Annotated in this window: 110 protein-coding genes, 3 tRNA genes and 1 pseudogene (2 of these 114 only partly in view); 44 read left to right on the forward strand and 70 right to left on the reverse strand. The window is 72.0% G+C overall.

Annotated features, from left to right (window positions below; translation table 11 throughout):
- From BLW14_RS12695 to BLW14_RS12710, 4 genes are all read right to left on the reverse strand, one after another.
- A protein-coding gene (locus BLW14_RS12695; protein WP_018519332.1) for a MaoC family dehydratase N-terminal domain-containing protein crosses the window boundary here: on the reverse strand, positions 1–257 show its 5' portion. 196 nt of this gene lie to the left of the window's left edge; only the first 257 of its 453 coding nucleotides appear in the window; the start codon lies at positions 255–257; its stop codon lies beyond the left edge, outside the window.
- A 133-nt stretch (positions 258–390) separates the two neighbouring features.
- A complete protein-coding gene (gene rpmG, locus BLW14_RS12700; RefSeq protein ID WP_003956487.1) occupies positions 391–555 on the reverse strand; it encodes a 50S ribosomal protein L33 in 165 nt (54 codons plus the stop codon).
- Positions 556–643: 88 nt separating this feature from the next.
- Positions 644–716, reverse strand: a tRNA-Met gene (locus tag BLW14_RS12705).
- 45 nt (positions 717–761) lie between these two features.
- A tRNA-Thr gene (locus BLW14_RS12710) sits at positions 762–834 on the reverse strand.
- A gap of 215 nt (positions 835–1,049) precedes the next feature.
- On the opposite strand from BLW14_RS12710, the gene BLW14_RS12715 reads away from it, so the two are divergent.
- Together BLW14_RS12715 and BLW14_RS12720 are read left to right on the forward strand one after the other, a co-directional pair.
- Positions 1,050–2,306: an amidohydrolase family protein gene (locus BLW14_RS12715; RefSeq protein WP_093707187.1), complete on the forward strand. Its 1,257-nt coding sequence runs from the start codon at positions 1,050–1,052 to the stop codon at positions 2,304–2,306.
- 34 nt (positions 2,307–2,340) lie between these two features.
- Positions 2,341–2,997 (forward strand): SDR family oxidoreductase, encoded by a 657-nt coding sequence (locus tag BLW14_RS12720; RefSeq protein WP_093707189.1) that lies wholly within the window; start codon positions 2,341–2,343, stop codon positions 2,995–2,997.
- 48 nt (positions 2,998–3,045) lie between these two features.
- Here BLW14_RS12720 and BLW14_RS12725 read toward each other — a convergent pair.
- Positions 3,046–3,127, reverse strand: a tRNA-Tyr gene (locus tag BLW14_RS12725).
- A 215-nt stretch (positions 3,128–3,342) separates the two neighbouring features.
- On the opposite strand from BLW14_RS12725, the gene BLW14_RS12730 reads away from it, so the two are divergent.
- The 3 genes from BLW14_RS12730 (at position 3,343) to BLW14_RS12740 (ending at position 5,185) form a co-directional block, all read left to right on the forward strand.
- Positions 3,343–3,831, forward strand: coding sequence for a YajQ family cyclic di-GMP-binding protein (locus BLW14_RS12730; protein ID WP_018519335.1), 489 nt, complete (start codon positions 3,343–3,345; stop codon positions 3,829–3,831).
- Between the two features lie 146 nt (positions 3,832–3,977).
- Positions 3,978–4,526 (forward strand): methylated-DNA--[protein]-cysteine S-methyltransferase, encoded by a 549-nt coding sequence (locus BLW14_RS12735; RefSeq protein WP_093707191.1) that lies wholly within the window; start codon positions 3,978–3,980, stop codon positions 4,524–4,526.
- Complete coding sequence (locus BLW14_RS12740; RefSeq protein WP_093707193.1) at positions 4,526–5,185, forward strand: alpha-ketoglutarate-dependent dioxygenase AlkB family protein; 660 nt, start codon at positions 4,526–4,528, stop codon at positions 5,183–5,185. Before BLW14_RS12735 ends, BLW14_RS12740 begins: the two co-directional genes overlap by 1 nt.
- A gap of 2 nt (positions 5,186–5,187) precedes the next feature.
- Here the strand turns inward: BLW14_RS12740 and BLW14_RS12745 are convergent, their stop codons facing one another.
- From BLW14_RS12745 to BLW14_RS12810, 14 genes are all read right to left on the reverse strand, one after another.
- Complete coding sequence (locus BLW14_RS12745; protein WP_093707195.1) at positions 5,188–5,460, reverse strand: GlsB/YeaQ/YmgE family stress response membrane protein; 273 nt, start codon at positions 5,458–5,460, stop codon at positions 5,188–5,190.
- Positions 5,461–5,551: 91 nt separating this feature from the next.
- Positions 5,552–5,944, reverse strand: coding sequence for a YccF domain-containing protein (locus tag BLW14_RS12750; RefSeq protein ID WP_093707197.1), 393 nt, complete (start codon positions 5,942–5,944; stop codon positions 5,552–5,554).
- Positions 5,941–6,804, reverse strand: a complete 864-nt coding sequence (gene htpX / locus BLW14_RS12755; RefSeq protein WP_093707199.1) for a zinc metalloprotease HtpX — start codon at positions 6,802–6,804, stop codon at positions 5,941–5,943. The genes BLW14_RS12750 and htpX (BLW14_RS12755) overlap by 4 nt, the downstream gene beginning before the upstream one ends.
- 195 nt (positions 6,805–6,999) lie before the next feature.
- Positions 7,000–7,464, reverse strand: a complete 465-nt coding sequence (locus tag BLW14_RS12760) for an MscL family protein (protein WP_093707201.1) — start codon at positions 7,462–7,464, stop codon at positions 7,000–7,002.
- Between the two features lie 120 nt (positions 7,465–7,584).
- Complete coding sequence (locus tag BLW14_RS12765) at positions 7,585–9,099, reverse strand: NADH-quinone oxidoreductase subunit N (protein WP_093707203.1); 1,515 nt, start codon at positions 9,097–9,099, stop codon at positions 7,585–7,587.
- Positions 9,096–10,646 (reverse strand): complex I subunit 4 family protein, encoded by a 1,551-nt coding sequence (locus BLW14_RS12770; protein ID WP_093707205.1) that lies wholly within the window; start codon positions 10,644–10,646, stop codon positions 9,096–9,098. The genes BLW14_RS12765 and BLW14_RS12770 overlap by 4 nt, the downstream gene beginning before the upstream one ends.
- Before the next feature lie 27 nt (positions 10,647–10,673).
- Positions 10,674–12,674, reverse strand: a complete 2,001-nt coding sequence (locus BLW14_RS12775; RefSeq protein ID WP_093707207.1) for an NADH-quinone oxidoreductase subunit 5 family protein — start codon at positions 12,672–12,674, stop codon at positions 10,674–10,676.
- A complete protein-coding gene (gene nuoK, locus BLW14_RS12780) occupies positions 12,671–13,099 on the reverse strand; it encodes an NADH-quinone oxidoreductase subunit NuoK (protein WP_093707209.1) in 429 nt (142 codons plus the stop codon). The genes BLW14_RS12775 and nuoK (BLW14_RS12780) overlap by 4 nt, the downstream gene beginning before the upstream one ends.
- Positions 13,099–13,710 (reverse strand): NADH-quinone oxidoreductase subunit J family protein, encoded by a 612-nt coding sequence (locus BLW14_RS12785; protein ID WP_093707211.1) that lies wholly within the window; start codon positions 13,708–13,710, stop codon positions 13,099–13,101. The genes nuoK (BLW14_RS12780) and BLW14_RS12785 overlap by 1 nt, the downstream gene beginning before the upstream one ends.
- On the reverse strand, positions 13,707–14,444 hold the full coding sequence (locus BLW14_RS12790; RefSeq protein ID WP_093707213.1) for a NuoI/complex I 23 kDa subunit family protein: 738 nt from the start codon (positions 14,442–14,444) through the stop codon (positions 13,707–13,709). The genes BLW14_RS12785 and BLW14_RS12790 overlap by 4 nt, the downstream gene beginning before the upstream one ends.
- Positions 14,444–15,412, reverse strand: a complete 969-nt coding sequence (locus BLW14_RS12795; RefSeq protein ID WP_093707215.1) for a complex I subunit 1/NuoH family protein — start codon at positions 15,410–15,412, stop codon at positions 14,444–14,446. The genes BLW14_RS12790 and BLW14_RS12795 overlap by 1 nt, the downstream gene beginning before the upstream one ends.
- Complete coding sequence (locus BLW14_RS12800) at positions 15,409–16,425, reverse strand: NADH-quinone oxidoreductase subunit C (protein ID WP_093707217.1); 1,017 nt, start codon at positions 16,423–16,425, stop codon at positions 15,409–15,411. The genes BLW14_RS12795 and BLW14_RS12800 overlap by 4 nt, the downstream gene beginning before the upstream one ends.
- Positions 16,422–17,063: an NADH-quinone oxidoreductase subunit B gene (locus BLW14_RS12805; RefSeq protein ID WP_093707219.1), complete on the reverse strand. Its 642-nt coding sequence runs from the start codon at positions 17,061–17,063 to the stop codon at positions 16,422–16,424. The genes BLW14_RS12800 and BLW14_RS12805 overlap by 4 nt, the downstream gene beginning before the upstream one ends.
- The gene (locus tag BLW14_RS12810; RefSeq protein ID WP_026242586.1) at positions 17,054–17,470 is read right to left on the reverse strand and encodes an NADH-quinone oxidoreductase subunit A; all 417 of its coding nucleotides are present in this window, start codon (positions 17,468–17,470) and stop codon (positions 17,054–17,056) included. The genes BLW14_RS12805 and BLW14_RS12810 overlap by 10 nt, the downstream gene beginning before the upstream one ends.
- Before the next feature lie 235 nt (positions 17,471–17,705).
- Here BLW14_RS12810 and BLW14_RS12815 point away from each other — a divergent pair, with 235 nt between their 5' ends.
- The 10 genes from BLW14_RS12815 (at position 17,706) to BLW14_RS35135 (ending at position 29,439) form a co-directional block, all read left to right on the forward strand.
- Positions 17,706–18,905, forward strand: a complete 1,200-nt coding sequence (locus tag BLW14_RS12815) for a sensor histidine kinase (RefSeq protein WP_177153960.1) — start codon at positions 17,706–17,708, stop codon at positions 18,903–18,905.
- Between the two features lie 154 nt (positions 18,906–19,059).
- Positions 19,060–20,415 (forward strand): sensor histidine kinase, encoded by a 1,356-nt coding sequence (locus BLW14_RS12820; protein ID WP_093707223.1) that lies wholly within the window; start codon positions 19,060–19,062, stop codon positions 20,413–20,415.
- A gap of 144 nt (positions 20,416–20,559) precedes the next feature.
- Positions 20,560–21,219: a response regulator transcription factor gene (locus tag BLW14_RS12825; RefSeq protein ID WP_026242587.1), complete on the forward strand. Its 660-nt coding sequence runs from the start codon at positions 20,560–20,562 to the stop codon at positions 21,217–21,219.
- A gap of 294 nt (positions 21,220–21,513) precedes the next feature.
- A complete protein-coding gene (locus BLW14_RS12830) occupies positions 21,514–23,463 on the forward strand; it encodes a 2-oxoacid:acceptor oxidoreductase subunit alpha (protein WP_093707225.1) in 1,950 nt (649 codons plus the stop codon).
- Entirely contained in the window at positions 23,456–24,514 is a 1,059-nt protein-coding gene (locus tag BLW14_RS12835) for a 2-oxoacid:ferredoxin oxidoreductase subunit beta (RefSeq protein ID WP_093707227.1), read from the forward strand. Before BLW14_RS12830 ends, BLW14_RS12835 begins: the two co-directional genes overlap by 8 nt.
- A 154-nt stretch (positions 24,515–24,668) precedes the next feature.
- Positions 24,669–25,520 carry an SDR family oxidoreductase gene (locus BLW14_RS12840; protein ID WP_093707229.1) on the forward strand — a complete coding sequence of 284 codons (852 nt, stop codon included), beginning with the start codon at positions 24,669–24,671 and terminating at the stop codon, positions 25,518–25,520.
- A 115-nt stretch (positions 25,521–25,635) separates the two neighbouring features.
- A complete protein-coding gene (rarD, locus tag BLW14_RS12845; RefSeq protein ID WP_093707231.1) occupies positions 25,636–26,613 on the forward strand; it encodes an EamA family transporter RarD in 978 nt (325 codons plus the stop codon).
- Between the two features lie 66 nt (positions 26,614–26,679).
- Positions 26,680–28,227, forward strand: a complete 1,548-nt coding sequence (locus BLW14_RS12850; protein WP_093707233.1) for an FAD-dependent monooxygenase — start codon at positions 26,680–26,682, stop codon at positions 28,225–28,227.
- A gap of 25 nt (positions 28,228–28,252) precedes the next feature.
- A complete protein-coding gene (locus BLW14_RS12855; RefSeq protein ID WP_093707235.1) occupies positions 28,253–28,711 on the forward strand; it encodes a VOC family protein in 459 nt (152 codons plus the stop codon).
- Positions 28,712–28,938: 227 nt separating this feature from the next.
- Positions 28,939–29,439 (forward strand): hypothetical protein, encoded by a 501-nt coding sequence (locus BLW14_RS35135; protein ID WP_256332754.1) that lies wholly within the window; start codon positions 28,939–28,941, stop codon positions 29,437–29,439.
- Between the two features lie 37 nt (positions 29,440–29,476).
- On the opposite strand, the gene BLW14_RS34455 is transcribed toward BLW14_RS35135, so the two are convergent.
- Both BLW14_RS34455 and BLW14_RS12865 read right to left on the reverse strand, forming a co-directional pair.
- Positions 29,477–29,626 carry a hypothetical protein gene (locus BLW14_RS34455; protein WP_177153961.1) on the reverse strand — a complete coding sequence of 50 codons (150 nt, stop codon included), beginning with the start codon at positions 29,624–29,626 and terminating at the stop codon, positions 29,477–29,479.
- Positions 29,623–29,862 carry a hypothetical protein gene (locus BLW14_RS12865; RefSeq protein ID WP_093707237.1) on the reverse strand — a complete coding sequence of 80 codons (240 nt, stop codon included), beginning with the start codon at positions 29,860–29,862 and terminating at the stop codon, positions 29,623–29,625. Before BLW14_RS12865 ends, BLW14_RS34455 begins: the two co-directional genes overlap by 4 nt.
- A gap of 106 nt (positions 29,863–29,968) precedes the next feature.
- Here BLW14_RS12865 and BLW14_RS12870 point away from each other — a divergent pair, with 106 nt between their 5' ends.
- Together BLW14_RS12870 and BLW14_RS12875 are read left to right on the forward strand one after the other, a co-directional pair.
- Positions 29,969–30,796: a helix-turn-helix domain-containing protein gene (locus BLW14_RS12870; RefSeq protein ID WP_093707239.1), complete on the forward strand. Its 828-nt coding sequence runs from the start codon at positions 29,969–29,971 to the stop codon at positions 30,794–30,796.
- Positions 30,793–31,002 (forward strand): DUF397 domain-containing protein, encoded by a 210-nt coding sequence (locus BLW14_RS12875; RefSeq protein WP_093707241.1) that lies wholly within the window; start codon positions 30,793–30,795, stop codon positions 31,000–31,002. Before BLW14_RS12870 ends, BLW14_RS12875 begins: the two co-directional genes overlap by 4 nt.
- Here BLW14_RS12875 and BLW14_RS12880 read toward each other — a convergent pair.
- The gene (locus tag BLW14_RS12880; protein WP_177153962.1) at positions 30,999–31,451 is read right to left on the reverse strand and encodes a MarR family winged helix-turn-helix transcriptional regulator; all 453 of its coding nucleotides are present in this window, start codon (positions 31,449–31,451) and stop codon (positions 30,999–31,001) included. The two genes, BLW14_RS12875 and BLW14_RS12880, sit on opposite strands and share 4 nt — an antisense overlap.
- A gap of 97 nt (positions 31,452–31,548) precedes the next feature.
- Between BLW14_RS12880 and BLW14_RS12885 the strand changes: the two genes are divergently transcribed.
- From BLW14_RS12885 to BLW14_RS12895, 3 genes are all read left to right on the forward strand, one after another.
- On the forward strand, positions 31,549–32,475 hold the full coding sequence (locus tag BLW14_RS12885) for a quinone oxidoreductase family protein (protein ID WP_093707245.1): 927 nt from the start codon (positions 31,549–31,551) through the stop codon (positions 32,473–32,475).
- Positions 32,476–32,562: 87 nt separating this feature from the next.
- On the forward strand, positions 32,563–33,012 hold the full coding sequence (locus BLW14_RS12890) for a hypothetical protein (RefSeq protein ID WP_093710709.1): 450 nt from the start codon (positions 32,563–32,565) through the stop codon (positions 33,010–33,012).
- An 80-nt stretch (positions 33,013–33,092) separates the two neighbouring features.
- Entirely contained in the window at positions 33,093–33,899 is an 807-nt protein-coding gene (locus BLW14_RS12895) for an HAD family hydrolase (protein WP_093707247.1), read from the forward strand.
- Positions 33,900–33,909: 10 nt separating this feature from the next.
- On the opposite strand, the gene BLW14_RS12900 is transcribed toward BLW14_RS12895, so the two are convergent.
- The 5 genes from BLW14_RS12900 to BLW14_RS12920 form a co-directional block, all read right to left on the reverse strand.
- Positions 33,910–34,512 (reverse strand): TetR/AcrR family transcriptional regulator, encoded by a 603-nt coding sequence (locus BLW14_RS12900; protein WP_093707249.1) that lies wholly within the window; start codon positions 34,510–34,512, stop codon positions 33,910–33,912.
- Between the two features lie 193 nt (positions 34,513–34,705).
- On the reverse strand, positions 34,706–35,659 hold the full coding sequence (locus BLW14_RS12905) for an ABC transporter permease (protein WP_093707251.1): 954 nt from the start codon (positions 35,657–35,659) through the stop codon (positions 34,706–34,708).
- The gene (locus BLW14_RS12910; protein WP_093707253.1) at positions 35,646–36,626 is read right to left on the reverse strand and encodes an ABC transporter ATP-binding protein; all 981 of its coding nucleotides are present in this window, start codon (positions 36,624–36,626) and stop codon (positions 35,646–35,648) included. Before BLW14_RS12910 ends, BLW14_RS12905 begins: the two co-directional genes overlap by 14 nt.
- 74 nt (positions 36,627–36,700) lie before the next feature.
- A complete protein-coding gene (locus BLW14_RS12915) occupies positions 36,701–37,963 on the reverse strand; it encodes a LolA family protein (protein WP_093707255.1) in 1,263 nt (420 codons plus the stop codon).
- Between the two features lie 228 nt (positions 37,964–38,191).
- Positions 38,192–39,202, reverse strand: coding sequence for a polyprenyl synthetase family protein (locus tag BLW14_RS12920; protein WP_093707257.1), 1,011 nt, complete (start codon positions 39,200–39,202; stop codon positions 38,192–38,194).
- 156 nt (positions 39,203–39,358) lie between these two features.
- Between BLW14_RS12920 and BLW14_RS12925 the strand changes: the two genes are divergently transcribed.
- The 10 genes from BLW14_RS12925 (at position 39,359) to BLW14_RS12970 (ending at position 51,553) form a co-directional block, all read left to right on the forward strand.
- Entirely contained in the window at positions 39,359–40,858 is a 1,500-nt protein-coding gene (locus BLW14_RS12925; protein ID WP_093707259.1) for a peptide MFS transporter, read from the forward strand.
- 9 nt (positions 40,859–40,867) lie between these two features.
- A complete protein-coding gene (locus BLW14_RS12930) occupies positions 40,868–42,862 on the forward strand; it encodes a CocE/NonD family hydrolase (protein ID WP_093707261.1) in 1,995 nt (664 codons plus the stop codon).
- 115 nt (positions 42,863–42,977) lie between these two features.
- Complete coding sequence (gene fahA, locus BLW14_RS12935) at positions 42,978–44,207, forward strand: fumarylacetoacetase (protein WP_093707263.1); 1,230 nt, start codon at positions 42,978–42,980, stop codon at positions 44,205–44,207.
- Positions 44,208–44,393: 186 nt separating this feature from the next.
- Positions 44,394–45,164, forward strand: coding sequence for a GntR family transcriptional regulator (locus tag BLW14_RS12940; RefSeq protein WP_256332755.1), 771 nt, complete (start codon positions 44,394–44,396; stop codon positions 45,162–45,164).
- Positions 45,165–45,208: 44 nt separating this feature from the next.
- The gene (locus BLW14_RS12945) at positions 45,209–45,436 is read left to right on the forward strand and encodes a 4Fe-4S dicluster domain-containing protein (protein ID WP_018101329.1); all 228 of its coding nucleotides are present in this window, start codon (positions 45,209–45,211) and stop codon (positions 45,434–45,436) included.
- Positions 45,437–45,451: 15 nt separating this feature from the next.
- Positions 45,452–46,819: an ABC transporter substrate-binding protein gene (locus BLW14_RS12950; RefSeq protein ID WP_093707267.1), complete on the forward strand. Its 1,368-nt coding sequence runs from the start codon at positions 45,452–45,454 to the stop codon at positions 46,817–46,819.
- Positions 46,816–47,679 (forward strand): ABC transporter permease, encoded by an 864-nt coding sequence (locus tag BLW14_RS12955; RefSeq protein WP_093707269.1) that lies wholly within the window; start codon positions 46,816–46,818, stop codon positions 47,677–47,679. The genes BLW14_RS12950 and BLW14_RS12955 overlap by 4 nt, the downstream gene beginning before the upstream one ends.
- Positions 47,676–48,416 carry an ABC transporter ATP-binding protein gene (locus tag BLW14_RS12960; RefSeq protein ID WP_093707271.1) on the forward strand — a complete coding sequence of 247 codons (741 nt, stop codon included), beginning with the start codon at positions 47,676–47,678 and terminating at the stop codon, positions 48,414–48,416. Before BLW14_RS12955 ends, BLW14_RS12960 begins: the two co-directional genes overlap by 4 nt.
- Before the next feature lie 22 nt (positions 48,417–48,438).
- Complete coding sequence (locus BLW14_RS12965) at positions 48,439–51,165, forward strand: fumarate reductase/succinate dehydrogenase flavoprotein subunit (RefSeq protein ID WP_093707273.1); 2,727 nt, start codon at positions 48,439–48,441, stop codon at positions 51,163–51,165.
- 85 nt (positions 51,166–51,250) lie between these two features.
- A complete protein-coding gene (locus tag BLW14_RS12970; RefSeq protein ID WP_093707275.1) occupies positions 51,251–51,553 on the forward strand; it encodes a hypothetical protein in 303 nt (100 codons plus the stop codon).
- A 23-nt stretch (positions 51,554–51,576) separates the two neighbouring features.
- Here the strand turns inward: BLW14_RS12970 and recQ are convergent, their stop codons facing one another.
- From recQ to BLW14_RS13045, 15 genes are all read right to left on the reverse strand, one after another.
- Positions 51,577–53,619, reverse strand: a complete 2,043-nt coding sequence (gene recQ, locus BLW14_RS12975) for a DNA helicase RecQ (protein WP_093710710.1) — start codon at positions 53,617–53,619, stop codon at positions 51,577–51,579.
- A gap of 166 nt (positions 53,620–53,785) precedes the next feature.
- Positions 53,786–55,450: an NADH-quinone oxidoreductase subunit NuoN gene (gene nuoN, locus BLW14_RS12980; RefSeq protein ID WP_093707277.1), complete on the reverse strand. Its 1,665-nt coding sequence runs from the start codon at positions 55,448–55,450 to the stop codon at positions 53,786–53,788.
- Positions 55,447–57,018 carry an NADH-quinone oxidoreductase subunit M gene (locus BLW14_RS12985; RefSeq protein ID WP_093707279.1) on the reverse strand — a complete coding sequence of 524 codons (1,572 nt, stop codon included), beginning with the start codon at positions 57,016–57,018 and terminating at the stop codon, positions 55,447–55,449. The genes nuoN and BLW14_RS12985 overlap by 4 nt, the downstream gene beginning before the upstream one ends.
- Positions 57,019–57,022: 4 nt before the next feature.
- Positions 57,023–58,969 (reverse strand): NADH-quinone oxidoreductase subunit L, encoded by a 1,947-nt coding sequence (gene nuoL, locus BLW14_RS12990; protein WP_093707281.1) that lies wholly within the window; start codon positions 58,967–58,969, stop codon positions 57,023–57,025.
- 14 nt (positions 58,970–58,983) lie between these two features.
- Entirely contained in the window at positions 58,984–59,283 is a 300-nt protein-coding gene (nuoK, locus tag BLW14_RS12995) for an NADH-quinone oxidoreductase subunit NuoK (protein WP_018101339.1), read from the reverse strand.
- A complete protein-coding gene (locus tag BLW14_RS13000) occupies positions 59,280–60,107 on the reverse strand; it encodes an NADH-quinone oxidoreductase subunit J (RefSeq protein ID WP_093707283.1) in 828 nt (275 codons plus the stop codon). Before BLW14_RS13000 ends, nuoK (BLW14_RS12995) begins: the two co-directional genes overlap by 4 nt.
- A complete protein-coding gene (gene nuoI / locus BLW14_RS13005; protein ID WP_093707285.1) occupies positions 60,104–60,799 on the reverse strand; it encodes an NADH-quinone oxidoreductase subunit NuoI in 696 nt (231 codons plus the stop codon). The genes BLW14_RS13000 and nuoI overlap by 4 nt, the downstream gene beginning before the upstream one ends.
- Positions 60,792–62,195, reverse strand: a complete 1,404-nt coding sequence (gene nuoH, locus BLW14_RS13010; RefSeq protein ID WP_093707287.1) for an NADH-quinone oxidoreductase subunit NuoH — start codon at positions 62,193–62,195, stop codon at positions 60,792–60,794. Before nuoH ends, nuoI begins: the two co-directional genes overlap by 8 nt.
- Positions 62,192–64,723, reverse strand: a complete 2,532-nt coding sequence (locus BLW14_RS13015) for an NADH-quinone oxidoreductase subunit G (protein ID WP_093707290.1) — start codon at positions 64,721–64,723, stop codon at positions 62,192–62,194. The genes nuoH and BLW14_RS13015 overlap by 4 nt, the downstream gene beginning before the upstream one ends.
- The gene (nuoF, locus tag BLW14_RS13020) at positions 64,720–66,084 is read right to left on the reverse strand and encodes an NADH-quinone oxidoreductase subunit NuoF (protein ID WP_093707292.1); all 1,365 of its coding nucleotides are present in this window, start codon (positions 66,082–66,084) and stop codon (positions 64,720–64,722) included. The genes BLW14_RS13015 and nuoF overlap by 4 nt, the downstream gene beginning before the upstream one ends.
- Positions 66,084–66,899: an NADH-quinone oxidoreductase subunit NuoE gene (gene nuoE, locus BLW14_RS13025; RefSeq protein ID WP_093707294.1), complete on the reverse strand. Its 816-nt coding sequence runs from the start codon at positions 66,897–66,899 to the stop codon at positions 66,084–66,086. Before nuoE ends, nuoF begins: the two co-directional genes overlap by 1 nt.
- A 29-nt stretch (positions 66,900–66,928) precedes the next feature.
- Positions 66,929–68,251 carry an NADH-quinone oxidoreductase subunit D gene (locus BLW14_RS13030; RefSeq protein ID WP_093707296.1) on the reverse strand — a complete coding sequence of 441 codons (1,323 nt, stop codon included), beginning with the start codon at positions 68,249–68,251 and terminating at the stop codon, positions 66,929–66,931.
- Positions 68,251–68,961 (reverse strand): NADH-quinone oxidoreductase subunit C, encoded by a 711-nt coding sequence (locus BLW14_RS13035; protein ID WP_093707297.1) that lies wholly within the window; start codon positions 68,959–68,961, stop codon positions 68,251–68,253. Before BLW14_RS13035 ends, BLW14_RS13030 begins: the two co-directional genes overlap by 1 nt.
- Positions 68,958–69,512: a NuoB/complex I 20 kDa subunit family protein gene (locus BLW14_RS13040; RefSeq protein WP_018101348.1), complete on the reverse strand. Its 555-nt coding sequence runs from the start codon at positions 69,510–69,512 to the stop codon at positions 68,958–68,960. Before BLW14_RS13040 ends, BLW14_RS13035 begins: the two co-directional genes overlap by 4 nt.
- Before the next feature lie 18 nt (positions 69,513–69,530).
- Positions 69,531–69,890, reverse strand: coding sequence for an NADH-quinone oxidoreductase subunit A (locus BLW14_RS13045; RefSeq protein ID WP_003967084.1), 360 nt, complete (start codon positions 69,888–69,890; stop codon positions 69,531–69,533).
- Positions 69,891–70,682: 792 nt separating this feature from the next.
- Here BLW14_RS13045 and BLW14_RS13050 point away from each other — a divergent pair.
- Positions 70,683–71,519 carry a C40 family peptidase gene (locus BLW14_RS13050; protein ID WP_093707299.1) on the forward strand — a complete coding sequence of 279 codons (837 nt, stop codon included), beginning with the start codon at positions 70,683–70,685 and terminating at the stop codon, positions 71,517–71,519.
- A gap of 111 nt (positions 71,520–71,630) precedes the next feature.
- On the opposite strand, the gene BLW14_RS13055 is transcribed toward BLW14_RS13050, so the two are convergent.
- The 4 genes and pseudogenes from BLW14_RS13055 to BLW14_RS13070 form a co-directional block, all read right to left on the reverse strand.
- Positions 71,631–72,914, reverse strand: coding sequence for a geranylgeranyl reductase family protein (locus tag BLW14_RS13055; protein WP_093707301.1), 1,284 nt, complete (start codon positions 72,912–72,914; stop codon positions 71,631–71,633).
- Between the two features lie 210 nt (positions 72,915–73,124).
- Entirely contained in the window at positions 73,125–74,564 is a 1,440-nt protein-coding gene (locus BLW14_RS13060) for a DUF3824 domain-containing protein (protein ID WP_143052005.1), read from the reverse strand.
- 108 nt (positions 74,565–74,672) lie between these two features.
- A pseudogene (locus tag BLW14_RS35730) lies at positions 74,673–74,741 on the reverse strand (zinc-ribbon domain-containing protein); the annotation flags it as partial.
- 174 nt (positions 74,742–74,915) lie between these two features.
- Positions 74,916–75,608, reverse strand: a complete 693-nt coding sequence (locus BLW14_RS13070) for a demethylmenaquinone methyltransferase (RefSeq protein WP_177153963.1) — start codon at positions 75,606–75,608, stop codon at positions 74,916–74,918.
- Positions 75,609–75,751: 143 nt separating this feature from the next.
- Between BLW14_RS13070 and BLW14_RS13075 the strand changes: the two genes are divergently transcribed.
- The 4 genes from BLW14_RS13075 (at position 75,752) to BLW14_RS13090 (ending at position 78,823) form a co-directional block, all read left to right on the forward strand.
- On the forward strand, positions 75,752–76,261 hold the full coding sequence (locus BLW14_RS13075; protein ID WP_093707309.1) for a SigE family RNA polymerase sigma factor: 510 nt from the start codon (positions 75,752–75,754) through the stop codon (positions 76,259–76,261).
- Between the two features lie 11 nt (positions 76,262–76,272).
- Positions 76,273–77,169 carry a hypothetical protein gene (locus tag BLW14_RS13080; RefSeq protein ID WP_093707311.1) on the forward strand — a complete coding sequence of 299 codons (897 nt, stop codon included), beginning with the start codon at positions 76,273–76,275 and terminating at the stop codon, positions 77,167–77,169.
- Positions 77,170–77,281: 112 nt separating this feature from the next.
- Positions 77,282–78,010 carry a DUF3152 domain-containing protein gene (locus BLW14_RS13085; RefSeq protein WP_093710711.1) on the forward strand — a complete coding sequence of 243 codons (729 nt, stop codon included), beginning with the start codon at positions 77,282–77,284 and terminating at the stop codon, positions 78,008–78,010.
- 114 nt (positions 78,011–78,124) lie between these two features.
- Positions 78,125–78,823, forward strand: a complete 699-nt coding sequence (locus tag BLW14_RS13090; RefSeq protein ID WP_093707313.1) for a DUF3152 domain-containing protein — start codon at positions 78,125–78,127, stop codon at positions 78,821–78,823.
- Between the two features lie 20 nt (positions 78,824–78,843).
- Here BLW14_RS13090 and BLW14_RS13095 read toward each other — a convergent pair whose 3' ends face one another.
- The 4 genes from BLW14_RS13095 to BLW14_RS13110 form a co-directional block, all read right to left on the reverse strand.
- Complete coding sequence (locus tag BLW14_RS13095; RefSeq protein ID WP_093707315.1) at positions 78,844–79,491, reverse strand: imidazolonepropionase-like domain-containing protein; 648 nt, start codon at positions 79,489–79,491, stop codon at positions 78,844–78,846.
- 7 nt (positions 79,492–79,498) lie between these two features.
- A complete protein-coding gene (gene mqnC / locus BLW14_RS13100) occupies positions 79,499–80,698 on the reverse strand; it encodes a cyclic dehypoxanthinyl futalosine synthase (RefSeq protein ID WP_093707317.1) in 1,200 nt (399 codons plus the stop codon).
- 72 nt (positions 80,699–80,770) lie between these two features.
- A complete protein-coding gene (locus BLW14_RS13105) occupies positions 80,771–82,546 on the reverse strand; it encodes a serine/threonine-protein kinase (RefSeq protein WP_093707319.1) in 1,776 nt (591 codons plus the stop codon).
- 298 nt (positions 82,547–82,844) lie between these two features.
- Positions 82,845–83,723, reverse strand: a complete 879-nt coding sequence (locus tag BLW14_RS13110) for a menaquinone biosynthetic enzyme MqnA/MqnD family protein (RefSeq protein ID WP_093707320.1) — start codon at positions 83,721–83,723, stop codon at positions 82,845–82,847.
- Positions 83,724–84,008: 285 nt separating this feature from the next.
- On the opposite strand from BLW14_RS13110, the gene BLW14_RS13115 reads away from it, so the two are divergent.
- The 3 genes from BLW14_RS13115 to BLW14_RS34460 all read left to right on the forward strand — a co-directional run bounded on the left by BLW14_RS13115 (position 84,009) and on the right by BLW14_RS34460 (position 87,845).
- Positions 84,009–84,212 carry a cold-shock protein gene (locus BLW14_RS13115; RefSeq protein WP_003967102.1) on the forward strand — a complete coding sequence of 68 codons (204 nt, stop codon included), beginning with the start codon at positions 84,009–84,011 and terminating at the stop codon, positions 84,210–84,212.
- 298 nt (positions 84,213–84,510) lie between these two features.
- The gene (locus tag BLW14_RS13120; protein ID WP_093707322.1) at positions 84,511–87,465 is read left to right on the forward strand and encodes an SARP-family global regulator AfsR; all 2,955 of its coding nucleotides are present in this window, start codon (positions 84,511–84,513) and stop codon (positions 87,463–87,465) included.
- Positions 87,466–87,671: 206 nt separating this feature from the next.
- Complete coding sequence (locus BLW14_RS34460; RefSeq protein ID WP_177153964.1) at positions 87,672–87,845, forward strand: hypothetical protein; 174 nt, start codon at positions 87,672–87,674, stop codon at positions 87,843–87,845.
- Between the two features lie 389 nt (positions 87,846–88,234).
- Here BLW14_RS34460 and BLW14_RS13130 read toward each other — a convergent pair whose 3' ends face one another.
- Entirely contained in the window at positions 88,235–88,768 is a 534-nt protein-coding gene (locus BLW14_RS13130) for a hypothetical protein (protein WP_093707326.1), read from the reverse strand.
- A 195-nt stretch (positions 88,769–88,963) separates the two neighbouring features.
- Here BLW14_RS13130 and BLW14_RS13135 point away from each other — a divergent pair, with 195 nt between their 5' ends.
- Positions 88,964–89,602, forward strand: a complete 639-nt coding sequence (locus tag BLW14_RS13135; RefSeq protein WP_093707328.1) for a hypothetical protein — start codon at positions 88,964–88,966, stop codon at positions 89,600–89,602.
- Between the two features lie 109 nt (positions 89,603–89,711).
- On the opposite strand, the gene BLW14_RS13140 is transcribed toward BLW14_RS13135, so the two are convergent.
- Positions 89,712–92,114, reverse strand: a complete 2,403-nt coding sequence (locus BLW14_RS13140) for a protein serine/threonine kinase AfsK (RefSeq protein WP_093707330.1) — start codon at positions 92,112–92,114, stop codon at positions 89,712–89,714.
- A 174-nt stretch (positions 92,115–92,288) separates the two neighbouring features.
- The gene (locus BLW14_RS13145) at positions 92,289–93,086 is read right to left on the reverse strand and encodes a VOC family protein (RefSeq protein ID WP_093707332.1); all 798 of its coding nucleotides are present in this window, start codon (positions 93,084–93,086) and stop codon (positions 92,289–92,291) included.
- A gap of 321 nt (positions 93,087–93,407) precedes the next feature.
- On the opposite strand from BLW14_RS13145, the gene BLW14_RS13150 reads away from it, so the two are divergent.
- Entirely contained in the window at positions 93,408–94,055 is a 648-nt protein-coding gene (locus tag BLW14_RS13150; RefSeq protein WP_026242592.1) for a TetR family transcriptional regulator, read from the forward strand.
- A gap of 149 nt (positions 94,056–94,204) precedes the next feature.
- Entirely contained in the window at positions 94,205–94,903 is a 699-nt protein-coding gene (locus BLW14_RS13155) for a pyridoxine/pyridoxamine 5'-phosphate oxidase (RefSeq protein ID WP_093707334.1), read from the forward strand.
- A gap of 25 nt (positions 94,904–94,928) precedes the next feature.
- On the opposite strand, the gene BLW14_RS13160 is transcribed toward BLW14_RS13155, so the two are convergent.
- Together BLW14_RS13160 and BLW14_RS13165 are read right to left on the reverse strand one after the other, a co-directional pair.
- Positions 94,929–95,111, reverse strand: coding sequence for a ferredoxin (locus BLW14_RS13160; protein ID WP_093707335.1), 183 nt, complete (start codon positions 95,109–95,111; stop codon positions 94,929–94,931).
- Between the two features lie 14 nt (positions 95,112–95,125).
- Positions 95,126–96,376 carry a cytochrome P450 gene (locus BLW14_RS13165; protein WP_093707337.1) on the reverse strand — a complete coding sequence of 417 codons (1,251 nt, stop codon included), beginning with the start codon at positions 96,374–96,376 and terminating at the stop codon, positions 95,126–95,128.
- Between the two features lie 169 nt (positions 96,377–96,545).
- On the opposite strand from BLW14_RS13165, the gene htpX (BLW14_RS13170) reads away from it, so the two are divergent.
- Both htpX (BLW14_RS13170) and BLW14_RS13175 read left to right on the forward strand, forming a co-directional pair.
- Entirely contained in the window at positions 96,546–97,457 is a 912-nt protein-coding gene (htpX, locus tag BLW14_RS13170; RefSeq protein ID WP_093707339.1) for a zinc metalloprotease HtpX, read from the forward strand.
- Between the two features lie 35 nt (positions 97,458–97,492).
- Complete coding sequence (locus BLW14_RS13175) at positions 97,493–98,077, forward strand: PspA-associated protein PspAB (protein WP_093707340.1); 585 nt, start codon at positions 97,493–97,495, stop codon at positions 98,075–98,077.
- Between the two features lie 4 nt (positions 98,078–98,081).
- Here the strand turns inward: BLW14_RS13175 and BLW14_RS13180 are convergent, their stop codons facing one another.
- The 5 genes from BLW14_RS13180 to BLW14_RS34465 form a co-directional block, all read right to left on the reverse strand.
- Positions 98,082–98,675 (reverse strand): hypothetical protein, encoded by a 594-nt coding sequence (locus BLW14_RS13180; RefSeq protein ID WP_093707342.1) that lies wholly within the window; start codon positions 98,673–98,675, stop codon positions 98,082–98,084.
- Positions 98,676–98,718: 43 nt separating this feature from the next.
- Entirely contained in the window at positions 98,719–99,909 is a 1,191-nt protein-coding gene (locus tag BLW14_RS13185) for an eCIS core domain-containing protein (RefSeq protein WP_093707344.1), read from the reverse strand.
- A 132-nt stretch (positions 99,910–100,041) separates the two neighbouring features.
- The gene (locus BLW14_RS13190) at positions 100,042–100,359 is read right to left on the reverse strand and encodes a type II toxin-antitoxin system PemK/MazF family toxin (protein WP_093707346.1); all 318 of its coding nucleotides are present in this window, start codon (positions 100,357–100,359) and stop codon (positions 100,042–100,044) included.
- Positions 100,356–100,670, reverse strand: a complete 315-nt coding sequence (locus BLW14_RS34225) for a hypothetical protein (RefSeq protein ID WP_143052007.1) — start codon at positions 100,668–100,670, stop codon at positions 100,356–100,358. The genes BLW14_RS13190 and BLW14_RS34225 overlap by 4 nt, the downstream gene beginning before the upstream one ends.
- Positions 100,651–100,815, reverse strand: a complete 165-nt coding sequence (locus tag BLW14_RS34465; protein ID WP_177153965.1) for a hypothetical protein — start codon at positions 100,813–100,815, stop codon at positions 100,651–100,653. The genes BLW14_RS34225 and BLW14_RS34465 overlap by 20 nt, the downstream gene beginning before the upstream one ends.
- Positions 100,816–100,994: 179 nt before the next feature.
- On the opposite strand from BLW14_RS34465, the gene glsA reads away from it, so the two are divergent.
- Positions 100,995–102,026 (forward strand): glutaminase A, encoded by a 1,032-nt coding sequence (gene glsA, locus BLW14_RS13205; protein WP_093707352.1) that lies wholly within the window; start codon positions 100,995–100,997, stop codon positions 102,024–102,026.
- Here glsA and BLW14_RS35140 read toward each other — a convergent pair whose 3' ends face one another.
- The 10 genes from BLW14_RS35140 to BLW14_RS13255 all read right to left on the reverse strand — a co-directional run.
- Entirely contained in the window at positions 102,027–102,203 is a 177-nt protein-coding gene (locus BLW14_RS35140) for a DUF397 domain-containing protein (protein ID WP_256333001.1), read from the reverse strand.
- Positions 102,204–102,315: 112 nt separating this feature from the next.
- On the reverse strand, positions 102,316–103,422 hold the full coding sequence (locus BLW14_RS13215) for an NADase-type glycan-binding domain-containing protein (RefSeq protein WP_093707354.1): 1,107 nt from the start codon (positions 103,420–103,422) through the stop codon (positions 102,316–102,318).
- The gene (locus tag BLW14_RS13220) at positions 103,419–103,991 is read right to left on the reverse strand and encodes a phage tail protein (RefSeq protein WP_093707356.1); all 573 of its coding nucleotides are present in this window, start codon (positions 103,989–103,991) and stop codon (positions 103,419–103,421) included. The genes BLW14_RS13215 and BLW14_RS13220 overlap by 4 nt, the downstream gene beginning before the upstream one ends.
- Complete coding sequence (locus tag BLW14_RS13225) at positions 103,988–105,943, reverse strand: putative baseplate assembly protein (protein ID WP_093707358.1); 1,956 nt, start codon at positions 105,941–105,943, stop codon at positions 103,988–103,990. Before BLW14_RS13225 ends, BLW14_RS13220 begins: the two co-directional genes overlap by 4 nt.
- Positions 105,943–106,350: a GPW/gp25 family protein gene (locus BLW14_RS13230; RefSeq protein ID WP_093707360.1), complete on the reverse strand. Its 408-nt coding sequence runs from the start codon at positions 106,348–106,350 to the stop codon at positions 105,943–105,945. The genes BLW14_RS13225 and BLW14_RS13230 overlap by 1 nt, the downstream gene beginning before the upstream one ends.
- Entirely contained in the window at positions 106,347–106,664 is a 318-nt protein-coding gene (locus tag BLW14_RS13235) for a PAAR domain-containing protein (protein WP_093707362.1), read from the reverse strand. The genes BLW14_RS13230 and BLW14_RS13235 overlap by 4 nt, the downstream gene beginning before the upstream one ends.
- A gap of 27 nt (positions 106,665–106,691) precedes the next feature.
- Entirely contained in the window at positions 106,692–108,461 is a 1,770-nt protein-coding gene (locus BLW14_RS13240) for a VgrG-related protein (RefSeq protein WP_093707364.1), read from the reverse strand.
- Entirely contained in the window at positions 108,458–109,147 is a 690-nt protein-coding gene (locus BLW14_RS13245; RefSeq protein WP_093710712.1) for a CIS tube protein, read from the reverse strand. The genes BLW14_RS13240 and BLW14_RS13245 overlap by 4 nt, the downstream gene beginning before the upstream one ends.
- Positions 109,148–109,232: 85 nt before the next feature.
- Positions 109,233–109,658, reverse strand: coding sequence for a phage tail protein (locus tag BLW14_RS13250; RefSeq protein ID WP_093707366.1), 426 nt, complete (start codon positions 109,656–109,658; stop codon positions 109,233–109,235).
- Positions 109,659–109,688: 30 nt separating this feature from the next.
- A protein-coding gene (locus tag BLW14_RS13255; RefSeq protein WP_093707368.1) for a hypothetical protein crosses the window boundary here: on the reverse strand, positions 109,689–111,132 show its 3' portion. 434 nt of this gene lie beyond the right edge of the window; only the last 1,444 of its 1,878 coding nucleotides appear in the window; its start codon lies beyond the right edge, outside the window; it ends in the stop codon at positions 109,689–109,691.

Below are 111,132 nucleotides of genomic sequence, written 5' to 3' on the forward strand. Positions count from 1 at the left end.
TGCACCACCCGGCTGTAGTCCAGGCCCAGCTGGGGGTCCTCGATGACCTGGCCCGCGGCCTTGAAAGTGATCGAGAACACGAAGGTCGGCGGCGCGATCACGTCGGCGTGGCCGAGCGCCTTTGCGGCCTCGGGGTCGGTGTAGGCGGGGTGGGCGTCGCCCACGGCTTCGGCGAACTCGCGGATCTTCTCCCGTCCGACCTCGTACGGCGCGGTGGGCGGATAGGTCCGTCCCACGAAGGACTGGTCGAGCGCCATGAACTCGCAACCTCCTGATGAAAGAACGACTGGGCCGGCCTGTGACGGCGTCCGGCACCATTCAACGCCAAACCCGCCGCACAACGACACGAGGCCGCCCCCCGAAGGGGACGGCCTCGTGTACGAGCCTGATTCAGCGCGTTTCGCGGTGCGCAGTGTGCGAGTTGCAGCGCGGGCAGTGCTTCTTCATCTCAAGACGGTCCGGGTTGTTACGCCGGTTCTTCTTGGTGATGTAGTTCCGCTCCTTGCACTCCACGCAGGCCAGCGTGATCTTCGGGCGGACGTCGGTGGCAGCCACGTGAGTGCTCCTTGGACGGACGATGGACGGATGAACGCAAAAAAGAGTAGCCGATCGAAGGACCGACCCCACAATCGGCTACTGTTAGTAGCGGTGACCGGACTTGAACCGGTGACACAGCGATTATGAGCCGCTTGCTCTACCGACTGAGCTACACCGCTTTGATGACGAGGCCCCCCGCCGAAGCGGGGTTTCCCGATCACCAGAGCCCCAATGCGGAATCGAACCGCAGACCTTCTCCTTACCATGGAGACGCTCTACCGACTGAGCTATTGGGGCGAGCGAGGAAGACATTACACGCTCGGTCGCCGATCGCCCAAATCCGTTTCGCGGCACCCGCCCGACCCTGTCCCGTACCCCGCTCGGAGCGCCTGCACACCGCTGATCAGCAAGGCCGCACCCGGTACGACTATTGCGCTCCTCCTCGAACCGGACGGGGCACGCCCCTAGGCTCTTATCACTCTGCGTGATCTTGACCCCTTCCCAGGAGCACGATGCCCGACAGCCAGCCGCGGCAGCCCGACGACCGCGCGGCCGATACCACCGGCGCCCCGGAGACCTCCGCGCTGACGCTCTCCGGCGCCCGCCTCGCCGACGGCCGCGTCGTGGACGTACGGGTCTGCGGCGGCCGCATCGAGGCCGTCGGCACCGCGGGCAGCCTCACAGCCCCCGGCGCCCGGCTCGACCTGCGCGGCCACCTCCTCCTCCCCGCCCCCGCCGAGCCGCACGCCCACGGCGACACCGCGCTCACCGCCGACGGCTCCGGGCCCGCCTCCCAGCACCCCGAGGACATCCAGCGGCGCGCCACCGAGGCCGCCCTGCTCCAGCTCGGCCACGGCGCGACGGCCCTGCGCTCCCACGTCCGGATCGGCGACGTGCAGGGCCTGGCGGCGCTGGAGGCCGTCCTCCAGGCCCGGCGCTCCCTGCGCGGCCTGGCCGACCTGACCCCGGTCGCCGTCCCCCGGCTCCTCACCGGCGCCGCCGGGGCGGGCAACCTGGCCATGCTCCGCGACGCGGTGAAGATGGGCGCCGCGGCGGTCGGCGGCTGCCCGGACCTCGACCCGGATCCGTCCGGCTACGTCGAGGCCGTCCTGGAGGTCGCCGCCGAGCACGGCTGCCCGGTGGACCTGCACACGGACGGCGACGACCCCGCCCGGCTGGCCCGGTTCGCCTCGCTGGCCGGCGGCATGCGCCACGGGGTCACCATCGGCCCCTGCGCGGGCCTCTCCCGCCTCCCCCGCGACGCGGCCGCCCGGATCGCGGGCCAGCTGGCCGCCGCCGGTGTGAACGTGGCCTGCCTCCCCCAGGGGCCCTGCTGCGGCGCCGAACACCGGGGCACCGCCCCCGTACGGCTGCTGCGCGACGCCGGGGTCCGGGTGGCCGCAGGCAGCGGAGCCCTGCGCGATCCGGCCAATCCGGTGGGGCGCGGCGACCCGCTGGAGGCGGCGTTCCTGCTGGCCTCCCAGGGCGGACTGCGCCCCGAGGACGCGTACGCGGCGGTCTCCACCGAGGCCCGGCACGTGATGGGGCTGCCCGAGGTCCGCGTCGAGGCGGGCTTCCCGGCCGAACTGCTCGCCGTACGGGGCGAAGGGATCGCCGGGGCGCTGTCGCTCGCGTACAGCCGGATCGTGGTGCACCGGGGCCGGGTGGTCGCCCGTACCAGCGCGGTGCGCGAGTACTGCGACTCGGAGGCCGGGAGCGGACCGGGTCTTCCCCGCCAGGGACGGCCGGAATCCACCGGCGGGCCGTGAGCACGGCGGCCCGCTCCGGCGTACCGTCGGTCGTATGCGCATTGTCATCGCAGGTGGACATGGTCAGATCGCGCTGCGGCTGGAGCGGCTGCTCGCTGCACGCGGGGATGAGGCGGCCGGCATCATCCGCAATCCCGGACAGAGCGAGGACCTCCGTAGGGCGGGCGCCGAACCCGTGGTGCTGGACCTGGAATCGGCCACGGTCGACGAGGCCGCCGAGGTGCTGCGCGGCGCCGACGCGGCGGTCTTCGCGGCCGGCGCGGGCCCCAACAGCGGCACGGCCCGCAAGGACACGGTGGACCGCGGCGCGGCCGTGCTGTTCGCGGACGCGGCGGAACGGGCGGGGGTGCGGCGCTACGTCGTGGTCTCGTCCATGGGCGCGGACCCGGACCACGCCGGGGACGAGGTGTTCGACGTGTACCTGCGGGCCAAGGGCGCGGCGGACGCGGACGTACGGTCCCGCTCCGGTCTGGACTGGACGATCCTGCGCCCCGGGATGCTCACCAACGACGCCGGCACCGGCCAGGTCCTGCTCGCCGCGTCCACGGGCCGCGGCCCGGTCCCCCGGGACGACGTGGCGGCGACGCTCCTGGAGCTGCTCGACACCCCGGCCACGGCGGGCCTGACCCTCGAACTGATCGCGGGCAACGTACCGCTGGCGGTCGCGGTGAAGGACATCGCCGGCAACTGACCCGGACGACGAAGAAGGCCCCCGTCCGAAGGACGGGGGCCTTGCTTGTGGCGGCGCCAGGGTTCGAACCTGGGTAGGCTGAGCCGGCAGATTTACAGTCTGCTCCCTTTGGCCACTCGGGCACACCGCCAAGGGATGCCGCCTTCGAGTCCGGGTTTCCCGCGGTGCTCTCTGGCAACGACGTAAACAATACCTGATGACCGAGGGTGGTACGCCACCGGATTGTCCGGCGGTCCCCGCGGGCGCGGGTGGCTAGGCTTTGCCGGGCGGCAGGGCTCGCGGGTGACGCGGGCGCCGCGTCACGCACGTACATTCCAGCACCCCCGATCCAAGGAGCCACACGTCATGGCCGACTCCAGTTTCGACATCGTCTCGAAGGTCGAGCGGCAGGAGGTCGACAACGCCCTCAACCAGGCCGCCAAGGAGATCTCCACCCGTTACGACTTCAAGGGCACGGACGCCTCGATCGCGTGGTCCGGCGAGAAGATCCTGATGCAGGCGAACGGCGAGGAGCGGGTCAAGGCCATCCTCGACATCTTCCAGTCCAAGCTGATCAAGCGCGGGATCTCGCTGAAGTCGCTTGACGCCGGTGAGCCGCAGCTGTCCGGCAAGGAGTACAAGCTGTTCGCCTCGATCCAGGAGGGCATCTCCCAGGAGAACGCCAAGAAGGTCGCGAAGATCATCCGCGACGAGGGCCCCAAGGGCGTCAAGGCCCAGGTCCAGGGCGAGGAGCTGCGCGTCACCTCGAAGAGCCGGGACGACCTGCAGGCCGTGCAGGCGCTGCTGAAGGCCCAGGACTTCGACTTCGACGTGCAGTTCGCGAACTACCGCTAGAACGTGGTGGTCCGGGTGCGGAGGGTGTCGTTCCGCGCCCGGACTGCATGTCCGAATACCGCCGGTCGCGGCGGTTCGGGCGCAGCAGACTGGTCCGTGGCGGCCGGCGTTCCGGCCGGTCGTACGGACGAGGAGAGGGACCGGTCATGACCATGTACGCGACGGTCGACAGCCCGCTGGGTGAACTGCTGCTGGTCGGGGAAGAGGCCCCGGAGGCGGCGGGCATCGCGCTCGTCTCGCTCTCCCTGCCCGGCCAGAAGGGCGCCGCGGTGGTCCAGGACGGCTGGGTGCGCGCCCCCTCGGCGTTCGCGGGGGTCGCCGGTCAGCTGCGGGAGTACTTCGAGGGGCGCAGGACGCGCTTCGAGCTGGTGTACGCGCCGGGCCGGGGCACGGAGTTCCAGCGGCGGGTCTGGGCGGCCGTGGAGGCCGTTCCGTACGGGGAGACGGTCTCGTACGGGCAGATCGCCGAGCGAGTCGGCGCGAGCGGCGCCGGTGTTCGGGCCGTGGGCACGGCGATCGGGCGCAATCCGCTGCTGGTCGTGCGGCCGTGCCACCGGGTGATCGGTGCGGACGGCGCGCTGCGCGGGTACGCGGCCGGGCTGGAGCGCAAGGAGCGGCTGCTGGGGCTCGAAGGCGCCCTGCAGCGCGGAAAACGGCTGCTGGGGCTCGACGGCGCCGCCCTCGCCGCGCGCTGATGGACGGGCTCTTCCCCAGGTCGCGCGCTGTGATCGCACCGGGGGCCGTGCATGTGCCCGACTGGCTGTCGCCGGAGCGGCAGCGGGAGTTGGTGGCGGCGTGCCGGGAGTGGGCGCGCGGGCCCGTACCGCTGCGGCACACGGAGCTGCCTGGCGGGGGTGTGATGTCGGTGCGGACCGTGTGCCTGGGGTGGCACTGGCAGCCGTACCGCTACTCGCGTACGGCGGACGATGTGAACGGGGCGCCGGTGGCCCCGTTTCCGGCGTGGCTGGCGGATCTCGGGCGGGCGGCGGTCGCGGAGGCGTACGGGCCGGGAGGCGACTCGGAGGCGTACGCGCCGGATGCCGCGCTGGTCAACTTCTACGACGGCACGGCCCGGATGGGCATGCACCGGGACAACGAGGAGCGGTCCGGGGCGCCCGTGGTGTCGCTCAGCATCGGCGACACATGTGTCTTCCGGTTCGGCAACACGGAGGGCCGGGGCAGGCCGTGGACGGACGTGGAGCTGGCGTCCGGGGATCTGTTCGTGTTCGGCGGGCCGTCGCGCCGGGCGTTCCACGGGGTGCCCGCGGTCCGGCCCGGAACCGCTCCTCCCGGTACGGGGATGAGCGGTGGCCGGCTCAATGTGACGTTGCGTGAGACGGGGCTGCGGGGCTGACGTCAGCGCCGTTCGCGGGAGTTGCCGAAGAGCAGCCGGTAGGCGATCAGCAGGACCAGCGAGCCGCCGATGGCCGCGACCCAGGTGGCCGGGTCGAAGAAGTGCTTGGAGATCTCGCGGTCCAGGAAGCGCGACGATATCCAGCCACCGAGGAAGGCGCCGACGACGCCTATGAGGGTCGTGCCCACCAGGCCGCCGGGGTCGCGCCCCGGCAGCAGGATCTTGGCGATGACGCCCGCGACGAGCCCGAGAATGATCCAGCCGATAATGGTCATGCGTGCGAACCTACCTGTCCCTCTGTCCTGAAATCGAAGACGCGGGTGAGGGGCGGACGGTTGCGCGACGAGGCTCTCGGCCCCGGCCCGGCTACCAGCCGGCGAACTCCTCGTCGGTGCTGACGATCTCCTTGCCGAACGGCATCAGGGACACCGGGATCAGCTTGAAGTTGGCGATTCCCAGGGGGATGCCGATGATCGTGATGCACAGGGCGATGCCGGTGGTGATGTGGCCGAGCGCCAGCCACCAGCCGGCGAGGACCAGCCAGAGCACGTTGCCCACGCAGGACGGCGCGCCCGCGTCCCGGCGGTCGACGACCCGGTGGCCGAAGGGCCACAGGGCGTACAGACCGATCCGGAAGGCGGCCAGGCCGAAGGGGATGCCGATGATCGTGATGCAGAGCAGGAGTCCCGCGAGCAGGTAGCCGAGGAACATCCAGAATCCGCACAGGATCAGCCAAATGACGTTCAGAATGGTTTTCACGGGCGAGGACCTGCCATCTGCTCGAGTCGGGCGATGCGCTCCGCCATCGGCGGGTGGGTGGAGAACAGCTTGGACATACCCTGCCCCGCGCGAAACGGATTAGCGATCATCATGTGGCTCGCCGTCTCGAGCCTCGGCTCCGGGGGCAGGGGGAGCTGCTGCGTCCCCGCCTCCAGCTTCCGCAGGGCTCCGGCCAGGGCCAGCGGGTCTCCGGTCAGCCGGGCACCCGAGGCGTCAGCCTCGTACTCCCGGGAGCGGCTGACGGCGAGCTGGATGACCGACGCGGCGAGCGGGCCCAGGATCATGATCAGCAGCATGCCGAGGAGACCGGGGCCCTCGTCGTCGTTGGAGCGGCCGACCGGGATCAGCCAGGCGAAGTTGACCAGGAACATGACGACGGAGGCCAGGGCGCCGGCGACCGAGGAGATGAGGATGTCCCGGTTGTAGACGTGGCTCAGTTCGTGACCGAGGACGCCGCGCAGCTCGCGCTCGTCCAGGAGACTCAGAATGCCCTCGGTGCAGCAGACCGCCGCGTTGCGCGGATTGCGGCCGGTCGCGAAGGCGTTGGGCGCCTGGGTCGGCGAGATGTAGAGGCGGGGCATGGGCTGGCGGGCGGACGTGGAGAGCTCGCGGACGATGCGGTAGAGCTGGGGCGCCTCGAACTCGCTGACCGGGCGGGCGCGCATGGCCCGCAGCGCCAGCTTGTCGCTGTTCCAGTACGCGTACGCGTTGGTGCCGATCGCGACCAGGAGGGCGACGATCAGACCCGTCCGTCCGAAGAAGCTGCCGATGACGATGATGAGTGCGGACAGGCCCCCGAGGAGTACGGCGGTTCTCAGCCCGTTGTGCCGGCGGTGCACGGTACGCCCTCCAAATCGTGCAGCAGGGGAACCCTTGCTGGGTGGGGCTCCACTCCCCAGTGGAGCCTCCCGTACTGGTCAACGCCAGGCGGCGGGAGCGAGTTCCCTGGTGCGGACGGCCGTACGGCCGGAGCCCGCCACCGCTGTACGCGCGGGGCGGGCTCTGGGCCGTACGGGTGGAGGCGCTCGGTGCGCTCAGCGCTGGACGGGGAGCTTCGCCTGTTCGAGGGCCGCCGGGTCGGGCTCGACCTCGCTGGTGCAGTGGGCGCAGCGGGAGGCGATGGCCGGGATCTCGGTGTAGCAGCGGGGGCAGTCGCGCAGGGCGGCCTTGATGTCGACGGGCTCGTCCGCCTTCTTGGCGGTGAAGCGGTCCTGGACCTTGGCCATCGGCATGACGACGCCGAAGTAGAGGACCGCGGCGGTGATGATGAAGGCGATGGCGGCGCTGATGAACAGGCCGTACGGGAAGTCCACGCCGTCGACCTTGAAGTGCGCCTTGCTGAAGTCGCCGGTTCCGCGCGTGATGATGCCGATCAGCGGGACGATGAAGCCGTTGCTGAACCCGGTGACGACTGCGGTGAACGCGGCTCCGACGGCGAGACCGACCGCCATGGAGATGACGTTTCCGCGCAGGATGAAGTCCTTGAACCCGCTCAGCACTGCTCTGGCTCCTCTTGGTGATCCGGATGTCGTACGCGCCCGTGCGCGAGGCATGACCCTGCCCTGTGCGGCCCGCCGGGGGCAAACCGATCTTGCCGTCCCTGGAACCGGCGAACTGCCTCAGAAGAGGTTGACGCCGGCGAATCTGAGGACGGTCTGCGGGGCGCCCGACAGGACGACTCCGGCGGCGGCCGTGAGGACGATCGCCGCGGTCAGCGGCGCCGGGACCCGGGGCCGTACGACGGGCGCGGCCTCCTCCTCGGAGGGGCCGCGGAACAGCGCGGCGGTCCACCGGAGGTAGTAGTACAGCGCGACCACGACGTTGACGGCCATGACGACGGCGAGCCAGCCGAGGCCGGCGTCGACGGCGGCGGAGAAGACCGTGACCTTCGCGAACAGGCCGATGACGCCCGGCGGCAGGCCGGCGAGGCAGAGCAGGAAGAAGGCCAGCGCGAGGGCGGCCAGGGGCCGGGTGGCGTACAGGCCGCGGTAGTCGTCGATGCGGTTGCCGGGGTGGGTACGGGCGACCAGGGCGGCCACCGCGAACGCGCCGAGGTTCACGACGGCGTACATAAGCGCGTACGCGACGGTGGAGCCGATCCGGCGCTCCCCGGCGTACGCGGCGGCGGCTACGGGGACGAGCAGGTAACCGGCCTGGGCGACGGAGGACCAGGCGAGCAGGCGTACGGCGCCGCGCGCGCGGGAAGCGCTCTGGCGCAGCGCGGCGACGTTGCCGACGGTCATCGTGAGCGCGGCGAGGACGGCGAGGGCGGGGCCCCACACGTCCGCGTACGCCGGGAAGGCGACCACGGTGACGAGGATGAGGCCGGAGAAGCCGACCGCCTTGCCGACGACCGAGAGGTAGGCGGCGATGGGCAGCGGGGCTCCGACGTACGTGTCGGGCACCCAGAAGTGGAAGGGCGCGGCGGCCGTCTTGAAGGCGAAGCCGACGAGGGTGAGGGCGACGCCCGCCCCGGCGAGGGTGGAGAGCTGGGGGTCGACGTGGTCGAGGCGGCCGGTCAGGTCGGTGAGGTGGAGGGTGCCGGTGGCCGCGTACACGAAGCTGACGCCCAGGAGCATGACGGCGGTGGCGACCACGGAGGACAGGAAGAACTTCAGCGCGGCCTCGGAGGAACGGCGGTCGCCGCGCTTGATGCCGACGAGGGCGAAGGCGGGCAGCGAGGCGACTTCGAGGGCGATGACCAGCGTGGCGAGGTCCCGGGATGCGGGCAGCAGCGCGGCTCCGGCGGCGGACGACAGCAGCAGGAACCAGAACTCGCCGGCCGGGAGCTTGCGGGTGTCGCCGATGGAGAGCAACGCGGTGAGCAGGGCGCCGCCGAGCACGAGGGCCTGGATGACGAGGGTGAAGTGGTCGGCGGTGTAGCTGCACGCGTGGCTGCCCGTGGTGAGGCAGAAGGTGGAGCGGTCGCCGTCGTGGAGCGGGACGATCAGTGCGAGCGCGGCGACGAGTCCGGCGACGGCCCCGTAGCCGAGGAGCGGTTTGCGGGCCTCGGGGACGAAGAGGTCGGCGACCAGGACGACGAGGGCGACGGCCGCGGCGGTGAGCGGGGGCGCGATCGCGAGCCAGTCGACGGACTGGACGAGGCTGGTGGCGCTCTCGGCCGCTGTGGTCACGACTTGCCTCCTGCGAGGAGCTTCTGCACTGCCGGGTCGGTGAGGCCTAGGAGGACGGCGGGCCACAGGCCGGCGAGGACGGTGAGGGCCGCGAGGGGGGTCCAGGCGGCGAATTCATAGCTCTGGACGTCGGCGATGGCCCGGGGTTCGTCGCGGTTCGCGCCCATGCAGACGCGGCGTACGACGATCAGGAGGTACGCGGCGGTGAGCAGGGTGCCGAACGCGGCGATCGACATGAACGTCAGGAAGGCGGGCCTGCTCAGTCCGGCGGCCGGGTCGAACGCGCCGAACAGGGCGAGCATCTCGCCCCAGAACCCGGCGAGTCCGGGCAGGCCGAGCGAGGCGACGGCGGCGAACGCGAGGAGGCCGCCGAGGCGGGGCGCGCGGCCGTAGAGCGCGGCGCCGGTGGCCCCGGCGAGGGTGTCGAGGTCGGCGGTGCCGTACCGGTCCTTGACGGCGCCGACCAGGAAGAACAGCAGGCCGGTGATGAGGCCGTGGGCGATGTTGGCGAAGAGCGCGCCGTTGACGCCGGTCGGGGTCATGCTCGCGATGCCGAGGAGGACGAAGCCCATGTGGCCGACGGAGGAGTACGCGATGAGCCGCTTCAGGTCGCCCTTGGCGCCGGGCCGGGCGAGGGCCAGGCAGGCGAGCGATCCGTAGACGATCCCGGCGACGGCGAAGGCCGCGAGGTACGGGGCGAAGGTGTGCATCCCGTCGGGGGCGACCGGGAGCAGGATGCGGACGAACCCGTACGTGCCCATCTTCAGCAGGACGCCCGCGAGGAGCACCGAGCCGACCGTGGGGGCGGCGGTGTGGGCGTCGGGGAGCCAGCTGTGCAGCGGCCACATCGGGGTCTTCACGGCGAGCCCGATGCCGATCGCCAGAACGGCGGTGACCTGCACGGACGTGGTGAGCCCGCGGCCGTTGTCAGTGGCGAGTGCCACCATGTCGAAGGTGCCGCTCTTCAGTCCGATGAGGAGCAGGCCCAGCAGCATGACGACCGAGCCGAGCAGTGTGTAGAGGATGAATTTCCAGGCGGCCGCCTGCCTCCCCGCACCGCCCCATCGGGCGATGAGGAAGTACATCGGGATGAGCACCATCTCGAACGCCAGGAAGAACAGGATCAGGTCGAGGACGGCGAAGGTGGCGAGGGTGCCGGACTCCAGGACGAGGATCAGCGCGACGAAGGCCTTCGGGGAGGGCCCTTCGGGCAGCTTGAAGTAGCTGTAGAGCGCGCAGAGGAAGGTCAGCAGCGCGGTCAGTACGAGCAGGGGGAGCGAGATGCCGTCGATGCCGAGGTGGATGCGTACGTCCAGCGCGGGGATCCAGCTGATGTCGGTGGTGGCCTGCATCTTCGACGGGTGGTCGTGGTCGAAGCCGGCGGCCAGCACCAGGGTCGCCAGGAAGATGACACCGGTGACGGTCACGCCGTGGCGGAGCACGGCCTGGTCGGGGCTGCGGCCCTTCAGCCCGGGCGGGGCGGGGAGCAGGGCGGCGACGGCGCCGACGAGCGGGCCGACGACGACCAACGCCAGAAGGAACTGCATCACGGATGCGCTGATATCGATCACGGCTCAGGACCCCGCGTTGACGTTGGCGAAGACGACGGCGGCGACCGCCAGGACCAGGGAACCGGCCAGCAGCGCGCTGAGGTAGGTCTGCACGTTGCCGGTCTGGGCGCGGCGGACCGCCGTGCCGAGCCAGCGTGCGCCGGTGGCTGAGCCTCGTACGTAGGTCTCGACGACCTCGCGGTCCAGGAAGCGGACGAGGCGTGCCGCGGCTTGGACGGGCCGGACGAACAGCGCCGCGTACAGGGCGTCCAGGTGGAAGCCGGTGGCCGCGTGGCGGTGGAGCGGGCCGAGCAGCAGGCGTCCGGGGTCGGCCGGGTCGGGCGCGTCCCCGGCCGGGCCGTAGGCGGCGGTGCGGGCCTCGATGGCCTCGATCTCGACGAGGGCCGGTTCGGCGTCCGGGTGGGCGACGACGGAGCCCATGGGGACGCGGGCGGCGAGGGCGGTGGTGTGGCGCCAGGCCGCGTAGGTGACCAGTCCGCCGACGAGACCGACGCCCGTGGACAGGACGGCGGTGGTCAGCGAGGGGACCAGGCGGTGGCCGTCGAACCAGTCGCCGATCACGCCGACGCTCAGCCCGAGGGCGATGGTCGGGACGGCCAGCACCCACAGGACGGCGGTCATGGCGGCGGGCTGCCTGCCGTGGTCGGGGGCCTCGGCGCCCCGGCCCCGGAAGGCGAGGAGCCAGAGCCGGGTGGCGTAGGCGGCGGTGAGCACGGCGGCCAGCAGGCCGGCGACGAGGACCGTCCAGCCGGCGGCGGCCGGGGCGACGTGCCGGTCGCCGAGCGCGGTGTGTTCGGCGGCGACGAGGACGGCTTCCTTGGAGAAGAAGCCGGCGAACGGGGGGATGGCGGCCAGCGCGAGCAGCGCGACGGTCATCGTCCAGTAGGCGTCCGGGATGCGGCGGGCGAGGCCGCCCATCCGGGACATGGCGGCCAGCGAGTTGGTGCCGGCGGCGTGGATGACGACGCCGGCCGCGAGGAAGAGGACCGCCTTGAAGGCACCGTGCGAGACGAGGTGGAAGACGGCGGCCCCGCGGTCGCCGACGGCCAGGGCGCCGGACATGTAGCCGAGCTGCCCGATGGTCGAGTAGGCGAGGACGCGCTTGATGTCGTCCTGGGCGAGGGCGGCGAGGCCGGACCCGATCATCGTGACGGCCGCCATCACGGCGAGGACGACGAGGGCGGCGCCGGAGGCCGCGAAGACGGGGAGGAGCCGGGCCACGAAGTAGATGCCGGCGGCGACCATGGTCGCCGCGTGGATCAGCGCCGAGACGGGGGTGGGGCCGGCCATGGCGTCGGGCAGCCAGGTGTGCAGGGGGAACTGCGCGGACTTGCCCGCGACCCCGGCCAGGAGCAGGAGCGCGATGAGGGTGGGGTGATCGAGGCCGCCGTGGGCCACGGCGCCCAGGATGCGGGTGATGCGGAAGGAGCCGGTGTCGGCGGCGAGCGCGAACAGGCCGATGAGGAAGGGGACGTCGCCGAGCTTGGTGACCAGGAACGCCTTCAGCGACGCGGCGCGGGCCTCGGGCGTCTCCCAGTAGTGGCCGACCAGGAAGTACGAGCAGATGCCCATGACCTCCCAGCCGACCAGGAGCACCATCAGGTCGCCGGAGTAGACGACGAGCAGCATCGCGGAAGTGAAGAGGGAGACGAGCGCCGCGTACGAGGGGTAGCGGGGGTCGTCCCGGAGGTAGGCGGTCGAGTAGATCTGCACGCAGCTCGCGACCAGGGCGACCAGCACGGCGACCAGGACGGCGAAGCCGTCGAGGTGCAGGGCGAGGTCGATGGGGACGGACCCGGTGGGGGTGAGCTGGGTCGCCGCGTCGATGGCCCGGCCGCCGCCCTGGCGTGAGGCGACCACGGCCGCGAGGACGAGCGAGGCGAGGGAGGGCAGGACGGCGAGCGGGCGGACGAACTCGGGCGCGGTGCGGCCGATGAGCAGGCCGGCCGCGGCGCCCAGGAACGGGAGGAGGGGGACGAGGACGGCGAGGGTCGTGGTGGTCACGGGGTGGCCTCTGCCTTCTTTGCCTTCCCTGCCGCAGCAGTGGCCTGGTCTTCGGGGCGGGCGGTGTCCGCCGGGTCGTCGTCCTCGTCGTCGCCGGCCGGGACGGTCTCGGCCTCGTCGGTCTCGGCGGTGTCGCGGAGGCGGTCGACGGCGGAGCTGCCGCGGTTGCGGTAGACGGCGAGGACGATCGCCAGGCCGATGCCGATCTCCGCCGCCGCGACGGCGATGGTGAACAGGGTGAGGGCCTGGCCGGAGTGCAGGCGGTCGCGGAGCCAGACGTCGAAGGCGACCAGGTTGAGGTTGACGGCGTTGAGCATCAGCTCGACGGACATCAGGACGAGGATCGCGTTGCGGCGGGCGAGGACTCCGTACAGCCCGGTGCAGAAGAGGAGGGCGGCGAGCACGGCGGGATAGGCGAGGTGCATCAGCGCTTGTCCTCTCGTTCCGGGGCGGCTGCGGGGGTGCCGTCGACGGGTGCGGCGGCCCGGCCCTTGCGGGAGAGGACGATCGCGCCGACCAGGGCGGCGAGCAGGAGGACGGAGAGTGCCTCGAAGGGGAGGACCCAGTTCCGGAAGAGGAAGGAGCCGGTGGCCTTCGTGGAGCCCTGGGCGGGCCCGTCCAGGTCGATCCACGTCGTACGGAAGGCGTCCACGACGACCCAGACCAGGGCGCCGGCGGAGGCGACGGCGACCGCGAGGGCGGGCAGGCGGTTCTCCGAGTCGGCGTCCGGGGAGCGGCCGATCGGGGCCCTGGTGAGCATCAGGCCGAACAGGAGGAGGACGACGACGGAACCCACGTAGATCAGTACCTGCACCCAGGCGATGAACTCCGCCGTGAGCAGGAGGTACTCGACGGCGAGGCCGCCGAGCGCCACGATCAGCCAGAGGGCCGCGTGCACCAGCTGCCTGGTCGTGACGGTCACCAGGGCCGCGCCGAGGGTCGCGATGCCGACGAGGACGAAGGCGATCTCGACGCCGGTCGGGGAGAGGAAGCCAGGGGCCGCGGTGGCGCCGGAGGCGCCGAGGGCGGTGATCATGCGTCGCCCTCCCCTGCGTCCGGCTTTGCTGCGTCCGGCTTTGCTGCGTCCGGCTTTGCTGCGTCCGGCTTTGCTGCGTCCGGCTTTGCTGCGTCCGGCTTTGCTGCGTCCGGCTTTGCTGCGTCCGGCTTTGCTGCGTCTGCCTCTGCGGCGGCTTCCTGCGCCTGCTGTGCCTCTTGTGCCTGCTGTGCCTCTTGTGCCTGCTGTTCCTGCTGGGCGCGGAGTTTGTCGGCCGTCTTGCGGGCGGCGGCGATCTCCTTCGGCTCCTCGGCGTGCGGGTCGAGCGCGGGCGGCTCGGGGACCGTCCACATCCAGTCGCGCAGCTTGTCGCGCTCATGGGTGAGGTCGAGGATGTCCGTCTCCGCGTACTCGAACTCCGGCGACCAGAACAGCGCGTCGAACGGGCAGACCTCGATGCAGATGCCGCAGTACATGCAGAGCGAGAAGTCGATCGCGAAGCGGTCGAGCACGTTGCGGCTGCGTTCGCGGCCGCCCGGGGCCGCCGCGGGCACCGTCTCCTTGTGGGAGTCGATGTAGATGCACCAGTCGGGGCACTCGCGGGCGCAGAGCATGCAGACCGTGCAGTTCTCCTCGAACAGCGCGATGACGCCGCGGGAGCGGGGCGGGAGTTCGGGCTGCACGTCCGGGTACTGGGCGGTGACGGTCTTCTTCGTCATCGTCCGCAGGGTGACGGCGAGGCCCTTGGCCAGACCTGAGCCGGGGATCGGGGGCACTAGTTGATCGCCACCTTCACGATGCCGGTGAGCGCGATCTGCGCGAGAGCGAGCGGGATGAGGGTCGTCCAGGCGAGCTTCTGCAGCTGGTCCTCGCGCAGGCGCGGGTAGCTGACCCGCAGCCAGATCACGACGAACGCGAGGATGCCGGTCTTCAGCAGGGTCCAGACCCAGCCGAGTCCGTCGGCGCCCAGCGGTCCGTGCCAGCCGCCGAGGAACAGCACGGTGGTCAGCCCGCAGAGCACGACGATCCCGGCGTACTCGGCGAGCAGGAACAGGGCGAAGCGGAGGCCGGTGTACTCGGTGTACGCGCCGAAGATGATCTCCGAGTCGGCGACCGGCATGTCGAACGGGGGGCGCTGGAGTTCGGCGAGACCGGCCACGAAGAAGACCAGGGCGCCGATGATCTGCCAGGGCAGCCACCACCACTCGAAGGCGTCGAGGATGCCGGGCAGCGACACCGTGCCGGCCGCCATCGCCACCGAGGCGGCGGCGAGCAGCATCGGCAGTTCGTACGCGAGCAGTTGGGCGGCGGTACGGAGGCCGCCGAGCAGGGAGAACTTGTTCGCCGACGCCCAGCCGGCCATGAGCGAGCCGAGTACGCCGACGCCCATCACCGCGAGCACGAAGAAGATGCCGGCGTCGACGACCTGGCCGACCGCGCCCTCGCCCGGGCCGATCGGGATCGCGACCAGCACGAGCAGATACGGGAGGAGGGCCACGGCCGGCGCGAGGCGGAAGACCTTGCGGTCGGCGCCGGCGGGGACGATGTCCTCCTTCTGCGCGAACTTGACGCCGTCGGCGACGAGCTGGGCCCAGCCGTGGAAGCCGCCCGCGTACATGGGGCCCAGGCGGCCCTGCATGTGGGCCATGACCTTGTGTTCGGTCTGGCCGACGACGAGGGGGAGGACCATGAAGACGGCGAAGACGATGACGATGCGGAGGGCGACGTCCAGTGCGTCGTTCACTCTTGATCGCCTCCGTCGTCGGGGGTGGGGTCGTTGTCGGGGGCGGGTTCGGGGGCGGGTGCGGTGGGGGGTTCGGGGGCGGGTGCGGTGGGGGGTGCGGTGGGCTGGGCTTCTCCCCGACCCGCCCCTTCCCGAACCGGGGGCTCCGCCCCCGGACCCCCGCTCCTCAAACGCCGGAGGGGCTGGTCTTCGCCCGCCGTGTGCCACGGGGCGTCCGCCCCCTGCTGGCTCGCCGAGCCCTGGGACGCGCTGCGGCTGCGGCGCGGGCGGGTTGCCGGGGCGTCCGGCGGGGCCGCCGCGTCGGGAGTGCCCGGGGTCGCCTCGCCCGCCGTGCGGGTACGCCGGACCGGGCGGTCCCCCGCAGCGCGCGCTCCGCGCGCAGGACGTGCCGGTGCCGGCGGCAGCTGGCCCTTCAGCGGGCCCCACTCGTTCGGGTCCGGAACGCCCGGCGGGAGCATCGTGCGGCGCTTCGGGCCGCCGTGTTCGGACTCGCCCGGTTCCTTCGCGCCCGGCCAGGCCTTCGCGACGCGGGCGGCCAGGACGAAGTCCTTGCGCAGGGGGTGGCCCTCGAAGCCCTCGGGGAGCAGGAGGGGGACCAGGTGAGGGTGGTCCGCGAAGTCGACGCCGAACATCTCGTGCGTCTCGCGTTCGTGCCAGGCGGCACCCGCGTACACACCGATCGCCGTCGGCAGGACCGGAGCCTCGTGCGGCACCGTCGTACGGACGAGGAGGCGGCGGACACCGGACCCGCCGGACGGCAGCGCCGCTACATGCGCGCAGACCCGGAAGCCCGTGCCCGGTTCGTCCACCGCGCTCAGCCAGTCGAAGTAGGTGCAGCCCAGAGTGGACCGGGCCGTTTCCAGGGCGGTGATCCACGCGGTGGGCGGGACGTCGACGGTGAGGAGGTCGTACGCCTGCTCCGCGGTGGCTTCCTCGCCGAAGATCTCGGTGACCGCGTCCGGGAGCCGGTCGAAGGTGACCGCGTCCGGGAGCCGGTCGAAGGAGTCGGTCACTTCCCGTCCCCCTCCCCCGCGGCCGGAGGCGGAGTCACCAGGCCGCTGCGCAGGGCCGCCGTGGAGGGGCGGCCGCCCGCGGCATCCGCGTAACGCTCGCCCAGCGACTCGCGCGCGATCTTCTCCTGGAGCTTCAGGATGCCCTGGAGCAGCGCCTCGGGGCGGGGCGGGCAGCCGGGGACGTAGACGTCGACGGGGATGATCTGGTCGACGCCCTTGGTGACGGAGTACGAGTCCCAGTACGGACCGCCGCAGTTGGAGCAGGCGCCGAAGGAGATGACGTACTTGGGCTCGGGCATCTGCTCGTACAGGCGCTTGACCGCCGGGGCCATCTTGTCCGTCACCGTGCCGGAGACGATCATGAGGTCGGCCTGGCGCGGGCCCGGCGCGAAGGGGATGACGCCGAGCCGGATGAAGTCGTGGCGCGCCATGGACGCGGCGATGAACTCGATGGCGCAGCAGGCGAGTCCGAAGTTGAAGACCCAGAGGCTGTAGCGGCGGCCCCAGTTGAGGACCACCTTCATCGGTTCCGGCGCGAGGCGGGACAGGACGCCCAGACGCTTCGGTTCCGGGAGGAACGTGGGTACGGCGGCGGGTTCGTCCCCCGCCCCTGCGGACGACGGGCTCGTCACGTCCATTCGAGGACGCCCTTCTTCCATGCGTAGAGCAGTCCCACGGCCAGGAAACCGAGGAAGATGAACATTTCCACCAGCGTGGTCGCGCCGTAGCCCGGCGCCGCGAAGACCGTCGCCCACGGGAACAGGAAGATCGAGTCGACGGCGAAGATCACGTACAGGAACGCGTAGACGTAGTAGCGGACCTGGGTGTGGGCCCAGCCCTCGCCGACGGGATCCACGCCGCACTCGTACGTGAGGAGCTTCTCCGGGGTCGGGACCACGGGGCGCAGCAGCCGGCCGGCTCCGAAGGCGACCGCGACGAACAGGACGCCGACCAGGGCGAGCAGTCCGACCACCGAGTAGCTGTGGAAGTAGTCCGAGGACGCGAGCACCGCCCGCGTGGGCGCCACACCCGGTAGGTCCGCCACGTCCGCCCCTCGCTCCCTCAACCCCGTTCGACGATCTGTACGCACGGGAGTCTAGGCCCTGTAAAGGGCGGGTAAGCAGTTGCGTCGGGCAACGGACGGGGAACGAGTACGGCACGGGTGGGGAAGGAGTGGGGCACGGGCGGGGGCGGAGTGGGGGCACGGGTGGGGATATCCCTACTTCACCTCACCCACGAGCCCCATGGCATCCGCATGCCGCGCCCGGCAGGCTGGTCGTATGACCATGAGCCCCCAGGTGCCCTCCGACGACGGGCCCCCTCCCGTCCGCTTCGCCTTCGGCCGGTGGACGTGGAAGGAGGTCGCGCACCTCCTCGCCAATCTGCCGATGGCGATCGCCGGATTTGTTTACACAGTGTTGATGACCGCGATCGGCGTGGGCCTCGCGGTCACCGTCGTCGGGCTGCCGCTGCTCGCCGCCGGGCTGCAGGGGTCCCGGCTGATCGGGCGGGCCGAGCGCGCCCGGGCCCGGAAGCTGCTCGGGGTCCGGGTCGACGAGCCGAGCCCGCTCGCGCGGGGCCGTCGGGAGAACGGGTTCTTCGCCTGGCTGTGGAGCGGTCTGAGCGACCCGGTCGCCTGGCGGACTGCGCTGTACTCGTTCGTACGGCTGCCGTGGGGCATCCTCACCTTCACCGTGACGCTCGTCTGCCTCATCGTGTGGCCGGCGCTCCCCTATGTGGCGCGGCTCCTGGCCAACGCGGACCGGGCCATGGTGCGCGGGATGCTCTCCCCCTCGGACGACCTCGAACGCCGCATCGCGGAGCTGGAGTCGGACCGGGGCGTGGTCGTCGACACGGCCGCCGCGGACCTGCGCCGCATCGAGCGCGACCTGCACGACGGGGCGCAGGCCCGGCTCGTCGCCCTCGCGATGGGGCTCGGCCTGGCCAAGGAGAAGCTGACCGACGACCCGGAGGCCGCGGCCCGCATGGTCGAGGAGGCGCACGGCGAGGTGAAGGTCGCCCTCCAGGAGCTGCGCGACCTGGCCCGGGGCATCCACCCGGCCGTCCTCACCGACCGGGGCCTGGACGCCGCGCTGTCCGCCATCGCGTCGCGCTGCACGGTGCCGGTCACCGTACGGGTGGATCTTCCGGGGCGGCCGGCGCAGGCCATCGAGGGCATCGCGTACTTCACGGTCTCCGAGCTCCTCCAGAACGTGAGCAAGCACAGCGGGGCCCGTACGGCGTCCGTCGACGTGTGGCGCTCCGGCGACCGGCTGCTGATCCAGGTCGGCGACGACGGCCGGGGCGGGGCCTCGATGGACGGCGGTACGGGGATGGCGGGGCTCGCGGAGCGGCTGGACGCGGTCGACGGGGTCTTCGTACTCGACTCCCCCGCCGGCGGCCCGACGACCGTCACGGCGGAGCTGCCGTGGCGCGACCGGGAGACCGACAGGAGCGCGGCCCGCACGCACACCGCGTGACAGCGGCCCGCACGCACACCGCGCAACAGGGGTGGGGAAAACCCCCGGTCCGAGACGGATACCGCCCTCATGGTGCGGCGGCGCGCCGCCCAGCACTCTTGAAGTACAGAACGCACGCACCTTCACGGCGACGAAGCAGAAACGGACGGAACCCATGGCCACGGCATACGGACCGGACACACGGGACCCCCAGCGGTCCGGCAGCGGCCTCGCGGAGCGGCCGTCGAAGCGGCACGTCCTGCCGGCGGCGCTGCGGGCGCCGCTGGAGGGCAGGACCTGGCGCGAGTTCTGCTACCTGATGCTCAGCCTGCCGATCAGCATCGTGCTGTTCACCTTCGCGATCACGATGATCTCGCTGGGCGCGGGGCTGCTCGTCACCTTCATCGGCATCCCGGTGCTGGCCGCCGGGCTGGTCATGTGCCGGGGCTTCGGGATGCTGGAGCGGACCCGGGCGCGCGCCCTGCTGCGGGCGGACGTGGCCGACCCGGCGCCGGTGCGGGGGCGCAAGAGCGGGCTGATGTCCTGGATCGGCGCGGTGCTGAAGAGCGGGGTGTCCTGGCGCCACCTGCTGTACGCGCTGATGCACTTCCCGTGGGCGGTCTTCGCGTTCTGCGTCTCGCTCACGCTCCAGGCCTGGGGCTGGGCGGCGCTCACCTACCCGCTGTGGCACTGGGCGGTCCCCTCGCACGCGGGCGTCTCGGGCATCCAGCTGTACGGGGACACCCAGCACGAGGTGTACCTCGACTCGGGCGCCGATCTCGCGCTGACCGCCGGCCTGGGCCTCGGCATCGTCCTCCTCTCCCCCTGGGTGATCCGGGGCCTGGCGACCGTGGACCGGCTGATGGTGACCGGGCTCCTCGGCCCGTCCCGGCTGGCGGAGCGCGTGACGGAGCTGGAGTCCGACCGGGGTGTCGTGGTGGACACGGCCGCGGCCGACCTGCGCCGCATCGAGCGGGACCTGCACGACGGGGCGCAGGCCCGGCTCGTCGCCCTCGCCATGGACCTCGGCCTCGCGAAGGAGAAGCTGACGGACGACCCGGAGGCGGCCGCGCGCATGGTGGACGAGGCGCACGGCGAGGTGAAGGTCGCCCTCCAGGAGCTGCGCGACCTGGCCCGGGGCATCCACCCTGCGGTCCTCACCGACCGCGGACTGGACGCGGCGCTGTCCGCCGTGGCGTCCCGTTGCACGGTCCCCGTGACCGTAGAGGTGGACCTGGCCTCGCGGCCCGCGCAGGCCATCGAGGGCATCGCGTACTTCACGGTCTCCGAGCTCCTCCAGAACGTCAGCAAGCACTCCGGTGCCACCCGCGCCTCGGTCGACGTGTGGCGCACGGAGGACCGGCTGCTGCTCCAGGTGACCGACGACGGGCGCGGCGGCGCCGACCCGGCGACAGGCAGCGGACTCGCCGGGCTGACCGAGCGGCTGGACGCGGTGGACGGGGTCCTGGTCGTCGACTCGCCGGTGGGCGGCCCGACGAAGATCACCGCCGAGCTGCCCTGGCGCGGCTGACCGGAACCGTGCCCCGGCGGACCGCAGCGGCTCTCAACCCCCCGCGTGCTCGCGACGTCCCTGCGGTTACTGGGATGCTGGACGGCGTACGAGTCGTGTCGGCAAGCGAGCAGCGGGGGAAACAGCGTCGTGGTGGAGGACAGGGTGCGCGTGGTCATCGCCGAGGATTCGGTACTGCTCCGGGAGGGACTGACCCGGCTGCTGACCGATCTCGGGCACGACGTCGTGGCGGGCGTCGGGGACGCGGAGGCGCTGATCAAGACGATCGGGGACCTCGCCGGGCAGGACGCGCTGCCGGACGTGGTGGTCGCGGACGTGCGGATGCCCCCGACCCACACCGACGAGGGTGTCCGGGCGGCGGTGCGGCTGCGCCGGGACCACCCGGGGATCGGGGTGCTGGTCCTGTCGCAGTACGTGGAGGAGCAGTACGCCACCGAGCTGCTGGCCGGGTCGAGCCGGGGCGTCGGGTATCTGCTGAAGGACCGGGTCGCCGAGGTCCGGGAGTTCGTGGACGCGGTGGTCCGGGTGGCGCAGGGCGGCACGGCGCTGGACCCCGAGGTGGTGGCGCAGCTGCTGGGCCGCAGCCGCAAGCAGGACGTGCTGGCGGGTCTGACGCCGCGTGAGCGCGAGGTGCTGGGCCTGATGGCGGAGGGGCGTACGAACTCCGCGGTGGCCAAGCAGCTGGTGGTCAGCGACGGGGCGGTGGAGAAGCACGTCAGCAACATCTTCCAGAAGCTGGGCCTGGCCCCGAGCGAGGGCGACCACCGCAGGGTCCTCGCGGTGCTGACGTATCTGAACTCCTGAGGCGGGCGGACCGCTGGGCGTGTCCGGCCATGATCCGCCGGGCATGCCCTGACGGCCCGTCGGGACCACGCGGGCGGGTGTGTCTCCAGCGAGGGTCCGACGGGGAACCAGGCGGCTGGTGAATCATGACGGAGCAGCGCCGGGAAACGTCTCAGCATCCAGAATCACAGCGTCTCAAAATGCCGTCCATCATGCGATCGGCCCCAGGAAGGCGACCCTCACAGACGTAGGGTGGGCGGGGGACCTCCGGCGGGCCGGACGGTTCCGAGCCGCCGTCCGAGGGAGGTCCAGTAAGTGACCAGCCAGGTCAGTAGCCCAGCCGAACAGGCCGACGAAGCCGGTGAGGCACTCGTGGGGGGACAGCGTGCCCCCGAGTCCGCCGGCACCGGCGGAAAAGAGATCCGCCGTCTGGACCGGGTGATCATCCGCTTCGCGGGTGACTCGGGTGACGGCATGCAGCTCACGGGTGACCGGTTCACCTCGGAGACGGCGTCCTTCGGGAACGACCTGTCCACGCTGCCGAACTTCCCCGCCGAGATCCGCGCCCCCGCAGGCACCCTGCCGGGGGTTTCGTCGTTCCAGCTGCATTTCGCCGACCACGACATCCTGACCCCGGGCGACGCGCCGAACGTGCTGGTCGCGATGAACCCGGCGGCGCTGAGGGCGAACATCGCCGATGTGCCGCGCGGCGCCGAGATCATCGTGAACACCGACGAGTTCACCAAGCGGCCGATGGCGAAGGTGGGGTACGAGACCAGCCCGCTGGAGGACGGCTCGCTGGAGGCGTACAACCTCCACCCGGTGCCGCTGACCACGCTGACGATCGAGGCGCTGAAGGACTTCGGGCTCTCCCGCAAGGAGGCCGAGCGCTCGAAGAACATGTTCGCGCTCGGGCTGCTGTCCTGGATGTACCACCGTCCGACCGAGGGCACCGAGGCGTTCCTGCGGGCCAAGTTCGCCAAGAAGCCGCAGATCGCCGAGGCGAACGTGGCGGCCTTCCGGGCCGGGTGGAACTTCGGCGAGACGACGGAGGACTTCGCCGTCAGCTACGAGGTCGCCCCGGCGTCGCAGGCGTTCCCCACCGGCACGTACCGCAACATCTCGGGGAACCTCGCCCTGTCCTACGGCCTGATCGCGGCCGGCCGCCAGGCGGACCTGCCGGTCTACCTCGGCTCGTACCCGATCACCCCCGCCTCGGACATCCTGCACGAGCTGAGCAAGCACAAGAACTTCGGCGTGCGCACCTTCCAGGCCGAGGACGAGATCGCGGGCATCGGGGCCGCGCTGGGCGCCGCGTTCGGCGGGGCGCTCGCCGTGACGACGACGTCCGGGCCCGGTGTGGCGCTGAAGTCGGAGACCATCGGGCTCGCCGTCTCGCTCGAACTGCCGCTGCTCATCATCGACATCCAGCGCGGCGGCCCGTCCACCGGGCTGCCCACCAAGACCGAGCAGGCCGACCTGCTCCAGGCGATGTACGGGCGCAACGGCGAGGCCCCGGTGCCGATCGTGGCCCCGCGCACCCCGGCCGACTGCTTCGACGCGGCGCTGGACGCGGCCCGGATCGCCCTGACCTACCGCACGCCGGTCTTCCTGCTCTCCGACGGCTACCTGGCCAACGGCTCCGAGCCCTGGCGCATCCCGGAGCTCGACCGTCTGCCGGACCTGCGCGTCCAGTTCGCGGGCGGCCCGAACCACGAACTGGCCGACGGCACCGAGGTGTTCTGGCCGTACAAGCGCGACCCGCAGACGCTGGCCCGCCCGTGGGCGGTCCCGGGGACGCCCGGTCTCGAACACCGCATCGGCGGCATCGAGAAGCAGGACGGCACCGGCAACATCTCGTACGACCCCGCCAACCACGACTTCATGGTCCGCACCCGCCAGGCCAAGGTGGACGGCATCGAGGTCCCGGACGTGGAGGTCGACGACCCCGCCGAGGCGCGGACGCTGGTACTGGGCTGGGGTTCGACGTACGGCCCGATCACGGCGGCCGTGCGCCGGCTGCGCGCCTCCGGGCGCTCCATCGCCCAGGCCCATCTGCGCCACATCAACCCGTTCCCGCGGAATCTGGGCGAGGTCCTGAAGCGTTACGACAAGGTGGTCGTCCCCGAGATGAACCTGGGGCAGCTGGCCACGCTCATCCGCGCCAAGTACCTGGTGGACGCGCACAGTTACAACCAGGTCAACGGCATGCCGTTCAAGGCCGAGCAGCTCGCGGCAGCTCTTGAGGAGGCCATCGATGCCTGAGACGAACGAACTGCTCCAGCTGGTGCCCAAGGCCGAGGCGAAGCAGTCCATGAAGGACTTCAAGTCCGACCAGGAAGTGCGCTGGTGCCCCGGCTGCGGCGACTACGCGGTCCTCGCCGCCGTGCAGGGCTTCATGCCCGACCTCGGTCTGGCGAAGGAGAACATCGTCTTCATCTCCGGCATCGGCTGCTCGTCGCGCTTCCCGTACTACATGAACACGTACGGGATGCACTCGATCCACGGCCGCGCCCCGTCCATCGCGACCGGCCTGGCCACCTCGCGGCGCGACCTGTCGGTCTGGGTGGTCACGGGTGACGGGGACGCGCTGTCCATCGGCGGCAACCACCTGATCCACGCGCTGCGCCGCAATGTGAACCTGAAGATCCTTCTGTTCAACAACCGGATCTACGGGCTGACCAAGGGCCAGTACTCCCCCACGTCCGAGCTGGGCAAGATCACCAAGTCGACGCCGATGGGCTCGCTGGACGCCCCGTTCAACCCGGTGTCGCTGGCGATCGGCGCGGAGGCGTCGTTCGTCGCCCGGACCGTCGACTCGGACCGCAAGCACCTCACGAGCGTGCTGCGGGCCGCCGCCGACCACCCGGGCACGGCGCTGGTGGAGATCTACCAGAACTGCAACATCTTCAACGACGGCGCGTTCGAGGTCCTGAAGGACAAGGACCAGGCGCAGGAGGCGGTGATCCGCCTGGAGCACGGGCAGCCCATCGTCTTCGGCGCGGAGGGCTCGAAGGGTGTCGTACGGGACTCACTGACCGGGGACCTGAAGGTCGTCGCGGTCACCGAGGACAACAAGTCGCAGATCCTCGTCCACGACGCGCACGCGCCCAGCCCGACGACGGCGTTCGCCCTGTCGAGACTCGCCGACGCGGACACCCTGCACCACACCCCGATCGGGGTGCTGCGCAGCGTGGAGCGGCCGGTGTACGACACGAAGATGGCGGAGCAGCTGGACCTGGCCGTGGAGCAGCACGGCAAGGGCGACCTGGCGGCGCTGCTCGCCGGGAACGACAACTGGACGGTGGTCGGCTGACGCCGGTACCCCGGTACGCGGGAGCGCGCCGGACCTGCCCCTCACGGGCGGGACCGGCGCGCTCTCGCATGTCCGCGACAAGAGCACTTTCTTTTAGTTAGCGCATTCCGTAAGGTGGTGTGAGAGCGAAGCGAACAAAGAGGAGAAACCCCCCATGAGCATCGTCGTCACCGGAGCCACCGGAGCACTCGGCCGCCTCGTCGTCGAGCACCTGCTGACCACCGTCCCCGCCGACCGGGTCGCCGCCGTGGTCCGCGACAAGGAGAAGGCCGCCGGCCTGGCCGCCAAGGGCGTCGAGCTGCGCATCGCCGACTACGACCGCCCCGAGACCCTGGCCGGGGCGTTCCGCTCCGGCGACCGCGTCCTGCTCATCTCGGGCAACCAGGTCGGCAGCCGCATCGCCCAGCACACCGCGGTCATCGACGCGGCGAAGGCGGCGGGCGTCGCCCAGCTCGCGTACACCGGCATCCTCGGCGGGCCCGACGCGGACTTCACGCTGGCCGACGAGCACCGGGCGACCGAGCAGCTGATCCTGGACTCCGGCCTGCCGTACACCTTCCTGCGCAACGGCTGGTACACGGAGAACCAGACCGAGAACCTGGCCCCGGTCCTGGCGCACGGCGCGGTCGTCGGCAGCGCGGGCGAGGGCCGTATCGCCTACGCCTCCCGCGACGACTACGCGGCCGCGGCCGCCGTCGTCCTGACCGGAGAGGGCCACCTGAACCGCGCGTACGAGCTGAGCGGCGACACCGCCCTGTCCTACGCCGACTACGCGGCCGTGGTCGCGAAGGCCACCGGCAAGGAGATCGTTCACAACGACGTCCCGGCCGCCGTCCACCAGGAGATCCTGACCGGCGCCGGACTGCCCGAGGGCTTCGCGGCGATCCTGGTCGACGTGGACCAGGCCGTCCGGCGCGGGCGCCTGGCCGGGACCAGCGGCGAGCTGTCCCGCCTGATCGGCCGCCCGACGACCCCGGTGTCCGACACCGTCGCCGCCGCGCTCTGACCCGTACCCCGCCCGGTGTCATGACCGTATGACGATACGGCCATGACACCGGGCCGTGTCGGCGCTACCTTCGTCTGGTTGACCGTCGCACGACAGACACCACCAGGAGGGGCCCGTGCAGGGGACGAATGACCAGCGGGCGGGGCTTCTCTCCGGGTTCGCGGCGTACGGCATGTGGGGCCTCGTCCCGCTGTACTGGCCGCTGCTGAAGCCGGCCGGGGCGGTCGAGATCCTGGCCCACCGCATGGTGTGGTCGCTCGGCGTGGTGCTGCTCCTGCTGCTCGCCCTGCGCCGCTGGTCCTGGATCGGCCCGCTGTTGCGGCAGCCGCGCAAGCTGGGCCTGCTCGCCGTCGCCGCGACGACGATCACCGTCAACTGGGGCCTGTACATCTGGGCCGTGAACAGCGGCCACGTGGTCGAGGCGTCGCTCGGCTACTTCATCAATCCGCTGGTCACCATCGCCATGGGCGTCCTGCTCCTGGGCGAACGGCTGCGCCCGGCGCAGTGGGCCGCGGTCGGCACCGGCGTCGCGGCGGTGCTCGTGCTGGCCGTCGGCTACGGGAAGCCGCCGTGGATCTCACTGATCCTGGCGTTCTCGTTCGCGACGTACGGCCTGGTCAAGAAGAAGGTCGACATGGGCGGCCTGGAATCGCTCACCGTCGAGACCGCCGTCCTCTTCCTGCCGGCGCTCGGCTATCTGGTGTGGCTGAGCGCGCAGGGCACGGCGACCCTGACCTCGGAGGGCGCCGGGCACACGGCGCTCCTCGCCTCGACCGGCGTCGTCACGGCGGTGCCGCTGATCCTGTTCGGCGCCGCCGCGATCCGCATCCCGCTGTCGACGATCGGGCTCCTCCAGTACATGACCCCGGTCGCCCAGTTCCTGCTGGGCGTCGCCTACTTCCACGAGGAGATGCCGCCGGAGCGGTGGGCCGGATTCGGCCTGGTGTGGGCGGCGCTGATCGTGCTCACCTGGGACGCGCTGCGGACCGCGCGCCGCACGAGGGCCCAGGCGCAGGCGGCCCGGCTGGCCGCGACGGCGACGGCCGCCCCGGCGGGCCCGAGCCGCACCGAGACCCCCTCAAGCGCAACTTAGTTGCTTTTTTAACCCGGTTACGTTTTCCTGGAGGTCCACCGCACCGGACCGGACCCAGGAGTACCCATGCACCCCTCCCCGCTCCCCGTACTCGTCGTCGGCTCGGGCCCGACCGGCCTGACCCTGGCCATCGACCTCGCCCGCCGGGGCGTCGGCGTCCGGATCATCGACAAGAGCCCCGAGTTCCCGCGTACGTCCCGGGCCAAGGGCCCCAACCCGCGCTCCCTCGAAGTCCTGGAGGACCTCGGGGTCGTCGACGCGGTCCTGGCCGCCGGGGCCGCTCCGCTGCCGATGCGCAAGTACCGGGGCGGGGTCGCCGTCGCGGACGCGGAGCCGTTCGCGGACCAGCGGCCGACGCCGGACGCCCCGTACGACCGGCCGCGCATGATGGCCCAGTGGCGCCTGGAGGAGGTGCTGCGGGCGCGGCTCGCGGAGTACGGCGTACGGGTCGAGCTGGGCGCCGAACTCGTGGGCCTGGCCGAGGGCGAGGCGTCGGTGACCGCCACGCTCGCGGACGGCGGGCTGATCGAGGCGTCGTACGCGGCCGGCTGCGACGGCGGCCACAGCGCGGTGCGCAAACTGCTCGGCGTCCCCTTCGAGGGGAAGACCGACGAGACCCAGCTGATGGTGTGCGGGGACGTCGAGGTGGAGGGGCTCGACCGGGGGTTCTGGCATCAGTGGTTCGACGAGGACGGCGCCGTGATGCTCTGCCCGATCCCGGGGACGCGGTCGGGCTGGTGGTTCCAGGCGGGCCCCGAGCGGGACGCGTCGGGCGCGCCGATGCCGCCCTCGCTCGCCGGGTTCCGCCGCCTCTTCGCCAAGCACACCGGCCTGCCCTCGGACCGCCTCACCGAGGCGACGCTGCTCTCCACGTACCGGGTCAACGAGCGCATGGCGGCGCGCTACCGGGTGGGCCGGGTCCTCCTCGCCGGGGACGCGGCGCACGTGCACTCCATCGCGGGCGGCCTCGGCATGAACACCGGCATCCAGGACGCGTACAACCTGGGCTGGAAGCTCGGCCGGGTCGCCGCCGGGCTCGCCGGGCCCGCCCTGCTCGACACGTACGAGGAGGAGCGGCTGCCGGTCGCCGCGCAGGTCCTGGACATCAGCGCGGAACGCCTGCGGGCCACGCTGGAGGCGATCAAGAAGCCCGGCGGCGGCCTCGACTCGGCGGTCGGTCCCGGCACGAACGGCCTGGGCGGCGGCTACCACTGGAGCTCCCTCGCCGCCTCCCCGCGCGCCACGCCCCGCCTCCGCGCGGGCGACCGGGCGCCGGACGCACCCTGCCTGGACGCGGCGACCGGCGACCCCCGCCGCCTCTTCGACGCCTTCGCCGGACCGCACTTCACGCTCCTGGGCTTCGGTACGGGGACGGGCGGGGCCCTGCGCGGGGCGGCGGCGGTCCACGGCGACGAGCTGCGGGCGTACGGGGTCGACGCGGACGGCCCGTCCGGCCGCCTGAGCGACCACGAGGGGCACGCGCGCGCGGCGTACGGCGTCGGCCCCGACGACGAGCTGCTGGTCCTCGTACGCCCCGACAACCACATCGGGCTGATCGCGGAGGCGGACGACGTGAAGGCGGTCACGGCCTACCTGAGCGGGGACGAAATCTGAGCGGAATCCCTCATTCCGGGACAGAATGCCGCTCATGACTCTTGAGTGGAAAGTCGTCATCGACGCCGCCGATCCGCACGCGCAGGCCGGCTTCTGGGCCCAGGCCCTCGGCTACGAGATCGAGGACAACAGCCCCCTGGTCGAACACCTCCTGGGCCTCGGAGCCGTACCGGAAGCGGTCACGACGACGGCCCACGGCCGCCGCGCCTGGCTCGACCTCGCGGCGGTCCGGCACCCGGACGACCCGTACGACGAGCAGAGCGGCGCCGGGCGCGGCCGCCGCCTCCTCTTCCAGCGCGTCCCCGAGCCGAAGACCGTGAAGAACCGCCTCCACCTCGACCTCCACGCCGGCCCGGACCGCATAGAGGCCGAGGTGGCCCGGCTGGAGGGCCTGGGCGCGAAGGCCGAACGCGAGGTGGCGGAGCAGGGCGGCACGTGGACGGTGATGACGGACCCGGAGGGCAACGAGTTCTGCGTGTCGTAGGGCCGCCGGGCGGGGGGCCCGGCCCCGGGTCGGGAGGACTTGCGGCTCAGGCTCCGCGCCCCCACCACGCCCAGCAGGACCAGCACGCCGGCCACGGCTCGACCGTCCGGCCGGGAACCTCAAGTTGCGCTCAGCTTTCACGCGCGACGCCACGCCATCGTGGACGACTGTGGCCTACTGGGCCCACAGCCGCTTCAGCGAGAGGCGGCACGGGGGGAAGGTGCCTCATGAGCATCAGTCTGGGCCGAACGCGTTCTTCCTTCGCGCTCGCGACGGCCGTCGTGGCCGGAGTCCTTGCGCTGACCGGGTGCAGCGGTGAGGAGAAGACCGCCTCTGCCGTTCCGGCGGCCTCGCCGACCCGGCACGCCGCCTCGCCCCCGGCCGCGGACCGTGCCGGGCACGTCGAGCGCGAGACGGTCTCGCGGGCCCCCGAGCCGGTCGACGACGGGGAGGTCCTGCTGTCCGTCGAACCCAGGAAGGGGAATGCCGAACTCCCGCTGACCAGGGAGATCGGCGTCGGGAACCTGGACATCCAGGTCGACTGCCAGGGCAGGGGAACCCTTGAAGTGGACCTCAAGCCGGTGGAGTTCTCCTTCTCGCTGGAGTGCGTCGACGGGAAAGTCAGAAGCACCTCCAACGAGATCCGGCTGAAGAGCGCCAGAGGTGAGGGCAGCGTGCAGATCACGGCCCCTTCGACCGTCACCTGGGCCCTCACCGTCCAACAGTGAACGAGCGCCTGACCCGCGACCGGGTGGCGACACGCCTCTACTCGCCGTGCGCTGCGGCGACGTGACGTTGCCGCAGCACGCGGCAGTCCGTCGCCCGGCTGCCGTCCCGTTCGGTCCGGGCGACGGCCTCTTCGAGGTCGAACTGCTGGCACGTTCGGCAGGGTTCGGGCTCCGCCGGGGCGCTCATGCGACCTCGCCCCGGCTGCGGGCGTTCTCCCGCGCGGTCCTCGCGACGAGCCTCTCGGCCGGCGTCGCCTCCCGGGTGTGCTCGGGCCGGACCTCCCACTCGGTCCCGCCCTTCGGTGACCGGAGCGTCCAGTAGGGGCCGGCGACCCCTCGGAACTCCCCGACCAGCGGCTGATCCCAGCGCCCGACGTCCACGACGATCGAGCCGACAGCGGGAGTTTCTTCCTGTTCCGGCATAGCCGTACCTCTCCGTAGCCATTCCACTACCAAGTGGATTCAGCGTGGCCTAGAGTGCAGGGGTCTTCAACTTGCACGATCCGTACGGAGAGTTGGACGGTGGGCCGTGAACCGCAAGGAGCTGAACCCGGAGAACTCCCCAGTCGCAGCCTTTGGCGAGCGTCTTCGCAGGTTACGAGACGAGCGCGGCTGGACCCAGGACGAGCTGGGGGCGATCATGGGGTACTCGGGAACACACATTTCAGCCGCCGAAACTGGTCGTCGACCCCCAACTCCCCGTTTTGCGAACAGAGCTGACAGAGCCTTCGGCACCGGAGACCTGTTCGAACGTCAGGCGCGAGCGGCACGGGACACCGCCCTCCTGGAGGGCTTCCCGGAATACGTGGGTCACGAGGGCCGGGCCGCCGAGATCCGGCTCTACGAGGTGGGCGTCATGCCCGGCCTGCTCCAGACCCCGGAGTACGCGAAGGCTCTCGCCGAGAGCGCCGTGAAGCGGGGGGCGATCACGCCCGACCAGGCACTCCAGCGAGTGGAACTCGTCGCCGAGAGGCAGGCTTCACTCCTGCGGCCGGACCCACCGCTGGTGCTGGTGGTACTGGACGAAAGCTGCCTCCTGCGCCCCATCGGGGGACCCGACGTCATGAACGCGCAGCTGGAACGACTGCTTGAATTCGCCGAGCTGCCCAACACCGTGCTCCAGATCGCCCCCTTCGCGATGGGCGTCCGTCGGCCGTTCAATCTTCCGCTCTACATACTGACGATGCCCGATCGCTCGCTCATGTCCTATGCAGAGTCGGCGCAACGGGGCCATCTGGAGCGGGAAAGCACGTTCGTGCTGCCATTGCTGACGGCCTACCATCAGCTACAGGCCGAGGCGCTCTCTCAGCCGGCGTCCGTGGCCATGATCGAGCAGTTACGAAAGGGCACTCCGTGACGACCGAATCCCCCCGCTGGTACACGTCCTCGTACAGCGACAACGGCGGCGCCTGCGTCGAGGTCGCCACCAATCTCGTCGCCTCCACCGGCACCGTTCCCGTCCGGGACTCCAAGGTCCCGGACGGGCCCGCCCTCCCCCTCCGGGCCGGCGCGTTCAGCGCCTTCGTGGCGGGCGTCAAGGGTGAAGGGTTCGGCGACGCCTAATCGCCCCCGGCCCCGGTGATCCGGCGGAGCATGTCCAGGAATTGGACCCGCTCGTCCGGGGTCAGCGGGGCCAGGAGTTCCGCGTTGGCGCGGTCGCCCGCCGCTGTGCAGTCCTCCAGGCGGCGGCGGCCCGCCGCCGTCAGGCTGACCGCGTTCTTGCGGCGGTCCTTCGGGTCCGGAGCGCGGACGAGCAGGGACGCGTCCTGGAGGTCGTTCAGGATGCCCACCAGGTCCTTGGGGTCGAGGGCCACCGCGCGGCCGAGGTCCGCCTGGGCGACCGGTTCCAGGTCCTCGACCGCTGCCAGCACCACGTGGTGCCACATCTTCATGCCGTGCCCGGCCAGGGCGTCGGCCACCAGGGACCGGCCCCTCGCCGCCGCCCGGCCCAGGAGCCAGCTCGGGAGCGGGCGGATGCGGCTCGGGGCCGCCGGTGCTGCCTTGTCTGCCATGCCCCGCATCGTATCCAGTAATCATTGGACTTCCCCACGAGTTTCCTTCTATCGTTGGGATTTCCAATGAACCCGCTCGCGGTCGGAGGTCCTTGCCATGCGGCGCATTCGGTACGAACACAGCGGCGGACCCGAGGTGTTGTTCGAAGAGGACGTGCCCGTCCCCATTCCCGGCCCCGGCGAACTCCTCGTCAAGGTCGAGGCGGTCGGCGTCACCCTCCCCGTGGTGCGGAAGGTCCGCGAGAGCCGGGAGCCCGTCCCGCTCGGCGGCGAGATCGCCGGGGATGTGGTGGCGCTCGGGGACGGCGCGGGCGCGTACACCGTCGGCGACCGGGTCACCGGGCTCTGCTTCGGGCACGGGTACGCCGAGTACGCCCTGCTGAACCGGGCGATGGCGTCCGCCGTCCCCGCCGGGGCCACCGCGCGGGACGCCGTCGCGCTCGTCCGCAGCGGGGTCGTCGCGCTCGGGGCGCTGGAGTCCGCGCGGCCCGGGAAGGGCGAGTCCGTGCTCGTTACGGCCGCCGCGAGCGGGGTCGGCCACCTCGCGCTCCAGCTCGCCAGACTCCGGGGCGCGTCCCGGGTCGTGGCGGCCGCGGGCGACCCGGCGAAGGCGGACTTCGTGCGGTCGCTCGGGGCCGACGAGGTGGTGACGTACACCGACGAGAGCTGGGGCGAGCCCTGCGACATCGTGCTGGACGCGGTCGGCGGCGACCTGCTCCCGCGAGCCATCCACGCACTCGCCCCTGGCGGCCGGCTGGTCGCGTACAGCTCGGGCGGCGGCACGATCGAGGCGTACGACCTCCTCGTCGGCGGCAAGTCGGTCATCGGCTTCCAGGTGGCGCACATCGCCCGGACCCGGCCCACGCGGTACGCAGACTGGATCGCGGAGCTGTGGGCACTGCACGGCGAGGGCAGTCTGCGCCCCGCCGTCCACGCGGCGTTCCCCCTCGCCGACGCGGCACGGGCGCACGCGGCGATCGAGGGCCGGGTCAACCGGGGCAAGGTCGTCCTGACCGTCTCCTGAAAACTCCGCCTCCTGAAAGCCCCTCCCGGGCCGCGTCGTTGAGGAATTCCGTTGCGGTGGCACAGGGGGATGCGGCGATACTCCGGCATGAGCAGAGACGCCGAAGTCATCGTGCTCGCCCGCTGGGCGGACGAGGTGATGGAACCCCTGACCCGGGACGATCCGGAACGCACGTGGCGGGGCCGCTTCGTCCCGATAGAGGGGCACTGGGGCTACGGGATCGGGTGGGCCCTGGAGCTGGAGAAGGAGCGGGCCCGCAAGGGTCTGCTCAGGCACCTGGAGTCGCTGCCGTGGCCGTATCCGCTGACGGTGCAGGTCCTGCTGCGCGATCAGGACGACGACTGCTTCGGGCTGTGGATGTTCCACGAGGGCCGACTGGTAGAGGTCGCCCTACCGCGCACCGAGCGCTTCCACCAGCCGGCACCGCCCGATCACGAATTCGAACCCGCCCCAAGCATGCTGCTGCGCACCGACGGGGACATGGCCCTGCCCGAGCAGACCCCGGAAGCACTCCGCGACACCCGCCCTCCCTGGTAGGGCGGACCCGCCTTACCCCACTCCCCCGCCCCGCCACAACTCCGGCCGGGCTCCGGAAACCAGCGCCTACGCTTGCTGCCATGCCCATCCCACCCGCATATGCCCTCGTCGCCACCGACCTGGACGGCACCCTGCTGCGCGGCGACGACACCATCAGCCCCCGGACCCGTGCCGCGCTCGCCCTGGCCCGCGTCGCGGGGGCCCGGCACCTCGTCGTCACCGGGCGGCCGGTGCCCGGCGTGCGGGAGCTGCTCGACGGGCTCGGGTACGAGGGGCTGGCGGTCTGCGGGCAGGGCACGCAGGTGTACGACGCCGGGGCGCGGCGTACCGTCCGGGCCGTCACGCTGGACCGGGAGGCGGCCGACGCGGCGCTCGGGAAGATCGAGGCGCAGGTGGGGCGGGTCTTCGCGGCCGTGGACCAGGACGGGGCCGAGGGGCGGACGCTCATCGAACCCGGGTACCGGCTGCCGCACGCCACGCTGCCGGCGCAGCGGACCCGGCACCGGGACGAGCTGTGGGCCGAGCCCGTGATCAAGGTGCTCATCCGGCATCCGGAGCTGAGCGACGAGGCGCTGACCGCCGAGGCCCGTGCGGTCGTCGGGGACCTCGCCACGGTCACGCACTCCGGTCCCGGGACCGTCGAGCTCCAGCCGTACGGCATCGACAAGGGCGCGGGGATCGCGCTCGCCGCCGAGGAGCTGGGTATGGACCCGCGTACGGCGATCGCCTTCGGGGACATGCCCAACGACCTGCCGATGTTCCGCAGCTGCGGCTACGGCGTCGCGATGGGCAACGCCCACCCGGAGCTGCGCGCGGCGGCCGACGAGGTCACCCTCTCCAACGAGGACGACGGGATAGCGGTCGTCCTGGAGCGCCTCTTCGGCTGAGGCGCGCCCCTCAGCCCGTCTCTCGGCCCGGCGTCGCCCCCAGGGACCGCAGTACGTGGTCCACCAGCCTTCCGACGTCCTCCGCGTCCTGCATCGGCTTGCGCAGCACATGGCGGTAGTACAGCGGGCCGTACAGCATCTCCACCGCCAGGTCGAGGTCCGCGTCCGGCGGGATCTGGCCCTGCTCCTGGGCGCTGCGCAAGCGGCCGACCGCCTCGTCGAAGCGGGGGTCGATCAGCTGCCTGCGTACCGTTTCGGCCAGTTGGTCGTCGTGGTGGAGTTCCGAGAGGATTCCCGCGTAGGCCGGGCCGTAGGGGGGAACGGCGAGGACGTTCACCGCGCCCGTGAGGTGGGTACGCAGGTCCTTCGCGATGTCGCCGGTGTCCACGAACGGGGTCGCGGAGACCAGCATCTCCGTGAACGCCTCCAGAAGGATCGCGCTCTTCGAGGGCCACCAGCGGTAGATCGTCTTCTTGCTGACCCCCGCCCGTGCCGCGATCGCCTCGATCGTGACCCGGCCGTATCCCTTCTCCGTGCAGAGGTCGAGGGCGGCGTCCAGGGTCGCCCTGCGTGAGCTCTCGCTCCGGCGCAGTGAGCTCGGCGATGTGTTCATTCGGTGAGCATAGGTGTGTTCGAGCCAAACCTTATTGACATCGCGTCGCTACAAGTCGAACAATGCTCTGGCGGAAACGGAACGTACCGTGTCGGCTCGTTCCTTCTGTTTTCGCACCGTTCGTGCCGTTCGTGCCGCGACGAGCCGATCGGGGGACGGCTCGCCGGCCGACGGTACGGGTGCCGCCTCCGCTTCAGGCCGTGATGTCCTTCGTCGTGAACCGGGCCCAGGCCGCCGAACCGAACACCGCCGCGTACAACGCCTGGAGCTCCAGGTTCTTCAGCACCTCGTCCCAGTAGACGGGTGCGCGCAGCAGGTCCGAGAAGGACAGCCAGTAGTGCGGGAAGAGGTAGGGATGGACCGCGCTCAGCTGCGGAATCGTGTCCACGATCTGCACGGTGATCAGCAGCCCGACCGTCGCCGCCATGGCCGCGATACCGCTGTTGGTGAGCGTCGAGACGAACAGGCCGAGCGCCGCGAAGCCGGTCAGCGACGCGGCCACGAAGACCGCGACCAGCCCCGCCCGCACCAGGCCCTCACCGAAGCCGATCGTCGTCCCCGAGATCGTCGTGACGTCGCCCACCGGGAACAGCAGCGCGCCCACGGCCAGCGCCGAAGCGGCCACGACGAGCGTGGCGACCAGGCAGAAGCCGAGCGTGGCGGCGTACTTGGCGAGCAGCAGCCGCGTCCGGCCGGCCGGGGCCACCAGCAGATAGCGCAAGGTGCCCGCATTGGCCTCGCCCGCGATCGCGTCGCCCGCGATGACGCCGACGGCCATCGGGAGGAAGACGGGGAGCGTCGCGGCGAGCGCGGCGAAGACCAGGAAGAGGCCGTTGTTGGTCACCTGGGAGAGGAACGCCGGTCCGCCCTCCCCGCCACCGGCCCCCGCCGACGAGCCGTCGGCCGTCTCGATGCGGACCGCGATCCCGATGAGCACGGGGACGGCGGCCAGCACGCCGAGCAGCGCGAGGGTGCGCCAGCGGCGCAGGGTGGTGGCGAACTCGGAGCGGAGGATGCCGAATGTCCAGAGGGGGTTGCGCCCGGCGCCCGCGCGCACGGCCCCCTCGGCGGCGCTCCCGGTGCGCTCCCTGGCGGCCCCCTCGGCCGACGACCCGGCGGCCCCGGCCGCTCCCTCAGCCTGCGACATCGAATCCCTCTCCCGTCAGAGCCACGAACGCGTCCTCCAGCGACGCCCGTTCCACGCCGAACGCGCGCACCCGTACGCCACCCCGCACCAGCGCCGCGTTCAGATCGGCGAGTTCCACCGTGCCCGGCGGGGCGTCGGCGCGGACGCGGTCGCCGTCGAGCGTGATGCCCGTGACGCCGTGCTCCTTGAGTACGCGCGCGGCGTCGGCCGGGTCCGGTGTGGTGACGACCAGGCGGCCGCCGGTGGCGAGGCCCGCGACCGGGCCCTGGGTCAGGAGCCTCCCCCGGGCCATCACCGCCGCGTGGGTGCAGACCTGCTCGATCTCGTCCAGGAGGTGGGAGGAGAGGAAGACCGTGGTGCCGTCCGCCGCCAGTTCGCGGACCAGGGCGCGGATCTCGCGCATGCCCTGCGGGTCCAGGCCATTGGTCGGCTCGTCCAGGACGAGCAGCCGGCGCGGCCGGAGCAGGGCGGCGGCGAGGCCGAGGCGCTGCTTCATGCCCAGCGAGTACGCGCGCGCCTTCTTGCCGGCCGCCGGGGCGAGCCCGACCCGTTCCAGGGCGTCGCCGACCCTGGCGGCGCGGGTGCGCGGGTCGGCGGTGGGGTCGGCCCTGTCGTAGCGCAGGAGGTTGTCCCGGCCGCTCAGGAAGCCGTACAGGGCCGGGCCCTCGATCAGTGCGCCGACCTCCGGGAGGACCCTGCGCGAGGCGTCGGGCATGGGGCGGCCGAGGACGCTCGCGGTGCCAGAGGTGGGGGCGATGAGGCCCATGAGCATGCGGATGGTCGTGGTCTTGCCCGAGCCGTTGGGCCCGAGGAAGCCGAAGACGCTGCCGGCGGGGACGCTGAGGTCGAGGCCGTCCACGGCGAGCTGCCCGCCCCGGTAGCGCTTGGTCAGCCCGCGCGTCTCGATGACGGGTGCGGTGCCGGGCGCCCCGGGCTGCCCGATGGTCCCGGCGTCGGACCCTGCCATGCGTGCTCCCCACTGGGTCGTACGGTCGCGTCCGCCCCGCCGCGCGGAGGCACGGCGGGGCGGATGAAGGAACGTCAGCCCGCGTTCGCCGCGGCGACCAGCGCGTCCTTGGTGACCGCGCCCACGTAGACGCGGCCGTCGTCGGTCATCAGCGCGTTGATCAGGCGGGTCTTGAAGACCGTGCCCGAGCCGAACTTGCCGCTGACCTTGTCGCCGAGGGCGTCCAGGAACTGCTGGGCCTCGGCCGGGACGCCCTTCGACGCCTCGGACTCCGACGCCCCGGACGGCAGGGCCGCGCCGCCGGGGGTCTTGAACTCGGCGATGCTGTTCCAGCCCTTTCCGATGATCTTCGGGGCGCCCTCGCCCTCGAACTTGCCCAGGTCGCCCTGTGCCTTCTCGGCGGCCTTCCGGGCCTCCTTCTCGTGGCCCTCGGCCTCGGCGTCGTCCGCCTCGGTGATCTTCGCACCCTTGGGCGGGGTGAAGGCGAAGGAGGACGCGGCGGGCTTCCCGAAGTCGACCGAGGTGAACCCGGCGTCGACGACGGCCTTGCCGCCGCTGCTGGGCCGGAGCGTGAACTTGAGCGGCACGCCGTTCTCCGCGTCCACCGCGACGGTGACCGAACCGACCGTGGAGCCCTTCTGCTCGGGCTTCAGGACGAGCCGGTACGCGTCGCGCCCGGCGATCCGCGCGGTGCCGTCCACCGTGACGGACGTGGTGCCGTCGGCGGCCTTCAGCGCCTGCTCGGCCAGGGCCTTCGGGGTGGTGGGGACGCCCTCGGGGGCGGCCTGCTCCTTGCCGTGGGGCGCCTTGCCCGCGCCCTTGCCGTCCGCGTGGTAGACCGCGTTGGACCCGCTGTCGTACGCCCAGACCTGGTCGCCGTTGTGGATCAGGCTGTACTCGGACGTGTCGTCCAGGACCGACAGGCGCTGCTTGTCGGGGCCGTCGGCGGCCACCCGCAGGGTGTGCGTACCGGAGGCGAGCTCGGTGAGCTTGGCCTGCGGGTCGGCGCTGGACGCGTCCTTGCCGCCGTCGCCGCCCTCGGCCGCGCCGGACAGGAAGGAGCCGGCCAGGCCGCCCATGGACGGGATGCCGAGGTCCGTGCTGATCTTCACCGTGCCGGAGAACTGCTCCGTGTCCGACGCGGCGATCTTCTCGATGAGTTCCTGGGCGGTGATCTTCGGCAGATCGGGGTCGCCCGAGCTGGCGAGCGCCGGGACCAGGCCGATCGTCGCGGCCGCCACCCCCGCCACCGCTACGGGGACGATGTAACGCGCCGCCTTGCGGCGGCCGGGCCGGGCGGCCGTGCCGTTGGTCTCCGCGCTGTCGTTCGGTGCCATGTGTGCCCTACCTCCGTGGTCGGCGGCTTCCGTCGGGATGCACTCGTCCACTCCGTGCCGCCATTCTCACCCGTTTTGGTCAGGAGTGGTTGTTCTCCATCTGACCAAATCGGGCGGCCCGAAGCGTCAGCCCCCGGGAGCAACTCCGCGTACCTCTTCGGTATGACGGCGGAGGGCCGATTCTCCGCCGTCCAGTAGGGGTTGGGCCCGGACGGACCCTGCGGGCCGTCAGCCGGCGCGGTGGACCACCGCGTCGCACATCTCTTCCAGGGCGAGCTTCGCGTAGCACTCGGGCAGCGGCCGCAGCGTGGCCCGCGCCTCCTGGGCGTACCGCACGGTGTCGCGGCGGGCCTGGGCCAGCGCCGGGTGGGCGCGCAGCAGGCGCAGCGCCTCGGCGAGCGTGTCCGGGTCGCCGAGGTCGCCGTCGAGCATCTCGACGAGGGCCAGGTCGTCCGGCTTGCCGTCGGCCTCTGCCTGCGCCCTGAGGTGGAGGACGGGAAGGGTCGGGATTCCTTCGAGGAGGTCCGTGCCCGGGGTCTTGCCGGACTCGTGGGAGTCGGAGGCGATGTCCAGGACGTCGTCGGCGAGCTGGAAGGCGACGCCGAGCCGCTCCCCGTACTGGGTGAGGATGTCGGTCGTGGACTCGTCGGCGCCGGCCATCATCGCGCCGAAGCGGCAGGCGACGGCGATCAGCGAGCCGGTCTTGCCGCGCATGACGTCGAGGTAGTGCTCGACGGGGTCGCGGCCGTCGCGCGGGCCCGCGGTCTCCAGGATCTGGCCGGTGACCAGGCGCTCGAACGCCTCGGCCTGGATGCGGACGGCCTCCGGGCCGAGGTCGGCCAGGATGTGCGAGGCGCGCGCGAAGAGGAAGTCGCCGGTCAGGACGGCGACCGAGTTGCCCCAGCGGGAATTGGCGCTGTCCACGCCGCGCCGCACGTCGGCCTCGTCCATGACGTCGTCGTGGTACAGCGTCGCGAGGTGGGTCAGCTCCACGACGACGGCCGCGGGCACCACGCCCGGGGCGTCGGCGTCGCCGAACTGGGCGGCGAGCATCGCCAGGAGCGGCCGGAACCGCTTGCCGCCCGCGCGCACCAGGTGCTGGGCGGCTTCCGTGATGAAGGGCACGTCGCTCTTGGTGGCATCGAGCAGGCCCGACTCGACAGCAGCCAAACCGGCCTGGACACCGGCTTCAAGAGCCTGGTCCCGCACGCTCAGTCCGAACGGCCCGACGACGGTCACGAGGGGATCTCCTGTCTGCTGACGATCACACGGAATGTCGATGTGTCGTTGTCATCACTCAAGTCAGCGTATCCGGTCCCCTTTGGATCACCGTGGGCGCCTTCCCGCCGCCGCCGGTATGTTCGGGATCAGCTCATACGATCAGGAGTTGCCGCTTTGTCCCACCCAGCAGCAGACACCGAACCGGCGCAGCCGCCCCCGGCCGACGACCACGCGTTCTTCGGCCAGCCCCGGGGTCTGATGACCCTGTCCGGCCTGGAGGTGTGGGAGCGCTTCTCGTTCCTGGGCATGCAGGCGATCCTGGTCCTCTATTTCGCGGACACGGTCGCCAACGGCGGCATGGGCATGGAGGCCGGGACCGCCGCCTCCGTCTCGGCCGCGTACGGCACGCTCGTCTATCTGGTCTCGGTGGCCGGCGGCTGGCTCGCCGACCGCATCCTGGGCTCGTACCGGGCGGTGCTGTACGGCGGCATCCTGATCGCCTGCGGGCACTACGCCATGGCGGTGCCCACGGACGCGATGACCTGGGTGGGGCTCGGGCTGATCAGCGCCGGTACGGGCCTGCTCAAGCCGAACGTGGCCACCATGGTCGGCAAGCTCTACCGCACGGACGACGAGCGGCGGGACGCGGGCTTCGCCCTCTACTACATGGGCATCAACATCGGCGCCTTCCTCGGCCCGCTGATCACCGGCTGGCTCGGTGACCACGCGAGCTGGCACTGGGGTTTCTCGGCCGCCGCCTTCGGTATGACGCTGGGCCTCATCCAGTACGTGGCGGGCCGCCGTCACCTGGCCGGGCGAAAGCACGCCGCCGAATACGCGCTGGCCCCCGGACCCATGCGCAGGGCGGTCCTGCTCATCGCCGTCGGGGCCGTGGTGGTCGCGGCCGTGGCGACCGCACTGGCCCTCGCGGGCCGGCTCACCATGGACCGGTTCGTCGACGTGCTCACCCTCATCTCGGTGATCGCGCCGGTCGTCTACTTCGTGGTGATGTTCCGCAGCCCCCGGGTCACCCACGAGGAACGGGGCAGGCTGCGCCCGTACGTGGTGCTGTTCCTGGCGTCCGTGGTGTTCAACTTCATCCTCTTCCAGGCGTACTCGACGATGATGCTGCTCGCGTCGACCAACGCCCGTACGGAGATCTTCGGCTTCCACTTCCCGGCGAGCTGGTACGCCTCCGCGCTCGGCGCCTTCGAGGTGCTGCTCGCCCCGGTGGTCGCGGCCGTCTGGGCGAGGATGGGACCGCGCCAGCCGCACGCCTCCAACAAGATCGCGATCGGCGTGATCCTCGGCGGTCTCTCGTTCCTGCTGATGGTCCTGCCCACCTCCGGGCACTCCGGCGACACGTACAAGATGGCCGCCTGGTGGATCGTCGGCTCCTATCTGCTGCTCGGGCTCGGCGACATCCTGCTGGAGACCTCCGGCATGTCGGCGACCACCAAGCTCGCCCCGAAGGCGTTCGCCAGCCAGACCATGGCGCTCTGGTTCCTCTCGCTGGCCCTCGCCAACGGCATCCAGGCCCAGATCGTGAAGCTGTACGGCGAGGTGTCCAACCCCGCCTACTTCGGTGTCAATGGCGCTGTCGCGGTGGTGGCCGGTGTGGCCGTGATCGCCGCCGCCCCCTGGCTCAAGCGCACCATGCACCCCGTCCACTGAGGTACGCCCATGCACATCCAGACCGCGTTCCCGTACGAGACGACCCACGAGGACCTCTACATCCCGCTGCCGGACGGGACCCAGCTGTACGCGCGGATCTGGCGGCCGGTCACGGACGAACCCGTGCCCGCCCTGCTGGAGTACCTGCCGTACCGGCTGAGCGACTGGACCGCGCCGCGCGACTGGCAGCGCCACCCCTGGTACGCCGGACACGGCTACGCCTCCGTCCGGGTGGACGTGCGCGGCCACGGCAACAGCGAGGGAATGCCGGGCGACGAATACGACGCGACAGAGCTGGCCGACGGGGTCGCGGTCGTCCACTGGCTGGCCCAGCAGGAGTGGTGCTCGGGCCGGGTCGGCATGTTCGGGATCTCCTGGGGCGGCTTCAACTCGCTCCAGATCGCCGCGCTGGCCCCCGAGCCGCTGAAGGCGATCGTCACGGTGTGCTCCGCCGACGACCGCTACGACAACGACGTCCACTACATGGGCGGCTCGGTACTCGCCGTGGACATGCACGCCTGGGCGGCCACCATGCTGGCCTTCGTCTGCCGCCCGCCCGACCCGGCGGACGTCGGCGACGACTGGCGGCAGATGTGGCTGGACCGGCTGGAGGCGGTGGACCCCTTCATCCACACCTGGCTCTCCCACCAGACCCGGGACGCCTACTGGAAGCACGGCAGCGTCTGCGAGGACTACTCCGCGATCAAGGCGAACGTCCTCGCGGTCGGCGGCTGGCACGACCCGTACCGCGACACCGTCCTCCGCCTCGTCGAGCACCTGGACCCGGCGAAGGTGCGCGGGATCATCGGCCCCTGGTCGCACCAGTACCCCGACCGGGGGCTGCCGCCCGGACCGGCCATCGGCTTCCTCCAGGAGACCCTGCGCTGGTGGGACCAGCACCTGAAGGACGAGGACACCGGGGTGATGGAGGAGCCGCTGCTCCGCGCCTGGATCAGCGAGTCGCACCGGCCCGCCACGGTGTACGAGACGCTGCCCGGCCGCTGGGTCGGGGAGAGCGACTGGCCCTCGGAGAACGTCGCCCCGGTGGCGTACGCCCTCCAGGGCGGACCGCAGATCGTCCACTCGCCGCAGCAGACCGGGCTCGACGCCGGGCGGTTCTTCCCCTTCGGCAACGACGCCGACCTGCCGCCCGACCAGCGCGACGAGGACGCCAAGTCGCTCTGCTTCGAGTTCCCGGTCGCCGACGCGCCCATCGAGATCCTGGGCCGCCCCCGGGTGAGGCTCCGCATCACGATGGACGCGCCGCGCGGCCAGGCCGTCGCCCGGCTCTGCGACGTCGCCCCCGACGGCTCCTCCACCCTCGTCACGCGCGGCGCGATCAACCTCGCCGCCCGGAAGGGCCGCGACCGCACCGAGGACTGGCCGTCCGGCGCCACCGAGGACGTGACCTTCGAGCTGAACGGCATCGGCCACACCTTCCCGCCCGGCCACCGCATCCGGCTCGCCGTCTCCTCCTCGTACTGGCCCTGGATCTGGCCGCAGGCGGGCTCGGCCGGCTTCACGCTGGAGGCCGACGGCAGCCTCGTCGAACTCCCCGTGCGGCGGCGCACCGAGGACCCGGCGATCCGCTTCGAGGAGCCCGAGCAGTCCGAACCGCTGGGCGTGGTCTTCCCGGAGACGCTGGACGCGCCGCGCCCCGAGCGTCTCGTCGTCCGCGATGTCGCGAAGGGCGAGTGGAAGCTGGAGGTGGACCCGCGCTACGGCGGCACGCGGGTCTACCCGGACGGGCTCGAATTCACCGAGGACGCGCTGGAGACATACACCATCCAGGAGGGCGACCCGCTCTCCGCGCGCACCCGGTCCGACTGGACGATCCGGCTGCACCGGCCGGAGATGTCCTGGGACGTGCAGATCGACACCCGCTCGGAGATCACCGCCGACGCGGACGACTTCCACACGGTCAACGAGGTCGTCTGCACCGAGGGCGGCGAGGTCGTCTTCCACCGGACCTGGGAGAAGAGCATCCCGCGCACGTCCGGGTGACACGAGAGGTGAGGCGTACTTTCCGGGGCACCGGGGAAGGTTGGGGCACCGACGGGGGTGACGGCCCCCGACGTAACGTGTCACCCAAGCGACCCGGAAAGCGAGGCAGCGACCGATGCCCGAGCAGAGCAGCCCGCTCGATGTGGCCGAGGGCGATCCCTTCGGCCCGCACAACCTGCCGTACGGCGTGTTCTCCACGCCCGACCGCCCGGAGCCACGCGTCGGCGTCCGCATCGGCGACCACGTCCTGGACGCCGGGGCCGCCGCGCTCGCCCTCGGTTCGCCGTACGCCCGACTGCTGGCCCAGCCCGACCTGACGGCCCTCCTCGCGGCCGGGCGCAACGCCTGGCGCGATGTGCGCCGGGCGCTCACCGCGTGGGTCACGGTCCCCGCCCACCGCGCGGACATGGAGCCCCTGCTGCACCCGCTGGACGCGGTCACCCTGCACCTGCCGTACCAGGTCGCGGACTACGTGGACTTCTACGCGAGCGAGCACCACGCCACCAACGTGGGCCAGATCTTCCGGCCCGACGCCGAGACGCCGCTCACCCCCAACTGGAAGCACCTGCCGATCGGTTACCACGGGCGCGCCGGGACCGTCGTGGTCTCCGGCACCGATGTGGTCCGCCCGGCCGGGCAGCGCAAGGGACCGGCCGACCCGGCGCCCGTCTTCGGCCCGTCCACGCGGCTCGACATAGAGGCGGAGGTCGGCTTCGTCGTCGGCACCCCGTCCGCGCAGGGCACGGCCGTGCCGCTGGCCGACTTCCGGGAGCACGTCTTCGGGCTCTCGCTGCTCAACGACTGGTCGGCGCGCGACATCCAGGCATGGGAATACGTGCCGCTCGGCCCGTTCCTCGGCAAGTCCTTCGCGACCTCCGTCTCCGCCTGGGTCACCCCGCTGGAGGCCCTGGACGCCGCCCGCACCGCCCCGCCCGCCCGTGACTTCCCGCTCCTCCCCTATCTGGACGACGCGGACGAGGACGAGCCCGGCGGCTACGACCTGCGGATCTCCGTCGCGGTCAACGGGCAGGTCGTCGCGGAGCCGCCGTTCTCCACGATGTACTGGACGGCCGCCCAGCAGCTCGCCCAGATGACGGTCAACGGCGCCTCGCTGCGCACCGGCGACCTCTACGGCTCCGGCACCGTCAGCGGCGCGGAGCCGTCCCAGCGCGGCTGCCTCCTCGAGCTGACCTGGAACGGGCGCGACCCGCTGGAACTGCCCGACGGCAAGCGGACGTTCCTGGAGGACGGCGACACCGTCACGATCACCGCCTGGGCTCCGGGCCCGGACGGCACCCGCGTGGGCCTGGGCGAGGTCACCGGCCGGATCGTCCCGGCGGCCTGACCCGGCGGTCCGGCCGCGCCCCGCCCGGGGTGCGGCCGGGTGCGGTCCGCATGCCGGACCGGCAAGTGGCGGATCTTCCCCCGGCCGGTCCCGTCACCGCAGGTCAGAGCCGTTGTCCCGGGCCTCCTTGATGGCGCAACACTGCGGCAACACCATCTCCCGTACCCCGTCGGTATGGTCCAGCGCATGCCAGCCGAACGCACCCGCGAGCACACCGTGCCCGTCGCCGCCGCCCGCCGGCGCCGGCTGCGCGCGGACGGTGCCCGGCTCCTCGCCGACCTGCTGCGCCACCAGGTGCGCACGGGCGCGTTCCCCGGCGGTGTCCTGCCCTACGAGGACACCATCGGCCACGACTACCGCGTCTCGCGCAACACCGTGCGCCAGGCCCTCGACCTGCTGCGCGGCGAAGGGCTCGTCGAACGGCAGCCCGGAGTCGGCACCGTCGTCGTCGCCGAGAAGTACCCGCACGCGCTCGACCGGCTCCAGGGCCTGGCCGAGACCCTGCGCGAGCACGGCCGGGTCACCAACGAGGTCCGCACCGTCGGGCCCGTCCCCGCCCCGGCCCCGGTCGCCCGGCGGCTCGGCCTCACCGAGCACACCGACGTGCTGTACATCGAGCGCCGCCGCCTGCTGAACGGGCTGCCCCTCTCCCTGGACCTCACCTACGTCCCGATGGACGTCGGCGCCGGGCTGCTCGGCGCCGATCTGGAGAACACCGATGTGTTCCGGCTGCTGGAGTCCCTGACCGGGCAGCGGCTGGGCGATGCCGACATCACCCTGGAGGCCGTCAACGCCGACGCGCACTCCGCGGCGGTCCTGGAGGTCCCGCGCGGCTCGGCCGTCCTGATGCTGGAGCGGCTGACCCGGCTCGCCGACGGCCGGCCGGTCGACCTGGAGTTCATCCGCTTCCGCGGCGACCGCATCAGCATGAACGGCGTCCTGCACCGGACCTGTTGAGCCCTGTCCCCGTATTTTTTCGACACCTTCCCTGGAGCCCCGCCATGCCTCTGGCGCCCCAGCGGGCCGACGTGCCCGTGACCATCGACGAGTCGAAGTGCATCGACGGCTGCACCCTCTGCGTCGACATGTGCCCGCTCGACTCCCTGGCCATCCACCAGGACAGCGGCAAGGCATACATGCACGTCGACGAGTGCTGGTACTGCGGCCCGTGCGCCGCCCGCTGCCCCACCGGCGCGGTCACCGTCAACATGCCCTATCTCCTTCGCTGAAAGGCCCCGACTCCCATGCGACGCACAGCACCCGGCGCCCTGGCCGGCGCCGCGCTGCTCCTCACGCTCACCACGGGCTGCGGCGGCGGGGCGAACGCGGACGACGGCGGTACGGTCACGGTGACCGTCGGCTACCAGTCCCGTACCATCAACACCGTCACCGCCGGCACCCTGCTGCGCTCCCTCGGCTACTTCGAGGAAGAGCTGCGCAAGCGCGGGAAGCGTGACGGTGTCACGTACAAGGTGGAGTGGCAGGACTACGCCACCGGCGCCCCGATCACCGCCCAGATGACCGCCGGGAAGATCGACATCGGTTCGATGGGCGACTTCCCGCTACTGATCAACGCGGCCCGGGGCGTCCAGCTGAAGCAGCCCACCCGGCTCGTCTCGGTCACCGGCTACAACCTGTCGGGCGGCCTCAACACCGTTGTCACCGCGCCCGGTTCCAAGCTCCGCACGCTCACCGACCTGCGCGGCAAGAAGGTCTCCACGAGCGTCGGCTCCGCCGCCGACGGCACCCTCGTACGCGCCCTGCAACAGGCCGGGCTCGACCCCGAGAAGGACATCCACAAGCTCAACCAGCAGCCCGCCGTGGGCGCTTCGGCGCTCCAGGCCGGCAGCGTGGACGCGCTGTCGCAGTTCGTGGCCTGGCCGGGGCTGCTCGCCTTCCAGGGCCGGGCCAAGGCGTTGTACGACGGCGCCGAGCTGAACCTGCCGACCTTCCACGGGGTCACGGTCCGTGAGGGCTTCGCCGAGAAGCGGTCCGCCGTGGTGGAGGACTTCCTGCGCGCCCAGGGCCGGGCGACGACCTATCTGCACGAGCACCCGGTCGCCGCATCGGAGTCCGTCGCGAAGGCCACCGGCCTGCCCGCCGAGGTCGTCCACCTCTACAACGGCGCCCAGGGCATCGCCACCTTCGACACCACGCTCAAGCCCGCGCTGATCGCCGCCCTGAAGAAGGACGTCCCGGTGCTGACCTCGGCGAAGCTCGTCGGTGACGTCGACGTGGACGCCTTCGTCGACGACTCGTACGTGAAGCGGGTGTACGGCTCCGGCTACGCGAAGGCCCTCGCGGCGGGGCCGCCCGCCCGGCGCGGCGGCGAGGTGTGGCTGAAGGGCAAGGACACCACGACCGCCTTCGCCACCTCCGCCGAAGTGCTGAGGTACGTGGCCGCCCACCGGGACGCGGTCCGGGTGGCGTACGTCCCCGACGCGTCCACCGGCACGCTGTGGTTCGCGGACCACGCGGTATGGGTCGCGGACGGGTCGGCACTGCGGCCGTACGTCACCGAGTCGGCGGCCCGGGCCGACGTCGCGGCGCACCCCGGCGCCCGGACCGTCCCGTACGCCACCGCGCTGGAACTGGCCGGGTCCGCGTCATGAGCGGGCGGTGGTCCCTGGTACGGCGGGTGCTCTCCGTGGTCGCGGCGCTCGGGCTGTGGCAGGCGCTGACCTCGTACGACATCAATCTGTGGCTGCGCTTCGAGCAGTTCCCGACGGTCACCGAGGTCGCCCGCGCCTTCGCGGACCGGGTCTCCGGCGACGCGTACTGGCAGGACCTGACCGACAGCCTGACCCGGATCGTCACCGGCTTCGCGCTGGCCGCCGTCCTCGGGGTCGCCGTCGGGACGGCCGTCGCCCGCTCCCGGATCGCCGCCGACCTGCTCGGCCCGGTCCTCGAAGTGCTGCGGCCCGTCCCGGCCATCGCGCTCGTCCCGGTCGCGATCCTGCTCTTCCCGAGCAACGAGCAGGGCATCGTCTTCATAACCTGCACGGCCGCGTTCTTCCCCGTCATGGTCTCCACCCGGCACGCGGTGCGGGCGCTGACCCCGGTCTGGGAGGAGGCCGTCCTGACCATGGGCGGCGGACGGCGGCGCGTCCTGTGGTCCGTGGTGCTGCCCGGCGCGCTCCCCGGCATCCTCGGCGGCCTGTCCGTCGGCATCGGGGTCTCGTGGATCTGCGTGATCTCCGCCGAGATGATCTCCGGCGAGTACGGGGTCGGCTACCGCACCTGGCAGGACTACACAGTCGTCGACTACCCCGGGGTCTTCGTCGGCATGGCCACCATCGGCCTGCTCGGCTGGCTCACCTCGACGGCCGTGGAGCTGCTGGGCCGCCGGCTGACCCGCTGGCTGCCGCGCGCGGAGAGCCGCCCGGCCGCCCTCCCGGCGCGCCGCCTCCCGGCCCCGGCGGCGCCGGCCGCCCCCTCGGTCCCTACGGCACAGGAACGGGTGCGCTCATGACGGGTGACACGACTCATGGGTTGCGGCTCGCGTTGCGCGGCGCCACGCTCGGCCGGGCCGGTGCGCCCGTCCTGGACGGCATCGACCTCGACATCGTGCCCGGTGAGATCCTGGCCGTCGTCGGCCCGTCCGGCTGCGGCAAGTCCACGCTGCTGCGGACCCTGGCCGGGCTCCTTCCGGCCCTCGCCGGCGAGGTCGACGAGGACGGCGAGCCCGTCACCGGTCCCCGCGCCGAACGGGCCCTCGTCTTCCAGGACGACGCGCTGCTGCCCTGGCGCACGGTCCGGTCCAACGTCGAACTGCCCCTGGCCATCCGGGGCGTGGGGCGCGCCGAGCGGCGGGCCCGCGCCGAGGAGTGGCTGACCCGGGTCGGCCTGGCCGAGCACGCGGCGAAGCTGCCGCACCGGATCTCCGGCGGGCAGCGCCAGCGCGTCCAGCTGGCCCGCGCCCTCGCGGCAGGGCCCCGGGCGGTCCTGATGGACGAGCCGTTCGGCGCGCTGGACGCCCAGACCCGGGCCGGGATGCAGCAACTGCTCGTCGACGTGCTCCGGGGCAGCGGCGCCACGGTGGTGTTCGTGACGCACGACGTGGACGAGGCGCTGTTCCTCGGCGACCGGGTGGCGCTGCTGCCGGGCGGCCGGGTGCTGCCGGTTCCGCGTCCGCGCGAACGGGCCGCGCACACCGATCCGGCGACGGTCGCGCTGCGCCGCGAGGTCCTGGAATCCCTCACCCCCTGATCTCTCACTGAAAGGCATTCCCGTGCAGATCCCCGCCCTCGCGGACGCCGAGGAACTCTCCTGCGACGTGCTGGTCGTCGGCGGCGGCACGGCCGGCACGATGGCGGCCCTCACCGCCGCCGAGCACGGCGCCTCCGTCCTCCTCCTGGAGAAGGCGCACGTCCGTCACTCCGGGGCGCTCGCCATGGGCATGGACGGCGTGAACAACGCGGTGATCCCGGGCCGCGCCGAACCCGACGACTACGTCGCGGAGATCACCCGTGCCAACGACGGCATCGTCGACCAGTCGACCGTCCGCCAGACCGCGACGCGCGGCTTCGACATGGTGCGGCGCCTGGAGTCGTACGGGGTGAAGTTCGAGAAGGACGAGCACGGCGAGTACGCGGTCCGCCAGGTCCACCGCTCCGGCTCGTACGTCCTGCCGATGCCCGAGGGCAAGGACGTGAAGAAGGTCCTCTACCGGCAGCTGCGGCGGCGCGAGATGCGCGAGCGCATCCGCATCGAGAACCGTGTCATGCCCGTGCGTGTGCTCACCGGCGAAGACGGGCGGGCGATCGGCGCGGCCGGCTTCAACACCCGCACGGGGCAGTTCGTCACGGTCCGCGCGGGCGCGGTGATCCTCGCCACCGGCGCCTGCGGCCGCCTCGGCCTGCCGGCCTCCGGCTACCTCTACGGTACGTACGAGAACCCCACCAACGCGGGTGACGGCTACGCCATGGCGTACCACGCGGGCGCCGAGCTGACCGGCATCGAGTGCTTCCAGATCAACCCGCTGATCAAGGACTACAACGGCCCGGCCTGCGCGTACGTCGCGAACCCGTTCGGCGGCTACCAGGTGAACCGGCACGGCGAGCGTTTCGTGGACTCCGACTACTGGTCGGGGCAGATGATGGCCGAGTTCGCGGCCGAGGTGGCTTCCGACCGGGGGCCGGTCTACCTCAAGCTGAGCCATCTGCCGGAGGAGTCCGTCAGCGCGCTGGAGACCATCCTGCACTCCACGGAGCGCCCGACGCGCGGCACGTTCCACGCGGGGCGCGGTCACGACTACCGCACCCACGACATCGAGATGCACATCTCCGAGATCGGACTGTGCGGCGGCCACTCCGCGTCCGGCGTCCGCGTCGACGACCACGCCCGCACCACCGTCGACCGGCTCTACGCGGCCGGTGACCTGGCCTGCGTCCCGCACAACTACATGATCGGCGCGTTCGTCTTCGGCGACCTCGCGGGCGCGGACGCGGCCCGTTTCACGGCGTACGAGGGCGAGCTGCCGGCCGCCCAGCTGCGGGACGCGCACGAGCTGATCTACCGCCCGCTGCGCAATCCGGACGGGCCGCCGCAGCCCCAGGTCGAGTACAAGCTGCGCCGCTTCGTGAACGACTACGTGGCCCCGCCGAAGTCCGGGGCGCGGCTGTCGATCGCCCTGGAGTCCTTCGAGCGGATGCGGACGGACCTCGCGGAGATGGGCGCGACGACCCCGCACGAGCTGATGCGGTGCGCGGAGGTGTCGTTCATCCGGGACTGCGCGGAAATGGCCGCGCGCTCCTCGCTCGCCCGGACGGAGTCCCGCTGGGGGCTCTACCACGAGCGCACGGACCATCCGGAGCGGGACGACGCGGACTGGTTCCACCACCTGGACGTCTACAAGTCGGCGTCGGGGGCGATGGAGTTCACCGCCCGGCCGGTGGCGCCGTACCTGGTCCCGGTTGAGGGCTTCGCGCCGACCGGGGGGCCGGTGCGGCGGATCGGCGAGGTCGAGCCGGTGGGGGTGGGCACGGCGGGGGCGCGGGACGCGGCACCGGTGTCGGCGTCGGCCTCGGGGCGTGTTCCCGTATCGGCGGCCTCCGAACCGGCTGTCTCGACCTCGCCGCGCATCCTGGAGCTGCTGGCCCTGAACGACGGCGAACCCGAACTGGCCGCTCTCGCGCCCTACCTGGACGACCCCGACCCCGCCGTCCGCCGGGCCGCCGTCGCCGCGCTCACGGAGTCCACCCCGCCGGGCGCGGGCCCCGCCCTGGCCACCGTCCTCGGCGACACATCGCCCGCAGTGCGCGCGGCAGTCGCGGCGTCCCTGCGTGAACTCGTCGAGGTGCTGCCCCCGTCCCCGGAGCTCCGCACCCCGCTGGTCGCCGCGCTCTCTTCGGCCGACGCGGTGGTCCGTGCCGCCGCGCTGGACACGCTGCGGGCGCTGAAGCTGGGCGACGCGGAGCTGTACGCGGGCACACTGGGCGACCCGGACCTGGACGTGCGCGTGGAGACCGTGCGGGCGCTGGTCTCGGTGGACGCGGTGGACGGGCTGTCCCGTGCGGCGGGCGACCCGGCCCGCGAGGTCCGGGTCGCGGTGGCCAAGGGCCTGGCCGCCGTCCGCGACCCCGCCCCGGACCCGCTCGCCCCGCTGCTCGACGACCCGGACGCGCTGGTCCGCGCGGCGGCCCTCGGCGCGCTGGCGGAGACGGGCTGCCCGGAGGCGTACGCCGAGCGCGCGGTCGCCGCGCTGGCGGACCCGGCCTGGCAGGTCCGCGCGGGCGCGGCGAAGGCCCTGACCCCGGCGGACCCGGGGCGCGCGGTGGGCCCGCTGGCCGGGGCGCTGGACGACCCGAACGCGGACGTCCGCAAGGCGGCGGTCCTGGCGCTGCTGCGGCACCGGGACGCCCCGGGGGCCGGGGAGGCGCTGGCGGGGGCGACGGCGGACCCGGACGCGGACGTGCGGGCGTATGCGGGGCGGGGGGTGGCGGTCAAGGGCGCGTGAGTCGTTCAACCGTTCAGGGGAGCTGCTTCCGGTTCCCGGCGGAAACGCTGAAAGCTCCCGCGAGACTCCGTCCATGGGAGCACTGATGAGCGTCGAACCCGAGGTCCCGGAACCGCGGTGGGCGGTCCCGCCCGAGGGCGGCTGGACCGCCGATGACCTGGACAGGCTTCCGGATCTTCCTCCGCACACGCAGCTGATCGACAGCAGCGCGTACGTCTTCGAGCTGGAGCCCGCGACCGGCGCGTACGTCTTCGAGCTGGAGCCCGCGACCGGCGCGTACACCTCGACCGGGATCTTCCACGACCGGATGAAGGTGTCCGCCCCCTTCCCGGTCGACCTCGGCCTCAGCGCCATCGCGCCGCGCCGCCGGGCGGCGGACCCGCACTAGGCCGACCGCGCGACCCGCCCGTCTCACTCGTACTCCGGGGGCTCCTCGTCCCAGCCGAACTCGGCGTCGTCGTGGGGGGCGGCGGGCGCGGGCTTTGCCTGGGCGGGGCGGGGCGGTGCCTGCTTGGTCTCCTGGGCTGCCGGGGCGGCCGGGGTCTGCGGGGTCTCCGCAGCCGCCGGGGCCTCGTCCGTGGCGAGGCCGGACAGGACCTCCAGCACCCCTTCCCCGTACGTCGCCAGCTTCTTCTCGCCCAGGCCGCTGATGCCGCCCAGCTCGCCCAGCGTCGTCGGGCGGACCGTGGCGATCTCGCGCAGGGTCGCATCGTGGAAGATCACGTACGCCGGGAGGCCCAGCTCCTTGGCCTGGGCGGCGCGCCAGGCGCGCAGGGCCTCGAAGACGGGGACGGCCGTCTCGGGGAGGTCGGCGGCGACCGCCTTGGGCTTGCGTTCGCCGCGGCCGGACGAGGACGACTTGGAGGCCGTCGGCTTCTTGGGCTCCTTGCGGAGCTGGACCTCGCGCTCGCGGCCGAGGACCTTGCCGCTCTCCTCGGTCAGGACCAGCGTGCCGTACTCGCCCTCGACGGCGATCAGGCCCTGCGCGAGGAGCTGGCGGACGACTCCGCGCCACTCCGCCTCGGCCAGCTCCTCGCCGATGCCGAACACCGAGAGCTGGTCGTGGTCGAACTGGATGACCTTGGCCGTGCGGCGGCCGAGCAGGATGTCGATGATCTGGCCGGCGCCGAACTTCTGTCCGCGCTCCCGCTTCAGCCGGACCACCGTGGACAGCAGCTTCTGGGCGACCACCGTGCCGTCCCAGGTCTCGGGCGGGGTGAGGCAGGTGTCGCAGTTGCCGCAGGTCGTGGCCGTGGGCTCCTGGCCGAAGTACGTCAGGAGCTGGGCGCGGCGGCACTGGGCCGTCTCGCACAGGGCCAGCATCGAGTCCAGGTGTGAGGCGGCCCGGCGGCGGAACGCCTCGTCGCCCTCGCCGCCCTGGATGAGCTTGCGCTGCTGGACGACGTCCTGGAGGCCGTACGCCATCCACGCCGTGGACGGGGCGCCGTCGCGCCCGGCGCGGCCGGTCTCCTGGTAGTAGCCCTCGACGGACTTCGGCAGGTCCAGGTGGGCGACGAAACGGACGTCCGGCTTGTCGATGCCCATGCCGAAGGCGATCGTCGCGACGACGACGAGGCCCTCCTCGCGCAGGAACCGGGACTGGTGGGCCGCGCGGGTCCCGGCGTCCAGACCCGCGTGGTACGGGACGGCCTCGATGCCGTTGCGGCAGAGGTACTCGGCGGTCTTCTCCGTGGAGGCGCGGGAGAGGCAGTAGACGATGCCCGCGTCCCCGGCGTGCTCCTCCTTGAGGAAGGTGAGCAGCTGCTTCTTCGGGTCGGCCTTGCCCACGATCCGGTACTGGATGTTGGGGCGGTCGAAGCTGGCCACGAAGTGCTTGGCGTCGGGCATGCCGAGGCGCTGGGTGATCTCGCGGTGCGTGGCGTCCGTCGCCGTGGCCGTCAGGGCGATGCGCGGCACGTCCGGCCAGCGCTCGCCGAGCACCGAGAGGGCCAGGTAGTCGGGGCGGAAGTCGTGGCCCCACTGGGCGACGCAGTGCGCCTCGTCGATGGCGAAGACGGAGACCTCGCCGCGGGCCAGCAGCGCCAGCGTGGAGTCGAGCCGCAGCCGCTCCGGGGCGAGGTAGAGCAGGTCCAGCTCGCCCGCCACGAACTGGGCCTCCATGGAGCGGCGCTCGTCGAAGTCCTGCGTGGAGTTGATGAAGCCGGCCCGCACGCCGAGCGCCCGCAGCGCGTCGACCTGGTCCTGCATGAGGGCGATCAGCGGGGAGATCACGATGCCGGTGCCCCGGCGGACCAGGGACGGGATCTGGTAGCAGAGGGACTTGCCGCCGCCGGTGGGCATGAGCACGACGGCGTCCCCGCCGGCCACCACGTGGTCGACGATCGCCTCCTGCTCGCCGCGGAACGCCTCGTAGCCGAAGACGCGGTGCAGAGTGCGCCGCGCCTCGCTCTCGGTCGCACCGGGGGCCCCGCCCGTGGTCACATCCGTGGTCATGCCCGTCACGCCCGTCCCGCTCATCGCTCTGTCCCCCGATACCGCTCCCGCTGCGTCCCAGCGCTCTCCCCTGCCACGATAGGCGCCGCCTCTGACAACGCCGGACGGGCTTGACTTCCCCAGGGGAAGTCAAGCCCGTCCGGCGTCGTCGTACAGCCGCTTCCGGCTACCTCACGAACGTCCCCGCCTGGCTCGCCAGGTCCAGGAAGTACTGCGGGGCGAGGCCCAGCACCACGGTCACGGCCACACCGACCGCGATCGTGGTCATCGTCAGCGGGGACGGGACGGCGACCGTCGGGCCGTCCGCCTTCGGCTCGCTGAAGAACATCAGCACGATGACCCGGATGTAGAAGAACGCCGCGATCGCCGAGGAGATCACACCGACCACGACCAGGCCGCCCGCGCCGCCGTCCGCCGCCGCCTTGAACACGGCGAACTTGCCGGAGAAGCCCGAGGTCAGCGGGATACCGGCGAAGGCCAGCAGGAACACCGCGAAGACCGCCGCGACCAGCGGGGAGCGCCGGCCGAGCCCGGCCCACTTCGACAGGTGCGTCGCCTCGCCGCCCGCGTCGCGCACCAGCGTGACGACGGCGAACGCGCCGACCGTCACGAAGGAGTACGTGCCGAGGTAGAAGAGGACGGACGAGATGCCGTCGGGGGTGGCCGCGATCACACCGGCCAGGATGAACCCGGCGTGCGCGATCGAGGAGTAGGCCAGCAGCCGCTTGATGTCGGTCTGGGTGATCGCGACGACCGCGCCGCCCACCATCGTGACGATGGCGATGCCCCACATGACCGGCCGCAGGTCCCAGGTGAGCCCCGGCAGCACCACGTACAGCAGGCGCAGCAGCGCGCCGAACGCGGCGACCTTGGTGGCCGCGGCCATGAAGCCGGTGACCGGGGTCGGGGCGCCCTGGTAGACGTCCGGGGTCCACATGTGGAACGGGACGGCGCCGACCTTGAAGAGCAGGCCGGTCAGGATCATCGCGCCGCCGATGAGCAGCAGCGCGTCGTTGCCCATGGTGTCCGCGAGCGCCGGGTCGGTCCTCTGGATCGAGCCGTCGACCACGGTCGCGATCTGCGCGTACGAGACGGAGCCCGCGTACCCGTAGAGGAGGGCGATCCCGAACAGCAGGAACGCCGAGGAGAACGCACCGAGCAGGAAGTACTTCACGGCCGACTCCTGCGACATCAGCCGCTTGCGGCGGGCGACGGCGCACAGGAGGTACAGCGGGAGGGAGAAGACCTCCAGGGCCACGAACAGCGTCAGCAGGTCGTTGGCTGCCGGGAAGACCAGCATGCCGGCCACCGAGAACAGCACCAGCGGGAAGACCTCGGTGGTGGTGAACCCGGCCCGGACCGCGGCCTTCTCGCTGTCGCTGCCGGGCACCGACGCGGCCTGCGCAGCGAAGGAGTCCACACGGTTGCCGTGCGCCTCGGGGTCGAGCCGCCGTTCGGCGAACGTGAAGACCGCGACCAGGGACGTCAGCAGGATGACGCCCTGGAGGAACAGGGACGGTCCGTCGACCGCGACGGCGCCCATCGCGGCGATGTGCGCCTTGGTCGTGCCGTACCCGCCGGCCGCCAGGCCGACCACCGCGGCGAACGCGGCGACCAGGGCGACGACGGTCAGGAAGACCTGCGTGTAGTAGCGGGCCCGGCGCGGCACGAAGGCCTCGACGAGCACACCGAGGACGGCGACGCCGATCACGATCAGGACCGGGGCCAGCTGGGTGTACTCGATGACCGGGGCCTTGAACTTCTCGTCCGGGGCGGCAGATGTCACCCCGCTCGCCGTCGTCCACAGGCTGTGGACAGCTGTTGCGCTCACTTGGCGGCCTCCACCTCGGGCTGGGGGTCCTTCTTCTGTACGTCCGACATGGTGTGCTGCACCGCCGGGTTGACGATCTCCGTCAGCGGCTTCGGGTAGACACCCAGGAAGAGCAGCAGCGCGATCAGCGGGACGACCACCACGAGCTCACGGGCCTTGAGGTCCGCCATGCCCTGCACCTCGGCCTTGACCGGGCCGGTCATGGTGCGCTGGTAGAGGACCAGGACGTAGATCGCGGCGAGCACGATGCCGGTGGTGGCGACGATGCCTGCAGCCGGGTACGCGGCGAACGCGCCGACCAGGACCAGGAACTCACTCACGAACGGGGCCAGCCCCGGCAGCGACAGCGTGGCCAGGCCGCCGATCAGGAAGGTCCCGGCGAGCACCGGGGCCACCTTCTGCACCCCGCCGTAGTCGGAGATGAGGCGCGAGCCGCGCCGGGTGATCAGGAAGCCCGCGACCAGCATCAGCGCGGCCGTCGAGATGCCGTGGTTGACCATGTACAGCGTCGCGCCCGACTGGCCCTGGCTGGTCATCGCGAAGATGCCCAGGATGATGAAGCCGAAGTGCGAGATGGACGCGTAGGCGATCAGCCGCTTGATGTCGCGCTGGCCGACCGCGAGCAGCGCCCCGTACACGATGCTGATCAGCGCCAGGACCAGGATCACCGGCGTCGCCCACTTGCTGGCCTCCGGGAAGAGCTGGAGGCAGAAGCGGAGCATCGCGAAGGTGCCGACCTTGTCGACGACGGCGGTGATCAGCACGGCGACCGGGGAGGTCGCCTCGCCCATGGCGTTGGGCAGCCAGGTGTGCAGCGGCCACAACGGGGCCTTCACCGCGAAGGCGAAGAAGAACCCGAGGAACAGCCACCGCTCGGTGCCGGTCGCCATGGAGAGCGAGCCGTTGGCGCGGGCCTCGGCGATCTCGGAGAGCGAGAACGAGCCCGCCACCACGTACAGGCCGATCACCGCGGCCAGCATGATGAGGCCGCCGACCAGGTTGTAGAGGAGGAACTTGACCGCGGCGTACGAGCGTTGCGCCGCCGCGTTCTCGTCGCTGCCGGAGTGCGCCCGGTCCCCGAAGCCGCCGATGAGGAAGTACATCGGGATGAGCATGGCTTCGAACAGGATGTAGAAGAGGAAGACGTCGGTGGCCTCGAAGGAGAGGATCACCATGGCTTCGACCATCAGGATCAGGGCGAAGAAGCCCTGGGTGGGGCGCCAGCGCGAGGAGTTCGTCTCCAGGGGGTCGGCGTCGTGCCAGCCGGCCAGGATGACGAAGGGGATCAGCAGGGCGGTGAGCGCCATGAGCGCCAGGCCGATGCCGTCCACGCCCAGTTCGTAGCGGACGCCGAAGTCCTTGATCCAGGCGTGCGATTCGGTGAGCTGGAAGCGGTCGCCGCCGGGCTCGAAGCGGGCGAGCGCGATGCCCGCCAGGACGAGCGTGCCCAGCGAGAAGGCCAGGCCCAGCCATTTGGCGGCGGTGCGCCGGGCGGCCGGGACGGCGGCCGTGGCCACCGCGCCGATCGCCGGGAGCGCCGCCGTCGCTGTCAGGAGGGGAAAGGACATGTGATCAGACCGCCCTCATCAGCAGGGTCGCGGCGATGAGAACCGCCGTACCGCCGAACATCGAGACCGCGTAGGAGCGGGCGTAGCCGTTCTGCAGTTTGCGCAGCCGGCCGGAGAGCCCGCCCATGGAGGCGGCCGTGCCGTTGACGACGCCGTCGACCAGGGTGTGGTCGACGTAGACCAGGGAGCGGGTCAGGTGCTCGCCGCCGCGGACCAGGACCACGTGGTTGAAGTCGTCCTGGAGGAGGTCGCGGCGCGCGGCGCGGGTGAGCAGCGAGCCGCGCGGGGCGGCCACCGGCACCGGCTTGCGGCCGTACATCGCCCAGGCGATGGCGACACCGATGACGAGCGCCACCATGGTGGCCGCGGTGACGGTGGACGCGCCGATCGGGGCGTCGCCGTGGTCGTGGCCGGTGACGGGCTCCAGCCAGTGCAGGAAGCGGTCGCCGATGGAGAAGAAGCCACCCGCGAAGACCGAGCCGAAGGCCAGCACGATCATCGGGATCGTCATGGACTTCGGGGACTCGTGCGGGTGGGGCTCCGCGTGCTCGCCGCGCGTCTCGGCGGCGGGCTCGACGTCCGGCGCGTCCGGGGAGGGCGTCGCCGTGCGGCGCCAGCGCTCCTCGCCGAAGAACGTCATCAGCATCACGCGCGTCATGTAGAACGCGGTGATCGCGGCGCCCAGCAGGGCGACCGAGCCGAGGATCCAGCCCTCGGTGCCGCCCTTGGCGAAGGCCGCCTCGATGATCTTGTCCTTGGAGAAGAAGCCGGAGAGGCCGGGGAAGCCGATGATGGCGAGGTAGCCGAGGCCAAAGGTGACGAAGGTGACCGGCATGTACTTCCGCAGGCCGCCGTACTTCCGCATGTCCACCTCGTCGTTCATGCCGTGCATGACCGAACCGGCGCCGAGGAAGAGCCCGGCCTTGAAGAAGCCGTGGGTCACCAGGTGCATGATCGCGAAGACGTAGCCGATGGGGCCGAGCCCGGCGGCCAGGATCATGTAGCCGATCTGGGACATCGTGGAGCCGGCGAGGGCCTTCTTGATGTCGTCCTTCGCGCAACCGACGATCGCACCGAAGATCAGCGTGACCGCGCCGACGACCACCACGACCATCTGCGCGTCCGGGGCGGCGTTGAAGATCGCGCCGGACCGGACGATGAGGTAGACACCGGCGGTGACCATGGTCGCCGCGTGGATCAGGGCCGAGACCGGGGTCGGGCCCTCCATCGCGTCACCGAGCCAGGACTGCAGCGGCACCTGGGCGGACTTGCCGCAGGCGGCGAGCAGCAGCATCAGGCCGATCGCCGTCAGCTTGCCCTCGCTCGTCTCGCCGGTCGCCTCCAGGACGGGGCCGTACGCGAACGTGCCGAAGGTGGTGAACATCAGCATGATCGCGATCGACAGGCCCATGTCGCCGACGCGGTTGACCAGGAACGCCTTCTTCGCGGCGGTGGCCGCGCTGGGCTTGTGCTGCCAGAAGCCGATGAGCAGGTACGACGCCAGACCGACGCCCTCCCACCCGACGTACAGCAGCAGGTAGTTGTCGGCGATGACCAGGATCAGCATCGCCGCGAGGAACAGGTTCAGATAGCCGAAGAAGCGGCGCCGGCGCTCGTCGTGCTCCATGTAGCCGATCGAGTAGATGTGGATCAGCGTGCCCACACCGGTGATCAGGAGGACGAACGTCATCGACAGCTGGTCGAGCTGGAAGGCCACATCGGCCTGGAAGCCCTCGACCGGGATCCAGCTGAACAGCTTCTGGTGCAGCGCGCGGTCCTCGGCGCCCTTCCCGAGCATGTCGGTGAAGAGCACCACGGCCACGACGAACGAGGCGGCGGCGAGCAGGGTGCCGAGCCAGTGCCCGGCGCGGTCGAGGCGCCGGCCGCCGCAGAGCAGCACCGCCGCCCCGAGCAGGGGCGCCGCGACGAGCAGCGCAATCAGGTTCTCCACGATGCAAGCGCCCCTTACAGCTTCATCAGGCTGGCGTCGTCGACCGAGGCCGAGTGGCGGGAACGGAACAGCGACACGATGATCGCGAGCCCGACCACGACCTCCGCGGCGGCGACGACCATCGTGAAGAAGGCGATGATCTGGCCGTCGAGGTTGCCGTGCATACGGGAGAAGGTGACGAACGCGAGGTTGCAGGCGTTGAGCATCAGCTCCACGCACATGAACACCACGATCGCGTTCCGCCGGATCAGCACCCCCGCCGCGCCGATGGTGAACAGCAGGGCGGCGAGATAGAGGTAGTTGACCGGGTTCACTTGGCGACCTCCTCTTCTTCTGTGTCCCGGCCGAGCCGCTCACCGGAGCGCTGCTCCAGTGCCTTGAGGCCGGCCAGTGATTCCTGGGACACGTCGCGCATCTGGCCGCGCTTGCGCAGCGTGTTCATGACGGTCAACTCGGACGGGGTGCCGTCGGGGAGCAGGCCCGCGATGTCCACCGCGTTGTGCCGGGCGTAGACGCCGGGCGCGGGCAGCGGCGGGAGGTGGTTGCTCCGCACGCGCTCCTCGGACATCTCCCGCTGGGTCTTGGCCCGTTCGGTGCGCTCGCGGTGCGTGAGCACCATCGCGCCGACGGTCGCGGTGATCAGCAGGGCGCCGGTGATCTCGAAGGCGAAGACGTACTTGGTGAAGATGAGGCTGGCGAGCCCCTCCACGTTTCCGCCGTGCACGGTGTTTGCGGTGCCCAGGCCGTTGAAGCTCTTCAGCGAGGCGTTGCCGATACCGGCGATGAGCAGGACGCCGAAGCCGAGACCGCATCCGGCGGCCAGCCAGCGCTGGCCCTTGATGGTCTCCTTCAGCGAGTCCGCCGCCGTGACGCCGACGAGCATGACCACGAAGAGGAACAGCATCATGATCGCGCCGGTGTAGACGACGATCTGCACGATGCCGAGGAAGTACGCGCCGTTGGCGAGGTAGAACACCGCGAGGATGATCATCGTCCCGGCGAGGCTCAGCGCGCTGTGCACGGCCTTCTTCATCAGCACGGTGGACAGGGCGCCGATCACGGCGACCGTGCCGAGCACCCAGAACTGGACGGCCTCACCGGTCGAGGTCTGCGAGGCCGCTGCGGCCAGGCCGGTCATGCGTCCACCTCCTGCGAAGCGCCGTTGTCCCGGGCGTCGTCAGCCGGCTTCTCGCCCTTGGAGACGGCGATCTGGCGCTCCGTACCGGGGGCGGCCTCGGTGACCACGCCCCGGTAGTAGTCCTGTTCGTCCATGCCGGGGAAGATCGCGTGCGGGCTGTCGACCATGCCTTCCTCCAGGCCCGCGAGCAGCTCGTCCTTGGTGTAGATGAGGCTCTCGCGGGTGGTGTTGGCGAGCTCGAACTCGTTGGTCATCGTGAGCGCCCGGGTCGGGCACGCCTCGATGCACAGTCCGCAGAGGATGCAGCGCGCGTAGTTGATCTGGTAGACGCGGCCGTAGCGCTCGCCCGGGGAGTACCGCTCCTCCTCGGTGTTGTCCGCGCCCTCCACGTAGATCGCGTCGGCGGGACAGGCCCAGGCGCACAGCTCGCAGCCGACGCACTTCTCCAGCCCGTCCGGATGGCGGTTGAGCTGGTGGCGGCCGTGGAAGCGGGGCGCCGTCACCTTCGGCGTCTCCGGGTACTGCTCGGTGAGCCGCTTCTTGAACATGGCCTTGAAGGTCACGCCGAAGCCGGCCACCGGGTTGTGGAACTTGTCCTCCGAGGACTGGGAGGACTGCGACGCCGTCGCCCCCGTCGGGCCGGTGGACTGCGCCGGCCTCCTGGACCCCGGCGCATCAGGCAGTTCAGACACCGTCGGCCTCCTTTCCGTCACTCGGACTCTCGTCACTCTGAGTATCCACGCCGCCACTGACAACGAGCTCCCGCTCGCGGCGCGGCCTGCGCCGCGGCACGGGCGGCAGGGTCTGTCCGGGCAGCGGCGGCACCGGGAACCCGCCGGCCATCGGGTCGAACGCCGGCTCGGGACCGGCCTGCTCGGCGGCGGCCTTCTCCTTCTTGTCGCGGAAGATGTCGGCGACGAAGGAGATCAGCAGCACCGCGATCACGGCACCCGCCACGTAGAGCAGGATCTTCGAGAAGTCGTAGCCCTCGTTGCGCAGCGCCCGCACCGTCGCGACCAGCATCAGCCAGACGACGGAGACCGGGATCAGGACCTTCCAGCCGAGCTTCATCAGCTGGTCGTAGCGGACACGCGGCAGCGTGCCGCGCAGCCAGATGAAGAAGAACAGCAGCAGCTGGACCTTGACGACGAACCAGAGCATCGGCCACCAGCCGTGGTTCGCGCCCTCCCAGAAGGTGCTGATCGGCCACGGGGCCCGCCAGCCGCCCAGGAACAGGGTCGTGGAGACGGCGGAGACGGTGACCATGTTGACGTACTCGGCGAGCATGAACATCGCGAACTTGATCGACGAGTACTCGGTGTTGAAGCCGCCGACCAGGTCGCCCTCGGACTCCGGCATGTCGAACGGGGCGCGGTTGGTCTCGCCGACCATCGTGACGATGTAGATGATGAAGGAGACCGGCAGCAGGACGATGAACCAGCGGTCCTGCTGCGCCTCCACGATCTTCGACGTCGACATCGACCCGGAGTAGAGGAAGACCGAGGCGAACGCGGCGCCCATCGCGATCTCGTACGAGATCATCTGCGCGCACGAGCGGAGCCCGCCGAGCAGCGGGTACGTCGACCCGGACGACCAGCCCGCCAGCACGATGCCGTAGATGCCGACCGAGGCGACCGCGAGGATGTACAGCATCGCGATCGGCAGGTCGGTGAGCTGCATCGCCGTACGGTGCCCGAAGATCGAGACCTCGTTGTCCGACGGCCCGAAGGGGATCACCGCGATGGCCATGAACGCGGGGATCGCGGCGACGATCGGGGCGAGTACGTAGACGACCTTGTCCGCCCGCTTGACGATGACGTCTTCCTTCAGCATCAGCTTGATGCCGTCGGCGAGCGACTGGAGCATGCCCCAGGGGCCGTGCCGGTTGGGGCCGATGCGCAGCTGCATCCACGCGACGACCTTGCGCTCCCACACGATGGAGAAGAGCACGGTCACCATCAGGAACGCGAAGCAGAAGACTGCCTTGATGACGACGAGCCACCAGGGGTCGTTGCCGAACATCGACAGGTCCTCGGCGGCGAGCACCGCGCTGTGCGGTGGAGCGGCCAGTTGAGCGAAGGCGGTCACGCCCGCACCTCCGGTGTGACGTCGGGAGTACCGGCAGCGGCGGCGCCGATCCGGACCGGGCCGCCGGGGCGGGCCCCGGTCGCTGCCGGCACGCCCCGCCCGGCCGAGTTCAGCGGCACCCAGACCACGCGGTCCGGCATGTCGGTGACCCGGAGCGGGAGTTCGACGCTGCCGGCCGGGCCGGACACCGCCAGCAGGTCGCCGTCCTTGACCCCGGTCTCCGCGGCCGTGGCGGCCGAGAGCCGTGCCACCGCCTCGTGCCGGGTCCCGGCGAGCGCGGTGTCGCCCTCCTGGAGGCGGCCCAGGTCGAGCAGCATCCGGTGGCCGGCGAGGATCGCCTCGCCGTCGCCGGGCCGGGGCAGCGGCTGCGCGGAGACGCGTGGTTCGTCCGCGTACCCGCCCTGCCAGCCGCCGAGCCGGTCCAGCTCGCGGCGGACGGCCTTCAGGTCCGGCAGCGCGAAGTGACTGATCCGATCAGCGCCTCCGGCGCGAGCCATGGCGTCGGCCAGCATGTGCAGGACGCGCGCGTCGCCCGGGGCGAGGTTGCGGGTCATCTGGTCGGGCTTCAGCGCGGCCTCGAACATCCGCGCCCGGCCCTCCCAGTTGAGGAAGGTCCCGGACTTCTCGGCGACCGCGGCCACCGGGAACACCACGTCGGCGCGGTCGGTGACCTCGCTCGGGCGCAGCTCGAAGGAGACCAGGAAACCGACCCGGTTCAGGGCCTCCAGGGCCCGCGCCGGGTCCGGCAGGTCCTCGGTGCCGACGCCGGCGACGACCAGCGCGCCCAGCTCACCGGTGGCCGCGGCCTCGATGATCTGGCCGGTGTCGCGGCCGAAGCGGGCCGGGAGTTCGGCGACGCCCCACGCGGCGGCGACCTCGTCCCGGGCGCGCGGGTCGGTGGCCGGGCGTCCGCCGGGCAGCAGCGACGGGAGCGCGCCCGCCTCCACCGCACCGCGCTCGCCCGCCCGGCGCGGGATCCACACCAGCCGGGCCCCGGTCGCGGTCGCGGCCCGGGCCGCGGCGGTCAGCCCGCCGGGCACCCCGGCCAGCCGCTCGCCGACCACGATCAGCGCGCCCTCACCGCGCAGCGCCTCGGCCGCGACGGCGCCCTCGCCCTCCAGGCCGACCCCGCCCGCGATGGCGTCCAGCCACTCGGTCTCGGTGCCGGGTGCGGCGGGAAGCAGCACGCCGCCCGCCTTCACCAGGCCCCGGGTGGCGTGCGAGGCGATGGAGAAGGTGCGCTGGCCGTTCTTGCGGTGGGCCTTGCGCAGCCGCAGGAAGACGCCGGGGGCCTCCTCCTCCGACTCGAACCCGGCCAGCAGCACGGCCGGCGCCTTCTCCAGCGAGGTGTACGTGACACCGGACCCGTCCAGGTCCTTGCCGCGCCCGGCGACGCGCGAGGCCAGGAAGTCGGCCTCCTCGCCGCTGTGGACGCGGGCCCGGAAGTCGATGTCGTTGGTGTTCAGGGCGACCCGGGCGAACTTGCTGTACGCGTACGCGTCCTCGACGGTCAGCCGGCCGCCGGTGAGGACACCCGTGCGGCCGCGCGCCGCGGACAGGCCCTCGGCCGCGGCGGCCAGCGCCTCCGGCCAGCTCGCCGGCTCCAGCTCACCCGACTCGCCCCGCACCAGCGGGGTGGTGAGCCGGTCGCGCTGCTGGGCGTAGCGGAAGCCGAAGCGGCCCTTGTCGCAGAGCCATTCCTCGTTGACCTCGGGGTCGTTGGCCGCGAGGCGGCGCATGACCTTGCCGCGCCGGTGGTCGGTGCGGGTGGCGCAGCCACCGGCGCAGTGCTCGCACACCGATGGCGTCGACACCAGGTCGAAGGGGCGGGAGCGGAATCGGTACGCCGCCGAGGTCAGCGCCCCGACCGGGCAGATCTGGATGGTGTTGCCGGAGAAGTACGACTGGAAGGGGTCGCCCTCGCCGGTGCCGACCTGCTGGAGCGCGCCGCGCTCGATCAGCTCGATCATCGGGTCGCCGGCCACCTGGTTGGAGAACCGGGTGCAGCGCGCGCAGAGCACGCACCGCTCACGGTCCAGCAGCACCTGGGTGGAGATCGGCACGGGCTTCTCGTACGTGCGCTTCTTCCCGTCGAAGCGGGAGTCGGCGTCGCCGTGCGACATCGCCTGGTTCTGCAGCGGGCACTCGCCGCCCTTGTCGCAGACCGGGCAGTCCAGCGGGTGGTTGATGAGCAGCAGCTCCATCACGCCGCGCTGCGCCTTGTCGGCGACCGGCGAGGTGATCTGCGACTTGACGACCATGCCGTCGGTGCAGGTGATGGTGCAGGACGCCATCGGCTTGCGCTGGCCCTCGACCTCGACGATGCACTGGCGGCAGGCGCCGGCCGGGTCGAGGAGGGGGTGGTCGCAGAAGCGCGGGATCTCGATGCCGAGGAGTTCGGCGGCGCGGATGACCAGGGTGCCCTTGGGCACGCTGATCTCGATGCCGTCGATGGTCAGCGTGACGAGGTCCTCGGGCGGGATCGCCGCTTCGCCGCCCCCGGAGGGCGCACTCGTGGTGACTGTCATGCGTTCACCCCCTGGTGAGCGTTCTTGTCGTCGGCCCAGAGGGTCGATTTGGCGGGATCGAAGGGGCAGCCCTTGCCGGTGATGTGCTGCTCGTACTCCTCGCGGAAGTACTTCAGCGAGGAGAAGATCGGCGAGGCGGCGCCGTCGCCGAGGGCGCAGAACGACTTGCCGTTGATGTTGTCGGCGATGTCGTTGAGCTTGTCCAGGTCGGACATCTGGCCCTTGCCCGCCTCGATGTCGCGCAGCAGCTGGACGAGCCAGTAGGTGCCCTCGCGGCAGGGGGTGCACTTGCCGCAGGACTCGTGCGCGTAGAACTCGGTCCAGCGGGTGACGGCCCGGACCACGCAGGTCGTCTCGTCGAAGCACTGGAGCGCCTTGGTGCCGAGCATGGACCCGGCGGCGCCGACGCCCTCGTAGTCGAGGGGCACGTCGAGGTGCTCGTCGGTGAACATCGGGGTCGAGGAGCCGCCGGGGGTCCAGAACTTGAGGCGGTGGCCGGGGCGCATGCCGCCGCTCATGTCGAGGAGCTGGCGCAGCGTGATGCCGAGCGGGGCCTCGTACTGGCCGGGGCCCGCGACGTGGCCGCTGAGCGAGTAGAGCGTGAAGCCCGGGGACTTCTCGCTGCCCATGGACTTGAACCAGTCCTTGCCCTTGTTCAGGATCGCGGGAACCGAGGCGATGGACTCGACGTTGTTCACCACGGTGGGGCAGGCGTACAGACCGGCGACCGCGGGGAAGGGGGGACGCAGCCGGGGCTGGCCGCGCCGTCCTTCGAGGGAGTCGAGCAGCGCGGTCTCCTCACCGCAGATGTACGCGCCGGCGCCGGCGTGCACCGTGAGTTCCAGATCGAGCCCGGAGCCCATGATGTCGGTGCCGAGGTAGCCCGCCTCGTACGCCTCGCGCACGGCCTCGTGCAGCCTGCGCAGTACGGGGACGACCTCGCCGCGCAGGTAGATGAACGCGTGCGACGACCGGATCGCGTAACAGGCGATCACGATGCCCTCGATGAGGCTGTGCGGGTTGGCGAAGAGGAGCGGGATGTCCTTGCAGGTCCCCGGCTCCGACTCGTCGGCGTTGACGACGAGGTAGTGCGGCTTGCCGTCGCCCTGCGGGATGAACTGCCACTTCATCCCGGTGGGGAAGCCTGCGCCGCCGCGGCCGCGCAGACCGGAGTCCTTGACGTACGCGATGAGGTCGTCCGGGGACATGGCGAGGGCCTTGCGCAGTCCCTCGTACCCCTCGTGGCGGCGGTAGGTGTCCAGGGTCCAGGAGTCCGGCTGGTCCCAGAAGGCGGACAGCACGGGTGCGAGCAGCTTCTCGGGGCTGGTCCCGTTCTGGTCGATTTCGGTGGCCAACGTCATCACTCCCCCTCCTCGGCGGCGGGGCCGGCCGGGTGGTCCGGGTCGGATGCCGAGGTCTGCTGCGGCGCGTCGTGGGAGCTGAGGTGCTCGGCGCCCTTCTGCGGCTGGTCGCTGGGCGCCTCGCCGCGCGGGCTCACCACCCGGGCCTGCGGCGCGGCCTCGCCCTTGGCGAGCTTGAGGCCGATGAGCGAGGCGTGGCCGGCGCCGCCGGTGGCCTCGACGGCGCCGGGGCGCTCGTCGGGGAAGCCGGCCAGGATGCGCGCGGTCTCCTTGTACGTGCACAGGGGCGCGCCGCGGGTGGGCTCGACGCTGCGGCCGGCGATGAGGTCGTCGACCAGCTGGGTCGCGCTCTCCGGGGTCTGGTTGTCGAAGAACTCCCAGTTGACCATCACGACGGGCGCGAAGTCGCAGGCGGCGTTGCACTCGATGTGTTCGAGGGTGACCTTGCCGTCCTCGGTCGTCTCGTCGTTGCCGACGCCGAGGTGCTCCTTCAGCCGGTCGAAGATGGCGTCGCCGCCCATCACCGCGCAGAGCGTGTTGGTGCAGACGCCGACCTGGTAGTCACCGCTGGGCTTGCGCCGGTACATCGTGTAGAAGGTCGCGACCGCGGTGACCTCGGCGGTGGTGAGGTCGAGCATGTCGGCGCAGAACGCCATGCCCGTACGGGAGACGTAGCCCTCCTCGGACTGCACGAGGTGCAGCAGCGGCAGCAGCGCGGAGCGGCTGCCGGGGTAGCGGGCGATCACCTCCTTCGCATCCGCTTCGAGCCTGGCGCGCACCTCGGCCGGGTAGGCGGGGGCGGGGAGCTGCGGCATCCCCAGACTGACTTCCTGACGTGCTTCGGTCACCGGTCGACGCCTCCCATCACGGGGTCGATGGATGCGACGGCGACGATGACGTCGGCGACCTGGCCGCCCTCGCACATCGCCGCCATGGCCTGGAGGTTGGTGAAGGACGGGTCGCGGAAGTGGACCCGGTAGGGGCGGGTTCCGCCGTCCGAGACGACGTGCACGCCGAGTTCGCCCTTGGGGGACTCGACGGCGGTGTACGCCTGTCCGACGGGGACCCGGAAGCCCTCGGTCACCAGCTTGAAGTGGTGGATCAGGGCCTCCATGGAGGTGCCCATGATCTTCTTGATGTGGTCCAGCGAGTTGCCCAGGCCGTCCGGGCCGAGCGCGAGCTGCGCGGGCCAGGCGATCTTCTTGTCGGCGACCATGACCGGTCCGGGTTCGAGCCGGTCGATGCACTGCTCGATGATCCGCAGCGACTGGCGCATCTCCTCCAGGCGGATGAGGAAGCGGCCGTAGGCGTCGCAGCTGTCGGCGGTGGGGACCTCGAAGTCGTAGGTCTCGTAGCCGCAGTACGGGTCGGTCTTGCGCAGGTCGTGCGGGAGGCCGGCCGAGCGCAGGATCGGTCCGGTGGCGCCGAGGGCCATGCAGCCGGTGAGGTCGAGGTAGCCGACGTCCTGCATGCGGGCCTTGAAGATGGGGTTGCCGGTGGCCAGCGCGTCGTACTCCGGCAGGTTCTTCTTCATGGTCTTCACGAACTCGCGCAGCTGGTCGACCGCGCCCGGGGGCAGGTCCTGGGCGAGGCCGCCGGGACGGACGAACGCGTGGTTCATCCGGAGTCCGGTGATCAGCTCGAAGAGATCGAGCACCAGCTCCCGGTCGCGGAAGCCGTAGATCATGATCGTGGTCGCGCCCAGCTCCATACCGCCGGTGGCGATGCACACCAGGTGCGAGGAGAGCCGGTTGAGCTCCATCAGGAGCACGCGCAGGACGGTGGCCCGATCGGGGATCTGGTCCTCGATGCCGAGGAGCTTCTCGACGCCCAGGCAGTACGCCGTCTCGTTGAAGAACGGCGTCAGGTAGTCCATGCGCGTGACGAAGGTGGTGCCCTGCGTCCAGCTGCGGAATTCGAGGTTCTTCTCGATGCCGGTGTGGAGGTAGCCGATGCCGCAGCGGGCCTCGGTGACGGTCTCGCCGTCGATCTCCAGGATGAGCCTGAGCACGCCGTGGGTGGACGGGTGCTGCGGGCCCATGTTGACGATGATGCGCTCGTCGTCGGACGCGGCGGCGTTCTCGACGATCTCGTCCCAGTCGCCGCCGGTGACCGTATATACAGTCCCCTCGGTGGTGGCGCGAGGCGTTGCGTGGGGAGTGGTCATCAGGAGTACGACCTCCGCTGGTCCGGAGCCGGGATCTGGGCGCCCTTGTACTCGACGGGGATGCCGCCGAGCGGGTAGTCCTTGCGCTGCGGGAAGCCCTGCCAGTCGTCCGGCATCATGATCCGGGTGAGGGCGGGGTGCCCGTCGAAGACGAGCCCGAAGAAGTCGTACGCCTCACGCTCGTGCCAGTCGTTGGTCGGGTAGACCGGGACCAGGGACGGCAGGTGCCGGTCCTCGTCCGGCGTGGAGACCTCCACCCGGATCAGCCGGCCGTGGGTCAGCGAGCGCAGGTGGTAGACCGCGTGCAGTTCGCGGCCCTTGTCGCCGGGGAAGTGGACGCCGCTCACCCCCGTGCACAGCTCGAAGCGCAGGGCCGGGTCGTCGCGCAGCGTCTTCGCGACGTTGACCAGGTGCTCGCGGGCGATGTGGAAGGTCAGCTCGTCCCGGTCGACGACCGTCTTCTCGATGGCGTTCTCGGGGACGAGGCCCTGTTCCTCCAGGGCGCCTTCGAGTTCGTCGGCCACCTCGTCGAACCAGCCGCCGTAGGGGCGGGAGGAGGCGCCGGGGAGGGCGACGGTGCGGACGAGGCCGCCGTAGCCGGAGGTGTCGCCGCCGTTGTTGGCGCCGAACATGCCCCTGCGTACGCCGATGACCTCGCCGTGCTCGTCACGCGGGGCGGGAACGGAGGAGCCGTTGTGCTCGTCGCTCATCGCATGAGCCCCTTCATCTCGATGAGGGGCAGTGCGTTGAGGGCCGCTTCCTCCGCCTCGCGGGCGGCTTCCTCGGCGTTGACCCCGAGCTTGGAGCCCTGGATCTTCTGGTGCAGCTTGAGGATCGCGTCCATCAGCATCTCGGGCCGCGGCGGGCAGCCCGGCAAATAAATATCAACCGGGACAATATGATCAACACCCTGAACAATGGCGTAATTGTTGAACATTCCACCCGATGACGCGCAAACGCCCATGGAGATAACCCACTTGGGGTTCGGCATCTGGTCGTAGACCTGCCGCAGGACGGGCGCCATCTTCTGGCTCACCCGCCCCGCCACGATCATCAGGTCCGCCTGCCGCGGCGAACCGCGGAAGACCTCCATGCCGAAGCGGGCCAGGTCGTAGCGGCCCGCCCCGGTCGTCATCATCTCGATGGCGCAACAGGCGAGGCCGAAGGTCGCCGGGAAGACGGAGGACTTCCGCACCCAGCCGGCCGCCTGCTCGACGGTGGTCAGAACGAAGCCGCTCGGCAGCTTCTCTTCGAGTCCCATGGTGTGCCCCTCAGCCCCTCAGTCCCATTCCAGACCGCCGCGCCGCCACACATACGCGTAGGCGACGAAGACGGTGAGCACGAAGAGCAGCATCTCCACGAGCCCGAAGATCCCCAGGGCGTCGAAGCTGACCGCCCAGGGATAGAGGAAGACGATCTCGATGTCGAAGACGATGAAGAGCATCGCCGTCAGGTAGTACTTGATGGGAAAGCGGCCGCCTCCGGCCGGCGTGGGTGTCGGTTCGATACCGCACTCGTACGCTTCGAGCTTTGCCCGGTTGTACCGCTTGGGGCCGATAAGCGTGGCCATGACCACGGAGAAGATCGCAAACCCTGCCCCGAGGGCGCCGAGCACGAGGATGGGCGCGTAGGCATTCACGCTCCTCGCTCCTTCCAGTCGTCCTTGACCGTTGGACCGCATCGGGCGAACCGGCTCCCCGCCTCACCAAGATCGTGCACATGTGAGGCAGTTCACAAGCCCGACTGCCCCGCATCCTATGCCCGCCGTCCTGTGATCTGCGACACGGGGTACGCCAACGTCTTTGTGATCTCCACCACCTGACGAACGATCATGAAGTCGGATGAGCGGTGATCTTCGTACACGAAGCGGCCGAGTGATCACGAGAGGTGACATTCACTGCCGTTCCCGCTGGTCAAAGGGGTGTCGCACTATCAAGCCACGGCGTCGCGCGCAAAATTGGCGATGGACACGATGGGGTGATAGAGGGATCTGCCCCACCCCGCGAGGACACCGGCCGGAACGGGGTCACCCGCGCGGGGGTTCCCATGGAACGAAGTGGACGCAGATCGACATAAGGGCCTTATCGCCCGAATCGCCCTTCTGGCGCCGCGAGTTCGGCGCGCGCGGCCCCTTCGCTCGCGCGGGGTGCTCGTATGCCCGTCGCGGCAAGACCATGCTGTGACCTGCGTCACTTCACAAAGGCCGTTACAGAAGCGGGCTTGGCCAAGTGTGTGAACGGGTGGTAGGCGACGGGCAATTCGGGCGTATTGCAGAAAACCCGTGATCAAGGCCGTGATCACCAGTGACCGTTTTGCCCGTTACGGCGTCAATAAAGGCCGCCGGAAAGCGGATTCACAGATTCCGGACGTAACTGTGTCGCAACACACGTTTCTTGATGGGACCCCGCGCGTCCTGATAGCGCTAGTACCCATGTCCCACACCGCTCACATACCCAGCCACCGGAAGCCCCGCCGAAACGCCTCGAAGACGGCGCTGCGGGCCGGAGTTGCCGGTGGCGTCCTCAGCACCATCGCGGTCGCGGGTGCCGCAGGTCCGGCCCAGGCCGAACCGGTGACCCAGACGATCGAGATGCCCACCATCACGGCGGGACTCTCCACCACCGTCGCGGCCTCCGCCGAGGCCACGCAGCAGGTCGCCCTGGACCTGGAGACGCAGGCGCACGAGGACGCTGCGGCCACCGACGCCGCCAAGGACGCCAAGAAGGCCAAGGCCGAGGCCGTCCGCAAGGCCGAGGCCAAGAAGAAGGCCGAGGCTGCCGCGAAGGCCAAGGCGGAGGCCGCCGAGCGCGCCTCCCGTACCGCCGCTCGCACCACGCTCCAGAAGACCACCGGCAGCTCGTCGTCCGGCTCCACCGCGGCCGCCGCCACGACCTCGTACTCCTCCAACGCCTCCGGCTCCGCGGCCGCCGTCGTCGCGTTCGCCCAGGCGCAGGTCGGCGACGCGTACGTGTCCGGCGGCACCGGCCCCAACTCGTGGGACTGCTCGGGCCTGGTCCAGGCCGCGTTCCGCTCGGTCAACGTCGACCTGCCGCGCGTCTCCCAGAGCCAGTCGACCGCCGGCACCCAGGTCTCGCTGAGCAACCTCCAGCCGGGCGACATCCTGTACTGGGGCAGCGCGGGCAGCGCGTACCACGTCGGGATCTACGTGGGCGGCGGCCAGTTCGTCGGCGCGCAGAACTCCTCCACCGGTGTCGTGCAGCGTCCGCTGGACTACGACATGCCGACCGGCGCGGTCCGCGTCCTCTGATTCCACCGTCCCGCGTTCACGGATTCACAAGCACGATCCGCACGTGAGGCACACGAAGGAGCCGTCACTCCCCCGCTCGGGAGTGACGGCTCCTTCGTTTGTGAACGGACGCTACGAGCGGGGCGCGACCTTCGCCAGCCCGTTGATGATGCGGTCCATCGCGTCGCCGCCCGTCGGGTCGGTGAGGTTGGCGAGCATCTTCAGCGTGAACTTCATCAGCAGCGGGTGCGTCAGGCCGCGCTGGGTGGCGACCTTCATGACCTTCGGGTTGCCGATCAGCTTCACGAAGGCGCGGCCCATCGTGTAGTAGCCGCCGTAGGTCTCCTTGAGCACCTTCGGGTAGTTGTTCAGCGCCAGTTCGCGCTGGGCGGGGGTCGCGCGGGCGTGCGCCTGGACGATGACGTCGGCCGCGATCTGGCCCGACTCCATGGCGTACGCGATGCCCTCGCCGTTGAACGGGTTGACCATGCCGCCCGCGTCACCGACCAGCAGCAGGCCCTTGGTGTAGTGCGGCTGGCGGTTGAAGGCCATCGGCAGGGCGGCGCCGCGGATCGGGATCGTCATGTTCTCCGGGGTGTAGCCCCAGTCCTCCGGCATGGACGCGCACCACGCCTTGAGGACCTCGCGCCAGTCCAGCTCCTTGAATGCCGACGAGGAGTTGAGGATGCCGAGGCCGACGTTGGAGGTGCCGTCGCCCATGCCGAAGATCCAGCCGTAGCCGGGCAGCAGCTTCTCCTGCGGGCCGCGCCGGTCCCACAGCTCCAGCCAGGACTCCAGGTAGTCGTCGTCGTGCCGGGGCGAGGTGAAGTACGTGCGCACCGCGACGCCCATCGGGCGGTCCTCGCGGCGGTGCAGGCCCATAGCGAGGGAGAGCCGGGTGGAGTTGCCGTCGGCGGCGACGACGAGCGGGGCGTGGAAGGTGACCGGGGTCTTCTCCTCGCCGAGCTTCGCGTGCACCCCGGTGATCCGGCCGGTGCGCTCGTCGGTGATCGGGGCGCCGACGTTGCACCGCTCGTACAGCCGGGCACCCGCCTTCTGCGCGTTCCGGGCCAGCTGCTCGTCGAAGTCGTCGCGCTTGCGGACGAGTCCGTAGTCCGGGTAGGAGGCAAGATCCGGCCAGTCCAGCTGGAGCCGGACGCCGCCGCCGATGATGCGCAGGCCCTTGTTGCGCAGCCAGCCCGCCTCCTCGGAGATGTCGATCCCCATGGAGACGAGCTGCTTGGTCGCGCGCGGGGTGAGGCCGTCGCCGCAGACCTTCTCGCGCGGGAACGCGGTCTTCTCCAGGAGCAGGACGTCGAGTCCGGCCTTGGCGAGGTAGTAGGCGGTCGTGGAGCCGGCTGGGCCCGCCCCGACGACGATGACGTCCGCGCTGTGTTCGGACAGGGGCTCGGTCACGGTCGGCTCTCCCGAAGACTCGAATTCGCGTGCCGCGCGGCACAGGTCCAAGGCAGTCTATGGGGGCCCGCCGGGCAACCCTCCGAAGGGCTGCCCCATGTCGATCGCGCCTGCCGCGCCTCACGTCGTGCGGCTGTGTGGGCGGTGCCCGTGCCCGGGGCGGGTCCGCGAAGTCCCGTCCGGCGTACGACGGGACTTCGCGGACCCGCCCTAATGGGCGCGGGGGCCGTCCGGCCCCGGGTAGTGGCCCTGGCCCGGCTGCGGACCGTACGGACCGGGGGCCGTGCCGGGCGGCGGGTTGTACGCGCCCGGCGTGGACGGCGGGGTGTACTGGCCGGGCACCGTGCCGTACGGGCCGGGCTGCGGACCGTACGGGGACGGGACGGCCGGGGTGCCGCCGCCGTTGCCCGTCATCCGCACCAGATACGGCGCGACGAGCACCGCGCCGCCCACCCACAGCAGCCCGAACAGCAGCGCGTCGGCGACGCTCGGGGCGAACTCCAGGTTGCCGGCGCCGGTGAACTCCGCGACGCTGCCGGTGTACTCCATGGACAGGCCGCTCATGCCGGTCAGTACCAGGTAGGCCACCAGGAACACCCCGCCGACGGTTACCTGTTCGCGCCGGTCGGCGGAGCGGCGGGCGGCGAGCACCCCCACGATGAGGGCGCTGACGAGGCCGGTGGCGAGGGCGCCGACGAGGGCCCAGTCGTTCGCCGCGTCGCTCAGCTCGCCGAGACCGAACGCGCCGTGGTCGGTGCCCGATCCGATCAGGTCCGCCCTGCCCCGCACGTCGTACTCCACCGAGCCGCCCCAGCTCACCGAGAGCACCATGAGCGCGATGTTGGGCAGAAGCGGAAGGGCGACCAGCATGGCCTCGCCGCTGACGCCGTCCTGGGCGGCGAACGTGATGTAGCCGACCAGGCCGCAGAGCAGCAGGACCGCTCCGAGCGCGCGGACTGCGGTCCCGCAGGCGCGTACGAGGCTCAGCGTGCCCGGACGCTGAGCCAGCCAGGCGGCGGCGACGTCTCGTTGCAGGACGGCGCCGGTGGTGACGAGCGAGAGGGCGAGGGCGCCGAGGGTCGCGAGGACCGGCGAGGAGTGGACCGAGAGGTCCTCGATCTCGGGCTGGGCGTACAGCCCGAGGACCAGGACGGCCGCGGCGGCGACGGCGCTGATGCGGACGGCCGCGTCGAGCCCGCCGCCCTGCCGGCGGACGGCCCGGGCGCCGATGATCAGCGCGCCGATCCACAGCACGGTGACGGTGAGCGGGATCAGGGAGAGGGACATCTGCCCCTGCCCGCCCGGGTCGAAGTCGCCGTAGGTGTCCCCGTAGTCCGAAGCGCCCCCGTACCCACCGCGGCCACCCGATGAGACGGCCGTGACGTCGAAGCCGCCGCCGAACGCCTGGAGCAGCATCGCGAGCGCGATCCGCAGCCGGTCGCTCCACCCGACGGCGGGGTCGTCGCCCTGCCCGTACGAGGGGATGGCGAGCGCCACCGCGAGGCCCACGATCAGTCCGGTCGGCCAGAGCGCGCCCTTGACCGAGCCGGCCCAGTCACCGCGCGCCACCCTGCCGAAGAACACCCCGAGGGGTGAAGGCCCGGCAGGCGCCGGCGCGTAACCGGGCGGCGGGGCGGCGGGCCGCGTCATGTACGCCGGCACCGCGGGCGGCTGCGGCGGACCGGCGGGCGGCGCACCGGGGGGCGGTGGCGCGGCGGGCTGCGGAGGCGCGGCGGCCGGGACCGCGGGGCGCTCGCGCCCGCATTTCTGGCAGAAGCGCGCCTCGTCCGGCGCCGGGGTTCCACAGAAGGGACAGTACGACGGCATGAGGGCTCCGCAGCGGGGACGGGGGCGAAACAAGACCGGTGACACACGGAGACGGTGAAGTCGCGTGCCGTATCAACGGACACATCTTCCCCGACCACCGGTTCCCGTCAACTCGGAATACGGGCCCCCGTTTTCACGCGCGCCCGGTCCCCGTCCCGCGGTCCGGCCGGGCCGTCAGCCGCGGATGCCCCGGTGCAGGGCCACCACGCCGCCGGTGAGGTTGCGCCAGGCGACCTCGGACCAGCCGGCGTTCTGCAGCTTCTTCGCCAGGCCGGCCTGGTCGGGCCAGGCGCGGATGGACTCGGCGAGGTAGACGTACGCGTCGGGGTTGGAGGACACCGCGCGGGCCACGGGGGGCAGGGCGCGCATCAGGTACTCGATGTAGACCGTGCGGAACGGGGTCCAGACGGGCTGGGAGAACTCGCAGATGACGACCCGGCCGCCCGGCTTGGTGACCCGGTACAGCTCGCGCAGCGCCGCGTCCGTGTCCTGGACGTTGCGCAGGCCGAAGGAGATGGTCACCGCGTCGAAGACCTCGTCGCGGAAGGGCAGCTTCGTGGCGTCGCCGGCGGTGAAGGGGAGCCAGGCGTTGCGCTTCTTGCCCTCGCGGAGCATGCCGATGGAGAAGTCGCACGGCACGACGTACGCGCCGGTCGCGGCGAACGGCAGCGAGGACGTCGCCGTGCCGGCCGCCAGGTCGAGGACCTTCTCGGCGGGCCGGGCGTTCACCGCCCTGGCGACCTCCTTGCGCCACAGCCGGTCCTGGCCGAGCGAGAGCACGTCGTTGGTGAGGTCGTAGTTCGCCGCCACGTCGTCGAACATCGAGGCGACTTCGTGCGGCTGCTTGTCCAGGGATGCTCGGGTCACGCACCCCATTCAAGCAGCCCGGTCCGCGCGGCCCCCCGGCGGACGCCCCCGGAAAACCCGCCTTCAACCTTTCCGGTCCGCCGGCACTCAGTACTGGGCGAGAGACCACCGGAGAGAACCGGAACGAAGAGGGAAGGGGGCAGATGTTCAGGAGAGCCAGCCGGGGCACCGACGGCTTCGAGGAATTCGCCCGCGCCGGTCAGCGCCGGCTCTACCGCACCGCGTACCTGCTCTGCGGGGACGCCGACGCCGCCCGGGATCTGACCCAGACGACGCTGGCGAAGCTGTTCCAGCACTGGCACCGGGTGCGGGCCGCCGACCATCCGGACGCGTACGCCAGGACCGTGCTCACCCGCACCTACATGGCCGAGCGTCGCAGGCGGCTGCGCGACCTCCTCGCCCACACGCCGATCGCCGCACCCGCGCCGGAGGTCGGCCCGGAGCTCACGGTCACGCTGCTGGCGGCGCTCGCCGAACTGCCGCCCCGGGCAAGGGCGATGGTCGTCCTGCGGTACTGGGAGGACCTGAGCGTGGAGACGGTCGCCGAGCTGCTGCGATGCAGCCCGTCCACCGTGAAGAGCCAGTGCTCGCGCTCGCTGGCCACCCTGCGCACCCGCCTGGGCGACGCGCGCCTCTACACCACCCGAAGCTGAGGAGATACGTCATGCATGTGTTCACGGACACCCCGCCCGGCGGCGAGCCCGGCCGGGACGACCGGGAGCCGCTGATCCGGGCCGCGATGGAGCGGGCGGCCGAGGACGCGCCGCCGCCGCCCGACCTGGTGCCCGTGGCCCTGGTCCGGGGCCGCCGACGCCGGGCCAGGTCCCGCGCGGCGATCGGGGCGGGGGTGGCGGCCGTAGCGGCGCTGGGGGTGCTCGGTGCGACGCTGCCGATGTGGGGCGGGGGTGCGGAGCCGGTACGGAGGGCGTCGGCCGCCTCGCAGATCACGCCGGACCCAGCCCCCCTGGACACCTCCGACCCGTGGCTCCGTTTTCCCGTGCACATCGAGCCGAGCCCCGGCGAGTCCTCCATGGCGGATCTGCCGGAGGACGAGCTGTCACGGCAGCGGGTGTTCCAGAACGAGGCGGCGGCGGTGCTCGAAGGGCTCCTGCCCAAGGCGTTCGCCCCGATCCGCCCGGTCGATCTCGATGTCAGCCTGTACCAGGGCGGGCCGGACGGCCCCGACTACCCCATCACGTTCTCGGTCCGCCCGAAGGCCGCGCCGGGAGCGGCCCACGCCGATCCCCCTTGCACGTCGGTCCTGGAGAAGCATCTCCGGTGCAGGGAGGCGACGCTGCCGAACGGCATCACGGTCCGGTCCGTCACCGCGTCGGGGGACGAGAAGGAGGGCAAAACGGTCACCGGCACCACCCTCACCTTCGAGCGCCGCCACAGCAGCGTGAGGCTGTCGGTCGGCGGTGACGACGAGGCCATGGTGTCGGCGCCGGTGACGACGGACCAACTGCTCGCCGTCGTCCAGGACGCGGCGTTCCTGGAGCTCGTCGACTACGCCGACGCCCACCCCATGGAGCCGAAGGAGCACGCGGTCCGTGGTGGCTGACACACGAACCGCCCGGCACGGCCGGGGCGGCCGGCGGCGCGCCCGCCGGGCCCGGCGTGGCCGGATACGAGTGCTCGCCGCCCTCGCCGTACCGGCGGCGCTGATCTGCGTCGTGGTGATCGTCGCGCCCCGCTGGGCGGGCGGGGACGAGTCGCGGGCGGCGACCGCGCGCACGCCGTCGCCCACGCCCTCCCCCAGGACCGCACGAAGCCCGAAGCCCTCGGCGAAACCCACGCCGAAGCCCACTCCGAAACCCACCCGGAAGCCCTCCGCGGAGTCCACCCGCGTCCCCGCCTCCGGCCCCGGCACCTTCACGACCGCCGCGGGGGACGGCCGGGAAGGGCGTTACGCCTACCGCGTCGAGGTCGAGGACGGTTCGGGCGTCGACCCGGACGAGGCCGCGGCCCGGATCGCCGGGATCCTCGCCGCACCGCGCGGCTGGGCGCAGGGCGGGGCGCGCTCGTTCCACCGGGTGGCGTCGGGGCCGGCGGGGCTGGTCGTGAAGATCGCCACCGCGGCCACCACCGACCGGATCTGCGGGCGGGGCGGCATGAACACCCACGGCGAGGTCAACTGCCGCGTCTACGAGACGGTAATGGTCAACCTGAAGCGCTGGCAGACCGGTTCGCCGGAATTCGACGGTCCGCTGGACGGCTACCGGGCGCTGATCATCAACCACGAGGTCGGCCACTGGCTCGGCCACGGCCACGAGACGTGCCCCGGCAAGGGCCGCCCCGCCCCCGCGATGATGCAGCAGATCTACGGCCTCAAGGGCTGCGTCGCCAACGCCTGGCCGTACGACGAAAAGGGGGCGTACCTGGGCGGACCGTCCGTGCCGTAACGATTCTTCGGACGGAATCGGCCCCACCTCATATGGATGTGGACTGAACCAATTCACCGGGGTACCGGTCCTACAGCAGGGGACGGAACCACCGAGGACTGGGGAGGGGCGCGGATGCCCGAATGGAAAGGGCGCCGGGGAGGCCGGGGAGAGCGCGGGCGCACCCGGCTGCTCGTGCCGGCCGTCGTACTGGTCGCCGTCGCGGCCGTCGCCGTCGTCGGACTCCGCTGGAAGGACGCGCACGAGCCCGCGCCCACGGCCGCCTTCACCGTGGCCCGTGCCGCCGCCACCGCGGCCGGGAACGCGGACGGGGACGCGAAGACGTACCGGGTCGAGGTGGAGGAGGGGTCCGGGCTCGACGCGGACAAGGCCGCCTCGGTCGTCGCCCGCATCCTGGCCGCGCCACGGGGCTGGTCGCACCGCGGGGAGCACACCTTCCGGCAGATCGCGACGAGCCCGGCCGGTCTTGTCATACGGATCGCGACCCCCGGGACCACCGACCGGATCTGCGGGCAGAGCGGCCTCGACACGCACGGCGAGGTCAACTGCCGGGTCGGCCCCGTCGTGATGGTCAACCTGAAGCGCTGGCAGACGGGTTCGCCCGAGTTCGACGGCCCGCTGGGTGAGTACCGGGCCCTGATCATCAACCACGAGGTCGGCCACTGGCTCGGCCACGGCCACGAGACGTGCCCCGGCAAGGGGCGCCCGGCGCCCGCGATGATGCAGCAGATCGACGGACTGAAGGGGTGCGTCGCCAACGCCTGGCCGTACGACGCCAAGGGCCACTACCTGGGCGGCCCCCCGGTGCCGTAGCCCCTGCCCCCCAACCCCGTCTACCGCCCCCGATACACCAGTCGCCCCGCCGCGATCGTCGCCACGCAGCTCGCCGCGCCCAACGCCAGCAGCGCGGCCTCGTCCGGCGCGTCGAAGGCGGCGAGGTCCGCACGGCCCCCGGTGGCGAGCGGGGCCGCCGTCGCGCCGGACACCGCACCCGCCCCGGCCAACGGGTCGAGCCCGGGTGGCCCGCCGCCGGGCGGGGATGTCGGCGCGACGACCGTCAGCCCGGAGCGGCGGACCGCCGTGAGCAGGGCGGACGATGCCCCGGAGGCGGCCGTCACCGCCGTGGTCCCGTGCCGGAGCATCCGGTGCAGCCCGCGCCGCACGCTCCCCGCCCGCCACGACTCCTCGGGCCCCAGCGCGTCGAGCGCTCCACCGGTCAGGGGCTCGGTGCCCAGCGCGTCCGCCTCGCGGGGGTCGGGGAAGTACCACTCCTCCAGCAGCCGGACCGCGTCGCGCTGGAGAAGGCCCGGGGTGAGGACGCCCGGCCACTGCCGGACGCGGGCTCCGGGGTGGGCGGCGGCGACCTCCTCGTACGGTCCGAACGCCGCGACCGAACCGTCCCGTACGGCCACCGCGCCGCCGGGCACGGGTGCGCGGCCGCCGCCCGGCAGCAGCAGGGCGGCGGCGTGAATCGTCAGCACGGAGCGATCAGTTGGCGTTGAGGAGCTTGAGCTCGGGGTGCGCGGTGCCGCCCTCGATCGCGACGGACGAGATGTGCGAGACGACGCGCTCGTCGACCGGGTCGTTCGCCGGGTCGTCGTGCACGACGAGGTGCTCGTACGTGGTGGCGCGCTGGGCCGGGACCCGGTCCGCCTTGCGGATCAGGTCGATGATCTCCAGCCGGTTGGAGCGGTGCTTGGCGCCGGCCGAGGAGACGACGTTCTCCTCCAGCATGATCGAGCCGAGGTCGTCCGCGCCGTAGTGCAGCGACAGCTGGCCGACCTCCTTGCCGGTGGTCAGCCAGGAGCCCTGGATGTGGGCGACGTTGTCCAGGAAGAGCCGGGCGATGGCGATCATCCGCAGGTACTCGAAGAGCGTCGCCTGCGTCTGCCCCTTCAGCTTGTTGTTCTCCGGCTGGTACGTGTACGGGATGAACGCCCGGAAGCCGCCGGTGCGGTCCTGCACGTCACGGATCATGCGCAGGTGCTCGATGCGCTCGGCGTTCGTCTCGCCGGTGCCCATCAGCATGGTGGAGGTGGACTCGACGCCGAGGCCGTGGGCGATCTCCATGATCTCCAGCCACCGCTCGCCGGACTCCTTGAGCGGGGCGATGGCCGTACGCGGCCGGGCCGGCAGCAGCTCGGCGCCGGCGCCCGCGAAGGAGTCGAGGCCGGCCGCGTGGATACGGCTGATGGCCTCCTCGGCGGAGACCTTGGAGATACGGGCCATGTGCTCGATCTCGGAGGCGCCGAGCGAGTGGATCACCAGCTGCGGGAACGCCTTCTTGATGGCCGAGAAGTGCTCCTCGTAGTACTCCACGCCGTAGTCCGGGTGGTGCCCGCCCTGGAACATGATCTGCGTGCCGCCCAGCTCGACGGTCTCCGCGCAGCGGCGCAGGATGTCGTCGAGGTCCCGGGACCAGCCCTTGGCGGTGTCCTTCGGCGCGGCGTAGAACGCGCAGAACTTGCACGCCGTGACGCACACGTTGGTGTAGTTGATGTTGCGCTCGATGATGTACGTCGCGATGTGCTCCGTACCGGCGTAACGGCGGCGGCGCACGGCGTCGGCCGCGGCACCCAGGGCGTGCAGCGGCGCCGAGCGGTAGAGGTCGAGCGCCTCCTCCGGGGTGATCCGGCCGCCTTCGGCGGCTCGGTCGAGGATGGGCTGAAGGTCGGCCTTCTCGGTCACCGGGCTGTCACCTTTCGGCGGTTTTTCAACGGATCTACGGACCGGTTCAGCGTACGCCAGGGGGCTCGGCGGTCAGCCGCCGGACCGGGTGAGCGTGCCGTACGGGAGTCCCGCGTCCTTCTCGTCGGAGCGGAAGCGCAGGGTGCCGTCGGCCGCCCGGGTGAAGTGGAGGTCGGAGGGCGTCGTGGTGCAGAAGCCGGCCGTGCTCGTCCGGTCCGGGTCGGCCCGTTCGCGCAGTCGCAGCTCCTGATCCGTCCCGGAGGTCAGCGTGGCGACGCTGTAGCAGTTGATCTCGACGCCGAGAGTGGAGACCGAGGTCGTCAGGCGGACCACGTCCGTGCCCTTGCGGCCCTTGGTGAACACCGCGGTGAGCGTGCCGTGCGGCGCGCCCGTGGTCTTCTCGGTGAGCGGACCCTTCCAGGTGCCGACGAACGCGTCGGGCAGCTCGGCCGCCCCGCCCGGGCTCGTCGGGGGGCTCTTCGAGGGGTCCTTCGTCGGGTTCCTCGTGGCCGAGCCCGTCGGCGGCGAGGGCTCGCGGGAGGTGGACGGGGTGTGCCCCACGTCCCCGTGCCCGACGTTGCCGCCGTCGCCGCCGGTGCCCGGCATCAGGTCCAGCAGGAACGCGCTGCCCACGGTCACCGCGGCCAGCGCCCCGGCCACCGCCAGCGCGACGGTGCAGCTCACGCGCCGCCGCCCCGCGCCCTCGCCGCCCGCCGTCGCCCCCAGGGTCAGGCTCCGCCCGCCGGTCCGCTGCCCCGGCAGGCCGTCGGCCCCGGCGGTCGGCGGATGCGGCGGGTCGACCGGCGGGCCGAAGGTACCCAGCGCGGGGCCCGGACCCGACACACCGAACGGGTCCGCCGCACCCGCCCCGGACGCGGGCTCGCCCGCCACCGCCCCCGCCCCGAAGGACGGGTTGCTGAACGGCACCGGCCCCGACTGCACCGGGGCCTCCTGCGGTTCCAGGTCCAGCAGGGCCACCGCCGACCGGCTCACCTCGCGCACCAGCGGTCCCGGCAGCCAGCCCGCCGCCACCGCGGCCGCCGCGCCGCCCGGCAGCAGCCGGCGGGCCAGCTCGTCCGGGGTCGGCCGCCGCTCCGGGTCCTTGGCCAGGCAGGCGGCGATGATGTCGCGCAGACCGCCCTCCAGCTCGCCCAGCTCCGGCTCCTCGTGGACCACCTTGTAGAGGAGGACCGCCGACGAGTCGCCGAGGAAGGGCGCGGAGCCGGTCGCCGCGTACGCCAGGACCGCGCCCAGCGAGAAGATGTCGACCGCGCCCGAGATGTCGGTGCCCCGGATCTGCTCCGGCGCCATGTAGCCCGGCGAGCCGACGGAGACCCCGGTGGAGGTGAGCGAGGCGGTCGCGTCGATGGCCCGGGCGATGCCGAAGTCGATCAGGCGGGGGCCGTCCAGGGCGAGCAGGACGTTGGACGGCTTCACGTCCCGGTGGATCAGGCCCCGCTCGTGCACCGCGGCCAGCGCCTCGCCGAGGCCGGCGCCCAGCACCCGTACCGCGTGCTCGGGCAGCGGGCCGTGCTCGGTGACGGCCGCGGAGAGCGGCGGGCCGGCCACGTAACCGGTGGCGATCCAGGGGACGGGGGCGTCCGGGTCGGCGTCCAGGACGGGGGCGGTCCACTGGGCGCCGATCCGGCGGGCCGCCTCGACCTCGCGCCGGAACCGGGCGCGGAACTGCTCGTCGAGCGCGAAGTGCGGGTGGACGACCTTGACGGCGACCGTACGGCCGCCGGCGCTGCGCCCGAGGTACACGCGGCCCATGCCGCCGGCCCCGAGCCTGCCGAGCAGCCGGTAGGCGCCGATGCTCAGCGGTTCCCCGGCTTCCAGCGGCTGCATATAAGGACTCCCCCTGTGAACCCGGCCGGACCTCCGACCGAAGCCTAGTTCGTGTCCGCGAAGTCTGATCCGGCCACGGGAGAAACCATCCGCCGATTTCGCCCCCAAGGGAACGAACGACGTCATTCACCGCGATAAAAGGCGTGAATGCGCCGGTTGCCGCCGAGCGCCCATTGCGGGAGGCGCGGGGGCGGATTGCGGGAGACATCGGGGGCGTACTCCCGATGCCTCCCGCAATCCGCCATTCATCGCATGTTCAACGAAATCGAAAATGCCATTCCCGTGCGGCGGGATGTTCTCATCCGCCGAGCAGCTCCACCTTCACGTCGGCCGGGAAGCCCGCCGCCTCGCCGGTGCGCCGGGCGAACTCCGCCACGCCCGCCAGCTGGTCCGGGCCGAAGCGGAAGTCGAGCGTCGTGAAGTAGCGCTCCAGCACCTCCGCGTCGAAGGCCTCCCAGCGCGCCGCCTGCTCGGCGACCTTGGTGACCTCCTCCAGGGACAGGTCGCGGGAGGCCAGGAACGCCTCGTGCACCTGCTTCACCGCGGTCGGCTCGGCGGCCAGGTAGTCCTTGCGCGCGGCCCAGACGGCGAAGACGAACGGCAGACCCGTCCACTCCTTCCACATCGCGCCCAGGTCGTGGACCTGGAGCCCGAGCCGGGGCGCGTCGTGCAGGTTGGCGCGCAGCGCCGCGTCACCGATGAGGACGGCGGCGTCCGCCTCCTGCATCATCAGGCCCAGGTCGGGCGGGCACGTGTAGTAGTCGGGGGTGACTCCGTACCGCTCGGCGAGCAGCAGGCGTGCCAGCCGTACGGAGGTGCGGGAGGTCGATCCGAGGGCGACGCGGGCCCGGTCCAGGTCCTCCAGAGGGCGCTGCGAGACGATCACGCACGACATGACGGGGCCGTCGCAGCCGACCGCGATGTCGGGGAAGGCGACCAGGTCGTCCGCGTTGCGCAGGAACTCGACGAGGGTGACGGGGGCGATGTCCAGCTCGCCCCTGACCAGTTGCTCGCTGAGCTTCTCCGGGGTGTCCTTCGACAGCTCCAGGTCGAGCAGGGTTCCGGTCCGTGCGAGCCCCCAGTAGAGGGGCAGGCAGTTGAGGAACTGGATGTGGCCGACGCGCGGCCGGGGGCGACGGTCGTCGACCGCGACGTTTGAAACGGTTGAATTGTCCACATCGCGAGGCTAGACCCGTCCCCGCCCGGCTGCCCCACCGGGGGCGGGCGGCTCACGGGAAGGCCCTCTCGGATGGCTCATCCGGGCGGCAATCAAACATCCGGGTGAAGTGATCTTTCCCTCTACCCTTCGGTACACCCTGCGTGCTAGGCTCGACGGCAAGTTGCAGTTTGGTTTCCCTTGCAGTACAGAGCCTGCGGAGCATGTAACCCCGCAGGCTTTTGTAGTTTTCAGACTTCATCGCAGGTTCTGGAGCAGGGCAACCCTTTGGCCCAAGGAGGGCTTATGGCTACCGGAACCGTCAAGTGGTTCAACGCTGAAAAGGGCTTCGGCTTCATCGCCCAGGACGGCGGCGGCCCGGATGTCTTCGTCCACTACTCCGCGATCAACGCGTCCGGGTTCCGCTCCCTCGAGGAGAACCAGGTCGTGAACTTCGACGTCACTCAGGGCCCCAAGGGCCCGCAGGCTGAGAACGTCACCCCGGCCTAGTTGCCCGGGTCGGCCGATCGCGGCCGGTAAGAGCAGTACCCAAGGAGCCCCGCTCCCCCGCACCGGCGGAGGAGCGGGGCTCCTGCCCGTGCGCGGACCCCTCCCGGTGCCGCTGCCCCGTTCCACAATCGTTGTCGAGGGCTTGTGCAGAGAGTCATCCGTTACTGACGGGCCGACCCTTCACAAGGCAGACTGTTGACGGCGGTATCAACGGTATGGAGCAATCCGGACAGCCTGTGGCCGATCCGGACACAGCGACCGTGCCGTGTGCTGTGTGCAGGCAGGACAGGAGGCAGCAATGGGCCGCGACGACGGGCCACGGGTACGAGTTCCGCAGCAGCGGGGCCCGGAGGACGAGGCCGTGCTGCACTTCTCCGTACTCGGTCCCGTACGGGTCGGGCGCGGCGGCGAACCGCTGCCGTCCGGATCCCCGCAGCAGCGCGCCCTGTTGTCGGCGCTCCTGCTGCGCGGCGGGCACACGGTGACGGCCGCCGAACTCATCGACGGCATCTGGGGCGACGAGCCGCCCTCGCAGGCGCTGGCCGCCGTACGCACCTACGCCTCCCGGCTGCGCAAGGTCCTCGGACCCGACACCCTGGTCAGCGACTCCGGCGGCTACGCGATGCGCACCGCTCCCGGCACGCTGGACCTGACCGTCGCTCAGGAGCTCGCGGCCGAGGCGGAGAAGGCCAGAGCCGGCGGCGACCGGAACGCGGCGCGGGCCCTCCTGAACAAGGCGCTCGGGCTCTGGGACGGCGAGGCGCTGGCCTCGGTGCCCGGCCCGTACGCGGATTACCAGCGCACCCGCCTGGAGGAGTGGCGGCTCCAGCTCACCGAGACCCGCCTCGACCTGGACCTGGAGGCGGGCTGCCACGCGGAGGCGGTCTCCGAACTGACCGCGCTCACCGCCGCGCACCCCCTGCGGGAGCGGCTGCGCGAGCTGCTGATGGTGGCCCTGTACCGCAGCGGCCGGCAGGCGGAGGCGCTCGCCGTCTACGCGGACACCAGACGGCTGCTCGCCGAGGAGCTGGGCGTCGACCCGCGCGCGGAGCTGGGCCGGCTCCAGCAGCGCATCCTGCGCGCCGACGAGGAGCTGGCCCGTCCGGCCGACGAGCCCGCCCAGCCGGCGGCACCGGTCCGCCCCGCGCAACTGCCCGCAACCGTGCCGGACTTCACGGGCCGGGACGCGTTCGTCCGTGAGCTGGGCGACCGGCTCGGCACGGCGGAGGGCTCCGTGATGGCCGTCTCCGCACTGGCCGGCATCGGCGGCGTCGGCAAGACGACCCTCGCCGTCCACGTCGCCCACCAGGCCCGCCGCCACTTCCCGGACGGCCAGCTCTACGTCGACCTCCAGGGCGCCGGAGCCCGCGCCGCCGAGCCGGAGACGGTCCTCGGTGCCTTCCTCCGGGCCCTCGGCACCGCGGACTCCGCCATACCGGACACCCTGGACGAGCGCGCCGCGCTCTACCGCTCCACGCTCGACGGCCGCCGGGTCCTGGTCCTCCTCGACAATGCCCACGACGCCGCCCAGATCCGCCCGTTGCTCCCGGGCACGGAGGGCTGCGCGGCGCTCGTCACCAGCCGGGTGCGGATGGTCGACCTGGCGGGCGCGCACCTCGTCGACCTCGACGTGATGTCCCCGGAGGAGGCGCTGCGGCTCTTCACCCGGATCGTCGGCGAGGAACGCATCACCTCCGAGCGCGAGGCCGCGCTCGACGTGGTCGCCGCGTGCGGGTTCCTGCCGTTGGCGATCCGGATCGCCGCCTCCCGTCTCGCCTCCCGCCGCACCTGGACGGTCTCCGTCCTGGCCGCCAAGCTCGCGGACGAACGCCGCCGCCTCGACGAACTCCAGGCGGGCGACCTCGCGGTCAAGGCCACCTTCGAACTCGGCTACGGCCAGCTGGAACCGCCCCAGGCCCGCGCCTTCCGCCTCCTCGGCCTCGCGGACGGCCCCGACATCTCCCTGGCCGCCGCGGCGGCCCTTCTCGACCTGGACCCGCACACCGCGGAGGACCTCCTGGAGGCGCTGGTCGACACGTCCCTGGTCGAGTCCGCCGCCCCGGGCCGCTACCGCTACCACGACCTGGTCCGCCTGTACGCCCGCTCCTGCGCGGAACGCGACGAACAGGCGCCCGGCGAGCGGGAGGAGGCGCTGTCGCGGCTGCTGGACTTCTACCTGGCGACGGCGGCGGGGGTGTACGCGCTGGAGCGGCCGGGGGAACGGGTCCTGGACCACTTCGAACCCACCGGCCGCCCCGGCCTGGCCTTCACCACGCCGACGGAAGCACTGGACTGGCTCTTCAGCGAGTCCAGCGGTGTCCTCGCGTGTGCCCGGCAGGCCGCCGCCAAGGACACGGTCGGCAAGGCCGCCGACCTTCTGATGGCCGCCGTCGACCTGGGTGAATCAGGTGCGAACTCCCGCCAGTTCACCCAGGCCGCGACGGCGGTCTCGGAAGCTGCTCGGGCGGCCGGGGCCGTCAGGGCGGAGGCGCGGGCGCGCACGATGCTGACGCATGTGCACAGCATTTCCGGCCGGTTCACCGACGCCAGGAGCGACGCTCTGCGAGCCCTGGAACTGGGCCTGGCCGCCGGGGACCCCGTCTCGTCGAGCCAGGCGCCCAATCAGCTCGGCATCATCGCCCTGTACGAGAACCGGCACGCCGACGCGGAGGCGCACTTCACCCAGGCCCTGGACGCCTTCCGGGCGGACGGCAACAAGTCGGGCGAGGCGTCCGCCCTGTGCAACATGTCCAGGGTGCACCTGGCCACGGACCGCAAGACGAGCGCGGTGAGCCTGGCACAGCAGGGCATCGCCCTCTACGAGGCGGACGGCAGGAAGCAGGCTCTCCGGCTGGCCAACGGAAGGTACGCGCTCGGCCTGGCGCTCACGGGCGCGGGTCAGACTTCCGAGGCGCGCCACGTACTCACCGAGGCTTTGACCGTGTTCCGCGAGAGCCGGCAGCGCTTCTGGCACGGCATGACCCTGTTCCGTCTGTCCGAGGTGGACCTCGCCGACGACCAGCACGCCCAAGCCGCCGCACTGGCCGAGCAGGCGCTCGCCGTTCTGCACGGCATCGGCGGGGAGTGGCGGCGCGCCAACGTACTCACGGTGCTGGGCCTCAGCCTCATGCCGCTCGGTCAGACCGATCGCGCGCAGGCGTGCTGGCGTGAGGCGCTGACCGTCTTCGAGGAACTCGGTTCGGCCGAGGCCGGCGACGTGCGTGTTCTGCTGGAGTCGACGCCGGTGTTCTGAGCCCTCCCGGCGCGTTCATCATTCGTTTATCGCGCCGGGCCACTCTCTCCTCATCGATCCGTCGCGTCGGGGGGCAGGCGGATCGGTGGGTGGCCCCACCACTAGGGTGAACGGCCCGGTGTGGCCGTCCGGCGATCCACGGGGGAACCGCCGGACGGTCACACCATCCACTGCATCCACGCTTCAGCTTTCAGGAGTTGACCTTCATGGCCGACAACAACGGCATCCTCAAGCCGACCGACGCCCACGCCTCCGGCGAGGAGCTGACGACGCAGGACGCCCACGCCTCCAGCGAGCCCCTCAAGCCGACCGACGCCCACGCCTCGGGCGAGGAGATCACCACGCTCGACGCCCACGCCTCGGCGCCGAAGCCCAACTAGTCCAACCGGAACGGGGGAACGGCCGCGGCGGTGCGGAGGGGAAGCCGCCGCGGCCGTTGCATGCCACCGGCGAGACCGCCGTGACCACGCGGAACACCCACGCCACCGTGGTGACCCCGGATGGCAACCCGCACGCCACCTGAGCCACCGCACACGGCGAGTGCCCGGGCTTGAACAGCTCGGGCACCCTCGGTGCTGCGGCGGGTCGCTCGGCGCTGAAGGCCCCGGGGCCGACCTCGCTGCGGATCTCCTCCGCCAGTTCCTCCGGCTGGGTGACGGTGTACTTCTTGGTTGCCATATCTGACACCGTGCCCGTCACCCTTTCAGCCGGGCCGCCTCATTCATCGCATGGGGTGATCACATCACCCCGGCGAGTGGCCACCCCGGGCTCAGTAGAGGACCGCCGCCGTGACGGCGCACTTCGCGACCCGGGCGACCTTGTCCGGGTGGTCCATCCGCACGGACACGGTCTTCGTCTCGCCGCGGGACGCATCCGCCGTCGCGCTGCCCGTGTCGACCACGACGCCGGACGCGTCGAGGAAGTTCACGTCGACGTTGTACGTGTGGCTGCCGCTCGCGTTCGCGGTGAGGCGGACCGTGGAGGCGGTGACGGCCTTGACCGCGCCCTTCGCGGGGGCGGCGCAGCGGAAGACGTACGCCTTCGGGGCGGCGGTGGCCGTGGGGGTCGGGGACGTACGAGTGCCCGAGGTGCCGCCCGACGTGCGGTTGTAGCGGTTGCCGGAGTCGGTGTCGTGGTACGTGCCGTTGCTCTTCTTGTCGTTGGAGCAACCGCCGCCGCTGCTGTGGCTGGAACGGCTCTTGCCGCTCCTGCTCTTGCTGCCGTGGCTGCCGGTGGAGAAGCCGGTGAGCGCGAGTACCACCGCGACCAGGACCACCGTCAGCTTGACGTGCTGCCGTTTCATCGAATCCGCCCCCGAGTGTGTGGTGTTCCGCCGTGGCCGGCCGGGTGGCCGGGCGACACGGCACCGTAACCCACAGCATGGCGCGGGTGACCGGCGGGCCGGTCATGGCCCTGTCACGGTCTCGTCCCCGTCTGGTGGCGGGGGCAACCCGTGCGGCGTAGCGTCGGAGCGAGAGCGCGTCCTGGAGGTACGGACATGATCCGCAACGTCCTCGGTGCGGTCCTCGCTCTCGCCGGAGCGGCGGCCGCCGTGCTGAGCCCCTTCCGTGACTGGTACGACGGCCGCCTCGGGCGGCATTACCGGCTGGGGGACCTCTTCAGCGGAACCGGTGTGGCCGGTACGCATTCCGGTGGCCTCTTCGGCTCGCTGTGGCTTCCGTTCCTGTGCGCGGCGCTGGTGACCGTGCTGGGCGTCCTGATGCGCTCCCGCGCGCTCGTCGCCCTGGCGGGCGTGGTCGTGCTCGGCTTCACGGTGCTGTGGATGGTCCGGGTGTTCCAGGTGACCGACAGCCTGGCCGTCACGGGCGACGGGTCGGGGCTGGGACCGGGCGTCGCGCTGGCCCTCGGCGGGGGTGCGCTGATCCTGGCGGGGGCCTGGGTGATGTCGGGCCGCCGCCGCGCCCCTCAGTACGACGCGCCGGGGTCGGGCGCGCCCGACACGTGGCCGCCTACGCGGGAGCCGGGGCCTTCGGTCCAGACGAGCCCGTGGCCGGAACCGGAGGGCGACGACCCTTACGTGGGGCCGCCCCCGGACTCCCCGGGGCCGCGCTCGGACCCCCCGGGGGCTCCCGGGACCCGTCCGCCCGGCGGACATCCCGGCCCGTCCGGCGATTGAGGACGGAACCCTTGCCCCGGTGGGCGGTGCAGCAGGGGTTCGGGCCCACCCGATGACCGGTTCCGTCCTCACACGCCGGACGGGCTGGGGCGGGCCGGACGGCTTAACGTCACGCCCGGGCGCGGGCCCCCGTACCGGTGCCCTTCAGCGCGTCCAGCGCGTACACGCAGCGGTCCTTGCTGCACGCGTACACCACACCGCCCCGGGCCACCGGCGTGCCGGTGATCTCGCCGCCCGTGGCGAGCTTCCAGCGGAGCTGGCCGCCCGCCGCGTCGAGGGTGTAGAGGACGTGGTCCGCGGAGCCGAAGTGGACGCGGCCGTCCGCGACGACGGGGGCGCCGACCACCTCGCCGCCCGCGGCGAACCGCCACTTCGGGGTGCCGGTGACCGCGTCGAGGGTGTAGAGCGCGCTGCCGCTGCCCACGTGGACGTTGCCCGCGACGACGAGCACCGGCTCAGCCGACTGGCGGGCCTCCGTGGCGATGCGCCAGCGGTCCTTGCCGGTCGCGGCGTCCAGGGCGTACACCGTGCCGAGGTAGTCCGCGAGGTAGACCCCGCCGCCGGTGACGGCCGGGCCGGGGGCGAAGGCGGGCGGGGAGAGGAAGACGGCCGGGCACTCGAAGTGCCAGCGGACGCGCCCGGAGGCGATGTCGACCGCGAGGACCCGCGTCCCGGCGGCGACGTACACGTAACCGTCCGGCGCGGGGGTCACCCGGACCGGGACGCCGCCGCAGGAGGCCGCGTCGCCGACGGGGTAGGACCAGCGCTCGGCGCCGGTGCGGGCGTCGAGGGCCTTGACGCGGGCGTCCTGCCAGACGTAGACCGTGCCGTCGTGGATGACCGGCCCGCCCTCCGGGGTCTCGAAGTCCGTCTGCGCGCCGGTGAGGTCCCACAGCTTCTCGCCGGTCGCGGCCTCCCATGCCTGGACGCCGCCGCCCCGGGTGGCGGTGACGACGGTGCCCCGGTCGGCCTTGAGCGCGTACACCCAGGCGTCCGTGCCGGTCCGCCACCGCTCGGCGCCGGTGGTGGCGTCCAGGGCGTAGAGGGAGGGGCCGTCGGATGCGTGGATGCGCCCGCCCTCGACGGCCATCGCCCAGGCGACGTCGCGGGTCTTGAACTGGCGCCGCCCGTTGCCGGTGTCCAGCGCGTGGACCTCGAAGGACGTGACGTAGAGCAGGTCGCCGACGACGACCGGGGTGCCCCACACGTCGTTGGACATGCGGAACCGCCAGGGCCGCCACCGTGCGGGCCCGGACTGCCCGCTGTCGGGGGCCTGGGCCGGGGCGGGCACGGGCGCGGGGGCGGTGCCCTGGACCCCCGCGGGCGGGCGGACCCAGCCGGTCGCGGGCCCGGCGTCGGCGGCGGCCGCCGAGGCGCGGACGGCCTGGGCGCGGGGCCCGGGCCCGATCGGCACCTGGGCGCCGGTGAGCCGGACCGGTCCCCCGGCGTCGGGCACGGGCGCGGCGGGCGCACCGCCCTGCCAGGACCCCTCCCAGTCCGTGCCCGGCGGCTGGTGGGGCGCGGTCGCCACGGACTCCTGGCGGGCCGGGGCGGGCCGGGACGGCGCCGGGTCGGCGGGTCGCGGCGGGGTCGCGGGCGGCGGAGCCGGACGGCCGCCGCCCCGGCGCCGCTCGATCATCTCGGTCGCGGCGGCCGGCAGCCAGGCGGAGGCCGTACCGCCGTCGTCGTCACCGCCGCCGGCGGCGAAGAGGTGCGGGGCGAGCTGGGCCTGCAGGTCCGCGGGGGTGGGCCGCATCGCGGGGTCCTTCTGCATGCAGGACTCGATCAGCGGCCGCAGGTCGTCCGGCAGGCCGGTGAGGTCGGGGCTCTCGCGCAGCAGCATGAACACGGTCTCGACCGGGTTGGCCCCCCGGTACGGGGCATGGCCGGTCGCGGCGAACGCGAGCGTCGAGCCGAGCGAGAAGATGTCGCTGGCCCCCGTCACGCTCCGCGAGTCCCGCGCCTGCTCCGGCGACATGTACGCCGGGGTGCCGACGGCCACGTTGGTCATGGTGAGCCGCGTGTTGGAGACGCCGGACGCGATGCCGAAGTCGATGACGCGGGGGCCGTCCTCCACGACGAGCACGTTGGACGGCTTCATGTCGCGGTGGACGAGCTGCGCCCCGTGGATGGACTGGAGGGCCTCCGCGATGCCCGCAGCCAGCCAGCGGACCGCCTGCGTCGGCATCGGCCCGCACTCGTTCACGATCTCTTCGAGCGAGGGGGCGGGTACGTACGCGGTGGCCAGCCAGGGCACGGCGGCGCGCGGGTCGGCGTCGACGACGGCGGCCGTGTAGAAGCCGCTGACGGCGCGTGCGGCCTCCACCTCGCGCGTGAAGCGCACCCGGAACAGCTGGTCCTCGGCCAGTTCCGTGCGGACGGTCTTGATCGCCACCCGGCGGCCCGACGCGGACCGGGCCAGATAGACCAGCCCCATGCCGCCGGCCCCGAGACGTCCCAGCACCTCGAAGGGGCCGATCCGCCTCGGGTCGTGCTGCGTCAGCTGCTCCACTACCTGCCACCTCCCCGTACGGGCCTCAGGTCACAGAGGCCCGCGAAAATCCCGCCGTGTGCAGCGTCTCATCAGTGGGCGCCGCCCGGCGGTGCGCACCCCGATTGTTCCTGGCCCGGGCCCCGGTTGCGAACCCGGGGGCGGATCGGGGTGTCCCGTGCCACACCTCCCGTATCAGGACACAGGCCCCTGAAGTACGGCGAACTCGGCACCCTGGTCGTCCTGGAGGACCGCCATCCTCCCGTACGGGATGTCCATCGGGGGTTCGGTGACCCGGCCGCCGAGCCGCCGCACGGTCCGCGCGGTGTCGTCGCAGTCGGCGACGTTGAAGTAGTTCAGGAAATGACTGGGCAGCTCGGCCGGGAACGCGTCGGTGATGACGCTGCGCCCGCCGACCGCGGTGTCGGGGCCGGGTTCGGTGCCGGGCGGGGACCACGTACGGAAGTCGACGCGGTGCTCGTCGGTGTCCGGGACGCGGGAGGGCGAGTCGTCGATGTCCGCGCTGCGGAAGCCGAAGACCTCCTCGTAGAAGGGGTCGACGCGGTCCTTGGCGCGGGTGTGGACCTCGGTCCAGCAGAAGGAGCCGGGTTCGTTCTGCTTCCGGAAGCCCGCGCGCTCGCCGGCCTGCCAGAGGCCGAAGACCGCGCCGGCCGGGTCGGCGGCCTGGGCGAGCACCCCGTCCCGGCCGGCCGAGACGGGTTCGGTGATCACCTGGCCGCCGGCCGCGCGGACGCGGGCGACGGACGCCTTGATGTCGTCGGTAGCGAAGTAGACGCCCCAGGCGGTCGGCATCCGGCCGTCCTTCTTCGCGGCCAGCGCGGCGACGAGCCTCCCGTCGCTGAGGGCATCGGCGCGGGAGCCGTTTGGCCGGAAGGTCCAGCCGAACAGCTCGCCGTAGAAGCGCTTGCCCGCCTCCAGGTCGGGGAGCTGCACATCCACCCAGCACGGTGCGGACTGCGCGAATGCGGCCATGGGCCCGGATCCTTCCGTCGTCGCGGTGACGCCCGTCACAGTCACGGTAGCTTCGTGATGCACGCGGCGCGTCCCGGAACGGCTCCCGATCCCCGGACGCCGACCCTCGGACCCCGAGCCCCGGGACCCCGACCCCGAACCCCGGGAAGCGAACACAGGTTCGAAAGTTATCCACCGAAGTTATCCACAGCCTGTTAATAACACTCATCACACTGTGGGCGACGCGGGCCCGGAGGGGGCCCGGACGGCTCCCGGGCGGGCCCCGTTCCCCATTTGCTTCGGCCGAATCGCGCTCCGATCACCCGTCGGTAAGCTGACGGCATGACAGGACAAGTACGCACCGTCGACGGCCGCGTGGCCGGTCGGCGCGGTCAGGCGACGCGGCAGAAGCTGCTCGACTGCCTCAGCGAGATGCTCAGCTCCTCGCCGTACCGGGACGTCAAAGTCATCGACGTCGCGCGCAAGGCGGGGACTTCACCAGCGACCTTCTACCAGTACTTCCCCGACGTCGAGGGTGCCGTCCTCGAACTCGCCGAGGACGTGGCGAAGGAGGGCTCCGGGATGACCGAACTGGTAGCCGGACGCTCCTGGGTCGGCAAGTCGGGCTGGCAGACCTCCGAACAACTCGTGGAGGGCTTCCTCGACTTCTGGCGCCGCAACGACGCGATCCTGCGGGTGATCGACCTCGGGGCGGCCGAGGGCGACAAGCGGTTCAACAAGATCCGCATGAAGATCCTCAACTCGGTCACCGGCTCCCTGACCGAGTCCGTGAAGGAGCTCCAGGCCAAGGGCAAGGTCGACAAGGACGTCAGCCCGGCCGCCGTGGCGGGCTCCCTGGTCGTCATGCTCGCCGGTGTCGCCTCGCACCAGAAGGGCTTCACGGCCTGGGGCGTCAAGCAGGCCGAACTCAAGCCGAATCTCGCCCAGTTGGTGCACCTCGGCATCACCGGCAAGAAGCCCGCGAAGTAGCGCGCATCCCCCGCTGGGGCGACGCGCGGTGATCTCCGGCGCCCCCAGGTCCTGTCTCACCGACGGCGGACCACGCCTGTGGTCCGCCGTCGGCGTATCCGGACCGGGGCGCGGCGTCGGCCGGGGCTTCGCGGCGTAGCGTCGGCCGTATGACCGACGCACTCGATCCCGCCGCCCGGCAGTCCTTCCTCGATCTGCTGCACGCACAGCGCGTCTGGGAGACCGATCTCCCCGCCTTCGGCCCGGAGGGCGCGCCGCCCACGCCGCACGCCCTGTTCTTCGCCTGGTTCGCCGAGGCCGTCGCGGCCGGACAGACCGAGCCGCACACCATGCACCTGGCCACCTCGGACGCCGACGGCCTGCCCGACGTACGGACGCTGATGCTGCACGACGTGGACGAGCGCGGCTGGCACTTCGCCACGCACTCCACCAGCGCGAAGGGCGGCCAGATCGCCGCCCGCCCGTACGCCGCACTCGGCTTCTACTGGCCGGCGCAGGGCCGCCAGGTCCGCGTCCGGGGCGGCGTCACCGCGTGCCCCACCGCCGAGAGCGCCGCCGACCTGCACGCCCGCTCGACGGGGGCCCTCGCCTCCGCCCTGGTCGGCCACCAGAGCGAGATCCTCGACTCGCCGGCCGACCTCGCCCGCGCCTCCGACGCCGCCTGGGACCGGGCGCGCGAGGAGCCGGACGCGGAGGTGGAGAGCTGGACGCGGTACGTGGTCGAGCCGCGCGAGGTGGAGTTCTTCCAGGGCGACGCCCGCCGCCGCCACGTCCGCCTGCGGTACCGCCGGACGGCGGACCCGGCGACGGGGGCGGGGGCGTGGGAGCGGGAGCGGCTGTGGCCGTGAGGGACGGGGCGGCTCGCGCAGCCCCTCAGCCGCCCACCCTGATCGCCCCCACCGGGCACGCCCGTACCGCCTCCGCCACCATCGGGCCCGGCTCGGCCTCCGGCAGGAGTTCGCTGAGGCCGTCGTCGTCCTGGGTGAAGACCTTCGGGGCGGCCAGGGCGCACTGCCCGGCCCCGACGCACACGTCCTTGTCGATGTCGATCCGCATGGCTCGCTCCTCCTTCACCAGGTCACCGGCAGTTCCAGCAGCCCCTGCACCGTGTCGCCCGGCTTGATCGGGACCTCCTCCGGCGCCACCGCCAGCCGCAGGCCCGGCAGGCGGCGGAAGAGGGCGGGCAGGGCGATCTCCAGTTCGGCGCGGGCGAGGTTCTGACCCAGGCACTGGTGGATGCCGAAGCCGAACGCCACGTGGTTGCGCGCCCCGCGCCCGAGGTCCAGCTCGTCCGGGGAGGCGAAGGCGGACGCGTCCCGGTTGATCACCGCGGTGGACAGCAGCACGCCCTCCCCCGCCCGCACCGTCTCCCCGCCGACCTCGATGTCCTCCACCGCCACCCGGGAGAGCCCGTCCGCGATGGACAGGTACCGCAGCAGCTCCTCCACGGCGGCCGGTACCGCGTCCGCGCCGCCACCGGTCAGCCGGGCCAGCTGGTCCGGGTGCCGGAGCAGCGTGAACGTACCGAGCGAGATCATGTTCGCGGTCGTCTCGTGGCCGGCCACGAGCAGGATCTCGGCCAGCCGGACCAGCTCCTCCCCGCCCACCGCCCCCGTCTCCAGGTGCTTGGCGATCAGCTCGTCCAGCAGCCCGTCCCCCGGTTCGCGCCGCTTGTGCGCGATCAGCTCGCGGAAGTACGCGTCCAGGTCCTCCCGGGCCGCGACCACGTCCGACGGCTCGGGCCCGCGCAGCAGCCGGCGCGAGCGGTCCTCGAAGAAGTCGTGGTCGGCGTACGGCACACCGAGCAGCGCGCAGATGACCATGGACGGCACCGGCAGTGCGAACGCGCCGACGAGTTCGGCCGGCGGCCCCTGCTCCACCATCGCGTCCAGCAGCCGGTCCACGGTCTCCTGGATGCGGGGCCGCAGCGCCGCCGTCCGGCGGACCGTGAAGCTCGGGATCAGCATCCGGCGCTGGGTGTTGTGCTCCGGGTCGTCGACCCCGAGCAGTTCCACGCGCCGCTGCTTGATCGCGGCCAGCCGGGGCGCGAACAGCGGGAAGTCCGGGTTCGAGCGGTCGGAGGACAGCCGGGGGTCGGCGAGCAGCGCCCGCGCCTCGGCGTGGCCGGTGACCAGCCAGACCGTACGGCCGTCGAAGAGGCGGACGCGGGACACCGACCGCTGCCCGCGGCTCGCGCTCGGGTAGCCGGCGGGCGGGTGGTAGGGACAGGTGCGGTCCTGCGGGAAGGCAACGGGGTCGGAGGCAATGGACTCGGAGGCAATGGACTCGGAGGCAATGGGCTCGGACTGGGTCTCTGTCATGACGGACCTCGCAGCGAGGGGGGTGGGTCCTGCCGATCACTCTCACTAGATGCCTCAGGCACCTACTTGGCCTAGGTCATGTTCGGCCATACCCGGTGAACGGAGCGAGAGCATCCACTTTCAGCCGCCGAGGAGCACCATGGAGACAGGCGAGGACTGGAGGGCACCCATGGCCAGAACCCGTAGCCGGTACGCCACCGACCGTGGCCTGACCACCCGCATGGTGACCACCATGTTCCTGATCGGGCTGCTGTACGTGGTGCTGGTCGGCGTGCTCCTGGCCGTGCTGCGCGGGTCCTGGCCGATCATCCTGGTCCTGACCGGCGGCATGTTCGTCGCCCAGTTCTGGTTCAGTGACCGGATCGCGGCGTTCAGCATGGGCGCCCGGGAGGTCTCCCCCGCCGAGGCGCCCGAACTGCACGGCGCGATCGACCGGATCTGCGCTCTTGCCGACATGCCGAAACCACGCGTGGCCGTCGCGGAGAGCGATGTGCCGAACGCCTTCGCGACCGGGCGCAGCCAGAAGTCCTCGCTGGTCTGCGCCACGACGGGGCTGCTGCGCAGACTGGAGCCGGAGGAGCTGGAGGGGGTCCTCGCGCACGAGATGTCGCACGTGGCGCACCGCGACGTCGCCGTGATGACGATCGCCTCGTTCCTCGGCGTGCTGGCCGGGATCATCACCCGGGTGGCGCTGTGGGGCGGCTTCGCCCGCAACAGCCGCGGCAATGACCCCTCGGGGATCATCATCATGCTGATCCCGCTGGTCAGCGCGGTCGTCTACGCGCTGAGCTTCCTGCTCACCCGGCTGCTCTCCCGCTACCGCGAGCTGTCCGCCGACCGCACGGCCGCCCTGCTGACCGGCCGCCCCTCGGCCCTGGCGTCCGCCCTCACCAAGGTGAGCGGCCAGATGGCCCGGATTCCGACGGAGGACCTGCGGAAGGCGGAGCCGTACAACGCCTTCTACTTCGTCCCGGCCTTCGCCTCGAAGGAGAGCATCGGCCGGCTGCTCTCCACCCACCCGACGCTCGAGCAGCGCCTCGACCAGCTGGCCCGCATCTCGGCGGACCTGTCCCGCCCGTGAATCCTCGTGGAGGAGCCCGTCCGTAAGGAGTCCCCGTGGGCCTGCTCGACACGATCCTGGGCCGCAGCAAGCCGGTCCGCCCCGACCTCGACCAGCTCTTCGCCGTCCCGTCCGCCGCGCTGACCCTCCAGGCGGCGACGGGCCTCACGCCGACGGGTCTGGGATCGGTGTGCTTCGCGGGCGTGGAGGGCTCCGCCTTCGCCCGCGTCCAGCAGGACGTACGCGAACTGCTCGACGCGGACACGGTGCGCGGCGGCGTCCCGGTGGAGTTCAGCCGGGACGCGTACGGCTACACCTGGCTGCTGGCCCGGCAGGCGCCCGAGGACACGGCGGCCCTGGTCAACGACCTGCACGCGGTGAACACCCTGCTGCAGGACGGCGGCTTCGGCCCGCAGCTGCTGTGCTCGCTCGTCGGCTTCCGGGACGGGCGGGGGCGGGCGCTGGCGCTGGTGTACCTGTACAAGCGCGGCACGTTCTACCCATTCGCCCCGGTCCCGGGTGGCCCCGGGAAACGCGACAACCAGCTGGAGCTGGAGGTCCGGGCCGCCCTGGGGGACGACCTGCGCGTGGAGCAGGACCTGTCGCGGTGGTTCCCGGTGTGGGGGGCGCCGGGGCTGTGACGCGTCACCGGGGGCGGAACAGCTCGTCGTCGTGGTCCGGGAAGATGCGCGGCATGTCCTGCCGGAAGCCGGTGACCTCCGCGCTGTCCTCGTAGCCCCGGCACAGGGTCTTGGGCCAGTACCAGTAGCCGCGCGAGGCGATGAGGAGGTCCACGTACTCGGTGAAGGTGCGGCCGGTGGGGGCCAGCTCCTCGCCGAAGTAGTGGTAGCTCACCGTCTCGGCGAAGGTGCCGTCCTCTCCCCGTTCGAAGGCCGCGCACGCCTCCGGGGTGAAGAAGTCGAAGGGCACCACCGGGCGGAACTCCTGCTCGCCGCCCGGGAACCAGGTGATCCCGCTCCAGTCCCCGAGCACCCGGTCCAGCGGCAGGATGTCGGCCACACCGCGGTTCGCCCCGTCGCCCTCGGTAGAGCGCCACTCCAGCGTGAAGGACCCCACCTCGCGGTAGAACTCCTCCACCCCGGCGGGGAGCCCCTCCGCGAGCTCGCCGATACGGTCCGGAGGGAGGGGGTCGGTCAGTTCGTGTTTCAGCAGCTCGACGCGGGGATTCTCCCGGAGTTCGGCCACCAGCGCGTCGAGTCGGTGCCTTGCGTTGCTCATGTGTGTGTCGCCCGTCGCCTGTCGGTTCCACCGGTCGGAGTGCCTACATGTTGTTGTTCTCGATCTCCCATGAGTCCCAGCCCACTTCCTTGCCCTTGGCGTCGTACAGGGTGTATTCGGCGGAGATCTTCCAGGGGAGACCGACGGAGTAGATGTTGTCGAAGTCGAGGGCTTCCTGCGACCCCGGCGTCATCTTCATATCGGCCGATGTGGGGTGCTTGCTGAAGTCCGCCGTCACGTGGTAGCGGGCGGTGTAACCCTGCTGGAGGATGGCCGCCTTGAGCTTCTTCTCGACCTTGGCGTGGTGCTGGCTGTTGGCCTGCCTGACCAGCGGAGTCAGGTTTTCCAGATGCTTGCCCGAGCCGCCCAGATTGTGGTTCAGCAGGTGCCCCTGGACCATGTAGTTCTTGAACCAGTCACCGATCGGGGTGCCGCTCGGCGGCCACCAGGCGGGCTGCACCTGGGGCGCCTCGCCCGTCCCCAGGGCGCCCGCGAAGAGCTCGCCCTCCATCTTGACGCCCACCTTGCCCGCCGTGCCGTTGACGGTCACGGTGAGCGCCCCCTGCGGGTAGTCGACGCGCTGGTTGTACCCCGTGAGCTTGACGCGCTGCACGACCGCCTGGTGCCCGGGCCGGCCGGGGGCCGCCGCGAGCTCTTCCCGCTGTACGGGGGCGGGGCCCCGCATGACCCGGGTCGCGTTCGCCTCCGCCGCCCGCTCGAACCGGTCGGACGGGTCCGATACGCGCAGTCCCGAGCCGTTGTCCGTACCGGCGACCGGCCCCCGGCGCTGCTGGATGACGTGCGTCAGCTCATGGGCGAGCGTGTGCTTGTCGGCCCCGCCGTCGCCGATGACGACATGGTGCCCGGAGGTGTAGGCACGGGCCCCTACCTCGGCGGCCGATGCCCTGGCGGCGGCGTCGGTGTGAATGCGTACGTCGGAGAAGTCCGCCCCGAGCCGGGACTCCATCTCACTGCGCACGGCGCTGTCCAGCGGCCGGCCACCCGAGCGCAGCACGTCCGTGACCGCCGAGCGCTGCACCGCGTGCTCCGCCTCGTCGCCGCAGTGCGGGTGCCCGGCGGCCCGCAGCATCTGGACGACGGCCGCGTTCCCCAGGCTGCCCTGGAGGGCGAGGAGTTCGGTGGCGGGCACACCGGCGGCGGCGCCGGGCCTACGGGCCGCCGCGTGCCCCCCTCGATCCGCGCCGGTCTTCTCAGCGCCGTCCTGGCCGCGCATGGGGCCCTCTTCCTGCCGGAGGTATGACCCCTCCTGCATACCCCGGCACGTGCACCCGGTTCCAGGTCCCCCGGGGCAGAGTTGACTGGCCCGGGAGCGCAGCCGCCGGGGCCGGCCCGCACCTGTCGCGGCTCAGAGGGCGAGGACGTGCCGCAGAGCCGTGGCGACCTTCACCATCGTCTGGTTCGAGAGCGCGCCGAGGTCTCCTATGATCTCGTCCCTGTACATGGGGCCCAGATCGTCGCAGAGCACGCGCCCCACGAGTGGTTCACCGGCCTCCAGCTCGACGATGCTCGCCAGCGGAGGCTTCACCGACGTAGTGATGCGCACGACCAGGACGTCGTTGAGCGCCCGGTTGCGCGCGTTGTTCGAGACCACGAGCCAGGGTTTGGGACCTGCGCCGAGGTCGGCGCGGTACACGCGTCCACGGATGGGAACGATCTCGCTCATTCACCGGTCCCGACTCGGCTCCGCCGACGGGCCCCGCGAGCCCGTACAGCTGCCTCGTACGCCCGGTCCTCCTCGTCGTGGGCCGCCGCGAGAGCGGCGTAGCCGTTCTCCATGGCCTTCTCCTCCACCGCGTGACAGCCGGCGTGCAGCAGCGCACGAAGCACTTCGGCTTCGGACGTGTCGCCGTCCACTCTTATGCCCGTCACCTGCCACAGGGCCTGGTTCTCCGGAGTGCCGTGGAGCCGGAAACGCCGTATCGCGTCTTCGAGCGGCGTGTCCAGAGGGACGCTTTTACGAACCACAGCAGCCATGCATCACAGGATGCAGCAGATAGTGCTGCACGTCAAAGGCCGAAATGGCGGCGAGGGCCGACGCAAGGGCGCTCGAACCGAACGGGCCGACGCCCTCGGACCGTTTCTCGTCGTCCGGACGGGCCAGCTCCTCGTCGCGACGCACCCGCGTCAGCGTAGTGAGGAGCCCGTTCCGCGCCCGGCAGCCACTCGGGACGCCATCGGCCATACGGGGGCTGTCGGGACCGGGGCCCGTATTGCGTGGCGGCACCGGCCGGACCGTGCGCTACAGGTGGGGGCCGGAAGCGGTCGAGGACGCCCGGGGCGGGCATCAGGAGGTACGGAATGGCCGGCGTGCTTCACAACACCGGTGACACCCCGGACGCCCGGACGGCGCAGGCGGCCGTCTCCACCGGGCGGCTCCCGACCGCCGAGGCCGTACGGACGACGCTGGACGGCGTACGCCGCCGGTTCCAGGAGGACCGTGAGGGGCAGGTCCCCGACTACATCCCGGAACTCGCCGAGGTCGACCCCGAGCTGTTCGGCATCGCCGTCGCCCACGTGAGCGGCAACGTCTACGCGGTCGGCGACGCGGAACACCCGTTCTCGATCCAGTCCGTCTCCAAGCCGTTCGTCTTCGCCCTGGTCAACCAGGAACTCGGGCGCGACACCGTCCGCACCCGGATCGGGGTCAACAGCACGGGCCTTCCGTTCAACTCGGTCCTGGCCGTCGAGCTCAACCACGGCAGCCCGATGAACCCCATGGTCAACGCGGGCGCCCTCGCCACCACGGCCCTGGTCCCGGGCGAATCGCCCGACGAGCGCTGGGAGTTCGTCCGCCGGGGCCTCTCCCGCTTCGCCGGCCGCGAACTGCACGTGGACGAGCGGGTGTACGCCTCCGAGGCCGGCACCAACCAGCGCAACGAGTCGATCGCCCGCCTGCTGGACAGCTACGACGCCCTCGCCGGGGACCCCGTCGCCACCACCGACCTCTACACCCGCCAGTGCTCCCTGACCGTCTCCGCCCGCGACCTCGCGGTCATGGGCGCGACCCTCGCCAACGGCGGCGTCTGCCCCCTCACGGGCGAGCAGGTCGTGGCCGCCGGAGTCTGCCGCGACACCCTCTCCGCGCTGGCCACGGCGGGCCTGTACGAGCGCAGCGGCGACTGGCTGTACGAGGTGGGCGTGCCGGGCAAGAGCGGGGTCTCCGGCGGCATCATCACCGTCGCCCCCGGCAAGGGCGGGCTCGGCGTGTTCTCACCCCGCCTGGACGAGGCGGGCAACAGCGTGCGGGGGCAGCGCGTCGCCCACTTCCTGTCCGCGGCGCTCGGCATGGACCTGTTCGCCTCGACGGCCCATGGCACCCCCGCCCAGTGATCAGTGCGCGGTCGCGTGGCCCAGAAAGGCGGTCCAGGCGGCGGGGTCGACGGCGAAGGTCGGCCCGTCGGTGACCTTGCTGTCGCGGACGTGGACGGAGTGGGGGCATGCTCCGACGTTCTCGAAGCCGCCGGGGCCAAGGCTCTCGTTCTGACCGGAGCCACCGGATACAGCGATCAGGCCGCTGCCCAGCGGATGGTCGCCCTCCGGCTCGTCCACGGCGAGACCGGGCTGACCGCAGCTGACCTGCTTGAACCTGTCAGATAGGTGAGTGCCGACGCGCCTGCCTCTAGGTCCGCTTGAAGTACTCGATCTCGCCCAGGGCGATCGGGTGGCCGTTGGCCCGGCCCGCCGCCTCGCGGATCGTGAAGCGGATCGACACGACGTCGCTGATGCCAGTGCGCAGGGTCTGCTCGCCCGGCTTGTCGGCGAGGGTCATCGTCTTCTCGTGGGTCTTGCCGTCCTTCGTCGTGATGGTCAGGTCCGCCCGGGTCGGCCGCGCGCCCTTCTGGAAGACCTCCGGCTTTGTCGAGATGCCCGTGTGGACCGTGATGCCGACCAGTCGGAACGGGTCCTTGAACTTCGCGGTCAGCGCGTCGCCCACCTTCGGGGCGCCCCAGTACGAGTTCGTCACGCCGTCCGTCGCCGCCTTGGCCGGGTGGTCGGGGGCGGACGCGGTCGCGGAGACGTGGGCCGGGGAGACCTCGCCCGTGCCGCCGAGCTTGTCGCGTACGTCCTCCACGACGAAGCGCCCGGCCGGGATCAGCAGGAAGCCCGCGACGAGGAGACCCACGATCACCAGGGCTGTCAGGCTGCCGCGCAGCAGCCGCCCCGAGCCCGCGCGGACGCGGTGGTTGAAGGGCCAGCGGGTGCGCCACCAGGGCAGTTTCGCCGCCTGGGCCTGCGGCTTCAAGGGCTTGGCGCAGTTGCGGCAGAACGTGCGGCCCGGCCGGTTGTTCGTCCCGCAGGAGGGGCAGGGCTCGCCGTCCGGTTCGTCGTCCACCGTCGCCGTACGGACCGTGGGGCGCGCGGCTGTCGGCATGCCGGGCAGGACGGCCCCTACGGGCTCCTCCGCCGGTTCCGGCTCCGGCGGCTTCGGCCGGCTCGGCTGTACGGGGGCGGGCGCGGGGCTCCGTGGGGCGGGGGCCGGTCGGGGCTCCGGCTCGGGGTCCGGCTCCGGGGTCGGTTCCGGTGCTCGGGTCGGCTCCGGGGCGGGCGCGGCGGGGCTCGGAGCCGTGCGCCGTTCCGGTTCCGGGGCGGGCGCGGGGGCCGGTTCCGGCGCGACCGGCTCCGGGGCGGGCCGCCGGGACGACCACCCCAGGTACGTACCGCAGCTCCCGCAGAAGTCCTCGTCCTCCGCGTTCGCGGCGCCGCAGGCGGGGCACGGGCGGGTCATGTCGGGCTCCCTGTGGTGTCGGCCGGGGTGCCCGGCAGGATCTCCACCCGGGCGGTCAGGTGCGCCGGGCAGGAGGCGCGGACGACCGCCAGGACGCGGGTGGCGTCCAGCGGGCGGCCGGGGGCGGGCCGGATCCGTACCAGCAACTCGCCCGTCGGGGCGGGCGGCAGGGCGGAGTCCGGTTCCGAGGACCATGTGACGCCGCCGCCGTCCTGGATCTCCGCCTCGGCGCCGAAGCAGAGGCGCAGGAGGTCCGTGAGGCCCCCGCGGGTGCCCCGGCGGCGGTGGAGTTCGGCGGCGCGGGCGATGGTGGCGCGGCGGCGGTCCTCCGGCCAGGCCGGGTCGATGCCCGCGTCGACCCAGGAGGACAGCCAGGGCAGGAAGTCCGGCGGGGTGAGCGCGGGGTCGAAGTAGGCGGGGAGGTTGTCGAGCGTGGACAGGACCGGGGCGAGGACCGTGTCCAGGCCCGCCGTGAAACGCTGGGCGAAGTCGTCGTCCGCGTACATGGCGGGCAGCAGCGCGCCGATCGGGTAGCGGCTGGGGAGTCCGGGGACGGCGGCCCTCGTCATGAGCGCTCCCCGGACGCGGTGACCGCGATCTGGTGCTGGTGGGAGAAGACCAGCGCGTTCGGGGCGACGTCGACGCGGTCCACCGCGCCGCCGCGCCGCCCGGTGAGGGGGTCGGCGGGAAACAGGCGGACCTCCTCGACCAGGCGGACGCCGGGCACGGACTGGAGGACGGCGAAGACCTCCCCGTACTGCACGGGCCTGCCGAACGGCCAGCCGGTGCCGTCCGCGCCGCCCCGGAGCGGGTCGATGTGGCGGAACAGGGCGTCGAGCGCGGCGGCTCGGACGGCGTCCGTGTCGCCCTCGTCGGCGACGAGCCCGGCGACGACGGTGACGCCCTGGTAGGAGGGGGGTTCGACGACCAGGCGGGTGCCGACGAGGCGTCGTTCGTCGAGCCGGCCCGCGACCGCCGCGAGCACGGAGTCCGGCGGGATCAGCTGCTCGAAGCGGAGCCTGCCGCCCTCGTCGGGGACCGCGTCGGGCACGACCAGGACGCGGACCGCGCCGCCCTCGCCGGGGGCGGCGGGCAGGCAGCGGACGCGGCGCAGCGAGGGCGCGGCCTCGCGGGCGATGGCCTCGTGGTCCTCGGCGGTGACGGCCCTCTCCTGGACGCGGAGGATCTGCGGCGCGCGCAGCTTCGCGTTCTCGACGGTCTCGCCGTCCACCCCGCCGCGCGCCGCCTCGCGGTTGGCGACGCCCGCCACGTACGGGACGGAACTGCGCAGGACGCGGATCGCGCCGCGAGCCACGTTGCCGGCCGCGCCGCCGCCCGTGCGGTAGCGGGTGAGGCGGATGTGGGCGCCCTTCGGGGGCACCGCCCCGTACGCCCGCATGGTGCCGTCGGCCTCGCGGACCTCGGGCGGGAAGGCGAACCGGCCCGCGACGGGGTCGACCTGGACGTGCCGGTCGGCCGGACCGGAGGCGGCGAAGTGGTCGACCGGGGTCCAGGTCTGCCAGCCGCCGTCCGAGGACACCTCGACGAGCGGGGGTTCGCCGTCGAGCAGGACCGGGGTCCGGGGCACGGCGAAGGTCTGGCCGGCGACGCCCTCGGAGGTGCCGAGCGGGACATCGAGGACGGTCTCCGCGTGTTCGACGCCGGCCGTGCCGCCGACGGTGAAGACCTCCGCCTCGCGGATCGTCGGGGACTCGGAGTAGAAGGGCTGGCCGGGCACCACGTCGGTGACCCGGCAGCGCAGCCAGCCGGCGCGGGTGCCGGCGGTGACGGACTCGGTGTGCCCGGCCGGCACGAACACCGTGACCTCACCGGGCTTGTTGAGGCCGCCGGTGGAGTCGGTGCCGGTGGCGCAGGGCGCCCAGCGGGCGCCGTCCCACGCCTCCCAGACCAGCGGCGGCTGCCGGGGGTCGACGCCGACGCCCTCCACCCGGCTGTCCAGGCGTACGGCCACGATGCAGCGGGGCACCGCGGTCGGCAGGCCGAACAGCAGGGCGTCGCCGGGCTGGGGGCGGGACTGGAAGCAGGGGATGTCCTGGCCGTCGGCGAGCGGTCCGGTGCGGTCGGTCTGGTCCCCGGCCGCCGGGACGGTGACCAGGCGGACCAGGGAGCTCGGCACGATCGCCAGGTCCTCGTCGGTTGAGAAGACGACCGCGTCCTCGGTCTCGCCGCGCGCGGTCGCCACCTCCGTACCGGCGGGCAGCCGCACGGTGTCGGGCTGCGGGGCCGACAGCCAGAAGTCGACGTCGGCGCGGGCGGCCGTCGGCGGGAACAGCCGCACGCCGAGCAGGTCCAGGAAGGCGTGGTAGTTGCGGTCGGGCACCCGGTTCAGCCGGTAGAGCAGCTGGTCGACCATGTACGCGAACGTCTCGATCAGGGTCACCCCGGGGTCCGACACGTTGTGGTCGGTCCACTCGGGCGTGCGCTGCTGGACGTACCGCTTGGCCTCGTCGACCAGTTGCTGGAAACGGCGGTCGTCCAGGTTGGGCGGGGGCAGGGACATCAGCGGGCTCCCGCCTCGGGGATCGTGTAGAAGGGGAAGACGAGATTGCGCAGGTCGTTGGTGGACCGCACGGTGTAGTGCACGTCGATGTAGAGGGTGCCCTCCTCGACGGTGTCGAACGCGACGACCACGTCCCGGACCTCGATGCGCGGCTCCCAGCGCTCCAGGGAGCTGCGCACCTCGTGGGCGATGCGCCCGGCGGTGGCGCCGTCGCCGGGGGCGAAGACGTACTCGTGGATGCCGCAGCCGAACTCGGGGCGCATGGGCCGTTCGCCGGGCGCGGTGCCGAGGACCAGGCCGATGGCCTCCTCGATCTCCTGCTCGCGCTCGACCATGCCGATGCCGCCGGTCGCGCCGACGCGAAGCGGGAAGCCCCAGCCCCGGCCGATGAAGCCGTGCTCGCTCATATCGGGCCCCCGATCAGGACGTTGGGCGCCCCCATGACGATCTTCGCGCCGCAGGTGGTGGTGTCGCCCATGCGGGCGGCGGGCAGCCCGCCGATGAGGACCGCGGCGCCGACGGCCGCCGCCGGGTTCGGCATGATCACGTTCCCCGGGCCGAGCAGGGCGTGCGGCGGCACGACGCAGACGTGCAGGCTTCCGGTGACGGCGGCCGGCTTGCCGCCGATCAGCACGGTGGCGACGGCCACCGCGCCCGGGGGCGGGGTGCCGATGACGCCTCCGTGGACGGTGGGGTCGCCCGTACGGGCTGCCTGGGGCATGACTGGTCTTCTCCTAGGTGGGGCGCGTCAGTTGATGCGGACGAGTGCGGCCTTCAGGACGGCGAGCAGGCCGCCGTCGACGGTGACGCCGGTCTTGCCGCTGACCGTCACCTGCTTGCCCTTCAGATGGATGTCCCCGACGCCCGCGTCGAGCGTGATCCCGGTGCGGCCGAGCGACAGGGAGCTGAGGACCCGGGAGGTGCCCCGGGCGTACACCTTGAGCGCGATCTCGCCGCGCCGCTCGTCGAGCATGATCTCCAGCTGCTCGTCGCCGGTGGCCAGCCGCACCCCGGACGGGCCGCGCGGGGTGTCGAGCAGCTCGATCCGGTTGCCCGAACGGGACACCAGGGAACGGCGGTTGACCTTGCCGCTGGTCGGGTCGACGAGCGGGACGTCGTGCGGGGACGGCTTGTCGACACCGTTGTAGAGCCCGCCGAGCACGTACGGACTGTCGATCAGCCCCTGTTCGAAACCGACCAGCACCTCGTCGTTGACCTCGGGGCTGAACACCCCTCCGCCGCCCTGGCCGCCCCACTGGACCGTACGGACCCAGTCGGTGACGTACGTGTCGTCGAGCCAGGGGAACTTCAGCTTCACCGAGCCGCGTTCCTTGCCCCGGCCCTCGCGGATGTCGGTGACCACGCCGATCGCGAGGCCCGGCATCCGGGGGCCCGGCACGGGTGCGCCCTGCCCTCCGGTGAGGCCGGTCAGCGAGCGGTCCGGGTCGGTGCTGACCAGGACGGTCGTGCGGTAGCCGTCTTGCGGGTCCAGGGTGTGGTGGGCGGCGGTCGCGGTGTAGCGGCCGGCGAACGCGGGGCCGACGTTGCCGAGAGCGACCGGTTCGCCGGCCCGCAGCTTCGGGTTGCCCTCGGCGACCGCCTCTATCTCGCCGAAGCCGGAGGAGATCCGGCCCGCCACGGCACCGGCGACCGCGCGGACCTCGGCCTGGGTGCGGTACGGGGTGTCCGCGACGGTCATCCGGGCGTTCTTCCCGAACAGGGCGGCGGCTGTGGACGGGTTGGCGCCCGGGGTCACGGTGTCGGAGCGGATCGCCTGCTCGCGGTGGACGACCCGGACCTTGTTCTCCACGTCCCAGCCGCGCACCTCCACGCTGTCCGCCCCGTCCGCGCCGGTCAGGACGGCCCGGAGCGCCAGCAGGTTGCGCCCGTACTCCAGCACCATCGGGTGCTTGGTCGCGGAGGTGGACGGGGCGGGCGCCGAGGAGGCGGGCTTCGGCTTCACGAACTGGAGCAGGCCCTTCTCGTCCACCCGCACGTGCGCCCCGCACTCCCCCGCGAGGTACTGCAGGAAGTCCCAGTCCGAGATGTTGGGCTGGGTGAGCTGCTTGTACATGACGGGGGCCGCCTCGACCTTCCCGCACGGCAGCCCGGCCCCGGCGGCGACCTTGCGGACGATGTCGGCGGCCTTCATGTTGCGGAACGCGACGACCTTGCGGCCGCGCCGCAGCCGGTGCGCCTTGGAGAAGGCGCGGACGACGGTGAACGAGCCGGTGGTGTCGCTGTCCAGCTCCAGCGCGGTGACCTCGCCGGTGAACAGCCGCTCGCGCGCCCGTTCCTGGACGGTGACCACGGAGATCTTCAGCTCGGTGCCGATGGTGATCCCGGTGGCGGTCAGCAGCGTGTGGTACGGGTCGCGGTACGTGAGCACGGCGCTGTCGGGCAGCCCCACGTTCTCGTCGACCGCGCAGCTCACCAGCTGCGCGGCCCACGCCTGGGGCAGCTCGGCGGGCGCCTCCACGATCGGGTCGGCGGCGAAGGAGCGGGCGGGTCCGGTCACCGGAGTGCCTCCTGTGCGCCGTCCTCGGCCGCGCTGTCCTCCAGCGCGGGGACGAGGAGTTCGCTGCCCGGGAGCAGCTGCATGGGGTCGTCGATGTCGTTCGCCTCCGCGATCGTGCGCCAGGCCGTGGCATCGCCGTACTCCCGCCAGGCGAGCAGCGGCAGGCTGTCCCCGGCGACGACGGTGTGCGTACGCCGTGCCTCCCGCGAGCCGGACGTCGGGTTCTGCCCGGCCGGGTCGACGCTCGCCTCCTCGATGGACAGCGAGCAGGTGGCGCGCAGCGGCTTCCCGTCCACGTCGAAGAGCGTGTACGAGACCGAGAGGCTGGAGAGCACCCCGTCGAACGACGTCGTCCTGGACGTCCCCCAGTCGAACCGCACCCAGGGGCTCGACGGCTTCTTCCGGCCCAGGCTGCTCGGTGTGGGCACGCAGGCCGACATCAGCTGCTCGACCGCCCGCTCCACGGAGTTGTCGTGGGTGGCGGTGGCGTCCAGGAACACGTCCAGGGACAGCGAGCGGGGTCCGCTGCCCACGAACTCGGGCAGCGCGGACTCCCCCGCCGTCCGGGACGGGGTGCGGCGCCACTCGGTGGACTTGCGCAGGGAGAGCGACGCCGGGTTGAACTGGAGCGTGAGCCGGGCGAGGGTCCCGCCGGGCTTGGAGCCGACGTCGGACGGCGGCTCCATGATGGTCAGCTGTGCGCGGGCACGGCTCGTGCGGGATGCGGCCGGCACGGGGTCCCTCCATCCAGGTCTGGTTCTTGACGGTTCATCAGGACGGCACCAGGCCCTCGTGGGCGATCTCCAGCGACTCGACCGCCGCCTGGGAGCTGGCCGGGTCGAAGGAGGGCCCCTGCCAGCGGACCGGGACGATGCCCTGGACCTGCCAGCTGACGATCCGGCTGAGGTCGGGGCGCAGGGCGACGATCTCGCCGTCCTTGCGCTCGACGCGCTGCGTCGTCTCGTTCAGCCAGCGCGCGATCTTGAGCGTGTCGGCGGTGACGGGGCGGGTGAGCGTGATGTTCGTCCAGGTGATCCGCCCCGGCAGCTGCCAGGTGAACCCGTTGTTCCCGCCCTCGGCGTACTGCTCGATCTCCACCTCGGCGCCCAGCCCCGAGCAGGTGTGGAACGCGCCGAGGTCGCTGCCGCCGATCGTGAGCTTGAAGAACACGCTCGTCGCGAAGATGTTGTCCGTCATCGGTTGCTTTCCTTGTCAGCGCTTTCCTGGTCAGCGGCGGCCGTCGTACGGGCGTCCGGAACGTTCCCGGCCCCGCCGCAGGTCCGCCCGGAGCAGCCGGGCGACGGGGTCGATGAGGCGGCGGGCGAGGTCTTCGACGTCGAGGTCCGCTTCCCGCTCCTGCCCGGGCCGCTGGGGCGCGGGCGCCGGGGCGGGCTGCCGCTGGACGACCGTGACCGGGACGCCGGCGAGGCCGGCTTGGGCGACGGCGCGCTGGACGGCTTGCGCGTCCGCTCGCGCGGGCGGCTCGGTACGGAGGGTCGTCGGTCGTACGCCTCCGGGCTCGGCGGCCCGGGTGGCCGTCTCCACCGCCCCCCGCGTCGCGAGGCGCTGCACGGGGGCGGCGGCGCCGCCGGGCCGGGGGGTGCCGGGCGGATGCGGGCGGACGACGGGGGCGTGTGCCGCTTCGGGGAGCGGCGGCTCCTGGCCGGCGGGCGGCCCGGTGCGGGCCGGCAGCGGTGCGTGGGGGCGCGGCGGGGCGACGGGGTCGGCGGCGACGCGCTGGACGACGTGGGCGGCTTGCGCCGGCTGGGGTGCCTGGGGTTGCTTGCGCTGCCAGGTCGCCGGTACGACGGGCCGGGTCGCGGCCCCGGCGGACGGACGGGCGGTGAACCCTTCGGCCGCCCCGGTACGCACGGCGAGCGTCCGCCCGGTGAGCAGGGCACGGGCCCGCTGCACGGGAGCGGGCCGGGGGGCGCGGCGCGAGGGGACGGGACGGACGCGGACCGGGCCGTCGGGGGTGCGTTGCACGGCGGGCGGCTGCACGGCGGGCGGCTGCGCGGGGGGCGCGGTACGCAGGGGCATGGCGGGAGGCGCGGCGGCCCCCGGCGGCCCGGGGCGCGCGGCGTCGCTCGCGGTGCCGGCGGTCGGCGGAAGGGCGGACAGGGGCGCGCCGAGGCCGCCCCGGGTGCGGGCATGGGAGCCGGGGCCGGTGGGCGGGGCCGGGTGCGCGGGGTCGGCACTGTCGGGGGTCTGCCGTTGGACCACGGGCAGCGCGGGGCCGCCCGTGGTGCGTGTGGGCGGGGCGAAGGGGGCCGCGCCTGCGGGCATTTCGCGCAGGGGCTTGCCCAGGGTGGGGCGCGCGGCGGGCGGGCGCTGCGCGTGGCCGTGCCCGGCCCGCTCGGTGGGTGCCGGGCCGGCCGGTTCGGCGGTGTGCCGCTGGACCACGGGCGGGGGGACGTCCCCGGCGGAGGTGGTCTCCGCCGCGACGACGGGGCCCGGGGTTCCCGCTCCCCCGGCGGGCGAGGCCGTCGGCGGCTGCCCGCCCAGGGTGGGGCGTACGGAGCGTTCGGCGTCCGGTCCGGTACGCGGACGCTCCTCGCGGGCCGGCCGGCCGGTCACCGGGGACGCGGGGGCCTCCGCCTGCCGCTGGACGACCGGAAGATCCGGTCCGGGGGGCGTCGGCCTGGCGGCCGGAGCCGTCGCGGTGGGCGGT

Source organism: Streptomyces sp. 2131.1 (assembly GCF_900105515.1).
Taxonomy (GTDB): domain Bacteria; phylum Actinomycetota; class Actinomycetes; order Streptomycetales; family Streptomycetaceae; genus Streptomyces; species Streptomyces drozdowiczii.

Excerpts from the sequence above, each read along its gene's own strand:
- BLW14_RS12715 (WP_093707187.1), top strand. The coding sequence starts at position 1,050 with ATGCCCGACAGCCAGCCGCGGCAGCCCGACGACCGCGCGGCCGATACC.
- BLW14_RS12720 (WP_093707189.1), top strand. The coding sequence starts at position 2,341 with ATGCGCATTGTCATCGCAGGTGGACATGGTCAGATCGCGCTGCGGCTG.
- BLW14_RS12730 (WP_018519335.1), top strand. The coding sequence starts at position 3,343 with ATGGCCGACTCCAGTTTCGACATCGTCTCGAAGGTCGAGCGGCAGGAG.
- BLW14_RS12735 (WP_093707191.1), top strand. The coding sequence starts at position 3,978 with ATGACCATGTACGCGACGGTCGACAGCCCGCTGGGTGAACTGCTGCTG.
- BLW14_RS12740 (WP_093707193.1), top strand. The coding sequence starts at position 4,526 with ATGGACGGGCTCTTCCCCAGGTCGCGCGCTGTGATCGCACCGGGGGCC.
- BLW14_RS12745 (WP_093707195.1), bottom strand. The coding sequence starts at position 5,460 with ATGACCATTATCGGCTGGATCATTCTCGGGCTCGTCGCGGGCGTCATC.
- BLW14_RS12770 (WP_093707205.1), bottom strand. The coding sequence starts at position 10,646 with ATGCAGTTCCTTCTGGCGTTGGTCGTCGTCGGCCCGCTCGTCGGCGCC.
- nuoK (WP_093707209.1), bottom strand. The coding sequence starts at position 13,099 with ATGCACCTCGCCTATCCCGCCGTGCTCGCCGCCCTCCTCTTCTGCACC.
- BLW14_RS12785 (WP_093707211.1), bottom strand. The coding sequence starts at position 13,710 with ATGATCACCGCCCTCGGCGCCTCCGGCGCCACCGCGGCCCCTGGCTTC.
- BLW14_RS12805 (WP_093707219.1), bottom strand. The coding sequence starts at position 17,063 with ATGGACGTGACGAGCCCGTCGTCCGCAGGGGCGGGGGACGAACCCGCC.
- BLW14_RS12815 (WP_177153960.1), top strand. The coding sequence starts at position 17,706 with ATGACCATGAGCCCCCAGGTGCCCTCCGACGACGGGCCCCCTCCCGTC.
- BLW14_RS12820 (WP_093707223.1), top strand. The coding sequence starts at position 19,060 with ATGGCCACGGCATACGGACCGGACACACGGGACCCCCAGCGGTCCGGC.
- BLW14_RS12835 (WP_093707227.1), top strand. The coding sequence starts at position 23,456 with ATGCCTGAGACGAACGAACTGCTCCAGCTGGTGCCCAAGGCCGAGGCG.
- BLW14_RS12840 (WP_093707229.1), top strand. The coding sequence starts at position 24,669 with ATGAGCATCGTCGTCACCGGAGCCACCGGAGCACTCGGCCGCCTCGTC.
- BLW14_RS12850 (WP_093707233.1), top strand. The coding sequence starts at position 26,680 with ATGCACCCCTCCCCGCTCCCCGTACTCGTCGTCGGCTCGGGCCCGACC.
- BLW14_RS12855 (WP_093707235.1), top strand. The coding sequence starts at position 28,253 with ATGCCGCTCATGACTCTTGAGTGGAAAGTCGTCATCGACGCCGCCGAT.
- BLW14_RS35135 (WP_256332754.1), top strand. The coding sequence starts at position 28,939 with ATGAGCATCAGTCTGGGCCGAACGCGTTCTTCCTTCGCGCTCGCGACG.
- BLW14_RS34455 (WP_177153961.1), bottom strand. The coding sequence starts at position 29,626 with ATGAGCGCCCCGGCGGAGCCCGAACCCTGCCGAACGTGCCAGCAGTTC.
- BLW14_RS12865 (WP_093707237.1), bottom strand. The coding sequence starts at position 29,862 with ATGCCGGAACAGGAAGAAACTCCCGCTGTCGGCTCGATCGTCGTGGAC.
- BLW14_RS12880 (WP_177153962.1), bottom strand. The coding sequence starts at position 31,451 with ATGGCAGACAAGGCAGCACCGGCGGCCCCGAGCCGCATCCGCCCGCTC.
- BLW14_RS12885 (WP_093707245.1), top strand. The coding sequence starts at position 31,549 with ATGCGGCGCATTCGGTACGAACACAGCGGCGGACCCGAGGTGTTGTTC.
- BLW14_RS12890 (WP_093710709.1), top strand. The coding sequence starts at position 32,563 with ATGAGCAGAGACGCCGAAGTCATCGTGCTCGCCCGCTGGGCGGACGAG.
- BLW14_RS12895 (WP_093707247.1), top strand. The coding sequence starts at position 33,093 with ATGCCCATCCCACCCGCATATGCCCTCGTCGCCACCGACCTGGACGGC.
- BLW14_RS12900 (WP_093707249.1), bottom strand. The coding sequence starts at position 34,512 with ATGAACACATCGCCGAGCTCACTGCGCCGGAGCGAGAGCTCACGCAGG.
- BLW14_RS12905 (WP_093707251.1), bottom strand. The coding sequence starts at position 35,659 with ATGTCGCAGGCTGAGGGAGCGGCCGGGGCCGCCGGGTCGTCGGCCGAG.
- BLW14_RS12910 (WP_093707253.1), bottom strand. The coding sequence starts at position 36,626 with ATGGCAGGGTCCGACGCCGGGACCATCGGGCAGCCCGGGGCGCCCGGC.
- BLW14_RS12915 (WP_093707255.1), bottom strand. The coding sequence starts at position 37,963 with ATGGCACCGAACGACAGCGCGGAGACCAACGGCACGGCCGCCCGGCCC.
- BLW14_RS12930 (WP_093707261.1), top strand. The coding sequence starts at position 40,868 with ATGCACATCCAGACCGCGTTCCCGTACGAGACGACCCACGAGGACCTC.
- fahA (WP_093707263.1), top strand. The coding sequence starts at position 42,978 with ATGCCCGAGCAGAGCAGCCCGCTCGATGTGGCCGAGGGCGATCCCTTC.
- BLW14_RS12940 (WP_256332755.1), top strand. The coding sequence starts at position 44,394 with ATGCCAGCCGAACGCACCCGCGAGCACACCGTGCCCGTCGCCGCCGCC.
- BLW14_RS12945 (WP_018101329.1), top strand. The coding sequence starts at position 45,209 with ATGCCTCTGGCGCCCCAGCGGGCCGACGTGCCCGTGACCATCGACGAG.
- BLW14_RS12950 (WP_093707267.1), top strand. The coding sequence starts at position 45,452 with ATGCGACGCACAGCACCCGGCGCCCTGGCCGGCGCCGCGCTGCTCCTC.
- BLW14_RS12955 (WP_093707269.1), top strand. The coding sequence starts at position 46,816 with ATGAGCGGGCGGTGGTCCCTGGTACGGCGGGTGCTCTCCGTGGTCGCG.
- BLW14_RS12960 (WP_093707271.1), top strand. The coding sequence starts at position 47,676 with ATGACGGGTGACACGACTCATGGGTTGCGGCTCGCGTTGCGCGGCGCC.
- BLW14_RS12970 (WP_093707275.1), top strand. The coding sequence starts at position 51,251 with ATGAGCGTCGAACCCGAGGTCCCGGAACCGCGGTGGGCGGTCCCGCCC.
- recQ (WP_093710710.1), bottom strand. The coding sequence starts at position 53,619 with ATGACCACGGATGTGACCACGGGCGGGGCCCCCGGTGCGACCGAGAGC.
- BLW14_RS12985 (WP_093707279.1), bottom strand. The coding sequence starts at position 57,018 with ATGTCCTTTCCCCTCCTGACAGCGACGGCGGCGCTCCCGGCGATCGGC.
- BLW14_RS13000 (WP_093707283.1), bottom strand. The coding sequence starts at position 60,107 with ATGACCGGCCTGGCCGCAGCGGCCTCGCAGACCTCGACCGGTGAGGCC.
- BLW14_RS13015 (WP_093707290.1), bottom strand. The coding sequence starts at position 64,723 with ATGACAGTCACCACGAGTGCGCCCTCCGGGGGCGGCGAAGCGGCGATC.
- nuoF (WP_093707292.1), bottom strand. The coding sequence starts at position 66,084 with ATGACGTTGGCCACCGAAATCGACCAGAACGGGACCAGCCCCGAGAAG.
- nuoE (WP_093707294.1), bottom strand. The coding sequence starts at position 66,899 with ATGCCGCAGCTCCCCGCCCCCGCCTACCCGGCCGAGGTGCGCGCCAGG.
- BLW14_RS13030 (WP_093707296.1), bottom strand. The coding sequence starts at position 68,251 with ATGACCACTCCCCACGCAACGCCTCGCGCCACCACCGAGGGGACTGTA.
- BLW14_RS13035 (WP_093707297.1), bottom strand. The coding sequence starts at position 68,961 with ATGAGCGACGAGCACAACGGCTCCTCCGTTCCCGCCCCGCGTGACGAG.
- BLW14_RS13040 (WP_018101348.1), bottom strand. The coding sequence starts at position 69,512 with ATGGGACTCGAAGAGAAGCTGCCGAGCGGCTTCGTTCTGACCACCGTC.
- BLW14_RS13050 (WP_093707299.1), top strand. The coding sequence starts at position 70,683 with ATGTCCCACACCGCTCACATACCCAGCCACCGGAAGCCCCGCCGAAAC.
- BLW14_RS13060 (WP_143052005.1), bottom strand. The coding sequence starts at position 74,564 with ATGACGCGGCCCGCCGCCCCGCCGCCCGGTTACGCGCCGGCGCCTGCC.
- BLW14_RS13075 (WP_093707309.1), top strand. The coding sequence starts at position 75,752 with ATGTTCAGGAGAGCCAGCCGGGGCACCGACGGCTTCGAGGAATTCGCC.
- BLW14_RS13080 (WP_093707311.1), top strand. The coding sequence starts at position 76,273 with ATGCATGTGTTCACGGACACCCCGCCCGGCGGCGAGCCCGGCCGGGAC.
- BLW14_RS13090 (WP_093707313.1), top strand. The coding sequence starts at position 78,125 with ATGCCCGAATGGAAAGGGCGCCGGGGAGGCCGGGGAGAGCGCGGGCGC.
- BLW14_RS13105 (WP_093707319.1), bottom strand. The coding sequence starts at position 82,546 with ATGCAGCCGCTGGAAGCCGGGGAACCGCTGAGCATCGGCGCCTACCGG.
- BLW14_RS13115 (WP_003967102.1), top strand. The coding sequence starts at position 84,009 with ATGGCTACCGGAACCGTCAAGTGGTTCAACGCTGAAAAGGGCTTCGGC.
- BLW14_RS13120 (WP_093707322.1), top strand. The coding sequence starts at position 84,511 with ATGGGCCGCGACGACGGGCCACGGGTACGAGTTCCGCAGCAGCGGGGC.
- BLW14_RS34460 (WP_177153964.1), top strand. The coding sequence starts at position 87,672 with ATGGCCGACAACAACGGCATCCTCAAGCCGACCGACGCCCACGCCTCC.
- BLW14_RS13130 (WP_093707326.1), bottom strand. The coding sequence starts at position 88,768 with ATGAAACGGCAGCACGTCAAGCTGACGGTGGTCCTGGTCGCGGTGGTA.
- BLW14_RS13135 (WP_093707328.1), top strand. The coding sequence starts at position 88,964 with ATGATCCGCAACGTCCTCGGTGCGGTCCTCGCTCTCGCCGGAGCGGCG.
- BLW14_RS13145 (WP_093707332.1), bottom strand. The coding sequence starts at position 93,086 with ATGGCCGCATTCGCGCAGTCCGCACCGTGCTGGGTGGATGTGCAGCTC.
- BLW14_RS13150 (WP_026242592.1), top strand. The coding sequence starts at position 93,408 with ATGACAGGACAAGTACGCACCGTCGACGGCCGCGTGGCCGGTCGGCGC.
- BLW14_RS13155 (WP_093707334.1), top strand. The coding sequence starts at position 94,205 with ATGACCGACGCACTCGATCCCGCCGCCCGGCAGTCCTTCCTCGATCTG.
- BLW14_RS13160 (WP_093707335.1), bottom strand. The coding sequence starts at position 95,111 with ATGCGGATCGACATCGACAAGGACGTGTGCGTCGGGGCCGGGCAGTGC.
- BLW14_RS13165 (WP_093707337.1), bottom strand. The coding sequence starts at position 96,376 with ATGACAGAGACCCAGTCCGAGCCCATTGCCTCCGAGTCCATTGCCTCC.
- htpX (WP_093707339.1), top strand. The coding sequence starts at position 96,546 with ATGGCCAGAACCCGTAGCCGGTACGCCACCGACCGTGGCCTGACCACC.
- BLW14_RS13180 (WP_093707342.1), bottom strand. The coding sequence starts at position 98,675 with ATGAGCAACGCAAGGCACCGACTCGACGCGCTGGTGGCCGAACTCCGG.
- BLW14_RS13185 (WP_093707344.1), bottom strand. The coding sequence starts at position 99,909 with ATGCGCGGCCAGGACGGCGCTGAGAAGACCGGCGCGGATCGAGGGGGG.
- BLW14_RS13190 (WP_093707346.1), bottom strand. The coding sequence starts at position 100,359 with ATGAGCGAGATCGTTCCCATCCGTGGACGCGTGTACCGCGCCGACCTC.
- BLW14_RS34225 (WP_143052007.1), bottom strand. The coding sequence starts at position 100,670 with ATGGCTGCTGTGGTTCGTAAAAGCGTCCCTCTGGACACGCCGCTCGAA.
- glsA (WP_093707352.1), top strand. The coding sequence starts at position 100,995 with ATGGCCGGCGTGCTTCACAACACCGGTGACACCCCGGACGCCCGGACG.
- BLW14_RS13215 (WP_093707354.1), bottom strand. The coding sequence starts at position 103,422 with ATGACCCGCCCGTGCCCCGCCTGCGGCGCCGCGAACGCGGAGGACGAG.
- BLW14_RS13220 (WP_093707356.1), bottom strand. The coding sequence starts at position 103,991 with ATGACGAGGGCCGCCGTCCCCGGACTCCCCAGCCGCTACCCGATCGGC.
- BLW14_RS13225 (WP_093707358.1), bottom strand. The coding sequence starts at position 105,943 with ATGTCCCTGCCCCCGCCCAACCTGGACGACCGCCGTTTCCAGCAACTG.
- BLW14_RS13230 (WP_093707360.1), bottom strand. The coding sequence starts at position 106,350 with ATGAGCGAGCACGGCTTCATCGGCCGGGGCTGGGGCTTCCCGCTTCGC.
- BLW14_RS13235 (WP_093707362.1), bottom strand. The coding sequence starts at position 106,664 with ATGCCCCAGGCAGCCCGTACGGGCGACCCCACCGTCCACGGAGGCGTC.
- BLW14_RS13245 (WP_093710712.1), bottom strand. The coding sequence starts at position 109,147 with ATGGAGCCGCCGTCCGACGTCGGCTCCAAGCCCGGCGGGACCCTCGCC.
- BLW14_RS13250 (WP_093707366.1), bottom strand. The coding sequence starts at position 109,658 with ATGACGGACAACATCTTCGCGACGAGCGTGTTCTTCAAGCTCACGATC.